At 66.9% G+C, this 110,188-nt stretch carries 112 protein-coding genes and 5 tRNA genes (1 of these 117 running past the window's edge); 64 read left to right on the top strand and 53 right to left on the bottom strand.

Going from position 1 to position 110,188, the window contains the following annotated elements; all coding sequences use genetic code 11:
• From ACYQ6W_RS14060 to ACYQ6W_RS14035, 6 genes are all read left to right on the top strand, one after another.
• On the top strand, nt 1–1,253 hold the 3' portion of the coding sequence (locus ACYQ6W_RS14060) for a phage tail sheath subtilisin-like domain-containing protein (protein WP_459676092.1). It extends 250 nt beyond the left edge of the window; only the last 1,253 of its 1,503 coding nucleotides appear in the window; its start codon lies beyond the left edge, outside the window; it ends in the stop codon at nt 1,251–1,253.
• A 78-nt stretch (nt 1,254–1,331) separates the two neighbouring features.
• Nucleotides 1,332–1,733 carry a phage tail tube protein gene (locus ACYQ6W_RS14055; RefSeq protein WP_459676090.1) on the top strand — a complete coding sequence of 134 codons (402 nt, stop codon included), beginning with the start codon at nt 1,332–1,334 and terminating at the stop codon, nt 1,731–1,733.
• Nucleotides 1,730–2,020 (top strand): phage tail assembly protein, encoded by a 291-nt coding sequence (locus tag ACYQ6W_RS14050; protein WP_459676089.1) that lies wholly within the window; start codon nt 1,730–1,732, stop codon nt 2,018–2,020. The genes ACYQ6W_RS14055 and ACYQ6W_RS14050 overlap by 4 nt, the downstream gene beginning before the upstream one ends.
• Nucleotides 2,021–2,034: 14 nt before the next feature.
• Complete coding sequence (locus ACYQ6W_RS14045) at nt 2,035–2,169, top strand: hypothetical protein (protein WP_459676087.1); 135 nt, start codon at nt 2,035–2,037, stop codon at nt 2,167–2,169.
• A complete protein-coding gene (locus tag ACYQ6W_RS14040; RefSeq protein ID WP_459676086.1) occupies nt 2,166–3,308 on the top strand; it encodes a phage baseplate assembly protein in 1,143 nt (380 codons plus the stop codon). The genes ACYQ6W_RS14045 and ACYQ6W_RS14040 overlap by 4 nt, the downstream gene beginning before the upstream one ends.
• A 5-nt stretch (nt 3,309–3,313) precedes the next feature.
• Entirely contained in the window at nt 3,314–5,278 is a 1,965-nt protein-coding gene (locus tag ACYQ6W_RS14035; RefSeq protein ID WP_459676085.1) for a lytic transglycosylase domain-containing protein, read from the top strand.
• A gap of 15 nt (nt 5,279–5,293) precedes the next feature.
• On the opposite strand, the gene ACYQ6W_RS14030 is transcribed toward ACYQ6W_RS14035, so the two are convergent.
• Both ACYQ6W_RS14030 and ACYQ6W_RS14025 read right to left on the bottom strand, forming a co-directional pair.
• A complete protein-coding gene (locus tag ACYQ6W_RS14030; RefSeq protein WP_459676084.1) occupies nt 5,294–5,701 on the bottom strand; it encodes a PIN domain-containing protein in 408 nt (135 codons plus the stop codon).
• A gap of 1 nt (nt 5,702) precedes the next feature.
• A complete protein-coding gene (locus tag ACYQ6W_RS14025; protein WP_459676082.1) occupies nt 5,703–5,900 on the bottom strand; it encodes an AbrB/MazE/SpoVT family DNA-binding domain-containing protein in 198 nt (65 codons plus the stop codon).
• A 160-nt stretch (nt 5,901–6,060) separates the two neighbouring features.
• Here ACYQ6W_RS14025 and ACYQ6W_RS14020 point away from each other — a divergent pair, with 160 nt between their 5' ends.
• The 18 genes from ACYQ6W_RS14020 (at nt 6,061) to ACYQ6W_RS13935 (ending at nt 19,003) form a co-directional block, all read left to right on the top strand.
• Entirely contained in the window at nt 6,061–6,837 is a 777-nt protein-coding gene (locus ACYQ6W_RS14020) for a DNA circularization N-terminal domain-containing protein (RefSeq protein WP_459676079.1), read from the top strand.
• Nucleotides 6,834–7,361: a hypothetical protein gene (locus ACYQ6W_RS14015; protein WP_459676077.1), complete on the top strand. Its 528-nt coding sequence runs from the start codon at nt 6,834–6,836 to the stop codon at nt 7,359–7,361. Before ACYQ6W_RS14020 ends, ACYQ6W_RS14015 begins: the two co-directional genes overlap by 4 nt.
• Nucleotide 7,362: 1 nt before the next feature.
• On the top strand, nt 7,363–8,031 hold the full coding sequence (locus ACYQ6W_RS14010; protein WP_459676076.1) for a phage baseplate assembly protein domain-containing protein: 669 nt from the start codon (nt 7,363–7,365) through the stop codon (nt 8,029–8,031).
• 2 nt (nt 8,032–8,033) lie between these two features.
• A complete protein-coding gene (locus ACYQ6W_RS14005; protein ID WP_459676074.1) occupies nt 8,034–8,474 on the top strand; it encodes a phage GP46 family protein in 441 nt (146 codons plus the stop codon).
• Nucleotides 8,474–9,664: a baseplate J/gp47 family protein gene (locus ACYQ6W_RS14000; RefSeq protein WP_459676072.1), complete on the top strand. Its 1,191-nt coding sequence runs from the start codon at nt 8,474–8,476 to the stop codon at nt 9,662–9,664. Before ACYQ6W_RS14005 ends, ACYQ6W_RS14000 begins: the two co-directional genes overlap by 1 nt.
• 3 nt (nt 9,665–9,667) lie before the next feature.
• Entirely contained in the window at nt 9,668–10,264 is a 597-nt protein-coding gene (locus tag ACYQ6W_RS13995) for a YmfQ family protein (RefSeq protein ID WP_459676069.1), read from the top strand.
• Between the two features lie 9 nt (nt 10,265–10,273).
• Nucleotides 10,274–11,152, top strand: coding sequence for a glycine-rich domain-containing protein (locus tag ACYQ6W_RS13990; protein ID WP_459676068.1), 879 nt, complete (start codon nt 10,274–10,276; stop codon nt 11,150–11,152).
• On the top strand, nt 11,152–11,343 hold the full coding sequence (locus ACYQ6W_RS13985; protein WP_459676066.1) for a hypothetical protein: 192 nt from the start codon (nt 11,152–11,154) through the stop codon (nt 11,341–11,343). Before ACYQ6W_RS13990 ends, ACYQ6W_RS13985 begins: the two co-directional genes overlap by 1 nt.
• Nucleotides 11,344–11,428: 85 nt before the next feature.
• Complete coding sequence (locus tag ACYQ6W_RS13980) at nt 11,429–11,923, top strand: hypothetical protein (RefSeq protein ID WP_459676065.1); 495 nt, start codon at nt 11,429–11,431, stop codon at nt 11,921–11,923.
• A gap of 2 nt (nt 11,924–11,925) precedes the next feature.
• Nucleotides 11,926–12,447 carry a hypothetical protein gene (locus ACYQ6W_RS13975; protein ID WP_459676063.1) on the top strand — a complete coding sequence of 174 codons (522 nt, stop codon included), beginning with the start codon at nt 11,926–11,928 and terminating at the stop codon, nt 12,445–12,447.
• 30 nt (nt 12,448–12,477) lie between these two features.
• The gene (locus ACYQ6W_RS13970; protein WP_459676062.1) at nt 12,478–14,253 is read left to right on the top strand and encodes a hypothetical protein; all 1,776 of its coding nucleotides are present in this window, start codon (nt 12,478–12,480) and stop codon (nt 14,251–14,253) included.
• 62 nt (nt 14,254–14,315) lie between these two features.
• Entirely contained in the window at nt 14,316–14,669 is a 354-nt protein-coding gene (locus tag ACYQ6W_RS13965) for a hypothetical protein (RefSeq protein WP_459676061.1), read from the top strand.
• A complete protein-coding gene (locus tag ACYQ6W_RS13960) occupies nt 14,666–14,875 on the top strand; it encodes a hypothetical protein (RefSeq protein ID WP_459676060.1) in 210 nt (69 codons plus the stop codon). The genes ACYQ6W_RS13965 and ACYQ6W_RS13960 overlap by 4 nt, the downstream gene beginning before the upstream one ends.
• A gap of 79 nt (nt 14,876–14,954) precedes the next feature.
• Entirely contained in the window at nt 14,955–15,788 is an 834-nt protein-coding gene (locus ACYQ6W_RS13955) for a glycosyl hydrolase 108 family protein (RefSeq protein ID WP_459676059.1), read from the top strand.
• Nucleotides 15,789–15,815: 27 nt separating this feature from the next.
• Nucleotides 15,816–16,343 (top strand): hypothetical protein, encoded by a 528-nt coding sequence (locus tag ACYQ6W_RS13950; protein WP_459676057.1) that lies wholly within the window; start codon nt 15,816–15,818, stop codon nt 16,341–16,343.
• Between the two features lie 87 nt (nt 16,344–16,430).
• Nucleotides 16,431–17,051, top strand: a complete 621-nt coding sequence (locus tag ACYQ6W_RS13945) for a hypothetical protein (protein WP_459676056.1) — start codon at nt 16,431–16,433, stop codon at nt 17,049–17,051.
• Between the two features lie 65 nt (nt 17,052–17,116).
• The gene (locus tag ACYQ6W_RS13940) at nt 17,117–17,875 is read left to right on the top strand and encodes a hypothetical protein (protein ID WP_459676054.1); all 759 of its coding nucleotides are present in this window, start codon (nt 17,117–17,119) and stop codon (nt 17,873–17,875) included.
• Between the two features lie 315 nt (nt 17,876–18,190).
• The gene (locus ACYQ6W_RS13935) at nt 18,191–19,003 is read left to right on the top strand and encodes a DNA adenine methylase (RefSeq protein ID WP_459676052.1); all 813 of its coding nucleotides are present in this window, start codon (nt 18,191–18,193) and stop codon (nt 19,001–19,003) included.
• A gap of 177 nt (nt 19,004–19,180) precedes the next feature.
• Here the strand turns inward: ACYQ6W_RS13935 and blh are convergent, their stop codons facing one another.
• The 5 genes from blh to ACYQ6W_RS13910 all read right to left on the bottom strand — a co-directional run bounded on the left by blh (nt 19,181) and on the right by ACYQ6W_RS13910 (nt 23,742).
• A complete protein-coding gene (gene blh / locus ACYQ6W_RS13930) occupies nt 19,181–20,512 on the bottom strand; it encodes a bifunctional sulfur transferase/dioxygenase Blh (protein WP_459676050.1) in 1,332 nt (443 codons plus the stop codon).
• Nucleotides 20,513–20,577: 65 nt separating this feature from the next.
• The gene (locus ACYQ6W_RS13925; protein ID WP_459676048.1) at nt 20,578–20,982 is read right to left on the bottom strand and encodes a hypothetical protein; all 405 of its coding nucleotides are present in this window, start codon (nt 20,980–20,982) and stop codon (nt 20,578–20,580) included.
• Nucleotides 20,983–21,036: 54 nt separating this feature from the next.
• On the bottom strand, nt 21,037–21,921 hold the full coding sequence (locus ACYQ6W_RS13920) for an NmrA family NAD(P)-binding protein (RefSeq protein ID WP_459676047.1): 885 nt from the start codon (nt 21,919–21,921) through the stop codon (nt 21,037–21,039).
• 89 nt (nt 21,922–22,010) lie between these two features.
• Complete coding sequence (locus tag ACYQ6W_RS13915; protein ID WP_459676045.1) at nt 22,011–22,874, bottom strand: alpha/beta fold hydrolase; 864 nt, start codon at nt 22,872–22,874, stop codon at nt 22,011–22,013.
• Nucleotides 22,875–22,953: 79 nt separating this feature from the next.
• Nucleotides 22,954–23,742, bottom strand: coding sequence for an SDR family NAD(P)-dependent oxidoreductase (locus tag ACYQ6W_RS13910; RefSeq protein ID WP_459676042.1), 789 nt, complete (start codon nt 23,740–23,742; stop codon nt 22,954–22,956).
• A gap of 102 nt (nt 23,743–23,844) precedes the next feature.
• Here ACYQ6W_RS13910 and ACYQ6W_RS13905 point away from each other — a divergent pair, with 102 nt between their 5' ends.
• Nucleotides 23,845–24,741 (top strand): LysR family transcriptional regulator, encoded by an 897-nt coding sequence (locus ACYQ6W_RS13905; protein WP_459676041.1) that lies wholly within the window; start codon nt 23,845–23,847, stop codon nt 24,739–24,741.
• 309 nt (nt 24,742–25,050) lie between these two features.
• On the opposite strand, the gene ACYQ6W_RS13900 is transcribed toward ACYQ6W_RS13905, so the two are convergent.
• The 22 genes from ACYQ6W_RS13900 to ACYQ6W_RS13795 form a co-directional block, all read right to left on the bottom strand.
• Complete coding sequence (locus ACYQ6W_RS13900; RefSeq protein ID WP_459676038.1) at nt 25,051–26,298, bottom strand: tyrosine-type recombinase/integrase; 1,248 nt, start codon at nt 26,296–26,298, stop codon at nt 25,051–25,053.
• A 170-nt stretch (nt 26,299–26,468) separates the two neighbouring features.
• Nucleotides 26,469–26,558 (bottom strand) — tRNA-Ser (locus ACYQ6W_RS13895).
• Between the two features lie 99 nt (nt 26,559–26,657).
• Nucleotides 26,658–27,401 carry a response regulator transcription factor gene (locus ACYQ6W_RS13890; RefSeq protein ID WP_459676037.1) on the bottom strand — a complete coding sequence of 248 codons (744 nt, stop codon included), beginning with the start codon at nt 27,399–27,401 and terminating at the stop codon, nt 26,658–26,660.
• 346 nt (nt 27,402–27,747) lie between these two features.
• Nucleotides 27,748–27,822 (bottom strand) — tRNA-Val (locus ACYQ6W_RS13885).
• 143 nt (nt 27,823–27,965) lie between these two features.
• Nucleotides 27,966–29,618, bottom strand: coding sequence for a ribonuclease J (locus tag ACYQ6W_RS13880; RefSeq protein ID WP_459676036.1), 1,653 nt, complete (start codon nt 29,616–29,618; stop codon nt 27,966–27,968).
• Between the two features lie 17 nt (nt 29,619–29,635).
• The gene (locus ACYQ6W_RS13875) at nt 29,636–30,445 is read right to left on the bottom strand and encodes a type III pantothenate kinase (protein WP_459676035.1); all 810 of its coding nucleotides are present in this window, start codon (nt 30,443–30,445) and stop codon (nt 29,636–29,638) included.
• 2 nt (nt 30,446–30,447) lie between these two features.
• Nucleotides 30,448–31,230 (bottom strand): biotin--[acetyl-CoA-carboxylase] ligase, encoded by a 783-nt coding sequence (locus tag ACYQ6W_RS13870; protein WP_459676033.1) that lies wholly within the window; start codon nt 31,228–31,230, stop codon nt 30,448–30,450.
• Nucleotides 31,227–32,651 (bottom strand): NADH-quinone oxidoreductase subunit NuoN, encoded by a 1,425-nt coding sequence (nuoN, locus tag ACYQ6W_RS13865; RefSeq protein ID WP_459676032.1) that lies wholly within the window; start codon nt 32,649–32,651, stop codon nt 31,227–31,229. Before nuoN ends, ACYQ6W_RS13870 begins: the two co-directional genes overlap by 4 nt.
• Nucleotides 32,651–34,198: an NADH-quinone oxidoreductase subunit M gene (locus ACYQ6W_RS13860; RefSeq protein WP_459676029.1), complete on the bottom strand. Its 1,548-nt coding sequence runs from the start codon at nt 34,196–34,198 to the stop codon at nt 32,651–32,653. Before ACYQ6W_RS13860 ends, nuoN begins: the two co-directional genes overlap by 1 nt.
• 5 nt (nt 34,199–34,203) lie before the next feature.
• Entirely contained in the window at nt 34,204–36,123 is a 1,920-nt protein-coding gene (gene nuoL, locus ACYQ6W_RS13855; RefSeq protein ID WP_459676028.1) for an NADH-quinone oxidoreductase subunit L, read from the bottom strand.
• Nucleotides 36,124–36,126: 3 nt separating this feature from the next.
• Nucleotides 36,127–36,435 carry an NADH-quinone oxidoreductase subunit NuoK gene (gene nuoK / locus ACYQ6W_RS13850; protein WP_459676027.1) on the bottom strand — a complete coding sequence of 103 codons (309 nt, stop codon included), beginning with the start codon at nt 36,433–36,435 and terminating at the stop codon, nt 36,127–36,129.
• Between the two features lies 1 nt (nt 36,436).
• Nucleotides 36,437–37,147, bottom strand: a complete 711-nt coding sequence (locus ACYQ6W_RS13845) for an NADH-quinone oxidoreductase subunit J (protein ID WP_459676237.1) — start codon at nt 37,145–37,147, stop codon at nt 36,437–36,439.
• 9 nt (nt 37,148–37,156) lie between these two features.
• Nucleotides 37,157–37,645, bottom strand: coding sequence for an NADH-quinone oxidoreductase subunit NuoI (nuoI, locus tag ACYQ6W_RS13840; RefSeq protein WP_459676025.1), 489 nt, complete (start codon nt 37,643–37,645; stop codon nt 37,157–37,159).
• 39 nt (nt 37,646–37,684) lie between these two features.
• Nucleotides 37,685–38,689, bottom strand: a complete 1,005-nt coding sequence (nuoH, locus tag ACYQ6W_RS13835) for an NADH-quinone oxidoreductase subunit NuoH (protein WP_459676024.1) — start codon at nt 38,687–38,689, stop codon at nt 37,685–37,687.
• Between the two features lie 9 nt (nt 38,690–38,698).
• A complete protein-coding gene (gene nuoG / locus ACYQ6W_RS13830; protein ID WP_459676022.1) occupies nt 38,699–40,753 on the bottom strand; it encodes an NADH-quinone oxidoreductase subunit NuoG in 2,055 nt (684 codons plus the stop codon).
• Between the two features lie 4 nt (nt 40,754–40,757).
• On the bottom strand, nt 40,758–42,077 hold the full coding sequence (gene nuoF, locus ACYQ6W_RS13825; RefSeq protein ID WP_459676235.1) for an NADH-quinone oxidoreductase subunit NuoF: 1,320 nt from the start codon (nt 42,075–42,077) through the stop codon (nt 40,758–40,760).
• 9 nt (nt 42,078–42,086) lie between these two features.
• The gene (locus tag ACYQ6W_RS13820) at nt 42,087–42,845 is read right to left on the bottom strand and encodes a complex I 24 kDa subunit family protein (RefSeq protein WP_459676021.1); all 759 of its coding nucleotides are present in this window, start codon (nt 42,843–42,845) and stop codon (nt 42,087–42,089) included.
• 2 nt (nt 42,846–42,847) lie between these two features.
• Nucleotides 42,848–44,110: an NADH-quinone oxidoreductase subunit D gene (locus tag ACYQ6W_RS13815; protein ID WP_459676018.1), complete on the bottom strand. Its 1,263-nt coding sequence runs from the start codon at nt 44,108–44,110 to the stop codon at nt 42,848–42,850.
• Nucleotides 44,111–44,113: 3 nt separating this feature from the next.
• Nucleotides 44,114–44,695 carry an NADH-quinone oxidoreductase subunit C gene (locus ACYQ6W_RS13810; RefSeq protein ID WP_459676233.1) on the bottom strand — a complete coding sequence of 194 codons (582 nt, stop codon included), beginning with the start codon at nt 44,693–44,695 and terminating at the stop codon, nt 44,114–44,116.
• A gap of 58 nt (nt 44,696–44,753) precedes the next feature.
• The gene (locus tag ACYQ6W_RS13805) at nt 44,754–45,326 is read right to left on the bottom strand and encodes a NuoB/complex I 20 kDa subunit family protein (protein ID WP_459676017.1); all 573 of its coding nucleotides are present in this window, start codon (nt 45,324–45,326) and stop codon (nt 44,754–44,756) included.
• A gap of 5 nt (nt 45,327–45,331) precedes the next feature.
• On the bottom strand, nt 45,332–45,703 hold the full coding sequence (locus tag ACYQ6W_RS13800) for an NADH-quinone oxidoreductase subunit A (RefSeq protein WP_459676015.1): 372 nt from the start codon (nt 45,701–45,703) through the stop codon (nt 45,332–45,334).
• Between the two features lie 222 nt (nt 45,704–45,925).
• Nucleotides 45,926–46,002 (bottom strand) — tRNA-Asp (locus ACYQ6W_RS13795).
• 150 nt (nt 46,003–46,152) lie between these two features.
• Between ACYQ6W_RS13795 and ACYQ6W_RS13790 the strand changes: the two genes are divergently transcribed.
• Nucleotides 46,153–46,446, top strand: coding sequence for a hypothetical protein (locus ACYQ6W_RS13790; protein ID WP_459676012.1), 294 nt, complete (start codon nt 46,153–46,155; stop codon nt 46,444–46,446).
• Nucleotides 46,447–46,474: 28 nt separating this feature from the next.
• Here the strand turns inward: ACYQ6W_RS13790 and ACYQ6W_RS13785 are convergent.
• The 9 genes from ACYQ6W_RS13785 to ACYQ6W_RS13745 form a co-directional block, all read right to left on the bottom strand.
• Nucleotides 46,475–46,549, bottom strand: a tRNA-Val gene (locus ACYQ6W_RS13785).
• 161 nt (nt 46,550–46,710) lie between these two features.
• Nucleotides 46,711–46,971 (bottom strand): HU family DNA-binding protein, encoded by a 261-nt coding sequence (locus ACYQ6W_RS13780; RefSeq protein WP_459676232.1) that lies wholly within the window; start codon nt 46,969–46,971, stop codon nt 46,711–46,713.
• A 252-nt stretch (nt 46,972–47,223) separates the two neighbouring features.
• The gene (gene lon, locus ACYQ6W_RS13775) at nt 47,224–49,635 is read right to left on the bottom strand and encodes an endopeptidase La (RefSeq protein ID WP_459676230.1); all 2,412 of its coding nucleotides are present in this window, start codon (nt 49,633–49,635) and stop codon (nt 47,224–47,226) included.
• A gap of 71 nt (nt 49,636–49,706) precedes the next feature.
• A complete protein-coding gene (gene clpX / locus ACYQ6W_RS13770) occupies nt 49,707–50,960 on the bottom strand; it encodes an ATP-dependent Clp protease ATP-binding subunit ClpX (protein ID WP_459676011.1) in 1,254 nt (417 codons plus the stop codon).
• A 254-nt stretch (nt 50,961–51,214) separates the two neighbouring features.
• Entirely contained in the window at nt 51,215–51,859 is a 645-nt protein-coding gene (clpP, locus tag ACYQ6W_RS13765) for an ATP-dependent Clp endopeptidase proteolytic subunit ClpP (RefSeq protein ID WP_459676009.1), read from the bottom strand.
• Between the two features lie 225 nt (nt 51,860–52,084).
• Nucleotides 52,085–53,419, bottom strand: coding sequence for a trigger factor (gene tig / locus ACYQ6W_RS13760; RefSeq protein ID WP_459676007.1), 1,335 nt, complete (start codon nt 53,417–53,419; stop codon nt 52,085–52,087).
• An 87-nt stretch (nt 53,420–53,506) separates the two neighbouring features.
• Nucleotides 53,507–53,591: transfer RNA gene (locus tag ACYQ6W_RS13755), tRNA-Leu, on the bottom strand.
• A 90-nt stretch (nt 53,592–53,681) separates the two neighbouring features.
• Nucleotides 53,682–55,103, bottom strand: a complete 1,422-nt coding sequence (locus ACYQ6W_RS13750) for an NAD(P)H-hydrate dehydratase (RefSeq protein WP_459676005.1) — start codon at nt 55,101–55,103, stop codon at nt 53,682–53,684.
• A gap of 84 nt (nt 55,104–55,187) precedes the next feature.
• The gene (locus tag ACYQ6W_RS13745) at nt 55,188–55,754 is read right to left on the bottom strand and encodes a type 1 glutamine amidotransferase domain-containing protein (RefSeq protein WP_459676003.1); all 567 of its coding nucleotides are present in this window, start codon (nt 55,752–55,754) and stop codon (nt 55,188–55,190) included.
• 182 nt (nt 55,755–55,936) lie between these two features.
• Between ACYQ6W_RS13745 and ACYQ6W_RS13740 the strand changes: the two genes are divergently transcribed.
• The 7 genes from ACYQ6W_RS13740 to ACYQ6W_RS13710 all read left to right on the top strand — a co-directional run bounded on the left by ACYQ6W_RS13740 (nt 55,937) and on the right by ACYQ6W_RS13710 (nt 62,520).
• The gene (locus tag ACYQ6W_RS13740; RefSeq protein ID WP_459676228.1) at nt 55,937–56,695 is read left to right on the top strand and encodes an SDR family oxidoreductase; all 759 of its coding nucleotides are present in this window, start codon (nt 55,937–55,939) and stop codon (nt 56,693–56,695) included.
• A 180-nt stretch (nt 56,696–56,875) separates the two neighbouring features.
• On the top strand, nt 56,876–57,193 hold the full coding sequence (gene rplU / locus ACYQ6W_RS13735; protein WP_459676000.1) for a 50S ribosomal protein L21: 318 nt from the start codon (nt 56,876–56,878) through the stop codon (nt 57,191–57,193).
• A gap of 29 nt (nt 57,194–57,222) precedes the next feature.
• Nucleotides 57,223–57,489 (top strand): 50S ribosomal protein L27, encoded by a 267-nt coding sequence (gene rpmA, locus ACYQ6W_RS13730; RefSeq protein WP_459675999.1) that lies wholly within the window; start codon nt 57,223–57,225, stop codon nt 57,487–57,489.
• Nucleotides 57,490–57,586: 97 nt separating this feature from the next.
• Nucleotides 57,587–58,621 carry a GTPase ObgE gene (obgE, locus tag ACYQ6W_RS13725; protein ID WP_459675997.1) on the top strand — a complete coding sequence of 345 codons (1,035 nt, stop codon included), beginning with the start codon at nt 57,587–57,589 and terminating at the stop codon, nt 58,619–58,621.
• A complete protein-coding gene (gene proB / locus ACYQ6W_RS13720) occupies nt 58,618–59,736 on the top strand; it encodes a glutamate 5-kinase (protein WP_459675994.1) in 1,119 nt (372 codons plus the stop codon). Before obgE ends, proB begins: the two co-directional genes overlap by 4 nt.
• 162 nt (nt 59,737–59,898) lie before the next feature.
• A complete protein-coding gene (locus ACYQ6W_RS13715) occupies nt 59,899–61,140 on the top strand; it encodes a GGDEF domain-containing protein (RefSeq protein WP_459675992.1) in 1,242 nt (413 codons plus the stop codon).
• A 90-nt stretch (nt 61,141–61,230) separates the two neighbouring features.
• Nucleotides 61,231–62,520, top strand: a complete 1,290-nt coding sequence (locus ACYQ6W_RS13710; protein ID WP_459675989.1) for an acyltransferase family protein — start codon at nt 61,231–61,233, stop codon at nt 62,518–62,520.
• Here the strand turns inward: ACYQ6W_RS13710 and ACYQ6W_RS13705 are convergent.
• Genes ACYQ6W_RS13705 through ACYQ6W_RS13695 form a run of 3 tightly spaced genes read right to left on the bottom strand, consistent with a single transcriptional unit; the run spans nt 62,404 to nt 64,616 of the window.
• A complete protein-coding gene (locus ACYQ6W_RS13705) occupies nt 62,404–62,937 on the bottom strand; it encodes a DUF3833 family protein (RefSeq protein WP_459675988.1) in 534 nt (177 codons plus the stop codon). The two genes, ACYQ6W_RS13710 and ACYQ6W_RS13705, sit on opposite strands and share 117 nt — an antisense overlap.
• Nucleotides 62,938–62,997: 60 nt before the next feature.
• Nucleotides 62,998–63,918: a tyrosine recombinase gene (locus tag ACYQ6W_RS13700; RefSeq protein WP_459675986.1), complete on the bottom strand. Its 921-nt coding sequence runs from the start codon at nt 63,916–63,918 to the stop codon at nt 62,998–63,000.
• Nucleotides 63,918–64,616, bottom strand: a complete 699-nt coding sequence (locus tag ACYQ6W_RS13695; protein ID WP_459675984.1) for a helix-turn-helix transcriptional regulator — start codon at nt 64,614–64,616, stop codon at nt 63,918–63,920. The genes ACYQ6W_RS13700 and ACYQ6W_RS13695 overlap by 1 nt, the downstream gene beginning before the upstream one ends.
• 108 nt (nt 64,617–64,724) lie before the next feature.
• Here ACYQ6W_RS13695 and ACYQ6W_RS13690 point away from each other — a divergent pair, with 108 nt between their 5' ends.
• On the top strand, nt 64,725–65,582 hold the full coding sequence (locus tag ACYQ6W_RS13690; protein WP_459675983.1) for a DMT family transporter: 858 nt from the start codon (nt 64,725–64,727) through the stop codon (nt 65,580–65,582).
• Nucleotides 65,583–65,601: 19 nt separating this feature from the next.
• On the opposite strand, the gene ACYQ6W_RS13685 is transcribed toward ACYQ6W_RS13690, so the two are convergent.
• Entirely contained in the window at nt 65,602–65,745 is a 144-nt protein-coding gene (locus ACYQ6W_RS13685) for a hypothetical protein (protein WP_459675982.1), read from the bottom strand.
• Between the two features lie 48 nt (nt 65,746–65,793).
• On the opposite strand from ACYQ6W_RS13685, the gene aroB reads away from it, so the two are divergent.
• From aroB to ACYQ6W_RS13655, 6 genes are all read left to right on the top strand, one after another.
• Entirely contained in the window at nt 65,794–67,476 is a 1,683-nt protein-coding gene (gene aroB / locus ACYQ6W_RS13680) for a 3-dehydroquinate synthase (RefSeq protein WP_459676226.1), read from the top strand.
• Nucleotides 67,477–67,649: 173 nt separating this feature from the next.
• Entirely contained in the window at nt 67,650–68,639 is a 990-nt protein-coding gene (locus ACYQ6W_RS13675) for an ABC transporter ATP-binding protein (RefSeq protein WP_459675981.1), read from the top strand.
• A 31-nt stretch (nt 68,640–68,670) separates the two neighbouring features.
• Nucleotides 68,671–69,951, top strand: coding sequence for an ABC transporter substrate-binding protein (locus tag ACYQ6W_RS13670; protein WP_459675979.1), 1,281 nt, complete (start codon nt 68,671–68,673; stop codon nt 69,949–69,951).
• 182 nt (nt 69,952–70,133) lie between these two features.
• Nucleotides 70,134–71,048, top strand: coding sequence for an ABC transporter permease (locus ACYQ6W_RS13665; protein ID WP_459675977.1), 915 nt, complete (start codon nt 70,134–70,136; stop codon nt 71,046–71,048).
• 70 nt (nt 71,049–71,118) lie between these two features.
• Nucleotides 71,119–71,940: an ABC transporter permease gene (locus tag ACYQ6W_RS13660; RefSeq protein WP_459675975.1), complete on the top strand. Its 822-nt coding sequence runs from the start codon at nt 71,119–71,121 to the stop codon at nt 71,938–71,940.
• Nucleotides 71,941–71,954: 14 nt separating this feature from the next.
• Nucleotides 71,955–72,689 carry an aspartate/glutamate racemase family protein gene (locus tag ACYQ6W_RS13655; protein ID WP_459675973.1) on the top strand — a complete coding sequence of 245 codons (735 nt, stop codon included), beginning with the start codon at nt 71,955–71,957 and terminating at the stop codon, nt 72,687–72,689.
• A 7-nt stretch (nt 72,690–72,696) separates the two neighbouring features.
• Here ACYQ6W_RS13655 and ACYQ6W_RS13650 read toward each other — a convergent pair whose 3' ends face one another.
• A complete protein-coding gene (locus ACYQ6W_RS13650; protein WP_459675972.1) occupies nt 72,697–74,079 on the bottom strand; it encodes a hypothetical protein in 1,383 nt (460 codons plus the stop codon).
• 189 nt (nt 74,080–74,268) lie between these two features.
• On the opposite strand from ACYQ6W_RS13650, the gene dgoD reads away from it, so the two are divergent.
• Nucleotides 74,269–75,420 carry a galactonate dehydratase gene (gene dgoD / locus ACYQ6W_RS13645; RefSeq protein WP_459675970.1) on the top strand — a complete coding sequence of 384 codons (1,152 nt, stop codon included), beginning with the start codon at nt 74,269–74,271 and terminating at the stop codon, nt 75,418–75,420.
• Nucleotides 75,421–75,426: 6 nt separating this feature from the next.
• Here dgoD and ACYQ6W_RS13640 read toward each other — a convergent pair whose 3' ends face one another.
• Complete coding sequence (locus ACYQ6W_RS13640; RefSeq protein ID WP_459675969.1) at nt 75,427–76,014, bottom strand: tyrosine phosphatase family protein; 588 nt, start codon at nt 76,012–76,014, stop codon at nt 75,427–75,429.
• 130 nt (nt 76,015–76,144) lie between these two features.
• Between ACYQ6W_RS13640 and ACYQ6W_RS13635 the strand changes: the two genes are divergently transcribed.
• From ACYQ6W_RS13635 to ACYQ6W_RS13600, 8 genes are all read left to right on the top strand, one after another.
• Entirely contained in the window at nt 76,145–76,702 is a 558-nt protein-coding gene (locus ACYQ6W_RS13635; protein WP_459675967.1) for a GNAT family N-acetyltransferase, read from the top strand.
• Nucleotides 76,703–76,746: 44 nt separating this feature from the next.
• Complete coding sequence (locus ACYQ6W_RS13630; RefSeq protein WP_459675966.1) at nt 76,747–77,439, top strand: trypsin-like serine peptidase; 693 nt, start codon at nt 76,747–76,749, stop codon at nt 77,437–77,439.
• 111 nt (nt 77,440–77,550) lie between these two features.
• Nucleotides 77,551–78,804 (top strand): sarcosine oxidase subunit beta family protein, encoded by a 1,254-nt coding sequence (locus tag ACYQ6W_RS13625; RefSeq protein ID WP_459675965.1) that lies wholly within the window; start codon nt 77,551–77,553, stop codon nt 78,802–78,804.
• A gap of 12 nt (nt 78,805–78,816) precedes the next feature.
• Nucleotides 78,817–79,095, top strand: a complete 279-nt coding sequence (locus tag ACYQ6W_RS13620) for a sarcosine oxidase subunit delta (RefSeq protein WP_459675963.1) — start codon at nt 78,817–78,819, stop codon at nt 79,093–79,095.
• Entirely contained in the window at nt 79,095–82,145 is a 3,051-nt protein-coding gene (locus ACYQ6W_RS13615; protein WP_459675962.1) for a sarcosine oxidase subunit alpha family protein, read from the top strand. Before ACYQ6W_RS13620 ends, ACYQ6W_RS13615 begins: the two co-directional genes overlap by 1 nt.
• On the top strand, nt 82,135–82,680 hold the full coding sequence (locus ACYQ6W_RS13610; RefSeq protein ID WP_459675961.1) for a sarcosine oxidase subunit gamma: 546 nt from the start codon (nt 82,135–82,137) through the stop codon (nt 82,678–82,680). Before ACYQ6W_RS13615 ends, ACYQ6W_RS13610 begins: the two co-directional genes overlap by 11 nt.
• A 44-nt stretch (nt 82,681–82,724) precedes the next feature.
• Nucleotides 82,725–84,083 (top strand): L-serine ammonia-lyase, encoded by a 1,359-nt coding sequence (locus ACYQ6W_RS13605; protein WP_459675960.1) that lies wholly within the window; start codon nt 82,725–82,727, stop codon nt 84,081–84,083.
• Nucleotides 84,084–84,203: 120 nt separating this feature from the next.
• The gene (locus ACYQ6W_RS13600; RefSeq protein ID WP_459675959.1) at nt 84,204–86,054 is read left to right on the top strand and encodes a methyl-accepting chemotaxis protein; all 1,851 of its coding nucleotides are present in this window, start codon (nt 84,204–84,206) and stop codon (nt 86,052–86,054) included.
• Nucleotides 86,055–86,066: 12 nt separating this feature from the next.
• Here ACYQ6W_RS13600 and ACYQ6W_RS13595 read toward each other — a convergent pair whose 3' ends face one another.
• Complete coding sequence (locus ACYQ6W_RS13595) at nt 86,067–86,843, bottom strand: N-formylglutamate amidohydrolase (protein WP_459675957.1); 777 nt, start codon at nt 86,841–86,843, stop codon at nt 86,067–86,069.
• A 177-nt stretch (nt 86,844–87,020) separates the two neighbouring features.
• On the opposite strand from ACYQ6W_RS13595, the gene ACYQ6W_RS13590 reads away from it, so the two are divergent.
• On the top strand, nt 87,021–88,850 hold the full coding sequence (locus tag ACYQ6W_RS13590; RefSeq protein WP_459675955.1) for a flavin-containing monooxygenase: 1,830 nt from the start codon (nt 87,021–87,023) through the stop codon (nt 88,848–88,850).
• Between the two features lie 66 nt (nt 88,851–88,916).
• Nucleotides 88,917–90,146: an aminopeptidase gene (locus ACYQ6W_RS13585; RefSeq protein WP_459675954.1), complete on the top strand. Its 1,230-nt coding sequence runs from the start codon at nt 88,917–88,919 to the stop codon at nt 90,144–90,146.
• Nucleotides 90,147–90,182: 36 nt separating this feature from the next.
• Here ACYQ6W_RS13585 and ACYQ6W_RS13580 read toward each other — a convergent pair whose 3' ends face one another.
• The 3 genes from ACYQ6W_RS13580 to ACYQ6W_RS13570 form a co-directional block, all read right to left on the bottom strand.
• Nucleotides 90,183–90,596 (bottom strand): type II toxin-antitoxin system VapC family toxin, encoded by a 414-nt coding sequence (locus tag ACYQ6W_RS13580; protein ID WP_459675953.1) that lies wholly within the window; start codon nt 90,594–90,596, stop codon nt 90,183–90,185.
• Nucleotides 90,593–90,832 (bottom strand): type II toxin-antitoxin system VapB family antitoxin, encoded by a 240-nt coding sequence (locus ACYQ6W_RS13575; RefSeq protein ID WP_459675952.1) that lies wholly within the window; start codon nt 90,830–90,832, stop codon nt 90,593–90,595. The genes ACYQ6W_RS13580 and ACYQ6W_RS13575 overlap by 4 nt, the downstream gene beginning before the upstream one ends.
• A gap of 76 nt (nt 90,833–90,908) precedes the next feature.
• Nucleotides 90,909–91,850: an aliphatic sulfonate ABC transporter substrate-binding protein gene (locus ACYQ6W_RS13570; RefSeq protein WP_459675950.1), complete on the bottom strand. Its 942-nt coding sequence runs from the start codon at nt 91,848–91,850 to the stop codon at nt 90,909–90,911.
• Between the two features lie 159 nt (nt 91,851–92,009).
• Between ACYQ6W_RS13570 and ACYQ6W_RS13565 the strand changes: the two genes are divergently transcribed.
• The 9 genes from ACYQ6W_RS13565 to ACYQ6W_RS13525 all read left to right on the top strand — a co-directional run bounded on the left by ACYQ6W_RS13565 (nt 92,010) and on the right by ACYQ6W_RS13525 (nt 101,818).
• Entirely contained in the window at nt 92,010–92,849 is an 840-nt protein-coding gene (locus ACYQ6W_RS13565) for an ABC transporter permease subunit (protein WP_459675948.1), read from the top strand.
• The gene (locus tag ACYQ6W_RS13560) at nt 92,846–93,616 is read left to right on the top strand and encodes an ABC transporter ATP-binding protein (RefSeq protein ID WP_459675947.1); all 771 of its coding nucleotides are present in this window, start codon (nt 92,846–92,848) and stop codon (nt 93,614–93,616) included. Before ACYQ6W_RS13565 ends, ACYQ6W_RS13560 begins: the two co-directional genes overlap by 4 nt.
• Before the next feature lie 81 nt (nt 93,617–93,697).
• Complete coding sequence (locus ACYQ6W_RS13555) at nt 93,698–94,183, top strand: MarR family winged helix-turn-helix transcriptional regulator (RefSeq protein WP_459675944.1); 486 nt, start codon at nt 93,698–93,700, stop codon at nt 94,181–94,183.
• The gene (locus ACYQ6W_RS13550; RefSeq protein ID WP_459675942.1) at nt 94,180–96,330 is read left to right on the top strand and encodes an FUSC family protein; all 2,151 of its coding nucleotides are present in this window, start codon (nt 94,180–94,182) and stop codon (nt 96,328–96,330) included. Before ACYQ6W_RS13555 ends, ACYQ6W_RS13550 begins: the two co-directional genes overlap by 4 nt.
• 3 nt (nt 96,331–96,333) lie before the next feature.
• Nucleotides 96,334–96,531: a DUF1656 domain-containing protein gene (locus ACYQ6W_RS13545; protein WP_459675941.1), complete on the top strand. Its 198-nt coding sequence runs from the start codon at nt 96,334–96,336 to the stop codon at nt 96,529–96,531.
• Nucleotides 96,532–96,541: 10 nt separating this feature from the next.
• Nucleotides 96,542–97,462 carry an efflux RND transporter periplasmic adaptor subunit gene (locus tag ACYQ6W_RS13540; RefSeq protein ID WP_459675940.1) on the top strand — a complete coding sequence of 307 codons (921 nt, stop codon included), beginning with the start codon at nt 96,542–96,544 and terminating at the stop codon, nt 97,460–97,462.
• Nucleotide 97,463: 1 nt separating this feature from the next.
• Nucleotides 97,464–98,924: an efflux transporter outer membrane subunit gene (locus tag ACYQ6W_RS13535; RefSeq protein WP_459675938.1), complete on the top strand. Its 1,461-nt coding sequence runs from the start codon at nt 97,464–97,466 to the stop codon at nt 98,922–98,924.
• A 34-nt stretch (nt 98,925–98,958) separates the two neighbouring features.
• Nucleotides 98,959–100,356, top strand: a complete 1,398-nt coding sequence (locus ACYQ6W_RS13530; protein WP_459675936.1) for an MFS transporter — start codon at nt 98,959–98,961, stop codon at nt 100,354–100,356.
• An 85-nt stretch (nt 100,357–100,441) separates the two neighbouring features.
• The gene (locus ACYQ6W_RS13525) at nt 100,442–101,818 is read left to right on the top strand and encodes a sugar porter family MFS transporter (RefSeq protein ID WP_459675935.1); all 1,377 of its coding nucleotides are present in this window, start codon (nt 100,442–100,444) and stop codon (nt 101,816–101,818) included.
• 46 nt (nt 101,819–101,864) lie between these two features.
• Here ACYQ6W_RS13525 and ACYQ6W_RS13520 read toward each other — a convergent pair whose 3' ends face one another.
• Nucleotides 101,865–102,494, bottom strand: a complete 630-nt coding sequence (locus ACYQ6W_RS13520) for a trimeric intracellular cation channel family protein (RefSeq protein ID WP_459675934.1) — start codon at nt 102,492–102,494, stop codon at nt 101,865–101,867.
• Between the two features lie 158 nt (nt 102,495–102,652).
• Entirely contained in the window at nt 102,653–103,900 is a 1,248-nt protein-coding gene (locus ACYQ6W_RS13515) for a class I SAM-dependent methyltransferase (protein ID WP_459675933.1), read from the bottom strand.
• A gap of 100 nt (nt 103,901–104,000) precedes the next feature.
• Here ACYQ6W_RS13515 and ACYQ6W_RS13510 point away from each other — a divergent pair, with 100 nt between their 5' ends.
• The 3 genes from ACYQ6W_RS13510 to ACYQ6W_RS13500 are packed head-to-tail and all read left to right on the top strand — an operon-like array spanning nt 104,001 to nt 106,878.
• Nucleotides 104,001–104,486: an invasion associated locus B family protein gene (locus ACYQ6W_RS13510; protein WP_459675932.1), complete on the top strand. Its 486-nt coding sequence runs from the start codon at nt 104,001–104,003 to the stop codon at nt 104,484–104,486.
• Complete coding sequence (gene rlmN / locus ACYQ6W_RS13505) at nt 104,483–105,691, top strand: dual-specificity RNA methyltransferase RlmN (RefSeq protein WP_459675930.1); 1,209 nt, start codon at nt 104,483–104,485, stop codon at nt 105,689–105,691. Before ACYQ6W_RS13510 ends, rlmN begins: the two co-directional genes overlap by 4 nt.
• A 17-nt stretch (nt 105,692–105,708) precedes the next feature.
• The gene (locus ACYQ6W_RS13500; RefSeq protein ID WP_459675929.1) at nt 105,709–106,878 is read left to right on the top strand and encodes a glycosyltransferase family 61 protein; all 1,170 of its coding nucleotides are present in this window, start codon (nt 105,709–105,711) and stop codon (nt 106,876–106,878) included.
• On the opposite strand, the gene ACYQ6W_RS13495 is transcribed toward ACYQ6W_RS13500, so the two are convergent.
• Nucleotides 106,871–107,629, bottom strand: coding sequence for a GolD/DthD family dehydrogenase (locus ACYQ6W_RS13495; protein WP_459675927.1), 759 nt, complete (start codon nt 107,627–107,629; stop codon nt 106,871–106,873). The genes ACYQ6W_RS13500 and ACYQ6W_RS13495 overlap by 8 nt on opposite strands.
• A 154-nt stretch (nt 107,630–107,783) precedes the next feature.
• Here ACYQ6W_RS13495 and ACYQ6W_RS13490 point away from each other — a divergent pair, with 154 nt between their 5' ends.
• A complete protein-coding gene (locus tag ACYQ6W_RS13490; RefSeq protein WP_459675926.1) occupies nt 107,784–108,599 on the top strand; it encodes an HpcH/HpaI aldolase family protein in 816 nt (271 codons plus the stop codon).
• A 45-nt stretch (nt 108,600–108,644) separates the two neighbouring features.
• Here ACYQ6W_RS13490 and ACYQ6W_RS13485 read toward each other — a convergent pair whose 3' ends face one another.
• Together ACYQ6W_RS13485 and ACYQ6W_RS13480 are read right to left on the bottom strand one after the other, a co-directional pair.
• Nucleotides 108,645–109,400 carry a response regulator transcription factor gene (locus ACYQ6W_RS13485; RefSeq protein WP_459675925.1) on the bottom strand — a complete coding sequence of 252 codons (756 nt, stop codon included), beginning with the start codon at nt 109,398–109,400 and terminating at the stop codon, nt 108,645–108,647.
• Nucleotides 109,401–109,654: 254 nt separating this feature from the next.
• Nucleotides 109,655–110,134 (bottom strand): L,D-transpeptidase family protein, encoded by a 480-nt coding sequence (locus ACYQ6W_RS13480; protein ID WP_459675923.1) that lies wholly within the window; start codon nt 110,132–110,134, stop codon nt 109,655–109,657.
• Nucleotides 110,135–110,188: the final 54 nt, after the last annotated feature.

Genomic DNA, 110,188 nt, shown 5'->3' with positions numbered 1-110,188 from the left:
ATCCGTTCGGTGAACTCTGGGTGCTGCCGATCGCCATTCCCAGCACCGGCTCGGCGACGACCGCGACGATGACGCTGACCGGGCCTGCGACGAGCTCCGGCAACCTCTATTTCTACATGGCCGGCCAGCTCATCCAGTCCGCGGTCTCCGCGGGTGACACCGCGTCCGTCATCGCGAGCAATCTGGTGGCGGCCGCGGCCCTCGTCTCCGGCCTGCCGGCGACGCTCACGGCGGCCGCCGGCGTCATCACCATCACGCCGGCCGACCGCACCATCTCGGGTTCGGACATCGACCTGCAGATGAACTATCTCGGCACGGCCGGCGGCCAGGCGCTGCCGGCGGGCGTCACCGTCGCGTTCAGCGCGCCCAATGTCGGCGGTGGCATCGCGGGCGGTGGCGGCGTCGCTAATCCTTCCATCGCCGCCGGCCTCGCCAATCTCGGCAGCCAGGCGTACGACTTCATCATCACCGGGCTGAACGACCCGACCAACCTGGCGCTGATCGCGAGCCTGCTGAACGATCAGAGCGGCCGCTGGAGCTGGATCCAGGAACTCTTCGGCCACGGTGTCGCCTTCCACAACGGCTCGCTGTCGCAGCAGGCGGCGTTCGTCGCCGCGCTCAACAACCAGCATCTCAGCGTCTTCGGCGGCTACAAGTCACCCTGGCCGATGTATCGCTGCGCGGCCGACGCGGGCGGCGCCTGGGCGGTGAGTGCGCGCGCCAATCCCGTCCTGCCGGTCCAGAACATCGACCTCAACATGCCGGCGCCGCCGCTCCAGTATCGCTTCGATATCTCGGACCGGAACGTCGCACTCACCGACGGCGTCAGCACGATCAAGGTGAACGACGCCGGCGGCAGCGTCCTGGAGCGCATGGTCACCACCTATACGCTCAACCCCGCCGGCGCGCCCGACAGCAGCTACCGCGACGTCGAGACCATGGACACGCTCACCTATCTGATCCGGGATATCCGGTCCTGGGCCGCGACGACCTATGCGCGCAAGATCCTGGTGGCTGACGGCACGCCGATCAGCGGCGGCTCGGCGATGACCACCGCCCAGGTGATCCTCGCCGACTTCATCTCCCGCTACAAAACCTATTGCGATGCCGGCTATTGCCAGAACTACGACGCCTTCAAGGCGGCGGCCTCGGCCGTGAATATGGGCAATGGCATCGTCGCCCTGCAGCTGCCGCTCGATCTCGGCAACCAGCTGCGCGTGCTGGCCATGAAGATCGACTTCAAGAAGTCCTGACGCCCGCGGCGGCCCACCGCCGCCCTTCCCCCGCAGCGCCGTGACGGCGCGGCTTTCCCTTAGACGGAGCATCTCCGCATGAGCGGCGCCTATAGCAGCTACATCGGGACCGCCGGCCAGTTGGCCGGCCTCGCGACCCTTTCCATCGACGGCGAAGTCTTCGACGTCGTCGGCAGCCTTACCTATTCCCCCTCGAAACTCATCAAGGAGACGCTGGGCGGCCTCAACGGCATCCACGGTTTCTCAGCCAAGCCGCGCGCCGGGTTCATCGCCGCCCAGATCCGCGACAGCGGCGCGCTCAGCGTCGAGGCCATCTGCGCCAAGACGGCCGCGACCGTCGTGCTCGTCACCGCCGCCGGCAAGACCGTCACGGGCACCGCCATGTGGTTCGCCGGCGAGCCGAGCGAGGTCGATGTCGGCGAGGCCACCTTCAATGTCCGCTTCGAGGGCAAGAGTGTTGATGAGGTACCCAGCAAATGATCACCGAACGCACCAAGACGATCGAACTTGCCTCCCCGCTCGTGGAGGGTAGCCGCAAGATCGATGCCTTGATCCTGAGCGCGCCCACCATCGGCGCCAAGCGCCAGGCGGAAGCCCATCTCCGTCAGGGCACTCAGGGTGAGGCCGCAACCAAGTTCCAGATCGCCATGATCGCCAAATGCACGGGCCTCCTGGACCCGACCGTGGAGCAGCTCGAGATCGACGCCTTCAACGAAGCCTGGGACTTCGTCGCCGGTTTTTTGACCTATGCCCCGGAGCCTATCTGAGCCGGGCGATCGACATGGCGGTGCGGCTCGGCTGGTCGCCCGCTGACGTGGATGCCCTCGAACTCGACATGATCGAGGTCTGGGTCTCCCGCTGGAACCTCATGCAGGAGCAGGCGGCAGCGAGCCGCCCGCGTGTGAGACGCCAATGACCGATGACGTGACGATCGTGACCGGCGGCGTCGCCTGGGGCGGCTGGCAAAGCATCGAGATCATGCGCGGCATCGAGACCGTGCCGGCGAGCTTCTCCATGCAGGGCACCGAGCGCTATCCGGGCGAGGTCGGCGACACGACAGTCGCGATCAAGACGGGCTCCCCGGCGCAGATCCGCATCGGCGGCGACACCGTCATCACCGGCTATGTCGAGGTGACGGACAGGGTCATCGCGCCACAGCAGCATGAGATCGCCGTCACCGGCCGATCGAAGCTTGCAGACCTCGTCGACTGCTCGGGCTTCACGAAGCAATGGCAGTTCAACAACCTGACGTTGCTCTCCATCGCCCAGGCCATCTGCGCGCCCTTCGGGATCTCGGCTTCTGCGCCGGACGGGGACAGCGCGGCCCAACCTTCGGTCGCGATCATCGTCACCGAAACCGGCTTCGAACTGCTGGAAGAGGTCGCCCGCTGGAGCGCCAAGCTCCTCTACGACGACCCCGACGGCAACCTGGTGATCGCCAATGTCGGCAGCAAGGCCCATGCCAGCGGCGTCACCGAGGGCGTCAACGTCCAGGCGGCGCGCGGCACGATCAACATCTCCGAATGCTTCACGGAAATCGCCGCGGTCTGGCAGGACACGGCCATCCTCGAGGATGGCACCGGCGCCACGATGATCGCCCAGGCCTTCAAGGTCGAGGCGCGGGATGGCAACTGGCCGGCTCGGGCCGACGGCCAGCCCCGCTACCGCCCGCTGCTGATCGTCTCGGAGCAAGGGGCCGGCATGGCCCAGGTCGTCCCGCGGCGCATCCAATGGGAGATGGCGCGCCGCTGGGGGCGCTCGCAGGCAGTGCACGTGACGGTTGATTCCTGGCGCGACAGCGAGGGCAGCCTCTGGACGCCCAACTGGCTCGTGCCGGTGAACCTGCCGAGCCTCAAATTCGCTGACACCCTGCTGCTGCTCACCAGCGTGCGCTACCTCCGCGACGAGCAGGGCACCCGGGCGGAGCTCACTCTCATGCCGCCTGGCGCCATGGCGCCCATGCCCTCCGTGCCCTTCGCCTATAGCGCGGCATTCCAGGAAGCCAGTGGCACCACCACCGGCGCGCAGACGAGTCCCACGACACCCGGAACCTGACCGCCATGGCCGATCCCAGGATCAACCTCGAGATCACGGGCAGGGACCGCGGCGTTCAGGCGATGCTCGATCGGGCGCGCCAGCAGCTCAAGGGTTTCGGCCAGACCACCGAGAAGACGCGGAAGCAGCTGGAGAGCATGGGCCGCCGCAACGGCCTTGATCAGCTTGGCAAGGGCCTGGAGGGCGCTACACGGGGGTCGTTCAACCTCTTCAAGACCATCAGCCGGATCGTCGATCCGCTGAGCATCATCACCGGTGCCGGCACGCTCGCGGGCCTTGCCGCCCTTGAAGCGAAGTTCGCCTCCTTCGGCCAGGCCAACGTCAACAGCGCCCGCAGCCTCAACATGAGCGTCGACCACCTGACGCGCTGGCAGTTCGCCGCGAAGCGCGCCGGCGTCTCTGCAGAGGAGATGACCAGCAACATCGGCGGGCTAGAGAAGGCCGTCGCCGCCATGCGGGTCGAGAACTCGCCCGCCAACGGCATCGCCAACCAGCTGCTGGGCGCCGGCTGGCAGCAGAAATACAAATCCGATACCGACCTGCTGGTCGCGATCTCGGGCCGGATCTCGAACCTGCACGGCAACGCCAAGGCCCTGGCGATGGAGCAGGTGGGTTCCGCCTTCGGCCTCGATCAGAACGTCGTCGGCATGCTCGCCCGTGGCCCGCAATGGCTCCAGCATTCCCTGCAACTGGCCCAACAGCACGGCGCCATGACGGGTGGCCAGGCCAATGCCCTCGATCAGCTCAAACAAAGCCTGACCGACGTCGGCGAGAGCATCGAGGGCGTCGCCAATGGTGTAACATCGGCCTTCGCGCCGGCGCTTGCCAAGAGCGCGACCGAGCTCAGCCAGTGGATCGACAAGCACCGCGGCGAGATCGTTCACGACGTGCAGGGCTTCGTGAAGGATATCGGCGACGAGCTGAAAAAGGTTCCTTGGGACGACATCCTGAAGGCGGGAAAAGGGTTCTTCGACGCCTTCGGGCAATTCGCCAACACGAAGATCGCCGCGGGTGGGGCGCTGGCCCTGCTGCTTGGTTCAAAGATCGGGTTGATTGCTGCCCCTTTCCAAGCGCTCTCCGCCGCAATCGGCGCCCTCTCCGGATCCGGCGCGGGTTCCTTCGCCGCACTCGGCCGCGCGCTGCGTCTCGCGGGCTTCGCCATGATCGGTGGAGAGATCGTCAAGGCCGGCGTCGATGCAGCGGGCGGCTCGTCGGACGTGGGAAATATCGCCGGAGACGCGGTCACGGGTGCTCTGATCGGCGGCCGTCTTGGACCTCTGGGCGCCGCTGTTGGCGCGGCCGCGGGGGCAGCAATCGCCGGCATCACCGCGGCTGCCCCCTCCCTCAAGAGTGCGGCTCTGCCCGCCGATATCCAGGCGGAGGTCACAGCGGCCGCCCGCCGCCGCGGCGTGCCGGTGGACTTCGCGGTCGCCCAATTCCAGGCCGAAGGCGGCGGTTATGACCGCATCTCGAGCGTCGGCGCCTTCGGCCCTGCCCAGCTCATGCCCGCCACCGCCGCAGGCCTCGGTGTCGCCACCGGCATCCATGACCCCGCCTATGACTGGCGCAAGAATGTCGATGCCGGCGTCCGCTACGAACAGCAGCTGCTCGCCCACTACCACGGCAACCGCTACCTCGCGGCCGCCGCTTATAATTGGGGCCCAGGCGCGGTCGATACATGGATCGCAGACGGCATGGGCCCGCGCGACCTCCCCGCCGAAACCCGGCGCTATATCGCGACTATCCACGCCAATGGCGGGATGGATGACATTGACCAGACATCGGCCGCCCCGCCGGATACCGACGCCCGCGGGCACCGGATCGTCGCACCCACCGCCTCCCCGGCCGCCGATCCGCATGTCATCGAGCTCCACGTCTCCGCACCCGCCGGCAGCACGGTCACCGCCCGCCAGACCGGCGGCAGTTCCACGGTCAAGACCGTCACCGCCATGCCTTCGAGCGTGAATTGAGTGGAGCAAGGAGAACTACGACGCCCCGAAGGGATTGCGGATCGTCGCCATGTCAAAAATCCGCAGCCCGTCCTGCATGTCTTCCGACAGAACGGTCTCCAGACCGTTCTCGATCGCGCAGGCGAGAATCATGCTGTCATAGGTCTGCAAGCCATACCGTTGGATGATCGCCCAACCGCGTGCATAGAGTGCCGCTGAGACATCATGAACCGTGGCGATGCTTCTGACGTCGGCAATCAGTTCCCCGATCTGATCGAGAGACAGCTTGGTTTTGCGCCGCAGCGTATGCGTGATCTCGTTCAGGGTCTGCACCGAGATATGACAATCCTCGCCTCGGAGAATGGCATCGGCCACGTTTGCCTTGCCCGTCTCCTCCTCCATCATCGCGTAGAGGATGATGTTGCTATCGAGAAAGACCGCCACCTCAGTCCTGCGGCCGTTCGAACCGGAAGTCCTTGGGCAGGTTCTTGCCAATCTCCTTCATGGATCGCAACGCCTCCTCCTTGCTCTTGAGCCGTGAGAAGACCGCCTCCACGTTGTCGCCTTCCTGCAGCCCGAGCTGCTTCACGACATGCGCGGGTATCCGGACAGCGAGGCTGTTGCCCCATCTCGAAACCTGCATCACTGCCTCCGATAGATATCTATTAGTTTAAAATGTATATCTAACACCTCTTGCGCGCAAGCTCTGCCGCCAAACCCATGGCCGCTTTCGGGCGCAAGACATTCGCCTCATTTTCTGCGGCGAATGGGCGGCAATTCGCCTCATCTCCGGATCTTCCATCATGTCCTGGCTCGATTATCTGCAAGACGCCAGCTGGAACGGCGTGCCCTTTGGCGTCTATGACGCCGAGCGGACAGGCGGCCGGCGCCAGGCGGAACACGAGTATCCCTTCCGCGACGATGTCTGGCCCGAGGATATGGGCCTCGCCCCGCGGCGCTTCTCGATCCGTGGCTTTCTGGTCGGCGATGATTGCTTTGCCCAGGAGGACGCGATGCACGCCGCGGCCGCGGTGCCGGGGCCAGGGCTGCTCGTCCACCCGACCCTCGGCGCCATCACCGTCAGCCTCGCCAGTTTCGTCTCGCGCATTTCGACCGAGCAGGGCCGCGTCGTAGAACTGAAATTCGGCTTCGTGCGGGGCGCGACCGCGGCGATCTTTCCAAGCGCCATCACCGATGCGCTTTCCGCGATTGGCTCCCTCGCCGATGCGGCGGAGCTCGCGGTCTCCGGTGATTATGGTGCCCTCCTCGCCTCCCTCGGCGCGAACACCGGCATCGCCTCCTGGCTGACGACTAGCCTCGGCATGTCCGGCGAGGTCGCGAGCCAGGTCGGCAGCTGGGGCGCCAAGGCGCTGTCCCTCGCGGGTGACGCCGGCATCATGACCAGCGCGGTCGCCGGCCTCACCGGCAATTACGGCCGCTATGGCAATGGCAACCGCGGCACGCTTCTGAGCTCGACGGCGACGATCGGCTCCGTGCTCGCCGGCGTCACGACCGCGCGGACGCTCATCACCACCGGCGTTTCGGACGCGCAATCTCTGGCCAGCCTGGTGACCGGATGAGCACGGCAAGCGACAATCTGGCCACCGGCCTCGCCACCGTGGCGGAAGCCATCCGCACCGCCTCCAACGACCCGGCCGTTCAGATCCGCCTGCTGACCGCACTCGCCGCCTTTGCGCCGGCGAGTGACCCGACCGGCACGGCCGCCCTTTGCCGCCGCATGGCGCTGATCTCGCTCTGCCGCGCCGTCTCGACCTACGTGCCCTCTTCCTTCCAGGACGCGATGACGCTGCGGTCGCGGGTAGCCTCCCTCCTCGATGCCGAGATCCTTGCCGCTGCCGATGCCGGGCAATCCACGACCGTGCAGGCCTTCCGGACGCTGCGGAAGCAGGTGACCGCCTATCTCACGACCGAGGGCGGCGCCCTGCCCGCCGTCACGCAGGAGACACTCCCAGCGCCGCTGCCGGCCCTGGTGGTCGCCTATCGCCTCTATGCCGATGCGACCCGCGCCGACGACCTCATCACGCGCGTCAACCCGCCCGATCCGAACTTCATGCCGGTCTCCTTCGAGGCACTGAACAGCTGACATGACCGCCCCCTCTCTGCTCCGCCGCATGGTCCATGCCTGCGGCCTCGGCCGCGCGCTCACGGCAGTGACCGATGGCGGCCCCATACGCCGCGTCCAGCTCAAGTTCATGACGACCGCCGAGACCCGCGACGGCGTGCGGGTGATGCAGCAGTACGGCTTTGCCAGCCGCCCGCACGCCAACTGCGATTTTGCAGTGGTGACTCTCGATCATCGGCCGGGCCAGAGCGTCGCCGTCGCTTCGAACGACCAGCGCTATCAGGTCCCGCTCGAGGAGGGCGAGGCTGTGCTCCATGACGATCAAGGCCAGGTCGTCCTCATCGGCCGCGACGGCATCACCCTCCGCGACAAAAGCGGCAATACGATCGTCACCAGTCCCTCCGGCACGGTCCTCACCGATGCCAGCGGCAGCACCGTCACCATGGCCGGTGGCGGCATCGCCCTCACGCCAAAGAACAAGGTGGTGACGGTCGCAGGCGAGATCGACGCGCAAGGCAATGGCGCCAATGGCATGTCCGTGGACGGCAATCTCGCGGTCACCGGCCAGGTCACCGCGACCGGCGACATCGTCGCCTGCTACGGCACCGCCGACCAGGTGAGCGTTCTAGGCCACAAGCACCAGGTAACTGCCGTCGGCAGCCCGACCTCTGCGCCCATCGCAGGCAGCTGACCATGGCCGATATCCGCATCGTCTGGAACCAGGCCACCGGCTACGGGGACTGGACCGTCAGTGGCGACGATCTCGACACGAGCGACCCGCTGCAGACCGCCGTCCTGCTGAGCCTCTTCACCGACGCCCGGGCGCCCGACAGCCTCCAGATCTACAGCCAGGATCGACGCGGCTGGTGGGGCACGACCTATCTCGGCCGAGAGATCGGCAGCCTGCTCTGGACGCTCTATCGCGCGGTCAAGAGCGACGGCACCGCCGTCCTCCGCCGCGCCGAGGGCTATGCGAGCAGCGCGCTGCAATGGCTCATCGATGACGGCGTCGCGGCCTCCGTCTCCGTCACCGCCGCCTGGTATGCGCAGACCAATCTCGGCCTCCGTGTGGTGATCACGCAGCCGACCGGCGCCGCCAAAGCCACCTATTCCTTCGTCTGGAACACGGTCTGATGCCCTACCCTCAGCCGAGCCTCACCGATCTCATCGACGAGGCGGTGCAGGACGTCGTCGACAAGCAGATCACCGACCCGCAGACCGGCAATGTCCTCACCGGCCTCCTGAACAACGCGGTGCTCCGCATCCTGGCCGTCGTCCTCGCGGGCCTGGTCTGGGGGGAATACGGCTTCATCAGCTGGCTCGCCCGGATGTTCGTGCCCTGGACCGCCGAGGATGAGTATCTCGAGGGTTGGGCCGCGCTGAAGGGCGTCTATCGCAAGGATGCGGTGGCGGCATCCGGTACCTTCACCGTCGCTTCCGGCTGCACCAATGGCAGCCCCCTGCCGGCCGGGACCACCATCACCCGGAGCGATGGCCTCGCCTACGTCACCACCGCCGCGGCGACGGCCGCCGGCGGCGCGGTTTCCGCGCCGATTACCTGCGCGACCGAGGGCAGCACCGGCAATGCTGATGCTGGCATCCAGCTCACCATCTCAGGCACCGTCGACGGCATCCCCGTCGCCGGCTCCGCGGCCACAGCGCTCACTGGCGGCGCGGACCAGGAGAGCGATGACGATCTCCGCACCCGCATGCTGGCGGCCTATGCAGCCCCGCCGCAGGGCGGCGATCGGGCGGATTACGTGCAATGGGCGGAAGATGTCTCCGGCGTCACCCGCGCCTGGGTCGCGCCCAATGGCGCCGGCGCCGGCACGGTCGTCGTCTACACCATGTGGGACGATGCCGAGGCTGCCCATGCCGGCTTCCCGCAGGGCACCAACGGCGTCTCCCAATACGACGCCGGGTCCGGCGGCGTGCCGCGCGATACCGTGGCGACCGGCGATCAGCTGACGGTCGCCAATGCGATCATCTCCGCCCAGCCGGTCACGGCGCTCGTCTACAGCTGCGCACCTGCGGCACTCGCTGTGAACTTCACGATCACCGGCCTCGGCGCGGCCAATACGGCCGCCGTGCAGACCGCGATCGAAGCAGCGCTGACCGACATGTTCCGCCGCCTCGGCAATGTCGGTGGCACCATCGACCCCGCCTCCAACGAAGTCTGGCCCGCGATCGATCCCTCGGACTGGTATGCAGCGATCGGCGCGGTCTCCGGTGTTGGCCGCTTCACGGTCACGGCGCCGATCGCCGCCATCATGCCCGGCACCGGGCAGCTGCCTGTTCTCGGCATCTGCAGCTTTGCGAGCTGAGCCATGCCGCAGATCCTCAAGACGGTGGCGGACTATGCCGCCGCCCTGACCGCGCTCCTGCCCTCCGGCCGTGTTTGGCCCCGTGGCGCCGCTTCGGTCGAGAGCCAGACCATGGCGGCCCTCGCGCCCACGCCGCAGCGCGCGGCCGCCAGCGCCCAGGCCCTGATGACCGACGCCTTCCCGCCGACCGCGGTCGACCTCCTGCCGGAATGGGAGCAGACCCTCGGTCTCCCGGACCCATGCGCCGGGCCCGATCCGACCGTCGCACTGCGCCAGGCGCAGGTCGCCGCCCGGTTCAGCGCGGGCGGCGGGCAGAGCATCCCCTACTTCATCGGCTTCGCGAAGACGCTCGGCTACCAGATTACGATTACCCAGTTCCGCCCATTCACGGCCGGTAGCCGAACTGGGACGCCGCTCTACGGCACGGCATGGGCGCATGCTTGGCAGGTCAACGCACCGCAGTTCTCGATCTCGTATTTCGCGGCAGGTGCCGGTGCCGCCGGCGAACCACTGGCGACCTGGGGCAACACCGTCCTGCAGTGCGAGCTGAGGCGTCTCAGCCCCGCGCATACCACCGTCCTTTTCAACTACGACACCTGAGGCGAACGGATGTATCGCATCGACAACGCGACGGCTGCGACAACCTTGCCGGCACCATCTGGCATCGGCCCCAATCCCAACGGCTTCTTCACTGATGGAGATCCGGCGGGCGGCATCCCCGCAACGATCGTCGATGATGATTGGCTGAATGCCGTGCAAGAAGAGCTTGCGCACGCGATCACGAGCGATGGCACGGCGCTGAGCAAGACGAACAATGCGCAGCTCGCGGCCAAGCTGACCGGCCGCCGGCTGGGACCACCCATCATCATCACCTCTTCCACCACCTACACGTGGTCTGCCGGCACGCGTCTCATTCGCGTACAGCAGGTCGGCGGCGGCGGTCCCGGCGGCGGTTCGATCGCCACGGACTCCTCCCATTGCGCTGCATGCTCCGGTGGAGGCTCCAGCTCCTACGTGGAAGCCTGGTTTCTCGTCTCCGCACTGAGCGGTCCTGTTCCTGTGACGATCGGTGCAGCCGGGACGCCAATCCCCGGTCAGGGCACATTCGGCGGCACATCAACCTTCGGAAGTTACATCAGCACTCCGGGCGGCGGCGGCGGTTACGCGAACACCATCTCCGCGACTGCCTTCGGCTACTCGGGCCAGGGAATCGGCGGCCAGGGCGCGACTGTTTCCGGCGCGCTCGTGTCGCTGATCCGCAATGGCCAGTCCGGCACAAACGGCATCGCAATGCAGGGCCAGATGATCCCAGGCATTGGCGGCTGGTCGCCGCTTGGCGCCGGCGGCCCCAACGCCAATCCGGGGCAACCGACGGCCGCCTCCGGCTATGGCGCGGGCGGTGGGGGAGCCGGTATGGGTGCGAACAACCCCGCTACCAACGGCGGCGTCGCAACGGGCGGCGTCGTGATCATCGAGGAGTTCTCGTAATGAGTGTGCAACCTTACGCCATTATGGCGACCGTCGCTGGAACCTATTACGGGACCGTCGCCACGGTCGGCGAAGTCGTCAACGTCGTCATGTGGGATGGCAATACCGCGACCTGGCAACCACCGGCCGGCACGGAAGCGCGGGCGGATCCCGATGGCACGCTCCAAATCGGCCAGACGACCACGGTCTGACACCGCCGCCCATCGCCTTCGCCACCAGCCGCCTCCGGGCGGCTTTTTGATTCGTGTTCTTCGCGCACTTGATCCGGAGATCGCCATGTCCGGCAGCTCATCGGCAGCGGTCGTCGGGCCCCTGCCGTCAACCGTCCGTCGCTTCGACATCTATCCGGGCGGCCGCCGTCCCGGCCAAGGGCTGGCCGGGCCAAACGCCATCGCGTACTGGACGCCCAAGCATCCGCTGGAAGAAAACTTCTGGTGGGCCGATGCCTCCGCCCTCTGCGACGATCTCTCCGACGTCATCCTCTCCGCCGGCTATGCGGTCATCGGCGGCGACGGCGCCCTCTCGATCGACACATGGTGCCTGTCGCCGGATGCGCGCTGGGCCGGCTTCTGGCTTAACGGCGGCACGCCCGGCGTCGAATACCAGGTGCGGCTTCACCTAAGCTTCACCGCTTCACGGGCCGCTTGGGGTGGCGACGTCCTCATTCCCGTCTCCGCGGTCGCCCCCGTCCCGACACCCGATCCCACCCTCGTCACCAATAACGGCGACATCCTGCTGCTCGGCGGCATTCCCTTCCCGACTGGAGCCTGATCATGAGCGGATCGCAGACCTATCAGGAGATGATCCAGCAACCGCCGGCCACCGATCAGGATCTCTCCGCGGCCTTTTTCCCGATCCTGGTGCCTGGCCTCAATGGCGCCAAGCCGCAGACCAAGCTGGCGCTGCCCGCCCAGGTCACCGCGATGGTGATCACCGGCAAAGCCGTGGGTAGCCAGGTGACGCAAAACACCACGCCCACCCCCGTCGTCGGCATGCCCGTCGTGCCGGTCTCCGGCGGCTATGCCCTGATCTGGGGCACGGTCACCGTCCACGACCAGGTCACGCGCGACACAATGACCTGGAACGTCATGCTCATCGCCCGCCGCGTCGCCGGCAACCTGATGTGCGACCTCCAGGGCAACGCCATCCCCGCCCCCTTCAATCCCGGCCAAGGCTCGGTCGCGAGCTGCACGCTCGCGCTCTCGGCGAACTCGGGCGGCCCCGCGATCGTCGGCGCCGGCAACGGCAACCCCTGCCTCTGGCGATGGAACCTCAACGCCGACATCGGCGCCTGACACCCCTCTCCCGACCCACAAGGACCAGAGATGAAGACGCTGCTCCTCCGCGGCACAATGGCGCTCGGCCTGCTCACCGGCCCCGCCGAAGCCGGCACCCACCCCCTCAATGGCTACGGCATCCAGCAGCAGGATTATGGCAGCTGCACGCTGACCACCCCCTGCCCTGTTCCGGCACAGCCTCAAGTCGACGCCAACACGGCGGCGGCGGCGGCAGCCCAGGCGACCGCCACTGCGGCGGTGCCGCTTACCGCCATCCCCAATGCACCGCTCATCGGGGGCGCCGCCGACACGGGCTTCACCAGCGTGACGCCCGACGCCACGCTGCAGCTCTCGAACGGCAAGCTGGGGCTGCCCGCCGCCAACAGCGCTGGCGCTGGCACCTTCGGCAACGTCACCGTCGACGCTCAAGGGCGCATCATCGCCATCCATGCACCGACCCCGAGCGACATCGGCGGCTTCACGGCCTCGGCCGCGGCGGCGGCCCCGGTGCAGAGCGTCGGCGGGCAGACCGGTGCGGTCAGCAACAGCCAGCTGCTCGGCGCAGTCACCACCGCCCTCGGCTATACCCCGCCCAAAATTGGCATCGCCACGGGCACCGCGCGCGATGCCGCTGCCGCGCTCAGCGCCGAGCAGGCCAATGCCAGCGCCGCGGCCGCCGCTCAGGCGACGGCCAATGCGGCCGTGCCGCTGGTTGCAATCCCCAACGCACCGCTCATCGGCGGCACCGCCGACACGGGCTTCACCAGCGTGACGCCCGACGCCACGCTGCAGCTCTCGAACGGCAAGCTGGGGCTGCCCGCCGCCAACAACGCCGGCGCGGGCACCTTCGGCAACGTGACCGTCGACGCGGAAGGCCGCATCACCGCCATCCATGCGCCGACCCCGAGCGACATCGGCGGCTTCACGGCCGCGGCCGCGGCGGCGGCCCCGGTGCAGAGCGTCGGCGGGCAAACCGGCGCGGTCAGCAACACCCAGTTGCTCGGCGCCGTCACCACCGCCCTCGGCTATACCCCGCCGAAGATTGGCACGGTTGCCGGTACCGCGCGCGATGCCGCTGCAGCAATCAGCGCCGAGCAGGCCAATGCCAGCGCCGCAGCCGCGGCCCAGGCGACGGCCAATGCCGCTTTCCCGGCGTCGTCCGCCGGATCGATGGCAAGCCAATCGGCATCCGCGGTCGCCATCACCGGCGGCAACCTCGACGGCGTCGTCATCGGCGCAAACTCCCTGGCAAATGCGTATTTTGGCAACGTATCGATCGACTCAGCCCCAGTGGGCGCGTTCTGGGGACGCCAAGGCGCTGTGATCGGGTGGAACTATCCCACCGCCTCCGGCGCCACGGCCTTCGTCAATTCTCGTGGCGGTGGCATCGGCGGGTTCCGCTTCTATAACGTTGATACATCTTCCTCGTCTGTCCCTAATCTCCTTGGAACGCTCGACGCATTCGGTGACTTCTCGGCAACATCCTTCACGGCAACCGGCGTCTCGCAAATTCCCTCCACCTCAGCCACCCAAACCGTGGCGGCAACATCGGGTGGGACCGCGACGATCACCAACACACAGCGCGATCTTCTGCTGACGGCGTCGGCCGCGATCTCCTCCTACAAGGTGGTCTTTCCGAGCACCCCGGTGGACGGCGAGGTCATCCACGTCTGCGCGAATGAGAGCATCAGCACGCTCTCCCTCTCCTCATCCGCCTTCATCGTCGGCAACGAAGCATCGTTGAACGCCGGCAACGCACCCTGCCTCGGCTACGAATACTTCGCGTCACCCAACTACTGGGTGCGGCTGAACTGGGTGCAGTGACGACGCGTGCCATCCATGAACGCGAGCATGGCGCCTCCCACCAAAGCCCAGCCGGAGGCATCATGCCCGACGCGATCGATGCAACATCAGTCGGCGCGCTTGTGCGCGTCGCCATTCAACGCGAGTTCCGAGACATCGGCATCTTCGCGGATGACGATGAAAGCCTGCGCGCGACGCGACTGAATTTCGAATGGCTTGACCGGCAGCGCCGCGGCGATCCCGACCTTCAGGAGCTGCTGGTCTGGCTCCGCTCCGAAAAAGAGCGACGAGAGGATGAACTGCGCCGCGCGGCGGACAATCGTGCCGAGGTGCGCCGGGCTCTCCTCGGCAAGGGGGCCGAATGGCTCTGGCACATCGTCTCCGCGGCCATCGCCGGCACCGTCACCTACATCTTCACCACGCGAGGCCATGGATGAGCGCGCTCCGCACACTTGCCCGGTGGTCCGCCGGGCCCGCCTTCGGCATCACCCTGGGCCTTGCGCTCGGCATGCTGGCTGATCATCTGCCCAGGCCACGCATGACGATGCTGGTGCCGCCGGCGATGCAGCTCACCACGCAGCATCTCCACGCACCGTCTCTCCGGCCGCCCGCCTGGACCGTGCTCGCGGCCGCAAGCGACTGAACGAGCCTCTTGCCTTTCTTCCCTGTCAAAGGGCCCCGGCCACAGCCGCGGGCCCTTTTTTGTGCCCGGAACCTCCCCCATGCAGGTGAACTACACGCCCTCGACCGTCTTCACGATCGACGAGGAAGGCGGCTACACCGCCGACCCGCGCGACAGCGGCAATTGGTCGAGCGGGCAGACCGGCATCGGCACGCTCATCGGCTCGAACATGGGCTGCGGCGCGCCGGCCACCATCGCCTATATGGCGCAGACGCAGCCCGGCTTCACCGTCACCCCCGCTTGGATGCAGGCACTTCCCCGCGCCGTCTATGACGGCATGGCGCGCGGCAGCTATTGGGCGCCGCTGCAGGGCAACCAGCTACCCGCCGGCCTCGACCTCGCCTGCTTCGACTTCGGCTGGAACACCGGCATCGGCTCGGCCGCACGCCGCCTGCAATGGCTCATCGGCGCCAAGCAGGATGGACAGATCGGGCCGCAGAGCCTGGCACGGCTTGTCGCCTGCTCGCTTGCCCCGATCGCGGCAGCCCTCGCCGCGAGCGAAGCGCGGACGCTTCAGGCGGTGCTCGGCGTGACGGTGGATGGCGAGGTCGGACCGCAGACCCTCGGCGCGCTGGCGGCCGTGCCCGATGCCACCATCCGCCCTGTGGTGCTTCTTCTGGGGCTCGGGGAAGCGCAGACCGCCTACTACCGCTCCCTCGCCAACTTCCCGATCTACGGCGCCGGCTGGCTCGCCCGCACCGGGCGCCGCATCGCGACCGGCCTGCAGCTCGCCCAGGGCACGCGCGCAGGCGCCAAAGCGATCCCCCTCACCGACCGCGCGCCACACGTGCCGGACGAGCCCGACGGCACCTGCTGGCACCCCTTCGAACCCGACCTGCCGATCGCCACCCAGGCCGCACGCCTGGCCGCCTGACACCTCCCTCACAAGGACCAAGACATCATGCAACGGATCCTCTCCGCGCTGGCGCTCGCCGGCGTGCTGGCGCTCGGCGCCTGTGCCGCAACCTCCAACACGCCCTCCGCCAGCCCGAGCGCCATCGCGGCCGATGCTCGCGCGCTCCTCACGGCCGGCGAAGCGACCGGCGCCATCTCGACCAAGGACAGCGCGATCGTCTCCGAGATCATCACCGGCTTCGAGACGGTGGCGGCGGCGACCGAACTCTCCGTCTCGGACGGTGACAGCGCCACCGTCATCGCCCTGAAGACGCTCGACACGGCGATCGGCCAGATCGCCGCGGACAGCACCAGCACCACTGTGGTCGATGACGCGACCGAGGCGGAGACCCTGCTCGCCGATCTCCTCTCCGGCGGCACCCCCGTGACCCCGGCGAAGATCGAGACGGTAGTTGCCACCTTCCTGATCGATTATCTCGCGACGCACGGCACGGCCTCCGCCGCTCCCGGCACCGTCTCGAACACGCAACTGCTGATCGAGGACGCCCGCGCCCACATCGCGACGCTCGGCTGATCCTCCCACAGGCGGCTTCCGCCTGGCCGTGCGGCGCACCCGATGCGCCGCTCCTTCTCTCCCTCTTCCTCGAAATCGAGAGACCTCATGCACACCGTTCTCACGGCCCTTGCGCCGTATCTGACCGGCGCCCTTCTTGCGGCCGCCGGCGCCGTGCTGGCCCTCGGCGCCCGCCGCCTGAAGACCTGGCGCGCTTCCACTGACGCCGCAGCCCACCCGCTGGAAAGCCAGCTCGCGGATCTGGCGATCGACGTCGCCAATGACGCGCTCGCTCTGCTGCGCGCCAACCCGGCGCTCACGCCTGCCGGCGTCGCCGCCTGGGCATTGCAGGAGCTGCAGGCCAAGGCGCCGGCGGCGGTCGTCACCCTCGGTGATGCCGCGGTGCAGGCCGGCCTGCAGGAGCTGACCCGCAAGTCCCTGCTCTCCGTCGCCCAGAGCGGCACGATCGACCAGGCGGCCACCGCGATGATCACTGCCATGGCCCCCACGGCAAAGACCGCCCGCGTCACGCCGCCGCAGATCGCCGCCGTGCTGGCCGATGCGGCTGTCGCCGCGCCCGACGTTGAGGCCGCGATCGCCGGCGCCATTCCGACGATCGTCGAGCGCGTCGTCGCCCTACTGCATGGCACCGCGCTGGCGACGCCGGCCGAAGCGGACGCGCCGGCGGCGCCCAGTCTGGTCGGCCCGGCCACGCCGGCGGGCGCCTAATGGATCTGCCGATATCTTCGGGCCGGAGGACGGGGCGCCGCGCCCCGTCTCCACATGATCCGGCGGTGCCCCACTGGTCCGCGCTCAAGGCAATGCGGGGAGTTGCCCAGCCGCCGATCCCCGAGGCACTCTCCTGGCGCCGAGGGATGCCGGCTTTCCTGGGCGCCATGGGCAACGCCCCCGATGACGCGAATCCGCAGCTCCCGGTGGTCGGTGATTGCACCAATGCCGGCGCCGCTCATCTCGAGCAGGTGTGGACCTTCAATGCCCAAGGCGTGATGGTCAGCCGGCCGCCGATGCAGGTGATCCAGGGCTATTCCGAGTCCTGCGGATACGTCCTCGGCGATCCAGCGACCGACAATGGCGGCCTGCTGGTCAACGTCCTCAAATTCTGGATGACGACCGGCCTGCCGAATGCGGACGGCACGCGCTCCAAGATCCTCGGCTTCTTCCGGGTCGACCCGCGCGAGCCCGAGGACATCCGCCGGGTCATCGCCGAATGCGGCGGCTTCTATGGCGGCGCTCTGATCCCCGCTTCCTGGTCAATGGTTCAGCAAGGGCAGGCCTGGTGCGCCGATGGGCCGGGCGTGGATGGGCATTGCATCACCGGCTTCGGCTACGCGCCCGGCACCCTCACCTGCCATTCCTGGGGCTTCGATATCCAAACCGCGGACGATGTCTTCGCCCGCTATTTCGACGAGCTCTATGCCGTCGTCTCTGCCGAATGGATCGAGAAGACCGGCAAAACGCCCTTCGGCATGACCATCGCAGCGTTGAACGCCTCGCTGGATCAATTGCAACGAGAGGCCGCAGCGGCGGGGTGAAAAGTCCGCGGATGGGACAGCAACCACAACCTGGAGCATATCCCACGCTTTCCTGAGGAAAGCCGGCGACTTACGAAGCCAGTGGCGCCGCCGCGGGAGCGGGAAGGTATCGAAAAGCCTCGCTGCCATCGACCCGGAAGATGATCACAATCTGAGGCGCTTCCGCGCCTCGGCCCGGCGATGCTAGACTACTCCCCGCGCGACCAATCGCGGGGGTCGAGCTGCTTGCACCAGCTCGAACCGTGCAGCTGACACTGCACACGGATACACCGCCCCGCGCCCCGGCCGGGGAGGCGGGCAATAGACGAGAAAACCGTGTCAAAGTCGATAGTTGCACCGCTGCCGGCACAGCCGGCAGCGCCCGTTGCGCCCTATCTGGGTGGCAAGCGGAACCTCGCGCGCCGCATCATCGCGCGGCTCGCCGACATCCCCCACACCACCTATGTCGAGCCCTTCGTCGGCATGGGCGGGATCTTCTTCCGCCGGCCCTTCAAGGCACGGGCCGAAGTCATCAACGACATCTCCCAGGACGTCACCAACCTCTTCCGCATCCTGCAGCGCCATTACGTGCCGCTGATGGATATGCTGCGCTGGCAGCTGACGAGCCGGGCCGAGTTCGAGCGCCTCACCGCCGCCGCAGCCGAGACCCTCACCGACCTCGAGCGCGCCGCCCGCTTCCTCTATCTCCAGCGCACTGCCTTCGGCGGCAAGATCAGCGGCCGGAATTTCGGCGTCTCCATCGGCCTGCCAGCGCGCTTCGATGTGACGCAGCTCGGTGCTGTCCTCGAGGCGGCGCACGAGCGCCTGGCGGGCGCCGTCATCGAGCGCCTGCCCTTCGACCAGTTCATCACCCGCTATGACCGCGCCGACACCCTCTTCTACCTCGACCCGCCCTATTACGGCTGCGAGCGAGACTACGGGCCCGGGGTCTTCGACAGGGCGGATTTCGAGCGGCTGGCTGCGCAGCTCACCGGTATCCGCGGGCGGTTCCTGCTCTCCCTCAATGACGCGCCGGAGGTGCGTCGCATCTTCCGGCGCTTCGAGATCGAGGCGATCGACACGACCTATTCGATCGCCAAGGAGGCCGGCGCGCGCGGCAAACGCGGAGAGGTGCTGATCAGCGGCTGACGAGTGTGCGTTGATGTATCTATCACTTCAAAAGGCCCCTGGGGAAACCCAGGGGCCTTTTGCCGTTTGCGGGGGGAACGGCGAAATTCGCCTTTCTGAGGCGGGCCGGATGAACCGGACATTGCCACTTTGGCTGGATTGCCTAGCTCACCTGAGGATGACCTTCCTGCTTTGACATCAACGCAGCTCATCCCAGGCGGCGCCGTCCAGCGCGCCGATCGGGATCTTGAGATAGCGGAGGGCGTTGCTCTCTGGTTCCGGTAGCCGCCCGCCGCGGATGTTCACCTGCAAGGCATGCAGGATGAGCTTCGGCATCGGCAGGATCTTGTCGCGCGCTTCGCGCAGCGCGACGAAGCCTGCCTCGTCCAACCCCGCGACATGCGCATTCTGCGCCATCTGCTCGGCCACCGTGCTTTCCCAACGCGGCGCGCGGCCGCCCGGCTGATAATCGTGACCGGTGAAGAGCCGCGTCTCGTCCGGCAGCGCCAGGATCGCCTGGATCGACTGCCACAGGCGCGCGGCACTTCCCCCGGGAAAGTCGGCCCGCGCCGTGCCGGAATCCGGCATAAAGAGCGTATCGTGCACGAAGGCGGCATCGCCGATCACATAAGTGACGGAGGCAAGGGTGTGGCCAGGGGAAAAGAGCACGCGCGCAGGGATGCTGCCGATGCGGAATTCGTCCCCGTCCGCGAAGAGACGGTCCCATTGCGAACCGTCGGTCTTCAGGTCGGGCAGGTTGTAGAGCGACTGCCACAGGCGCTGAACCTCCACCACCTGCGCGCCGATCGCGGTGGGGGCACCGGTCTTCTCATGCAGATAGGCGGCAGCGGAAAAATGGTCGGCATGCGGATGGGTGTCGAGAATCCATTGCACGGTCAATTTCTGGTCCACGACATAGGCGAGAAGCGCATCCGCATTCGTCGTGGCGATGGCGCCCGACTTTTCGTCGTAATCGAGCACCGGGTCGATGATCGCGCATTGCCCCGTCTCAGGGTCGGAGACGACATATTGTACGCTGAAGGTGCGCGGGTCGAAGAGAGCATGGACGCGCGGCCACCGCGTGGCCTCGCGTGCAAGCCACCGCTGTGCGAGTGCCAGGTCGATCTCCCAGGCGGCAGAGAGTGCCGCGAGATCCTCTCGCATCACGCGACCGTCCAACACTTCGCCGATTGCGAAGAGGTTGGCCGAGCGGATGCCGCTGCGGCAATGCGCGAGGATCGGACCTTCAGTCGTGGCGAGCACTGTTTGGAACGACCGCACATCAGCTTCCGTGATGGTGGCGGCCGTCACCGGAATGAAGTCGAAGGTGAGACCGGCCGCCTCGGCTGCCCGATGCTCAGCATCCGGGCTCGGCTGGTCCGGCGCTTCGCCGCCGGGCCGGTTGCTGATGACGCCCGTGAAGCCGGCGGCGGCGAGCGTGGCGAAGTCGGCGAGGCCTGGTTGAGCCGAAACGTAGAGCCGGTCGGAAATCCGCTTGGCGGAGGCCGGCGGCGGGGTGAGGGGAGACATATGATCCTCCGGAACGCTCGGCCGCGGCTTCGCCCCGGCCGGCTTGAGGTTACGCCCGAAGACGCTCAGGGAGAAGCTTCAGCCATGCCCGGCAACTGTCGCAGCGGGCTCAAGGGTGCCAGCGGCAGCAGCTGGAACTGCATCAGATGTGCCTGCCCGAGCGGCAGAGCCTCCAGCATGGCATGGGCCTCTGCGACATCGGTGACGTTGAGGACGAAGACGACCCCGTTGCGGTCGGCGAGTGAGAACCACTGGTCAATCTTGCCGGCGAGGTAGAGCTTCACCGTCTCGCGTACCTCGGTGGGCAGGATGGCGCGGACCTCGGCAAGCGTCGCGCCCGGGGTGATCGTCCCGATCGCGAGGATATGGGTCACGGGTTTCGGGAAGGCGGGTGTCTCGGCCTGGACCGAACCGGCGGCGACGGTGGCTGCGAGACCGGCGGCAAGCGCCGTGGAAAGCGTGCGGGTCATGAAAAATCTCCTCGGAGCATCCCCGGCCGTCTCGGGCCAGGTGCGGGATAGGGTTTATGCCTCAGCGGCGAAGGCCGCTTTGTTTGCCGCGACAAAAGCCTCGATCGACATCGGCGGCCGGCCGGTGAGCCTTTCGACGACGTCATTCGTGCCGGCGAAGATGCCGGTGCCGTGGTCACGCGCGACTTCGTAGAGGTGCTGCGCGAGGAAGGGCCGCTTGAGATGCGTCTCGATGTTGGAGCGGAACGCGTCGAGAGAGACAGGCTCGAAGGCGATCGGCCGACCGAGGGCCTTGGACAGGATGCCGGCGACCTCTGCCTGCGTCAGTTCGACCGGTCCATAGAGCGGATAGGTTTGGCCGCCATGCGGTGCGGGATCGGCCAGAATGGCCGCAATGACCCGGCCCTGATCCACCGACGCGATCGGCGCATGCTTGTTGAGGCCGAACGGCGTTCGCAAGATGCCGCGTTTGATCGACGAAATCTGAAAGGGGTAGAGAAGCCATTCGGCGAAAAAGGTCGGGCGGAGATGCGTGACGGGCACACCCGACCAGTCGAAAACACGCTCGCCGATCCAATGATCCTGCGCGGCATGGCTCGCGGCATCGGACCGCGCCGATTTCTGCGACATGTTGACGATCGCCGTCACGCCCGCTTCCTTCGCGGCCTGGGCGAAATAGGCCGTCGCCTGGATCAGCCCGGGTTCGATGGGGTAGACGAAATAGGCGGCATCGACGCCGTGCAGCGCCGCGCGGAGGGAGGTGAGGTCGAGCAAGTCGCCGAAGACGGTCTCGACCCCGCGATCCCGCAAGGCCTTTGCCCGGCTGTCATCTGTCCGCAGCATCGCGCGGATGCCGGTATGGCCGCGCTCCAGCAGGGCGTCGATCGCAGAGCCGCCGGTATTGCCGGTGGCGCCGGTGATGAGAATCTTGGCTGTCATTTGGGATATTCCTTTGATGCCATGATCGGGGTGGTCACGGTGCATGGCCCCCGCGCCCGGCCTTTTGCGGCCGGGGGCGGGCTTCAGCGTCAGGCGGCGAGCATGATGCGGGCGCAGTCTTCGGCGGCGTCGATCTGCGGCCAATGGCCGGCATCGAGCGCGTGCAGCGAGGCATCGCGCAGCTGCGCCTGCAGGAAGGCGGCGGTCGAGAGATGCAGATAGGGGTCGTTTCGGCCCCAGATGAGCTGCACCGGCACGGAAGAGCGGCGCAGTGCGACGATGCGGCCGCTATTGGCGGCAATCTCGTCTTTCAATTGGCTGGTCATCTGCGCGAAGGCCATGGCGGCACTCGGCGTTTGCCGGAAGTTGGCGTCGATCAGCGGCCCCAGCAGTTCGTTGTAGCGCAGCTTTCCGGTTTCGTTCGCATCGCCCAGCAGCAGCAGGCGCTGGAATTCGATCAGCCAGCCGAATTGCTGCGGGCTCGCCAGGAAATGCTGCGCCAGCGCCTGCAGCGGCTTGTGCGAGAAAACCTCGATCAGCTCCGGCACCAGCAGGCCCGGTGCCTCGCCGTAGAAGACGTTCATCAGCACGACGGAGGCGACGCGATCGGGGTGCGACAGGGCGAGGTTCAGCGCGGCTGGGCCGCCGGCATCGTGCCCCACGAGCACGGCTTTTTCGAGCGCCAGGGCATCGAGCGCGGCCAGCACATCCCCGCGCTGCTGGGCGAAGCTGTACTGCGCGCCCTCCGGCTTGTCCGAGGCGCCGAAGCCCAGGAAATCGATGGTGATGGCGCGGCGGCCCCCAGCGGTGAGATGCGGGATGAGATCGTCGAAGATATGTCCGTTGTCGGGGAAGCCGTGCAGCAGGACGAAGGCGGGGCCGCTGCCCGGGTAATCCCGCACATGGAGATGGCCGGCGGCGGTCGGTACGCGGTGTTCGGTGAAGGCGTTCATGGAAAGTCTCCTGTGTCGCGCGGGGGCCATGCTGGCCTGCACCGCGTCGTTGTTCTGTTTTGAGGGTGAGCCGAAGCGCTCAGGCGGTCTTGCCGTAGCGTGCTGCGGCGTGCTGGCGGGACAGGTTGGGGCCGAGGCGGCCGCGCGCGGCGTTGAAGGCCTCCCAATCGGCGCGATCGGGCAGCGAGGGGATGGTCACGTCTTCCCCGGCATCGAGGCCAGCGAGGGCCGCATCCACCAGTTCCGCGGCCTCCATCACCATGGCCGCCGGCAGATGGTCGCCGGCCGGGCCCCAGAAGGCGGTGCGGGTGGCGCCCGGCAGCACGGCCTGCACCTGCACGCCGCGCGGCGCCAGTTCCTGCCGCATCGAAATCGAGAGGTTCAGGAGATAGGCCTTGGTGCCGCTATAGGCGCCGCTGAAAAGCTCCGGCGCCAAGGCGAGCGCGGAGGCGATGTTGATGATGGTGCCGCGCTCGGCGGCGGCGAAGGCGGTGGCGGCGGCCGCGGCCAGGCGGGTCGGCGCGGTTACGTTGATCCGGATCATCTGCTCCAGCGCATCGGCATCCGCGCCGGCCGTGCCGGGGGCGGCGCCGATGCCGGCATTGTTGACCAGCAGGGTGATGGCGCCGTCGCCGCGCAGGCGCTCTTCCACCCGGCGCAGATCGGCGGCCTGGGTCAGATCGGCGCGGATGGTCTCGGCGGCCACGCCGTGGCGGGTCGCGGCTTCGGCGACGGCGGTCAGGCGCGCCGCGTCACGGGCGACGAGGATGAGGTCGTAGCCGCGGCGGGCCAGCCGGTCGGCATAGACGGCGCCGATGCCGCTGGAAGCGCCGGTGATCAGGGCGGTCTGGCGAGAGGAGGTGGTCATCGTCCGGTTCCTTCGGGTTTCGATGACGGAACTCTGCGCTCTCCACTTGATGGCGATAATCAGCTAAGACTGGCGATCATCTTCCCGGGAAATGGGATAATCATGGATCGTCTGGATGCGATGGCGACGCTGCTCGCCGTAGTCGACACCGGCAGCTTCTCGGCCGCCTCCCGCAAGCTGCGCGTGCCGGTGACGACGGTGAGCCGACGTGTCCAGGAGCTGGAGGCGCATCTGCGCACCCAGCTTCTCCAGCGCACGACGCGCAAGGTGACGCTGACGGATGCCGGCGCGCCCTATGTCCTCGCCTGCCGCAAGGTCCTGGAGCAGGTCAGCGAGGCCGAGCGGAACGCCGCCGGCGAATACCAGAGCCCGCGCGGGGAGCTGACCATCACGGCGCCGCTCGTCTTCGGGCGCATGCATCTCGTCCCCGTCATGGCCGAGTTCATGGCGCAATTCGTCGACGTGCGGCTGAATTGCCGGTTCAACGACCGCAATCTCGATTTGCAGGACGAGGGCATCGACCTCGCCATCCGCGTGGGGGCGCTGCCGGACAGCCGCTGGCGCGCCCGGCGCATCGGCGCGGTGCGCCGCGTGATCTGTGCCAGCCCGAGCTATCTCGCGCGGCAGGGGGAGCCGCGGAGGCTGGCCGATCTCGACGCGCATGACTGCGTCGGCTTCCATGGCTTCGATCCGGCCGGCAGCTGGCTGTTCCCGACGGGCGAGGGGATGACTGCGGTGCCGATCCGCTCCCGCATCATGTTCGACGCCATCGAATCCGCGATCGACGCCGGCATCGCCGGCATGGGGCTGATCCGCGTCTTCTCGTATCACGTCCGACCGGCGATCCGCGCCGGGCTGCTGCGGGAGGTGATGGCAGATTTCGTGCCGCCAGCGCTGCCCGTCCATATCATCCACCGTCATGACGAGTTGGTGCCGTTGAAGGTGCGCGCCTTCATCGATTTCGCGGTGCCCCGCTTGCAGACACGGCTGGCGTTGTGAGGGTTGGCTTCAACGGTCTTGACGCCAAGCGGCCCGTCACGGCCAAGCCAGTCGATAACCCAGCGCTCTGAATGTCCGCTCTGCAGATCTCAAGATCGGCAACTGGGTGACTACCTTGGCCGAGTCCGGCTGTCGCAGCCCTCAGACCTGCACAACATGCTGTCCCGTCTGCCGGTGAAGGTGCGGTCGGATTTTCCAACGACATCTCTCCGGATGTCACCAACCTCATCCGCACCTGTCAGCACGGTTATGTGCCGCCCATAAGAGCGTGCAGGAGATTCCTGTATCGCCGCGGATGAGGAGCCATCCTCACCCTTGCCCCCGTCGGTCACTTGCATAGGACCCCTTCTGGCAAAGTGTGAGCAGGTCCTCCGGCACGCAAAATCCTTCGAGCAGAAGATCGGCCCAGATCTGGGCCAGCTCGCGCCTCCGGTCGAGATAGGCCGATCGGTTGTAGGCGGCTTCGACCGGATCGTCGGAGCCGTGCGCGAGCATCATGTCGATGATCTCTCGATCCCCTCGAAAGCGTTCGTTCATGATCGTCGAGAACGCGGAGCGCCACCCGTGAGGCACGTGTCGGCTATGGTAGCCGGCTCGGTTGAGCAGATAACCGATCGCGTTCTCGCTCATCGGTTTATGGGCGTTGCGGCTGTTCGGGAACAAAAGCGGGCCGCCGCCGGTCAGTTTATGGACCGCCAAGAGGGTATCGCGAGCCTGCTGTGAAAGCGGGACTAGGAACTCCCGTCGCATCTTCATCCGCTCGGCCGGGATCACCCAGACGTTGTCCGTCATTGCCGCAAACTCGGACCACGGCGTCGTTCGGAGCACGCCCGGCCGAACGACTGTCAGCGCGAGGAATCGAAGCGCCAGCCTGGTCACCGCATGGGCCGGATGGCCCTCGGCGTCTTTGAGGATCTGGCGAACCTCCTTCAGGTCGGTAATTGCAGGCTGACGCCCTTTGATGAGCGGAGCGAGCGCCGGCTTGATGATCGCAGCCGGGTCTACCTGCCCGCGCCCAGTCGCGATGCCATGGACGAAGACGGCGCTCATGCGTTGGCGCACGCGTCGGGCCGTTTCGATAGCTGGCCGTGCTTCTATCGCCCGGACAACCCGCAGCACGTCCGCCGCCGAGATATCGCCTATCGGATCGGCGCCCAACTCGGGGAAGACGAACGCCTCCAGTGATCCGATGACCTGGGCGGCATGGACTTCCGTCCAGCGGCTCTTCTGCAGTCCGTACCATTCCCGCGCCACCGCCTCGAAGGTACCAGCCGCCCTTTCCTTCTCCGCGTCCTGGGCCTCGCCCCGAACGATGGAAGGGTCTCGCCCATGGGAGAGGTGGGCTCGGGCCTCGTCCCGCAACTCGCGCGCGCGCCTGAGCGACAGGCGCGGATAATGCCCGAGGACGAGCAGCTTTTCCTTCCCGTCAAAGCGGTACTTCAGCCGCCAGATGCGGCCGCCTGCCGGAGTCGCGTAGAGGTAGAGGCCGCCAGAATCGGAGAGCTTCCTGGGCTTCTCAGGGTTCGGAAGCTTCCGGACTTCAGTGTCAGTAAGCATGGCGGCTGGATGCCATCATACCCCCAGGCGAAGGCTCATACCCCCAAAGATACCCCCAATGATGCGTGGTTAGATGCATACCGATGACACCCGATGACATTCTCTAAGCTTTTGTTTTCGGGGGATTTCGGGGGCGTTGGCAAGGGCTGAACCCTTCTGCAGAAGGGCGATGGCGGACAGGGTGGGATTCGAACCCACGGTACGCTTGCACGCACGGCGGTTTTCAAGACCGCTGCCTTAAACCGCTCGGCCACCTGTCCATCCGAGCGAATGGCAACCTAGAGTGCCTTGCGCTGGAGCGCCAGAGCGTCCGTGCGCAAGGCACTTGGGACGAAGCGCCACCCCGGGGCCCGCAGAGCTTAGGCGGGCACGGGCTGGTGCGTGGGCGCCGTGGCGGAAGCAGGCCGGCTGGCCACAGGCTGGGCCCCCGCCGGCGTGTCCCGCACGATATAGCCGCGGCCCCACACGGTGGTGATGACCTCCCCTGCCCCAGCCTGCGCGAGCTTCCGGCGCAGCTTGCAGACGAAGACATCGATGATCTTGATGTCCGGCTCGTCATTGCCGCCATAGAGATGGTTCAGGAAGGATTCCTTGGCGACGATGCTGCCGCTGCGCAGGAACAGCAGCTCGAGAATCCGGTATTCCTTTTCGGTCAAGTGAACGGTTTCACCGTCCACCGTGACGATGTTCGAGTCCATGTCGAGCACGATCGGCCCGCGGCTGATGCGCGAATGGCTGAGCCCCTTGGAGCGGCGTACCAGCGCCTGGACGCGTGCCCCCAGCTCCGCCTCGTCGAAAGGACGGGCCAGGAAGTCATCGGCGCCCAGGGAGAAAGCCTTCACCTTGGCCTGCGGCCGGGTGAGGCTGGACAGCACGAGGATGGGGACGGAGATGGAGGCCCAACGCAGCCGGCGGATGACCTCATAACCATCGGTGTCCGGCAGCATCAGGTCCATGATCAGCGCATCGTAATCATAGCGCTTGGCGAGTTGATACGCCTCTTCCCCGGTTTCGACATGTTCCAGCAGGGCGCCGCTCGATTTCAGCGCGCGCTGGATGACGGCAACGGCTTGAGCATCGGTATCGACGAGAAGGACACGCATCTGGATACACCCCCAGGTTGTGGCCTTAGAATTGCTACCCACACGTGTAAATGTCAACAAAGACTACAACTTTAGGTAGGTTCCCGGGAGGCGTTAGACAGGGGGCAACGGAGTTGACGAAAACGCGAGTAATTTCGATGACGGATCAATCATCCGATTTTCGCAACGGTCTTCGCCCGGCGAGAGTCATTCCGAACCCTATCCTCGCGGGTGACATCTCGTCGAAAAATCGTTTCGTATCAATATGATGCTTACTCGGAACGGTAGACATTCGAAACGAGCAACCCAGAACTGCTCGCTAAGGGCCGTTTTCGTCAGAAATTTTTAAGGAAAGGATCGGGAACCGTGGTGGGCGCAACAGGGATTGAACCTGTGACCCCCACCGTGTCAAGGTGGTGCTCTCCCGCTGAGCTATGCGCCCACGGTTCCGATGGCCGTCTTCCTAACCGCTGTTGGGCGGCGCTGCAAGAGGGCCAATCAGGCCCAGGCCCTCTCGCCTCGGGATGCGGCCTTGCGCCGCGCGCTCCGCACCGGGGCTTGCGGTGCGGCGAAGACTCCTGACCGTCAGACGGCGACTCGCATGAGATGCACGTCCACCAGCGGCCGCTTCTGCAGCCGCCGGCCCACCACGCGCCGCAGCGAGGCGCGCGCCGATTCTCCCAGCGCAAAGTCGTCCCGCCGCAGGGGCGCCGGGAGATCGGACACCGCCGCGAGGAACTCCGAGGCCATGCGGGCGGTTTCCGGGTCGTCCGCGTCGAACAGGCCGGGCGCGGAAATCCGCGCCTCCCCCAGCAGCCGGCCATTCCCATCCACCGCCAGGCTGCCGATCACCACGCCGTTGAACAGCATGCGTCGGCGCGCCGCCAAGACGCCGCCCGTCATCGGCACCAGGCGGTTGCCGTCCACCGCCAGCCGGCCGACCGGCGCACTGTCCACGATCTGCGGCGTGCCTGGCGCCAGGCGCAGAATGTCGCCATCCTCCAGGATCAGCGGCTTCGCGCCGGCTTCCCGCGCGAGATCGGCATGGGCCGTCAGGTGGCGCCATTCGCCATGGACGGGCACCGACCACTGCGGCCGCAGCAGCGCGTAGATCCGCCGCAGTTCGTCCCGCGCCGGATGGCCGGAGACATGGACCATGTGGTCGTCATCGGTCATCAGCCGCACACCGCGGCGGGCGAGATTGTCCTGCACCAGCCCCACCGCCCGCTCGTTGCCGGGGATGACGCGGCTGGAGAAGATGACGGTATCGCCTTCGCCGAGCGCGATGCGCGGATGGGTATCGGCCGCAACACGGGACATGGCGCTGCGGGCTTCGCCCTGGCTGCCCGAAAGAATGAGCAGCAGATTGTCGTCCGGCACGTCGGCCGCCGCATCCTCGCTGAGGAAATAGGGCACGTCCGCCAGATAGCCGCATTCCCGCGCCGCTGCCTCGATATTGCGCAGGCTGCGACCGGCGACGGCCACTTGCCGCCCCACCGCAAGGGCGGCGAGAGCGATGCTTTCCAGCCGCGCCACATTGCTCGCGAAGCAGGTGACGGCGACGCGGCCGCTGAGATGGCGGATGAGCTCAGGCAGCGCGCGGCGTACTTCCGCTTCCGAGCCGGAATGCCCTTCCACGGTCGCGTTGGTGGAATCGCCGATGATGGCGAGCACGCCTTCGTCCCCCAGGCGCTTCAGCGTCGCCTCGTCGGTTTGTGGGCCGACCACCGGATCGGGGTCGAGCTTCCAGTCCCCGCTGTGAAGCATGAGGCCATAGGGCGTGCGGATGGCGAGCGCCTGTGCCTCCGGCACCGAATGCGCCATGGCCACGAATTCGATGGCAAAGGGCCCGAGCGCCAATTGGCCGCCGGGCGGCACAACGTGCAGCGGCACCTCGGCCAGCAGCCCGGCTTCGGTGAGCTTCCGCCGCAGCACGGCGGCGGCGAAGGGCGTGGCATAGACCGGGCATTTCAGTTGCCGCCATAGCCAGGCGACCGCGCCCAGATGGTCTTCATGCGCATGCGTGATGACGAGGCCGAGGAGATCGCCCCGCCGTTCGGCGATAAAGCCCGGATCGGGCACCATGACGTCGACTTCGGGATGCTCGGGGCCGCCAAAGCCGAGGCCGCAATCCACGGCCAGCCACTGGCCGTTGCATCGGTACAAGTTCAGGTTCATGCCGATCTCGCCCGTCCCCCCGAGCGGGAGGAAGGCGAGATCGTCTTCATAGGTGTTCATAGGGCCCCTGTCCTTAATCAGTCTCCAGTGGGCTGGCGCTTCCAGTCTTTCGGCAGGCTGGGGGCAGGGTTGCGCAGCGCCAACAGACGCATCCCCTCCAGCGTGAGATCGGGATCGATCGATTCAAAAATCGCAGTACCCTCGGCGAACAGCGGGGCCAGGCCTCCTGTCGCGATCACCTTCATGGGCACGCCGAATTCGTTGCGGATGCGGGTCACCAGCCCTTCGACCATGCCGACATAGCCCCAGAAAATGCCGGAGCGCATGGCGGGCACGGTGGAGCGGCCGATGACGACCTGCGGACGGCCGATCGCGATGCGCGGCAAGCGCGCCGCGGCCCTGTGCAAGGCCTCGATCGACAGATTGACACCGGGCGAGATGATGCCGCCCACGAAATTGCCGTCCTGATCCACCACATCGAAATTGGTGGCGGTACCGAAATCCACAACTACCAGAGGGCCACCGTAAAGCTGGTGTGCAGCGAGGGTATTGAGCAGCCGGTCGGCGCCCACTTCCGTCGGTGCATCGCTGCGGATCTCAAAGCCCCAGTCGAGTTCCGAGGAGGCGATCATCGGCTCCACCTCGAACCACTCGCGGCAGAGACGGCGCAGATGGTAGAGCGCGGCCGGAACCACGATGCCGATCACGGCGCGGCTTACCTCGCGCCGATCGATGCCGGCATGGGTCAGCAGGGTCATCAGCCACACGGCATATTCGTCCGAGGTGCGCTGCGCATCGGTCGAGATACGCCAGGTGCCGCGCCAGTCGTGCCCGTCATGCACCGCCATGACGATGTTGGTGTTGCCCGCGTCGATGACGAGAAGCATCGCTAACTCCCCTGCCCCAGCAATACGTCGCCCGTGGAAATGACCAAAATCTCGCCGGCGGAAGACAATAGCAGCGCCCCTTCCGGTGAGAGACCCGCAAAGCTGCCGACCCGGTTCTGCCGTGCATCCGTCACCGTGACGAGCGTGCCGAGAGGATGGGCGGCGGCGAGCCAGGCGGCACGAACCGGGGCGAAGCCTTCCGCCGCGAGCCGGCCACGCCAGCGTTCCAGGCTGTCGAGAAAGGCGAGCGTTACGGCACGTGGCGCCGGGGGCACACCGTCTTCCGTCACCAGGGCAGCGGTCCGCCGGCCTTCGACGGGGGGGGCGATCGCGAGATTGGCGCCCATGCCGGCCACCAGCCAGTCGAGCCCCTCACCGCCGCTCGCCATCGCCGCATCGATCAGGATGCCGGCAAGCTTGGCGCCGTCGCGCAGCACGTCGTTTGGCCATTTCAACTGGAGCTGTTCGGGCGCGGCATCGAAGGCGCGCAGCGCTTCGATCAGCGCGACACCCACCAACAGCGCCCATTGTCCGGCACCACCCGCCTCCGCCGCATTCCGCGGGCGGAGCAGCACGGAGAGATAGAGGTTGCCCGGCGGGCAGCTCCAGCTACGGCCCCGGCTGCCGCGCGCCGCGGTCTGCGCCTCGGCGAGGATCGCGAGACCATCCGGCGCACCGCCGCGGGCACGATCCGCACAGGCGTCGGAGGTCGAGGAAATCGAGACGACTTCCTCGAGCCGGTATGCGGCAGGCAGCGGAAGCGGCGCGCCCTCGCCTGCCCTCAACCCAGCAGAGCCGAGGCGGCGGCCTGGGCCGCCGCCGTCACCGGGCCCACGACCAGGATGAAGAAGGCGGTCGCGATGCCGGAAATCGCCAGCACGAAGGAGAGCGAGGGGGCACGGCGGTCGAAGGCTGGCACCGGCGCGTCGAAATACATCACCTTGATGATGCGGAGATAATAGTAGGCGCCGATGACGCTGGCGATGACGCCGATGACGGCGAGCGTCCACAAGCCGCTCTGGATCGCCGCCAGGAAGACGTAGAGCTTGCCGAAGAAGCCGGAGAGCGGCGGCACGCCGGCCATGGACAGCATGAAGACCGCCATGACGAGGGCGAGCGCGCCGTCATTCCGGCCGAGACCGGCGAGATCGCTGATCTGCTCCACCGGGCGGCCGGCTTGGCGCATGGCCAGCACCACGCCAAAGGCGCCGAGCGTCATGAAGACGTAGGTGGCAAGATAGATCAGCGTCGCGCTGGTGCCGGAGGCGGAGCCGGCGGCCAGGCCCATGAGCGCGTAGCCGACATGGCCAATCGAGGAATAGGCGATCAGGCGCTTGATGTTGGTCTGCACCAGCGGCACCAGCGTGCCGACGACGAGGGAGACGATGGAGAGGATCTCCACCAGCAACCGCCAATCGCCGATGAGATGCCCGAAGGGGCCGATCATCACCCGCAGCAACAGCGCGAGCGCCGCGACCTTCGGCGCCGAGCCGAGCAACGCGGTGACGGAGCTGGGCGAACCCTCGTAGACGTCGGGCGACCACATGTGAAACGGCGCCGCCGCCATCTTGAAGGCGATGCCCGAGAGCACGAAGACCATGCCGATGATGAGCCCGGCCGAGGGCGTGCCCGCGGTCAGCGCCTGAGCGATCGCTGCGAAATCCGTGGTGCCGGAGAAGCCGTAGGTCAGCGACATGCCATAGAGCAGGATGCCGGAGGCGAGCGAGCCGAGCACGAAATACTTCAGCCCCGCTTCGGAGGACTTCAGGCTGTCGCGGGCAAAGGCGGCGATGACGTAGAGCGCGAGGGACTGAAGCTCGAGGCCGAGATAGAGGGTGATCAGGTTGGAGGCGCCGACCATCACCATCATGCCGACGGCCGCGAACAGGATCAGTACCGGATATTCCGGCCGTGCCATGTCCTCCTGCCGCGCATTGAAGTCGAGCGAGAGGATGATGGCGAGTGCCGCGGCCGAGAGGATCAGTATCTGGCAGAAGCGGCTGAAGGCATCCGCCAGGAAGAGCCCGCCATAGCCGACACCGGCGGGGCTCGCGACCACGAAGCCCGCCGTCAGCAGCAAGGCGCCGAGCGACAGCATGCTGGTGAGCTCGAAGGAGACGGTGCGGCGCGTGAACACGCCGGCGAGCAGGATCACGAGCGCGAAGAGCGACAGCGCGATCTCGGGGAAAGCGACGAGCCAGTTCATCAGTTGGCCCCCTCGGCCAGAACGGTGCCTGCGGTCGAGGCGAGATGCGGGGCGTGGCTCGCGGCCAGCGCCAGGCTGTGCTGCTGCGCCATGGCGGTCGCCGTCGCATCGAAGAAGGTGGAGAAGCTGGCGGGATAGAGACCCATCCAGAGGGTGAGGACGACGAGCGGCACCAGCATCACGATCTCACGCGCGCCGATATCCTTGAGCGCAGCAAGCTCCGGCCGCTCCAGCGCGCCGAAGACGACGCGGCGATACATCACCAGCGTATAGACGGCGCTGAGGATCAGCGTGGTGCCCGTGAGCAATGCCACCCAGAAGTTCACCTTCAGCGCCGCGATGATGACCAGGATTTCGCCGACGAAGGCTGCCGTGCCCGGCAGGCCCACCGTGCCCATCACGAAGATCATGAAGAGCAGCGCATAGAAGGGCATGTTGCGGGCGAGGCCGCCGAAACCGTCCATGCTCTGGCTATGCGTGCGGTCCATCAGCACGCCGACGCAGATGAAGAGCGCGGCCGTGATGAAGCCGTGCGAGAGCATGCGGAAGAGCGAGCCCTCGATCCCCTGCACCGAGAAGGTGAAGATGCCGACGACGGCGATGGCCATGTGGCCGACCGAGGAATAGGCGCAGAACTTCAGAAGGTCGCGCTGCACCAGGGCGGCGATCGAGGTGTAGATGATGGCGACCACCGCGAGGGTGAACATCAGCGGGGCGAAATACTGGCTGGCCAGCGGCAGCATGGGCACCGAGAAGCGCAGGAAGCCGTAGCCGCCCATATTGGCGAGGACGCCCGCCAGCAGAACCGAGCCCGCGATCGGCGCCTCGCGATGCGCATCGATCAGCCAGGTGTGGACGGGCCAGATCGGAATCTTCACGGCGAAGGCGGCGAGGAAGGCGAGGAAGAGCCAGAATTGGAGATGCGGCGGCAGCGGCGTCCGCAGCATCGCCGGGATGCTCGTCGTCCCGTCGTGGTACCAGAGGGCGAGCAGGCCCAGCAGCATCAGCATGGAGCCCGCGAACATGAAGAGGAAGAACTTGATCGCGGCATAGCGCCGCCGCTCCCCGCCCCAGACGCCGATCATGACGAACATCGGGATGAGCACGGCTTCGAAGAAGACGAAGAAGAGCACGAAGTCGAGCGCGCAGAAGAGCCCGATCATCGTGGTTTCCATGACCAGGAAGGCGATCATGTATTCGCGCACCCGGCTCTCCACCGTCCAGGCGGAGAGGATCGCGATCGGCGTCAGCGCCGTCGAGATCAGGACGAACATCACGCTGATGCCGTCCACCCCCATGCGGTAGTCGACGCCGTATTGCGGCAGCCAGGGCAGGGTTTCGACGAACTGGAAGCCGCCATAGGCTTTGTCGAAGCCGAACCACAGCAGCAGGCTGAGCACGAAGACGACGAGGCTGGTCCAGAGCGCGGTCCAGCGAGCAGCGCGCGCCGTCGCCACGTCGTCACCACGCAGGAAGAGCAGCACGACCACGCCGGCCAGCGGCAGGAAGGTGAGCAGAGAAAGCAGCGGAAAACCGGCCTGGTTCATCACACTCACCGGAAGATCAGGAAGACGGAGACGAGCACGACGAGGCCGATCAGCATGACGAAGGCATACTGCGCGACGGAGCCGCTCTGCAGGCGGGCCAGGCCGCCGGCCGAGCCGCGCGCGATCAGCGTGCCGCCGCGAGGAATGCCGTCGATGACGCCTTCGTCACCCACGTGCCACAGCAGCCGGCCGAGGGCGCGATACGGCCGCACGAAGATCACGTCGTAGATCTCGTCGAAGTAATACTTGTTCAGCAGCAGCCGGTAGATGGGCGCGAAACGCTCGGCCATGACAGCCGGCAGTTCGGGCTTCAGCACATACATGACATAGGCGAGCAGGATGCCGAGCACGGCGAGGACGGTCGGCAGCACGGCCATCACGAAGGGCACGCGCTCGATGTTCTCGAGAATGTCGGGGTGGGTGATGGAAGCAATCGCCCCGTTCCAGAAGGCCTTCTGATCCGCACCGATGAAGTCATGCGCGAAGAGGCCGCCCACGAAGATGGCACCGAGCGCCAGCACGAAGAGCGGGCCGGTCATCACCAGCGGGCTTTCATGCACATGGCCCATCACATGCTCATCCGCACGCGGCTTGCCGTGGAAGGTCATGAAGATGAGGCGCCAGGAGTAGAAGGCCGTCAGGAAGGCGGCGAGCACGGTGCAGATCCAGGCATACCAGTTGCCGCCGGCAAAGGCCGCGCCGACGATGGCGTCCTTCGAGAAATAGCCGGAAAGCGGCGGAATGCCCGCCAGCGCCAGGCTGCCGATCCACATCATGACGTAGGTATAGGGGATGAGCCGCGCGAGGCCGCCCATCTTGCGCATGTCCTGCTCGCCCGACATCGCATGGATCACCGAGCCCGCAGTGAGGAAGAGCAGCGCCTTGAAGCATGCATGGGTGATGAGGTGGAAGATCGAGGTCTGATAGGCGCCGACCGAGACGCCCACGAACATGTAGCCGAGCTGCGAGCAGGTCGAATAGGCGATGACGCGCTTGATGTCCGTCTGGGTGCAGCCGATGGTCGCGGCGAAGAGCGCCGTGGTGCCGCCGATGACGCCGATGAAGACGAGCGCCGCCGGGGCATATTCCAGCAGCGGCGACATCCGCACCATCAGGAAGACACCGGCGGTCACCATCGTCGCGGCATGGATGAGGGCGGAGACGGGCGTCGGGCCTTCCATCGCATCGGCCAACCAGGGATGGAGCCCGAGCTGCGCCGACTTACCCATGGCGCCGATGAAGAGCAGGATGCCGATCACGTCCATGGCGTTCAGATCGGCACCGAAGAGATGATAGGTCGCATGGGCATGGGCGCCGGCGGCAGCGAAGATGTCCGGGAAGCGCACCGAGCCGAAGAGGAAGAAGACGAGCGCGATACCGAGGGCGAAGCCGAGATCGCCCACGCGGTTCATCACGAATGCCTTCACGGCGGCGTCGTTCGCCGACTTCTTCTCGTACCAGAAGCCGATGAGCAGGTAGGAGACGAGACCGACCCCTTCCCAGCCGAAGAAGAGCTGCACCAGGTCGTTCGCCGTCACCAGCATCAGCATGGCGAAGGTAAACAGCGAGAGATAGGAGAAGAAGCGCGGCACCGAACGGTCGCCGTGCATGTAGCCAACCGAATAGAGGTGGATGAGGGTGGAGACCACCGTCACCATCAGAACCATCACGGCGGAAAGGCTGTCGTAGCGCAGCGCCCAGTCGAAGTTCAGCCCACCGACATGCAGCCACGTGGCGACCGGCACGATGCTTTCCGGCACCACATGGGTGAGCATCTGGACGCCCGAAATCACGCCACAGACCGCGGCGAGCAGCATGCAAAGCAAGCTGACGAAATGCGCGCCCTCGTCCTTCAGCCAAGGGCCGAAGAGACCGGAGACGAGCGAGCCCACCAGGGGCGCGAAGACGGCAATTGCGAAGATCACGTCTCAGCCCTTCATCAGATTGACGTCTTCGACCGCGATCGAGCCGCGGTTGCGGAAGTAGGTGACGACGATCGCGAGCCCGATCGCCGATTCGGCGGCGGCGACCGTCAGCACGAACATGGTGAAAATCTGCCCGGTCAGATCGTGCAGCAGGCCCGAGAAGGCGACGAAGTTCAGGTTCACGGCGAGCAGCATCAGCTCGATCGACATCAGGATGGTGATGACGTTCTTGCGGTTGATGAAGATGCCGAAGATGCCGATCACCAGCAGAATGGCGGAGACGACCAGGTAGGGACCGATCCCGATGGGCATGTCAGTGCGCTCCCGGCTTGGGGGTGGCGGCGTGCTGGGCTTCCGGCAGCGTCAGGCGCTGTTCGCCGGGCGCCAGCTGCGGATCGGGCCGCAGGATGCCAAGCTCCTTCACCCCCGCGCCGGCCGGCACGTCCATCATCACGAGGGTGTCGACCGGGTGGCGGGCATTCTGGCGCGCGATCGACTGCGACCGGGACCGCCGGCGCTCGCGATGGGTCAGCGTGATGGCGCCGATCATGGCGACCATCAGCACGGCGGAGGCCGCCTCGAAGAGGAAGGCGTAGTGCGTGTAGAGCACGCGGCCGATCGCGTCCGTATTGCTCAGGCCCACCGGCATCGGCGCCATGCGGAGCGCGCCGGCGACGGGCGCCACCGTCCAGCCGCCGATGATCAGCACCAGTTCCAGCAGCAGGATGACGCCGATGACCGCGCCAATCGGCGCATAGCGCTGAACGCCCGCGCGCAGCTCGGAAAAGTCGATGTCGAGCATCATGACGACGAAGAGAAACAGAACGGCGACGGCGCCGACATAGACGATGAGCAGGATGAAGGCGAGGAACTCGGCCCCCGCGATCAGGAACAGCGCCGCGGCGTTGAAGAAGCAGAGGATCAGGAACAACACGGAATGCACCGGGTTGCGCGCCGTCACCACCATGACCGCGGAGGCGATCATGACGGCGGAGAACAGATAGAAGAAGAGTTGTGCGAAGATCATGGCGCGTTACCGGTAGGGAGCGTCGAGTTCGAGGCGCCGTGCCAGCTCCGGCTCCCAGCGGTCACCGTTCGAGAGCAGCTTCTCCTTGTTGTAGAGCAGCTCCTCGCGCGTCTCGGTGGAGAACTCGAAGTTGGGGCCTTCGACGATGGCATCCACCGGGCAGGCTTCCTCACACAGTCCGCAATAGATGCACTTCACCATGTCGATGTCGTAGCGCGTGGTCCGGCGGGAGCCGTCGGCTCGCGGCTCGGCCTCGATGGTGATGGCCTGGGCCGGGCAGATCGCCTCGCACAGCTTGCAGGCGATGCAGCGTTCCTCGCCATTGGCGTAGCGGCGCAGCGCGTGCTCACCGCGGAAGCGCGGGCTGAGCGGGCCCTTCTCGAAGGGATAGTTCAGGGTGGCCTTGGGCTTGAACATGGTGCGGAAGGTGATCGCCATGCCGCTGACGAGTTCCGTCAGCAGCAGGCTGCGCGCCGCGCGGTCGAGGACACCCATTATCTCATTCCCCTTGTTGTCGTCGCAGCGATCACTCGATCAGCCATGGGGCAGCCACCCGAAGACTTCGAGGGCCGCCGCCGTCAGCACCATCCAGCCCATGGAGAGTGGCAGGAAAACCTTCCAGCCAAGGCGCATGAGCTGGTCGTAGCGGAAGCGCGGGAAGGTCGCACGCACCCAGATGAAGACGAACATCACGAGCAGGATCTTGAGGATCAGCCAGATCGGGCCCGGAATGAAGGCAAGGAAGGGCAGCGGAGACATCCAGCCGCCCAGGAAGAGGATGGAGGTCATGGCGCTCATCAGCGTCATGTTCGCGTATTCGCCGAGGAAGAACATGGCGTAGCTCATGGAGGAATATTCCACCATGAAGCCGGCCACGATCTCGCTCTCGCCTTCCGGCAGGTCGAAGGGCACGCGGTTGGTCTCGGCCAGGCCCGAAATGAAGAAGACGATGAACATCGGGAAGAGCGGAATGCAGAACCAGAGCCCGTTCTGCGCCCGCACGATGTCGTTCAGGTTGAGGCTGCCGACGCAGAGCAGCACCGAGACCATGACGAAGCCGATGGAGACTTCGTAGGAGACCATCTGCGCCGCCGAGCGCAGAGCGCCGAGGAAGGCGTATTTCGAGTTGGACGACCAGCCGGCGATGATGATGCCATAGACGCCGAGCGAGCTGATCGCGAAGAGATAGAGGATGCCGACGTTGATGTTGGCGATCGCGAGGTGGTTGCCGGTGGGCACCACGGCCCAGGCCAGCATGGCGAGGCCGAAGGTCAGGATCGGCGCGATGAGGAAGAGCGGACGGTTCGCCCCCGTCGGGATGATCGTCTCCTTCATCACCATCTTGATGGCGTCGGCGAAGGGCTGCCACAGGCCGAAGGGGCCGACAACGTTCGGCCCCTTGCGCAGTTGCATCGCCGCCATGATGCGGCGTTCACCATAGGTCGCGTAGGCCACGATCATCAGCAGCGGCACCAGCACCGCGAGGGTTTCGAGCGCGGCGAGGATGATTTGGCCGAGAATGGTCGAAAAGAAGCCCATGACGCTCTCTTACTCCGCCGCTTCGAGAACGGGCGTGAAGGTCGCCGTACAGGCCTGCATGGTCGGGCTCGCGCGGCTGATCGGATCGGTTTCATAATAGTTCGTGACGATCACCGCGAAGGGTCGGCCGGAGAGGGTCTGGCCCCGGTCGGTCGGGCCTGCCGTATCGGTCGTCGCGCGGCGCACGAACTGGTCCACCGTCGCGAAGACGGGGTTTAGCGCAGCCATGCGGCTGCGCAGCACCTCCACCGTGTCGTAGGGCAGCGTGTGCCCGACAACGGCGCTGAAGGCGCGGATGATGCGCCAATCTTCCTTGGCCTCACCGAGCGGGAAGACCGCCTGGCCGGTGCGCTGCACGCGGCCTTCGGTGTTCACATAGGTCGCGCTCTTCTCCGTATAGGCGGCACCCGGCAGGATGACGTCGGCCCGTGCGGCCCCGCGGTCGCCATGATGGCCCTGGTAGATGACGAAGGTCTCGGGCGCGATGGCGCTGGCGTCGAACTCGTCCGCCGCGAGCAGCCACAGCACGTCGACACCGCCCGCCACCATCTCGGCCCAGCCCTTGGCGCCCGGCTGCGGGACGAAGCCCGCGTCGAGCGCACCGACCCGGCCGGCCGCGCGATGCAGGACGTTGAAGCCATGCCAACCTTCCGCGAAGGCGCCCATCTTCTCGGCCAGAGCCCAGGCGGCGGCCAGCACGGCTGCCCCGCCCTCGCCTTCCAGCGCGCCCTCGCCCAGCACGATCATCGGCTTTGCGGCCTTGGTCAGCACCTCGGCGAAGGCGTGGCTTCCGTCGAGCAGCGCCGTGAGCGTGTCGGCCCCTGCCCCGATCACCTCGGAGGGATAAGTCAGATCCGCGGCCTGCCCGATGACACCCACCGGCAGGCGGTTCTGACGCCAGCGCTTGCGGATGCGCGCATTGAGGATCGGCGCCTCAAGGCGCGGATTGGTGCCGATGAGCAGCAGCGCGTCGGCCTCTTCGATCCCGGCGATGGTGGTGTTGAACAGATAGTAGTCGCGCCGCGCGGTATCGAAGGCAGCACCGCCGGGACGGCAGTCGAGATTGCCGGAGCCGAGGGCCGCCATCAGGTCACGCAGCGCGACCAGGCTCTCGACATCCGCCTGATCACCCGCGAGCGCGCCGATGCGGTCGCCCGAGAGGCCGCGCATGCGGCCGGCGATGGCCAGGAACGCCTCTTCCCAGGTCGCGGGCTGCAGCTTGCCGCCGACGCGCAGCCAGGGCTTGTCCAGCCGGCGCCGGGTCAGCCCGTCCACCGCATGGCGGGATTTGTCGGCTAGCCACTCTTCGTTGACGTCCTCGTTGAGGCGCGGCAGCACGCGCATCACCTGCGGGCCGCGCGCATCGATGCGAATAGCGGAGCCCACGGCATCCATCACGTCGATGCTATCGGTCTTGCGCAGCTCCCAGGGACGCGCGGTGAAGGTATAGGGCTTCGAGGTCAGCGCACCGACCGGGCAGACGTCGACGAGGTTGCCCGAGAGTTCGGAAGAGAGCGCCTTCTGTACATAGGTGGTGATCTCGAGATTCTCGCCGCGCTGCGTGCCGCCCAGTTCGGGCACGCCGGCAATCTCGGTCGCGAAACGGACGCAGCGGGTGCACTGGATGCAGCGCGTCATCACCGTGCGGACGATGGGGCCGAGATCCTTGTCGCGCTGTGCGCGCTTGTCTTCGGTGTAGCGGGAATGGTCCCGCCCATAGGCCATCGCCTGGTCCTGCAGGTCGCACTCGCCGCCCTGATCGCAGATCGGGCAATCGAGCGGATGGTTGATCAGCAGAAATTCCATCACGCCGCGGCGGGCTTTCCGCACCATCGGGCTGTCGGTCTTCACCACCATGCCGTCGGCCGCCGGAAAGGCGCAGGAAGCGACGGGCTTCGGCGCCTTCTCCACTTCCACCAGGCACATGCGGCAATTGGCAGCAACCGACAGACGGTCATGATAGCAGAATCGCGGAATCTCCTTGCCGGCGGCTTCCGCCGCCTGCAGCACGGAGAAGCCCGCCGGAACCTCGACCTCGATCCCGTCAATCGTCAGCTTGGGCATCGCGCTACTCCGCCGCAATCGCCATGGGTTGGGTGGCCGAGGGAGACGCGGCATGGCGCGCCTTGTAGGCGGCGATGCGCTCCTCCAGGAGCGGGCGGAAATGGCGGATCAGGCCCTGAATGGGCCAGGCCGCAGCATCCCCCAGCGCGCAGATCGTATGGCCTTCGACCTGGCGGGTGACCTCTTCCAGCATGTCGATCTCTTCGATCTCGGCGCGGCCTTCGACCATGCGGTTCATGATCCGCATCATCCAGCCCGTGCCTTCGCGGCAGGGGGTGCACTGGCCGCAGCTCTCATGCTTGTAGAAGGCCGAAATCCGGGCGATGGCCTTGATCAGGTCGGTCGACTTGTCCATGACGATGACCGCGCCCGTGCCGAGGCCGGAGCGCATTTCGCGGAGGCCGTCGAAATCCATGATGGCGGTCTCGGCCATCTCCTTGGTGATCATCGGCACCGAGACGCCGCCCGGGATGATGGCGAGCAGATTGTCCCAGCCGCCGCGCACGCCGCCCGCATGGGTTTCGATCAGTTCACGCATCGAAATGCCCATCGATTCCTCGACGGTGCAGGGCCGGTTCACGTGGCCCGAGATGCAGAAGAGCTTGGTGCCCTGGTTCTTGTCCCGGCCGAAGCTCGCGAACCAGGCGGCCCCGCGGCGCATGATGGTGGGGGACACCGCCACTGTCTCGCAATTGGTGACGGTGGAGGGCAGGCCGTAGAGGCCCATCGCCGCCGGAAAGGGCGGCTTGGAGCGCGGCATGCCCTTCTTGCCTTCGAGGCTTTCGATCATCGCCGTCTCTTCGCCGCAGATATAGGCGCCGGCGCCGCGATGCACGAAAACGTCGAAATCATAGCCGGAGCCAGCGGCATTCTTGCCGAGCAGCCCGGCGGCATAGGCCTCTTCCACCGCCGCCTGCAGGCGGGTGTATTCCAGCCAGTATTCGCCGCGGATGTAGCAATAGGCGGCCGTCGCGCCCATTGCGAAGCCAGCGATCAGGCAGCCTTCCACCAGCTTGTGCGGCTCGTTGCGCAGGATCTCGCGGTCCTTGCAGGTGCCGGGCTCGCTCTCGTCACAATTGACGATGAGATAGGCCGGCTTGTCGCCGCGATCCTTCGGCATGAAGGACCATTTGAGGCCGGAGGGGAAACCCGCGCCGCCACGGCCGCGCAGGCCGGAGGCCTTGATCTCGTCGACGATCGCGAAGCGGCCGCGGGCCAGCAGGTCGGCCGTGCCGTCCCAATCGCCGCGCGCCCGGGCGCCGTCCAGCTGCCAGGAGCCGGCGCCATGCAGATTGGTGAAAATCCGGTCTTTGTCTTCAAGCAAGGCCATGGCTCAGGCTCCCGGCTTGGCGGGCGCATCGCCCGGCGGATTGGCAGCGGCGGCCGCTGCCGCCTCGGCTGCGGCCCGCGCCGCAGCCTCCTCGCGCTCGCGCTTGAGGACGACGTATTTCTCGGGCGACCAGAACTGGTCGGGATTCTTCAGCGTCGTGCCGCCGCCTTCGGCGCGGCTGCCCAGGCGATCGATGGTCGGGCCCGGCGTCGGCGTCTCGCCGCGGCGGAAGGCCGCGATCAGCGCTTCCGTGCGCGGCCCGTCCAGATCCTCGTAATAGGCTTCGTTGTTCACCTGCATCATCGGCGCGTTGGAACAGGCGCCGAGGCATTCCACCTCGACCATGCTGAACATCCCGTCTGCGCTCACCTCGCCGAAATGTTCGATGCCGGTCGCCTTCTTGCAGGCGGCAACGACGTCATCCGAGCCGCGCAGCCAGCAGGGCGTCGTGGTGCAAACCTGCAGATGATAACGGCCGACCGGCTTGAGGTTGAACATCGTGTAGAAGGTCGCCACCTCATAGACGCGGATGGGCGCCATCTCGAGCAGCGCGGCCGTTACGTCCATCGCCACGCGCGGCACCCAGGCGATGCCGGTCTGCCTACCCATCTGGCTCTGCACGATGTAGAGCACGAAGATGACCGCGCTCGCCTTGCGTTCCGGCGGATAGCGCAGCAGGACACGGTCGATCTCGGCGAGGCTTTCAGCGTCGAAGGCGAAGCTAGTGGGCTCCGCGACAGGGGCGTCGGATGTTTCGGTCATGATTACCTGTCGATTTCGCCAAACACGAGGTCGATGGAGCCGATGATGGCGACGGCATCAGCCAGCATGTGGCCCTTGGCCATCTTGTCCATGGCTTGGAGATGCGCGAACCCCGTCGGGCGGATCTTGCAGCGGTAGGGCCGATTGGTGCCGTCCGCGACCAGATAGACGCCGAACTCGCCCTTGGGCGCTTCGATCGCCGTATAGGTCGCGCCCGCCGGCACGTGGAAGCCTTCGGTGAAGAGCTTGAAGTGGTGGATGAGCGCTTCCATTGAGCGCTTCATCTCGCCGCGCGGCGGCGGGGTGAACTTGTTGTCCTGCACGCGCACCGGCCCCGGCTTTATCTTCGCCAGACACTGCCGCATGATCTTCACGCTCTCGCGCATCTCCTGCACGCGGACCAGGTAGCGGTCGTAGCAGTCGCCATTGCGGGCCACCGGAATTTCGAAGGAGACTTCGCCGTATTTGGAATAGGGCTGGGCCCGCCGCAGATCCCACGGCACGCCGGAGGCGCGCAGATTGGGGCCGGAGAAGCCCCAGTTCAGCGCCTCCTCGGCAGAGACGATACCGATATCAACGGTACGCTGCTTCCAGATACGGTTCTCGGTGAGCAGCCCCTCCAGGTCGTTCACGAAGCCGTCGAAGGTATCGCACCAGGCGGCAATGCGCTCTTCGAGCCCCGCCGGCAGATCCCGGTTCACGCCGCCAGGGCGGAAGTAATTCGCATGCATCCGCGCGCCGGAGGCCGCTTCGTAGAACTCCATTAGCTGCTCGCGCACCTCGTAGCCCCAGAGGCTCGGCGTCGTCGCGCCGGCGTCGAGCGCGAAGGAGGTGACGTTGAGGAGATGGTTCAGGATGCGGGTGATTTCGGCGAAGAGCGTGCGGATCCACTCCGCCCGCTCCGGCGGGGTGATGCCGAGAAGCTTTTCGATGGCCATGACATAGGCCTGCTCCTGCGCCATCGGGCTCACATAGTCGAGCCGGTCGAAATACGGGACGCTCTGCAGATAGGTCCGGTATTCCATCAGCTTTTCGGTGCCGCGGTGCAGCAGTCCGATATGCGGATCGGCGCGGTCGATCACCTCGCCGTCCATCTCCAGGATCAGGCGCAGCACGCCGTGGGCGGCAGGATGCTGCGGGCCGAAATTGATCGCGTGGCTGTCGATCTCGACGATCTTGGTTTCGGGGTTGACGACCGGCCGGTCGGAGACGACGTCCGGCTGCTCGATGCCAGGGATCGTCGTCTTGGTCTGGGTCTCTACCATGCCTCAGCCCTCCCGATGGGCTTTCTCGTCGCCGGGCAGCGTGGTCATCGCTTCCCAGGGCGAGATGAAATCGAAGCGGCGCCAATCCTGCACGAGCTTGACCGGCTCGTTGATGACTTCCTTGCGCTCCTCGTCGTAGCGCACCTCGACATAGCCGGTGAGCGGGAAGTCCTTCCGCATCGGATGGCCGACGAAGCCGTAATCGGTGAGGATGCGGCGCAGATCGGGCTGGCCCGAGAAGGCGATGCCGAAGAGGTCCCAGGTCTCGCGTTCCCACCACGTGGCGGAGGCCCAGAGGCCGGAGACGGAGGGCACGGGCTGCACGCCATCGGTCGCCACGATGATGCGGATGCGGTGGTTCAACGTGACCGAGAGCAGGTTGTAGACGACCTCGAAACGCTCGGCGCGGTTCGGCCAGTCGACGCCACAAACGTCCATGCACTGCTCGAAGGCGAAGCGCGGATCGTCCCGCAACACGGTCATCAGCGGAATGAGCGAGGCGATGTCGGTGCGCAGCACCACCTCCCCCACCTCGATGGTCGCGGAGAGGACGCCGGGCAGGCCACCTGCGGATTGGGCCAGCAGCTCGGTCGGGCTGAGCGGCGCCGGAAGCTGTTCCTCGGCGGGAACGGGTGCGGGTGTCTCAGCCACGGAGGATCGTCCCGGTGCGGCGGATTTTCTTCTGCAGCTGCATGATGCCGTAGACCAGCGCTTCAGCCGTCGGCGGGCAGCCGGGGACGTAGACGTCCACCGGCACGATGCGGTCGCAGCCGCGCACGACGGAATAGGAATAGTGATAGTAGCCGCCGCCATTGGCGCAGCTGCCCATGGAGATGACCCAGCGCGGCTCGCTCATCTGGTCGTAGAGCTTGCGCAGCGCCGGCGCCATCTTGTTGGTCAGCGTGCCGGCGACGATCATGACGTCGCTCTGCCGCGGCGATGCACGCGGGATCACGCCCATCCGGTCGAGATCGTAGCGCGGCATATAGGCGTGGATCATTTCGACGGCGCAGCAGGCCAGGCCGAAGGTCATCGGCCACAGGCTGCCCGTGCGCGCCCAGTTCACGATCTTGTCGAGGTTGCCGACGATGAAGCCCTTGCCGGCAATCTCGCCGGTGATGGCCCGCATCACCGCATCCTGATCCGGCCCAGGGGGCAGCTCACGCCCGTTCCAGACGAGCTCGGTTCCGGTATCGCCGGAGGTGGCACCGCTCATCGTCGTCACTCCCAATCCAGCGCACCCTTGCGCCAGGCATAGATGAAGCCGACCGTCAGCTCGGCCAGGAAGGCGAGCATGGTCAGGAAGCCCATGACCCCGATGTGCGACAGGCTGACAGCCCAGGGAAAGAGGAAGGCCACTTCGAGGTCGAAGATGATGAAGAGAAGGCAGACGAGGTAGAAGCGCACATCGAAGCGGCGGCGCGCATCGTCGAAGGGGTCGAAGCCGCATTCATAGGCCGAGAGCTTCTCGGCATAGGGCTTCTGACGGGCGGCGAGGAGCGCCCCCACCATCATGGCGCCGGCGATACCGAGGGCGATCGCTCCAAAGATCAGGATGGGCCAGTACTGCGAGAGCAGAGGTTGCACCGTCATCTCCTTGGTCGAACAGCCGCCCGGGCAGGACGCCCCGGGGCCGCGGGATCTATGCCGCAGCGGCGAAAGGAACCTAATCCCTCGCCGAGCGGCGCGCCACCCCCCTTAACCCATTGTCATGAAAGCCATGTAACCAGACGGATCACGATACGGCAGACGGCCGCCCGCGGATGCGGGGTCGCTTGAAATGACGCAGGATTTTGGGAAACTTTGTGTCGCCGCTGGCGCGAGTGACGGGGCTCGAACCCGCGACCTCCGGCGTGACAGGCCGGCGCTCTAACCAACTGAGCTACACCCGCAGCGACGGGCGGGGAAGTAACCCGGGGGCGCGCCACCGTCAAGCGTGACGGAGCCGTGAAAGTGGGACTTTTCGCACAAAGGTCGAGATGGCGGCCATAACGGCAACGGGCGTTGACACCCCCTGCCCGACCCGGCCGTGAGTCGCAGCCATGGGACATCGCGACATCCTCGTGCTTCTTGCCGCCCTCGCCGGCTGCCCGCCTGTCTCCACGGCGGGCGCAGGCCAACTGCCGCCCGAGGTTACTGCCTATCTGGTGCGGCAGGCGGCCTGTGATCATTGGGCGGGCGAAGAGCCGTATGACGCGGCGCGGGGCTCCGAGATCGCGGCTGCGATCCACAGGCTGCACTGTGACGGGCTGGAGGCCGACGCCGCCCGGCTGCGGAAGCGCTATCGGCAGGATCCTGCCGTGCTGGAGGCCCTGCGGGCGCCAGAGGCTCCGTGAAGGGCCGCATGTCGGTTATGTAGGAAGATGGTGGGCGGTGACGGTTTCGAACCGCCGACCCTCTCGGTGTAAACGAGACGCTCTACCGCTGAGCTAACCGCCCCAACCGGGCCTTCTCTGCCGCAGCCGGGCGCGAAAGACCAGCCCCACGGCGGACAGCAGGGTCTGAAAATAACGACGGCCGGCTACGCAGGCGCAGCCGGCCGGGCCGATCCGTCGCGGCGCGGCGCGGGGAAGCCCCCCGGCGCGCGCAGCGGACGCTGATTAGTTCAGCGCGTCCTTCAGGGCCTTGCCGGGCTTGAAGCGGACGGAGGTCGAGGCCGGGATGGCGATCTCTTCGCCCGTGCGCGGATTGCGGCCGGTGCCCGCCTTGCGCTGCGCGGTGACGAAATTGCCGAAGCCGACGAGACGCACCTCGGAGGACTTCAGCCCTTCGGTGATCGTCGCGAAAACCGCATCCACCACTTCGCCGGCCTTCGCGCGGGACAGGTCGGTCGCCTCTGCCACTGCCGCGATCAAATCCATTTTGTTCACGCTAGAACTCCCTGTTCAGTAACGATCCAAAACCCGGCGCGCGGAACACCCCGGATGGGGCGGCGGCCGGGACCACGCCCGAGGGAAAACGGCCCAAGCCGCGCCCCCGGGGCAAACTGGCTTTCCACGCCGCGCGCGCAGGAAACCGTCGTTTTTGCCTAATCACGGCATAGGGCAGGAAAAAGGCGGTGGATAGATATCCACCGCCGTTTTTTCGTCCTCAGGTCCTCGAATTTTCGGCCCTCAATGGGGCAGAAGAGGCACCTTCTCATCGACCCCCGACTTGGCGGGAATCGCGCTCTCTTCAGGCTCAGCCCATTCAATTGGCTCGGGTTTGCGCACCAGAGCTTGGCTGATCACCTCGTCCACGTGGGACACGGGAATGATCTTGATCCCGCTTTTCACGTTTTCGGGAATTTCGGCCAGATCCTTCTCATTGTCCTTCGGAATGAAGGCCGTGGTGATGCCGGCGCGCAGCGCCGCCAACAGTTTTTCCTTCAATCCGCCGATCGGCAGGACTCGGCCGCGCAGCGTCACCTCGCCCGTCATGGCGACGTCACGGCGCACCGGGATGCCCGTGAGCACGGACACGATAGAGGTCGCCATGGCGATGCCGGCGGACGGCCCGTCCTTCGGAGTCGCGCCTTCGGGCACGTGGACGTGGATGTCCCGCTTCTCGAAGAGCGTCGGCTTGATGCCGAAGGTGATGGAGCGGCTGCGCACGTAGCTTACCGCCGCCGCCACGCTCTCCTGCATCACGTCGCCGAGCTTGCCGGTCTGCTTCACACCGCCCTTGCCGGGCAGCAGCACGCTTTCGATGGTCAGGATCTCGCCGCCGACTTCCGTCCAGGCCAGACCCGTCACCACGCCCACCATGTCTTCGGCTTCCGCCTCGCCATACTGGAACTTGCGCACGCCCGCATAGGTTTCGAGGTTGGCCGCGGTGAAATCGACCCGCTGCGCCTTGCCAGTGACGATCTCCTTCACCGCCTTGCGCGCCAGGTTGGCCATCTCGCGTTCGAGATTACGCACGCCCGCTTCGCGCGTGTAGTAGCGAATCAGGTCGCGAATCGCGTCGTCGGAGACCGACCACTCGTCCTTCTTCAGGTTATGCGCCTGACCCTGCTTCGGGATCAGGTGGCGCTTGGAGATTTCGATCTTCTCATCCTCGGTGTAGCCGGGGATGCGGATGATCTCCATGCGGTCCAGCAGCGGCTGCGGCATGCGCAGGCTGTTCGCGGTCGTCACGAACATCACGTCCGACAGGTCGTAGTCGACCTCCAGGTAGTGGTCGGCGAAGGTCGCGTTCTGCTCCGGATCCAGCACTTCCAGCAGGGCGGAGGACGGGTCCCCGCGCCAATCGGCACCGAGCTTGTCAATCTCGTCCAGCAGGAAGAGCGGATTGGAGGTCTTGGCCTTCTTCATGCCCTGGATGACCTTGCCCGGCATGGAGCCGATATAGGTCCGCCGGTGGCCGCGCACCTCCGCCTCGTCCCGCACGCCGCCCAAGGACATGCGCACAAAGTTGCGACCCGTCGCATGGGCGATGGACTTGGCGAGCGAGGTCTTGCCGACGCCGGGGGGGCCGACCAAGCACAGGATCGGACCCTTGATCTTCTGGCTGCGCACCTGCACCGCCAGATACTCCAGGATCCGCTCCTTGATCTTCTCCATCGCGTAGTGCTCGTCGTTGAGCACCTTTTCGGCCGCCACCAGATCGGACTTGATCTTGCTGCGCTTCTTCCAGGGGATGGACAGGATCCAATCCAGGTAGTTGCGCACAACGGTCGCTTCCGCGCTCATCGGGCTCATGGTGCGCAGCTTCTTCAGCTCCGCCATGGCCTTGTCGCGGGCTTCCTTGGAGAGCTTGGTGCGGCGGATCTTCTCTTCGAGCTCGGCGGTTTCGTCCTTGCCCTCTTCGCCTTCGCCCAGCTCCTTCTGAATCGCCTTGAGCTGCTCGTTCAGGTAGTACTCGCGCTGGGTCTTCTCCATCTGCCGCTTCACGCGGTTGCGGATGCGCTTCTCCACCTGAAGAACGCCGATCTCCGTCTCCATATGGGCGAACAGCCGCTCCAGCCGCTCGTCCACCGCCGGCATTTCGAGAAGCTCCTGCTTCTCGGCGATCTTCAGCGTGAGGTGGCTCGCCACCGTATCGGCAAGCTTGCCCGGATCCTCGATCTGGTTGAGGGAGACCAGAACTTCCTGGGCGATCTTCTTGTTGAGCTTGATGTATTGCTCGAACTGGCCGACCACCGTGCGGCCGAGCGCTTCCAGCTCCTTCGCGTCGCCGATCTTCTCCGCCAGCGGCTCGACCTCGGCCTCGAAATAATTCTCGACCTCGGTGAAGCGCGTCACGGTGGCGCGGCTGGTGCCTTCCACCAGCACCTTCACCGTGCCGTCCGGCAGCTTCAGCAGCTGCAGAATCGTGGAGACGGTGCCGACGCGGTAGATGTCTTCGGCGGAGGGATCGTCCTGCGCCGCGTTCTTCTGGGCGACGAGAAGGATCTGCTTGCCTTCCTTGGCCACCGCCTCCAGGGCGCGAACCGATTTTTCGCGGCCCACGAAAAGTGGCACGATCATATGCGGGAAGACCACGATGTCGCGCAGCGGCAGAACGGGCATCCGTCCCTCCACCGGCATCACCTCGGCCGCCATTTCTTCTTCACTCACGATGACCTCCTTTCAAGGACAGTCGTTCTCTCACCGGACCCGTCAGCGGCATCCGGTCATGCACTCTCTTCCGCCCGTTCCTTGCCGTAAGTGAACAAGGGTTCGGCGCGGTTCTCGGCCACTTCGCGGTTGATGACGACTTCCTCGACATTGTTCAGGCCGGGGAGCTCATACATCGTGCTGAGCAGGATCTGCTCCATGATGGAGCGGAGCCCGCGCGCCCCGGTCTTGCGCTTGATGGCGCGGCCGGCCACCGAGCGCAGGGCGTCGTCGGTGAAGTTCAGCTTCACCCCTTCCATCTCGAAGAGGCGGCTGTACTGCTTGACGATCGCGTTCTTCGGTTTGGTCAGAATTTCGACAAGGGCATTCTCGTCCAGGTCTTCAAGGGTAGCCAGCACCGGCAGACGGCCGATGAACTCTGGGATGAGCCCGAAGCGGAGCAGATCCTCCGGCTCCACCTCGCGCAGCAGTTCGCCCGTGCGCCGCTCGTCCGGGTCCTTCACCGAGGCGCCGAAACCGATGCCCGAGCCCTTGCCGCGGGCCGCGATGATCTTGTCGAGCCCGGCGAAAGCGCCGCCGCAGATGAACAGGATGTTGGTGGTGTCGACCTGCAGGAATTCCTGCTGCGGATGCTTGCGTCCACCCTGCGGCGGCACGGAGGCAACGGTGCCTTCCATGATCTTCAGCAGGGCCTGCTGCACGCCCTCCCCGCTCACGTCGCGGGTGATGGAAGGGTTGTCCGACTTGCGGCTGATCTTGTCGACCTCATCGATATAGACGATGCCGCGCTGCGCCCGCTCCACATTGTAGTCGGCCGCCTGCAGCAGCTTGAGGATGATGTTCTCGACATCCTCACCGACATAGCCGGCTTCCGTCAGCGTGGTCGCGTCCGCCATGGTGAAGGGCACGTCCAGCATGCGGGCCAGCGTCTGCGCGAGCAGCGTCTTGCCCGAACCCGTGGGCCCGATCAGCATGATGTTGGACTTCGCGATCTCCACGTCATTGTGCTTCTGGCCGTGCGCCAGCCGCTTGTAATGATTGTGGACCGCGACGCTGAGGACCTTCTTCGCGTGTGTCTGGCCGATGACATAATCGTCCAGCACCTTGCAAATCTCGCGCGGCGTGGGCACGCCATCCCGGGACTTCACGAGATGCGTCTTGTTCTCCTCACGGATGATGTCCATGCAGAGTTCGACGCATTCGTCGCAGATGAAGACGGTCGGCCCTGCGATCAGCTTGCGTACTTCGTGCTGGGACTTGCCGCAGAACGAGCAGTACAGGGTGTTCTTCGAATCGCTTGTCTTGCTCATGGCAGGCTCCTCTCCCGGGTCGCCCAGGCGCCGGTCATCCAGACTACGCCCCGGGAGCATTAAGAAACAAGGTGCTGGCCCCGCCGCGTCTCGGCGATCGGGCCCGCCGTCACGTCACGACACGGCTTGGGCGGCAGCGCCGCCGCCCCGGTAACCGCCCCGGAGAGCCCCGTCGGTTCGCGGGTCCCTGCGGTCATTCAAGATCGGGGCCAGCCGCCCCGGCCGCTGCAGCCAGGGCGAAGGTCCCTCGAGGTTTAGGCGCCCTTCACGTCTTCCGGGCCGGCCGGGCGGCTTTCCACCACCTCGTCGATCAGCCCGAAATCCTTCGCCTCGGCCGCCGACATGAAGCTGTCGCGCTCCAGCTTGCGCTCGATGGTGTCCAGAGACTGGCCCGTATGCTTGACGTAGATCTCGTTCAGGCGCTGCCGGATACGCAGAATCTCCTGCGCCTGGATCTGAATGTCGGTCGCCTGGCCCTGCGCACCGCCGGAGGGCTGATGCACCATGATGCGGGCGTTGGGCAGTGCGAAGCGCTTGCCGGCAGCACCCGCCGTGAGCAGCAGGCTGCCCATGGACGCAGCCTGACCGATGCAGACCGTGCTCACCGGGCAGCGGATGTACTGCATGGTGTCGTAGATCGCGAGGCCGGAGGTGACCACGCCGCCCGGGCTGTTGATGTAGAAGGCGATGTCCTTTGTCGGATTCTCGCTTTCCAGGAACAGCAGCTGCGCGCAGATCAGAGAGCTCATCTCGTCGAAGACCTGCCCGGTCATGAAGATGATCCGCTCCTTCAGCAGGCGCGAATAGATGTCGTAGGACCGCTCGCCCCGCGAGGTCTGCTCGACGACGATCGGAACCAGGGTGTTGTTGTAGACGGTCAGGGGGTCCCGGTCTTGCATTCTCAGTCCTTTCCCCGCCCGGGTGCTGCGTCCCGAAGCGATGCGATGCGAATCACCGACCATTTCCTCATGAACCTGCTCGTCTCGCAAGAGGCCGACCGGAGATGGTGTGCTCCAGGCCTCCCCTCGGCCGGCCCCGTCCCACAGCGGGCGACGGAGAACGGCAGAGGCGGAGGCAGCCTCAACGCAATGTGAGGCTGCCCGTCAGAAATTAAAAGAGGGGGATCAGCCCTCGGCGTCGGCCGCCGTCGCCGCCGCCAGCTCTTCCGTCGTCACCGGCTTGTCTTCGACCTTGGCCAGCTCGAGCACGTAGTCCACGACCTTCTCCTCGAAGATCGGGCCGCGCAGGAATTCCGCTGCCTGCGGATTCTTGCGGAACATGTCGAGCGCTTCCTTCTGGCGCGCGCCATACATCATGCTGTGCTGGAAGATCGCGCGGTTCAGCTCCTCGCTGGAAACCGTGATGCCGTTCTTCTGGCCGATTTCAGCGAGCAGCAGGCCGAGGCGAACGCGGCGGTCTGCGATGGCGCGATACTCGGCCTTCAGCGTCTCCTCGTCCTTGTCCTTGTCGGCCTCGTCGAGACGACCGGCCTTGCGCTCTTCTTCCAGGCGATTCCAGATCTGCGTGAATTCGCTGTCGGAGAGGCTCGGCGGCACGTCGAAGCTGATGCGATCGGCCAGGGCATCGAGCAGCTGGCGCTTGAGGTGCTGGCGTGCCTCCTGATCCAGTTCGCGCTGCAGACGGTCCTTGATGAACTTCTTGAGGTCTTCGAGGTCCTCGAAGCCGAGTTCGGTCGCCAGCGCGTCGTCCGCCACCGGAGTCTCGAACTGCTTCAGCGCCTTGGCGGTGATCTCGAACTCGGCATCCTTGCCGGCAAGCTCGGCCGCGCCGTATTCGGCCGGGAAGGTCACCTTGATGGTGCGGGTTTCGCCGACCTTGATGCCGTCGATGCCCTCGGCGAAGCCCGGGATGAAGCCGGAGCCGCCGAGTTCGACCGAGACGTCCTGCGCCGTGCCGCCCTCGAAGGCGACGCCATCGATGCGGCCCACGAAGTCCACCACCACCGCGTCACCGGTCGCGGCCGGACGATCCTCGGTCACGTCCACTTCCTTGCGGCGGCTCTTGAGCAGGTTGTCGAGACCCTGCTGGACCGCCTCGTCGCCGGGCTCGGCCTTGAGACGGGTCAGGCTGATCTCGCCGAGTGCCGGCACTTCGATTTCCGGCAGCACTTCGAGCTGCAGGGTAAATTCCAGGTCCTTGTCCTCGCCGGCGGAGACGAGATCGACCTTCGGCTGCATGGCCGGGCGCAGGCCGCGCTCGGACAGCAGCTGGCGGGTCGCCTCGTTCACCGACTCGTCGGCGACCTCGGCCATGACGGCGGAGCCGTAGCGCTTCTGCAGCAGCGACATCGGCACCTTGCCCGGCCGGAAGCCCGGCAGGCGGATGGTGCGGCCCAGCTCAACCAGCCGCGCCTGCCGCTTCTGTTCGAGATCCGCGAAGGGCAGCGTGACGGTGAAAGCCTGCTTCAGCCCTTCGGACTGGGTTTGGTTGATCTGCATTGAAAGTCTCAGGGCTCCGGGTCGTACGAAAGGCGTTAGAGGGGACGAAGGCCAGCATCGGCGGATGGCCGGCACGGTGCGGAAGACTGGTGCGGGCGGAGGGACTTGAACCCCCACGGCTTGCGCCACCAGAACCTAAATCTGGCGTGTCTGCCAATTTCACCACGCCCGCGGGGCCGCAGCTGTAGGGGGCGCGCTTTACAGCACCTCTCGTTTCCTCACAAGCGCGCGCCCCACAGGGCTTGTCTGTGCCGGAGCGGAACTACCCCTCGGCAAGAGCCGCGAAGGCGCGCGCCAGCCCCTCGCCCAGATCCTCGGCGATGAGGGCGGCGGCATGCGGCGCGTGGCGTGCCGCCTCGCCATGCAGCCAGACACCGGCCGCCGCCGCCGCCCACGGCTCCATGCCCTGGGTCAGCAGACCCGCGATGATGCCGGCGAGCACGTCGCCGCTGCCGGCCGTCGCGAGTGAGGCCGGGGCGTTGTCGTTGATGGCCGCACGGCCATCCGGGGCCGCGATCACGGTATCGGCGCCCTTGAAGACGACGACCGCGTCAATGCGCGCCGCGGCGGCCCGCGCCGCCGCCAGTTTGCAGGCGCCCACGGGACCAAAAAGTTTTGAAAACTCACCGCCATGCGGGGTGATGATGGACACGCCTCTGAGCTTGTCCGGATCCCCCGCGCACGCACCCAGGGCGTCGGCGTCGGCGACGATCCGGCGTTCCGCCGCAATGAGCTGCGGCAGCACATGTCGGGCGCGCTCCAATCCTAAGCCAGGACCGCAAAGCCACGTCTTACGACGTTGATCCTGAAGCAATGTGTCTAGCGGCGCTTCCGAGACGATGAGGCCCGGCTCGGTCGCGCGCAGCACGTCGCCATCACCCTCCACCACCATGGTGAGGAGCCCTGCACCCGCACGGCGCGCGCCCATCGCCGCCATCCGCGCGGCCCCCGCCATCTCGCTGCCAGCCAGCACCGACAGCATCCCACGGGTGTATTTCTGGCCCGACAGGGTGAGCGAGGGTAATGTCCAAAGATCAGGACCATTGGCGAAGGTGTTCACCTGATCTCTGAGCATCGCCCCGGGCGGCATGCCGATGTCGGCGAGATGCAGCCGTCCGCACAGCGCCCGGCCGGGCAGCAGCAGATGCCCCGGCTTCAGGCGATGGAAGGTGACGGTCAGTTCCGCCCGCGCGACGGCGCCGCGGGCTGCGCCCGTCGCACCGTCGAGGCCGCTCGGCACGTCCACTGCGACGACTCGACGGGCGGCGGCCAGAACGGCGGAGACCGCTGGGTCCAGATCCCGCGCCAGCCCGGCGCCGAAGACGGCATCGACGACCAGATCCGCCCGGGCTGCCTCCTCGGGCGTGAAGGGCGCTTCGGGCCCGCGCCAAGCGGCAGCCATGGCAGCGGCATCGGTGCCCGCCCGTGGGTCGCCGAGGCGTGCGAGCCGCACCGGCCAGCCCATCTCCTGCAGCAGCCGGGCGACGACGTAGCCGTCCCCCCCATTGTTGCCGGGGCCGCAGAGCACGAGGGTGGGGGCGGGCGCATAGTCCCGGCGGATCGCACGGGCCACCGCACGACCGGCATTCTCCATGAGCTGGAGCCCGGAGACGCCGAGGCCCGGCGCGCGCGCGTCGACCGCCGCCATCTCCGTGGGCGTCAGCAGTTCCGGCGGATAGCGCATTCCTTACTCCTCACGACGGTGACCCGGCACGACGAAGGCCCGGCGCAGAGCACCGGGCCTTTCTATCATGCCGCGATCCTCGGACTAGGACGCGCGACGGACACCTTCGGAGTAGCCCTGCCCTTCCAGCAAGGCGATGAAGGCTTTGGAGAAGGCCGGAATGTCGTCCGGTTTACGGGAGGTGACGAGCAAGCCGTCCTGCACCACCGTCTGATCCGCCCAATGCGCCCCAGCATTGATGAGGTCGGTCTTGAGCGACGGCCAGGAGGTGAGGTTACGGCCCTTGACGCCGCCCGCCTCGATCAGCGTCCACGGACCGTGGCAGATCGCGGCGATCGGCTTCTTCTCGCTCACGAAATGCCTGACGAAGCCGACGGCCTTGGGGTCTACCCTGAGATAATCAGGGTTGGCGACGCCGCCGGGGAGCAGCAACGCGTCGAATTCCTCGGGGCTGGCGGATGCGAGCGTGCGATCCGGCTGGAAGGTGTCGCCCTTCTCGTCATGGTTCATGCCCTGGATCTCACCGTCCTTGGGGGAGACGACGACGACCGTCGCACCCGCCGCCCGCAGCGCTTCCATCGGGCCGGTCAGCTCGACCTGCTCGAATCCGTCGGTCACCAGCGCCGCCACCTTGCAATTGGAAATGGTCATGGGGATCTTCTTTCCTCTGTCTTGAGGCAGGAGGTGAGGCGCGGCGCCGGCAGGCTCAACCATCCGCCCATCCTTGTGACCTCACCAAAACCGGCGCAACGCCCTTTCAGGCCCAACCGCCCTTTGCCTGCAGCAGCGGAACTGGCAGAGATCGGAGGAATCCCGAACAAGCCCCAAGGAGACTGCCCATGATCGTCCTCATCACGGGAGCGAGCGCCGGCTTCGGCGCCGATATCGCCCGCGCGCTGGTGCCCCAGGGCCACAAGGTGATCGCGACGGCCCGCCGGCTGGACCGGCTGCAGGCGCTGGCCGCCGAGCTGGGGCCGGAGAAGGTCCTGCCGCTGGAACTCGACGTCACGGACCCCACGGCCGTCTTCGCCGCGATCGAGGGCCTGCCGGCCGAATGGGCCGCCATCGACGTGCTGGTGAACAACGCCGGCCTCGCCCTCGGCCTGGAACCCGCGCAGGAGGCGAAGCTCGACAATTGGGAGCGGATGATCGACACCAATGTCAAAGGGCTGACCTACGTCACCCGCGCGGTGCTGCCGGGCATGGTCAGCCGCAATCGCGGCCATGTCGTGAACATGGGCTCGGTCGCCGGCACCTGGCCCTATTTCGGCGGCAACGTCTATGGCGCCACCAAGGCCTTCGTGCGCCAGTTCTCGCTCAATCTGCGCGCCGATCTCGCAGGCACCCGCGTGCGGGTGACGAATATCGAGCCGGGCCTGGTCGCCGGCACCGAGTTCTCCAACGTCCGCTTCGCCGGCGACGATGCGAAAGCCGCCAGCATCTATGCCGGCACGACGCCGCTGACCTCGGAAGACGTGGCGGAGACCGTGCGCTGGATCGTCTCCCTGCCGGAGCATTTCAACGTCAACACCATCGAAATCATGCCAGTGGTGCAGAGCTTCGGCGGCCTGAAAGTGCAGAAGGAGTGCTGAGCCACCCGGGCGCGCGCCTGCCGCGCCCGCGGCGCAGAGCCTGGCCGCGCAATCCATTTGACATGGGCCGGCCGGCTGCATACACCCCGCCGGCTGGACCAGCGCAGGCGGAGACGCCGCGCCCGGCCTCATAAAAAGAAGCCGCCCCAACGAGGGTGCAGCATGAAAGAGAATGAGACTATGTTTGCAGTGATCCGCACGGGCGGAAAGCAGTACCGCGTTCAGCCGAACGCGATCGTGAAGATTGAGAAGCTCGAGGCCGAGGCCGGCAGCACCGTGACCTTCGACGAAGTCCTCGCCGTGGGTGGCGAAGGCGTCGAAGCGAAGGTCGGTGCCCCGCTCGTGGCCGGTGCCACCGTCACGGCCACCGTCGTCGCCCAGGACCGCCTGGCGAAGGTCATCATCTTCAAGAAGCGCCGCCGGCAGAACAGCCGCCGCAAGAACGGCCATCGCCAGCACGTCACCGTGCTGCGCATCGCCGACATCAACGCGGCCTGAGCCCCGCGCTTTAAGCAGGAGACAGAGAGATGGCACATAAGAAAGCTGGCGGTTCGTCCCGCAACGGTCGCGATACCGCGGGCCGCCGCCTCGGCGTCAAGAAGTTCGGTGGCGAGAGCGTCGTCGCCGGCAACATCATCGTCCGCCAGCGCGGCACGAAGATGAAGCCCGGCCAGAACGTCGGCCTCGGCAAGGATCACACGATCTTCGCCCTCGTCGATGGCCACGTGACCTTCCAGAAGAAGGCCGACCGCACCCATGTGTCGGTCACGCCGCTGCCGCAGGCCGCCGAGTAACCACCCGGCCCTTCGTTTTTTGCGGGCCCTCGGGCCCGCCCCATACGACTTGCAAGGGGCCGGCTCTGTCGGCCCCTCTTTCTTTTGCGGTGCCTCCATGAAGTTCCTCGACCAGGCCAAGATCTATGTCCGCTCCGGTGACGGCGGGGACGGCGTGGTCGCCTTCCGGCGGGAAAAATACATCGAATATGGCGGCCCGGACGGTGGCAATGGCGGCCGCGGCGGGGACATCATTTTCGAGGTCTCGCCCGACCTCAATACGCTGATCGACTTCCGCTACACCCAGCACTTCAAGGCGCCCAAGGGCGGCAACGGATCAGGCTCGGACCGCACTGGCCGGGATGCCGAATCCATCGTCATCAAGGTGCCGATCGGCACCGAAATCCTGGACGACGACCGCGAGACCCTGCTCGCCGATCTCGACCGGCCGGACAGCCGTGTGGTGCTGTGCCGCGGCGGCGATGGCGGCCACGGCAACGCCATGTTCAAGAGCAGTACCAACCGGGCACCCCGCCGGGCCGACAAGGGCTGGCCGGGCGAAGAGCGCTGGGTCTGGCTGCGCCTCAAGCTCATCGCCGATGTCGGCCTCGTCGGGCTGCCGAATGCGGGCAAGTCGACCTTCCTCTCCGTCGTCTCCGCCGCCAAGCCGAAGATCGCGGACTACCCCTTCACCACCCTGGTGCCGCAGCTCGGCGTGGTGCGGCCGACGGAGTATGAGGAATTCGTCCTCGCTGACATTCCGGGGCTGATCGAAGGCGCGCATGAAGGCGTGGGCCTTGGGGACCGTTTCCTCGGCCATGTCGAGCGCTGTGCCGCTCTCCTGCATCTCATCGACGGCGCCGCCGGCAACGTGGTGGATGCCTGGCGCACGGTGCGCGGCGAGCTGGAGGCCTATGGCGCCGGCCTGCTCGACAAGCCGGAGATCCTCGTCCTCAACAAGGCGGATGCGATGAGCTCCCGCGAGCTTTCGGCGCGGCGTGCGGCACTGGCGAAGGCCTCCGGTGCCCCCGTCTTCGTCGCCTCCGGCGTGTCCGGCGAAGGCGTGCCCGAAGTGCTGCGCGCCCTGATGAACATCGTGAAGGAGACGCGGGCCGATCGCACGGCGGCGCTCAAGAAGGAGGCGCGGGCGTGATTCTGCCGGCTCTCGGCAGCGCCCGCCGCCTCGTCGTCAAGCTCGGCTCCGCGCTGGTCGTGGACCAGGCGGCGGCAACCCCCCGCCAGCTCTGGCTGAACGAGGTCGCGGAGGACATCGCGACCCTGCGCGCCCAGGGGACGGAGGTGATCGTCGTCTCCTCCGGCGCCATCGCCCTCGCGCGCCGCACGCTGAACCTCACCCAGCCGCGCCTCAAGCTCGAGGAGAAGCAGGCGGCGGCAGCGGTCGGCCAAATCCGTCTGGCCCAGGCCTGGACGGAGGCGCTTTCCGCCCAGAACATCACGGCGGCGCAGCTGCTGCTGACCATGGAGGACACCGAGGACCGGCGCCGCTACCTCAATGCCCGGGCGACGCTCACCACGCTCCTCGCCCTCGGCTGCGTGCCGGTGATCAACGAGAACGACACGGTGGCGACGGCGGAAATCCGCTTCGGCGACAATGACCGCCTGGCCGCGCGCGTCGCCGAGATGGTGGAGGCGGACCAGCTCGTCCTGCTCTCCGACATCGACGGGCTCTATACCGCCGACCCGCGGCGTGACCCTGATGCGCGCCACATCCCGGTCGTGCCGGTGATGACGCCCGAGATCGACGCCATGGGCGGTGAACCGCCCCCCGGTTATTCCTCAGGCGGGATGCGCACCAAGCTCGTTGCCGCGCGGATTGCGACGGCTGCCGGCTGCGCGATGGCGATTGCCCTCGGCCACCGGCCCCATCCCCTACGGGCCCTGCTGGAAGGCGCGCCCTGCACCTGGTTCCTGCCGAGCGGCGACGGCCGCTCCGCTCGCAAGCGCTGGATTGGTGGCAGCCTGTCCCCGCTCGGCACACTGACCGTGGATGGTGGTGCAGCCCGTGCCCTCACCCGCGGCAGTTCGCTGCTGCCGGCCGGCGTGCGGGTGGTCGCCGGAGATTTCGCCCGTGGCGATGCGGTGCGCGTGTTGGGGCCGGACGGCACGGAACTGGGCCGTGGCCTCTCCGCCTATTCGGCCGAGGACGCGCGGCGCATCGCTGGCCATCGCTCGGAAGAGATCGAAGCGATTCTCGGCTGGCGCGGGCGGGATGAGCTGATCCACCGCGACGATCTCGTCCTGATCTGAATCGTGCGATCATTTTCGCCGCGCAACCTGGCGATAATCACGATATAAAAACGTTTCATGCAGGTGGCGTAGGGCTGCCTTCGTTAAAGAGCGTGTCACCATTCACGAATATTTGATGCGTTTCAGTCCAAAGGTGCGCCGCCCAGAAGACGATGGAACACCATGAGACAGGAGCCTAAACAGCCGACCGCAACTGCCGAGGAGCTTCGGCCACTGGTGGAAGACGCGCTGCGGTCGAAACGACTTTTGCTGACCTTTCCCCGCGCACTGGAAGCACGTTTTCGGGCAGATTCGGCCATCCATCGCGCGGCCGAGATGCGGTCCTTCGCCATGATCACCTGTGGTCTCTATCTGCTGGTCCTGGCGATGGCGGCGACCATCTTTCACGGATTCTGTGAGATCCCGCATCAGATCCTGCACGGCGTCACCGTGGTCACGATTACCCTGCTCGCCATTCCTTTCCTGCGCGGCGACGTCAGTTTCAGGGCACGAAAGACGGCCTTCTTTCTGACATGTCTTGCCTACGGGCTTCTGCCCCTGCTCTTTGTCGTAACAGAGGCGCATCGGCCGCCCATCGAGGAACTGATCATCGCGGCGCTCCCGATCAGCTACCTCATCATGTTCAGCCGCCTGCCAATGCACTTGGCGGGCTTGCTTACACTCGCGATTCTCGGCGGCTACGCCCTCGTCCTCGCAACGCTTGCGCCGGCCTGGCCCTGCCTCGAAGACAAGCTGGAACTCCTCGCCCTCATCCTGCTGCAAGCCGGACCGGCGCTCGTCGCACTGCGCTTCATCGAGCGGAGCATACGCAAGCTCTACCTGCACGGGCTACTGGAACGCCTGAATTACGAGCGCGCCCTCGCCTCAAATGCGGTCCTCACCAGCCTCTCCTATACCGATCCGCTCACGGGGGTGGCCAATCGGCGGCGGATGGATGCCGAACTCGCCCGCATCTGCGACCTGGAGGATGCGCGGGCGAGTTTCCTGATGCTCGACATCGACTGGTTCAAGACCTTCAACGACCATTACGGCCATCCCCTGGGCGACCGCTGCCTGCAGGAGGTCGCCACCTGTCTCTCGGGCGTCCTGCGCGACGGCGACCTTCTGGCCCGCATGGGCGGCGAGGAATTCGGCGTGCTGCTGCCCGGCATCCTCATGCAGGAGGCGGTGCTGGTCGCGGAACGCCTGCGCAAAGCCGTCGCCTCCTACCCCTTCATGGTCGGCACGCAGATCGTGAAGATCACGGTGAGCATCGGCATCTCCACCATCGTGCCGCATGACGACCCGGCGCGCGTGGTGGAAGCCGCGGACAAGGCGCTCTACCGCGCGAAGCAGGCCGGCCGAAATCAGATCGGCGGGCCTTGGACGAAGCAGGCACCGCGAGACGGCCTCGCCGAAAGTTGAGGCAGGGATCTCCATGAAGTCCCGGCACCGCCGGCCGCCTGCCCTCTAAAAACCACATCCGGCGGCCCCTTATTGGGACCCATGGATCAGATGGTTGAAAAGACCGGCAGTTCTGCCATTCGGGACGATCGCATCACCCCGGCCGGCCGTGACGAGATCGACGCCCTCACCGGCATTCGCGGCATCGCCGCCGTGATCGTCATCGCCTATCACACTTATCCCGCGCGGGATTTCCCACTCGGCCTCAGCCACCTCGTGGCACGCGGCTATCTCGCGGTGGACGTCTTCTTCGTGCTCAGCGGCTTCGTCATGGCGCTGACCTACGGGACGATGTTCCGCGAGCGGGTGCGCTTGCCCGCGGTGGTAACCTTCCTGCTGCGACGCGTGGCGCGGCTCTACCCGCTCTACATCACCTTCTTCGCGCTGCGGCTTCTCTACTCCCTCGCGGTCTACGACAGCGTGCAGGTGGACAAGGCGTGGTTCGCGCTCAACCTGCCGCACCCGGTGCGGGACGTGATCGCCAACGTCTTCATGATCCAGTCCTGGGGCGTGGCCAAGGCAGCCACGACGCCCACCTGGTCGATCAGCACGGAATGGGGTGCCTATTTCGTCTTCCCCTTCGTGGTCGGGGTCATCCTGTTCCGCCGGCCGCTGCACGCGCTGCTGGCGGGCGTTCTGGCCGTCGGACTGGTGCTGCTGGCAAGCTTCCTCACCTCCTTTGACGGGATGCACCACAACGGCGCGCTGGATGCCTATGACGGCCGCACCCTCATTCCGCTGCTGCGCTGCCTCGGTGGTTTCGCGATCGGCCTGCTCACCTACCGGCTCTATACCTGGGAACCGGCGCGGCGCGTCGCGGCAGCCGGCCTCGCCTGGGCGGCGCTCGCCTGGATCGCCGTCGCCCTACTGCTGCACCTGCCGGACCAGGCAATCTACCCGGCCTTTCCGGCCCTGGTGCTGGGCCTTGCCTGCGACCGCGGCCTGCTGGCCCGCATCCTGTCCTGGGGCCCGATCTTCCAGCTCGGCGTGCTGAGCTATACGATCTACGTGATCCACAACGTCTGGATCGGCCTCGTCCATTGGCAGATCGATCATCTGCCGAGCGCCATGCCGACGCTGGTGGCGCAGACCATGTCGGCCGTCTTCCTGGTGGTGAGCCTCGGCCTCGTGGGCTACGCGCTGCACCACTGGGTCGAGGTGCCGGGCCGGCGCATCGTCCGCCGCCTGGGCGACCGCGTGGCGGGCTGGTGCGCCCGCCTCCCCTCAATCGTGAATAAAGGTCGCTTCGATCTCGCCGAAGGTGACGCCAAGCTTCGTACCCCAGGCGCGGTTCATCATGATCTTCGGCGCGACCATCCACTGCCAGTCGTCAAAGGTTAGCGTGTGGTCCGACCCGCTGCTCTTGAAGTTGAAGACGTAGTGCATGCGGTAGGCATTGCCTGAGGTCTGGCCGCGGGTTTCGCCGACGACGTCAGGCGTATGTCCGATCCAGGTGCCGTCTGGGTCGCGGGTGAAGGTCCAGTCGCGGTCCTGGGTCTTGCCGTCCGAGAACAGGTAGTGCTCGTGCAGGCGCAGGGTGGTGCCGTCCCACACCCCGTTCTCGTCCGCCGTGAACTGCTTCACGACATTGCCATTGCGATCGAAGAAGAAGCCGTAGCCGCGGGAGTGGCCGCTGTAGAAATCCTCGACCTTGAAGAGCGGCCGGCGGTCGGCGAAGGCCGTCACGGGCTGGCGCGCGCAGCCGGCGAGAGCGGCGAGCGCGCTCACCGATAGGATCAAGCCCACACGACGGCTCATGCGACATCCTCCCCAGACCGTTTCGCTTCTCTACGGGGGAGAACGGGCTTTGGATCGCGGCTAGGTGGGGTCCATCCCCTGCCGGGCATGGGCGGTGGCCAGCGGGTGCCGCTCCTCGACCAGCTTCTGCAGCCGCTCCGCCAGCAGATGCGTGTAGATCTGCGTCGTCGCGATGTCGGAATGGCCGAGCAGCATCTGCAGGCTGCGCAGATCCGCGCCCCGGCCGAGCAGATGGGAGGCGAAGGAATGGCGCAGCACGTGGGGTGAGACGCGGGCGGGATCGATCCCAGCCTTGAGCGCGATCTCCTTCAGCGCCAGGAAGAAGGCCTGGCGGGTCAGCGCCCGGCGCGGGTCCCGCCCGGCGAAGAGCCAGCGCCCGCCCGGCTTGCCGCTGGCCTTGCGCGCCGCTCGCAGCGCGAGTGCGGCATCCCGCGCCGTAGCGGAGAGCGGCACCAGACGGTCCTTGCCGCCCTTGCCGCGCACCATGAGCATCTCGGCATCCGGCGTCAGCGCCGCTTCGGGCAAAGCGAGAAGTTCGGAAATGCGCAGGCCGCTGGCATAGAGGATTTCGAGCCCGGCCCGCAGCGCGAGACCGGAGAGACCGCGGGCTTCGGCGGCGGCTGCGAGCAAGCCGTCGACCTCCTGCTCCGTCAGGTTCTTGGGCAAGGCGGGGGCCGCCCGGGGGGCCGTGAGCAGGCGGCCTGGATCGTCCGTCCGGCGGCCGTCACGCAGCAGGAAGCGAAAGAAACCCCGGAGGCTCGCAAGCCGCCGCGCCTGGGTGCGGGGCGACAGGCCCTGATCGGCGAGGCCGGCGAGCCAGGCACGCAGATCGGTCTGGCTGCAGTTGAGGGGCGCCTGCCCCCGCGCCGCGAGGAAGCCAAGCAGGTCTTCGAGATCGGTGCGGTAGGCGGAAAGCGTGTTGCGCGCAGCGCCCCGCTCGGCCGCCATCATTTCCAGAAAGGCTTCGAGATGGCGATCCATCAGGCGGCCGCCCGCGCGGCATAGGCCTGCTGGATCGCCTGCCAGCCGTCGATCAGCCCGGGCTGCCTCATCGGAAATTCCTCCTCCAGCACGGCGAGCCCACGAATTCGGTCGGCGCGGAACTGGCGGTAATCGCCGCGCAGTTCGCACCATGTGCCGAGCAGCGTCGATTCCGCGAAATAGGCGATGGCGAGCGGCCAGACGGTGCGCCGGGTCTCCGCCCCGTCCAGCGCGACATAGTGGAGTGCCAGCTTGTGGCCCGCGCGCATCGCCTCCCGCACCTGAGCCAGCGAGACGCCCGGGGCCACGGCGGCCCCCTGCGGCCAGACGAAGAAGGGCGTCTCCGCGACCGGCCTAGCCGCCTCCCGTTGCATGGCAGCGATCTTGGCGCGCACCCGGGCGGCCGCTTCCTGCAGGCCGCCGTCGCCGGTGCGGCGCACGAGATCGAGGGCAACGGCGATGGTGTGGAACTCCTCCGCCGTGAACATCAGCGGCGGCAGGTCGTAGCCGGCGCCGAGCACGTAGCCGAAGCCCGAGGCACCCTCCACCGGCACGCCGCTCGCCTGCAGGGCTGCGACGTCCCGGTAAATGGTACGGACCGAGACTTCCAGCCGCGCCGCGAGATGGCCAGCCGACAGTGGCCCGGAAGTGCTGCGCAGAAGCTGGATGATGTCGAACAGCCGATCGCCGCGCCGCATGGCGCCCCTCCCGTTTCGTCCCCTGGTCCACCCTGCGGGATGCTGACACAACGCTGTCAGGGCGGCTTCCTTATAACCGGGCCATCCTCAGAAGGACGAAATCGCACGATGGCGCGGTGGTTGGGAAGCGGGCTGCTGGCGGCCTCCGCCGTGGCCTATAGTCTGGCCGGGTTTTTCACCCGGCTCATTCCGCTCGATGCGGTGAGCCTGCTCTTCTGGCGCGGTCTCTTCGCCGGCAGCTTTATCCTGCTCGTCGTCTGGCTGCGCCACGGCCGCGCCGCCTGGCCGATGATCCGCGGCATCGGCTGGCAGGGCGCCGGCATCGCCGTGATGGGCAGCCTCTCCTCCTACATCTATCTCAGCGCGCTGCGCCTCACGACGGTCGCGGACGTCGCCGTGATCTACACGACCCTGCCCTTCGTGACGGCGGCGCTTGCCTGGATCGTCCTGCGGGAGCGCGAGGGCGTGCGGGTGCTGCTCGGCAGCCTGGCGGCGCTCGCCGGCGTCTGCATCATGGCGGACGGCGCCTTCCGCGCCGGACATCTGCCGGGCGACTTGCTCGCCTTCGGCATGACGCTGACCTATGCCGCGATGATCGTGATGATCCGCCGGGGGCGGCAGGTCTCAATGATGCCGGCCGTCGGCATCCAGTGTCTGGTGAGTGCAGCCGCCGCCGCGCCCTTCGCGAAGCTCGGGCCGCTCGGCGATCTGCCGCTGCTGCATCTCGTGCTCTTCGGCACCTGCCAGCTCGGCCTCGGGCTGATCCTGCTCAGCCTCGGCATGCGGCGGGTGCCGGCGACACAGGCGGCGCTGATCAGCCTGCTCGATACGCCCCTCGCCCCGCTCTGGGTCTGGCTCGCCTTCGCGGAAACCCCGCCGCTCGCGACGCTGGCGGGCGGCGCCGTGGTGGTGGGCGCCGTCGGCTGGACGATCCTCGCCGGCCCGCGCCGGATCGCGGAGGCCTGACGGCGCCCGGCCGTGAGCGTCAGGCCTTGTCAGCCACGGCGTTTGGCAGGATTTCATGCACCTGATGCTGATGCAGCGGCAGCGGGAACATGCCGAGCGCCACGAAGCCGCCGCCGATGACGACCAACAGGAACAGAATGAGAATCAACAAAAAGCTGCGCATGGTGTGGGCCTGCCCGAGAAAGATGCGGCTGTGCTAACCTCTGGCTTGATGACACGCAACACGACAGAGACCGCCCAGCCCCCTGCACCTCCGCTTCCCCTCGCCGCCCGCAGCATCGTGCTCGTCGGTCTCATGGGCGCCGGCAAGACCGCCGTGGGCAAACGCCTGGCGGCCAGCCTCGGCCTTCCCTTCATCGACACCGACCAGGAGGTGGAGGCCGCCGCCGGCTACACGGTGAGCGAAATCTTCGAGCGCTTCGGCGAACCTGCCTTTCGCGACGTCGAGCGGCGGGTGATCCGTCGCCTGCTCGACGGCCCCCGAGTCGTGCTGGCCACCGGCGGCGGCGCCTTCATGGACCCCGAGACGCGCGCCGTCATCCGGGCGCGCGGCCTCTCCATCTGGATCAGGGCTTCGCTCGGGCTGCTGCTGAAGCGCGTCGCCGGGCGCACCCATCGCCCGCTGCTGATGAGCGGCGACCCGAGCACCATCCTGCAGGGGCTGATGACGCTCCGCCATCCCATCTATGCCGAGGCCGATATCGTGATCGATTCGCGTGACGAACCCGTGGAGACAATGGCCGCCCGCCTGGCCGAGACGGTGGCGGCGCACGAACCGCCGTTGCGCGTGCCGGTCTCCCTCTCCGCGGGCGGCTATGACGTGGTCATCGGCGCCGGGCTTCTGGCGCGGGCCGGCGCCCTTCTGGCCCCGGTGCTGCCGCAGCGCCGCGCCGTGGTGGTGACGGACGAGGCCGTGGCTGCCCTGCATCTCGACACCCTCGTGGCCGGGCTAGAGGCCTCGGGCTTTGCCGCCGGCCGCATCGTCGTGCCGTCGGGCGAGGCCACCAAATCCGTCGAGCATTGGGCCTCCGTCATCGACCAGCTGCTCGACCAGGGCGTGGAGCGGCGCACCGCCGTCATCGCCCTCGGCGGCGGCGTGGTGGGCGACCTCGCGGGCTTCGCCGCCGCGGCCACGCTGCGCGGCCTGCCCTTCGTGCAGATGCCGACGACCCTGCTGGCCCAGGTCGATTCCAGCGTCGGCGGCAAGACCGGCATCAACACCCGCCAGGGCAAGAACCTGATCGGCGCCTTCCACCAGCCGCGCATGGTGCTGGCGGACACCGACACGCTGACCAGCCTGCCGCCGCGCGAGCTGCGCGCGGGCTATGCCGAAATCGTCAAGGCCGGCCTCATCGGCGATGCTGATTTCTATCTCTGGTGCGAGCAGAACGGCACCGCCGTGGTGGGCGGTGACCGCGCGGCTCAGGCCGAGGCGATCGGCCGCGCCTGCGCCTTCAAGGCGGCAGTGGTGGGAGACGACGAGCGCGAGGAAAAGCCCAATGACGGCCGCGCCCTGCTCAATCTCGGCCATACCTTCGGCCACGCGCTGGAGGCCGAGGTCGGCTACGGCCAAGGGTTGCTGCATGGCGAGGCGGTTGCGATCGGCCTCGGCCTCGCCTTCGGCCTGTCAGCGAAGCTCGGCCATTGTGCGCCGGAGCTGCGGGAGCGGGTCGAAGCGCATCTGACGGCCGTGGGCCTCCCCTCCGCTCTTGCGATGCTCAACCGCCGCTTCTCGGCCGCGCGTCTCCTCGGCCACATGCGCCGCGACAAGAAGATGCGCGACGGGGCGCTGCATTTCGTGCTGGTGCGCGGCATCGGGGAGGCCTTCACCAGCCGGGACGTGCCGGCCGAGGCGGTGGAAGAGCTGCTGCGCGAAGCCGGCTGCGAAGCCTGAGCGTTAGCCCGCTCACAAACTGTACACAGTTTCCTAGTTTCTAGGCAGAGGCGCGGGCCGATGGGCCCGCGCGCCTGCGAGCGGCGCCATTTCGGCTTGGCACGGGCTTTGCGTGAGCGTGGATACACCGCGGCCTATTGCCGACGGCGCTTCACCACGCGAGGCCCGCCCCAGTGACTGCCGTTCCGGACGTCGAGCTGATCTCGGTTACCAAGCGATACGGCGCCACCACCGCCGTCGAGAGCATCTCCCTCCGCATTCCGAAGGGCAGCTACTGCTGCCTGCTCGGCCCGTCCGGCTGCGGCAAGACCTCGACCCTGCGCATGATCGCGGGCCACGAGGACATCTCGGACGGCGACATCCTCATCGCCGGCCAGAACGTCAGCGGGCTGCCGCCGGTCAAGCGCGGCACGGCGATGATGTTTCAGAACTACGCCCTCTTCCCGCATCTCAATTGCCTCGACAACGTGGCCTTCGGGCTGAAGATGCGCGGCATCGGCAAGGCGGAGCGGCGGGCGGAGGCAGCGAAGCTGCTCGAGATGGTGCAGATGGCCAAATATGCGCACCGCCTGCCCGCCCAGCTATCCGGCGGTCAGCAGCAGCGCGTGGCGCTGGCCCGCGCCCTCATCACCCGGCCGAAGGTGCTGCTGCTGGACGAGCCGCTCTCCGCCCTCGACCCCTTCCTGCGCGGCGCGATGCGCGAGGAGCTGAAGCGCCTGCAGCGCGAGCTCGGCATCAGCTTCATCCACGTCACGCACAGCCAGGAGGAGGCGCTGGCGCTCGCCGATCTCGTTGTCGTCATGGACCACGGCATCATCGTGCAGGCAGGCCCGGCGCGGGAGGTCTTCAACGCGCCTGCCACCGCCTTCGTGGCGCGCTTCATGGGCGGACACAACGTGATCGCGCAAGCGCCGGGCCAAGCGATCGCGGTACGGGCAGACCGTTGCCGCGTCATCCCCGGCGCGGGGTCGGAGGGCGTCTCCGGCCCCGTCTCCTCCATCGAATATCTCGGCGCGCAGGTGAAGGTCGGCATCACGAGCCCGGCCGACGGTGAAGTCGTCGCCCTGCTGCCTGACGACCAGTATTTCGCCGCTCCCCTCAAGACGGGCATGGCGGCCCGCCTCGTCTGGGATGCGCGCGATGCCCATCCGCTGTCTGTCTGATCAACCCCGTCCTTCGGAGGAAGTTTCCGTTATGAGCAAGACGAGCATCCATCGCCGCGGCCTTCTGAAAGGGGCAGCGGGCGTCGCCGGCGCCGCCATCGGCTCCGGCGCCATTACCGGCTTCCCCACCATCTGGGCGCAGAACATCAAGAACATCACGCTGCGCCAGTTCGGTACCGGCGTCTCCAACCTCAATGCCATCGCCGAGCGCTGCAAGGCCGATACCGGCATCACCCTGTCGATGACAGCGATGGACACCGATGCGGCGGCGAGCCGCGCCATCACTCAGCCCAATAGCTACGACGTCGCGGACATCGAATACTTCACGGTGAAGAAGGTCTTCCCGACGGGCCGCTTGCAGCCGCTCGACGTCAAGAAGATCAAGTATTTCGATGAGATCGTGCCGCTCTTCAAAACCGGCAAGGTGACGCCGACCTCGAGCGTGGGCCAGGGGACCGCGCCTTGCAAGGTGAGCTATGTCGAGGGCGCCGAATCAACCAAGTTCGCCCCGGACGTCACCGAATGGATGACGCTGATCCCGACCATCTACAATGCCGATACGCTCGGCATCCGCCCCGATCTCGTCGGAAAGCCGATCCAGCATTGGAAGGAGTTGGTCGACCCCGCCTTCAAGGGCCGCGCCGCCATCATCAACATCCCCGGCATCGGCATCATGGATGCCGCCATGACGATCGAGAGCCTCGGGCTTTGGAAGTATGGCGACAAGGGCAACATGACGAAGCCCGAGATCGACAAGACGATCAAATTCCTGATCGAGCAGAAGAAGGCGGGTCAGTTCCGCGCCTTCTGGAAAAGCTTCCAGGAGAGCGTCGATCTCATGGCCTCGGGCGAGGTGGTGATCCAGTCCATGTGGTCGCCGGCCGTGACCGCCGTGCGCTCCAAGGGCATTGCCTGCACCTTCCAGCCTCTGGAAGAGGGCTATCGCGGCTGGGGTGGCGGCCTCGGGATCGCGAAGCACCTCAAGGGCCTCGAGCTGGACGCGGCGTACGAATACATCAACTGGTATCTCTCCGGCTGGACCGGCGCCTATCTGAACCGGCAGGGTTATTATTCGGCGGTGCTGACCACGGCGCAGAAATACATGACGCCGAACGAGTGGGGCTATTGGATGGAAGGCAAGCCCGCCACCGCCGCGATCATGAGCCCGCAGGGCCAGCAGATCGCGAAGGCCGGTGACGTGCGCGACGGCGGCTCCTACACCGACCGCATCGGCCACATCGCCTGCTGGAACTCGGTGATGGATAACGATCGCTACCTCGTCCAGAAGTGGAATGAATTCGCGGTCGCGTAGTCTCCGTCTGGCTCATGCCGAAGGGCGTCGCCTGCCGTGTCATCCGCGGCCTCGTGCCCGGGATCCATTGCCTGTGGCGCCCGAATGCATGAATGCCCGGCACAAGGCCGGGCATGACAGGTTTGAAGAACGCTTGTCTTTGAAGACGAGGCTTTCATCCCAGAATGCGGAAGGGGCCGCGCATGAGCACCACCGTCACCAATAGAACCGCCGTGACCCGAACGGCCAATGCTGCCTCATCAAAGTCCGACGGCCTTTCCGCCGGGCCCTGGCTGCTGGCGACCCCGCTCGCCCTCGTGCTCGGCGTCTTCCTCGTCGTCCCGATCCTGATGATCGTGGTGGTGAGCTTCCTCGACTACAATTCGGTGCAGATCCTCTGGAGCTTCGTAGTCCAGAACTACATCGATGCCGTATCATCCGGCGTGACCTGGGCGACCTTCCTGGTCACCATCAAATACGCGGCGATCACCTGGGTAATCACCCTCGTCCTCGGCTTCTGGCTGTCCTATTTTCTCGCCTTCGAGGTGCGCGGCACGGCCTGGCAGATGGGATTGTTTCTGGTCTGCTCAGTGCCTTTCCTTACCTCCAACATCATCCGCACGATTTCCTGGATTCCGGCACTCGGCCGCAACGGCATCGTCAACAGCCTGCTGATCGACCTACACGTGATCCATCATCCGCTGACCTTCCTGCTCTACAGCGAGTTCGCCATCATCCTCGCCTTCGTGCACCTCAACACGCTCTTCATGGTGACGCCGATCTTCAACTCGATGATGCGCATCGACCGCACGCTGATCGAAGCGGCGCGCGACAATGGCGCGGGCTTCTGGCAGATCATCTGGAACGTCATCCTGCCGCTGTCCAAGACCGGCATCGGCATCGGCACCATCTTTGTCATCACCCTGGTGATGGGCGACTTCGTCACCGTCAGCATCATGGGCGGCGGGCAGAGCGCCTCCGTCGGCATCATGATCCAGAACGAAATGTCCCAGCTGCAATATCCGGCGGCCGCCGCCAATGCCGTCATCCTGCTCGCCATCGTGCTGATCATGGTCTTCCTGATCCTGCGCGTGGTCGATATCCGCAAGGAGCTGTGAGGGATGCGCAACCTTTTCCCTCGTCACCCCCGGGTGACGTCACGACGAGGCACGGACGGGAGCAACGCCGATGAACCGTGAGCGCCGTGTCCCCGCCTTCTACATCCTGGCCGCCCTCTTCGCGGCCTTCGTGCTCTTCCTCTACGGGCCGATCCTGACCATCGTCATCCTCTCCTTCCAGGGGAAGGGCGGTGGCCTCACCTTCCCCATGCGCGGCGTTTCGCTGCATTGGTTCCACGCCCTGTTCGAGACGCAGATGGTGGGGGATTTCGGCGGCTCCATCACCCGCTCCCTGCTGCTGGCGCTGATGGTGATGGTGGCGAACGTGGTAATTTCGGTGGCCGGCGGGATGGCCTTCCGCCGCCGCTTCCGCGGCGCGACCGTGCTGTTCTACCTCGTCATCGCGAGCCTCATCGTGCCCTCGATCCTGGTGAGCCTCGGCATCGGGCTGCTCTTCAGCCAGCTCGGGCTCAATCCGGCCTGGTACAGCTCGGCCTTCGGCGCGCAGCTGACCTGGACCATCCCCTTCGGCCTGCTCATCATGTTCGCGGTCTTCAACCGCTTCAACAAAAGCTGGGAGGAGGCCGCGCGCGACCTTGGCGCCAGCCCCTGGGGCAGCTTCCGGCACGTCGTGCTGCCGATCATCCTGCCCGGCGTCATCGGCATCGCCCTCTTCGGCTTCTCCCTCTCCTATGACGAGTTTCCCCGCACCATGATGACGGCGGGGGACGCGAACACCCTGCCGCTCGAAATCTTCGCGATGACGGCGAATGTCACGACGCCGGTGATCTATGCCCTCGGCACGCTGACGACGGCCTTCTCCGCCCTCGTCATCCTGATTGCCATGACGACCATGGCGGTCATTCGCCGTCGGCGTGCGGCCAAGCTCTGAACCAGAAGGCAGCCATGAAACTGCTCGTCGTCAACCCAAACACCACCGCCTCGATGACGGAAAAGATCGGCGCCGCCGCGCGGCTGGTGGCCGCCCCTGGCACCACGATCGAGGCCGTGAACCCCGCCATGGGGCCCGTCAGCATCGAAGGCTTCTATGACGAAGCCTTCTGCGTGCCGGGGCTGATCACCGAGCTCCGCGCCGGGGAAGAGCGCGGGGCGGACGCCGCCATCGTCGCCTGTTTCGACGACCCCGGCATCGACGCCGCGCGGGCGGCGGCGGCCATTCCCGTCATCGGCATCTGCGAAGCGGCGATGCGGCTCGCAGTGCTGCTCGGGCATCGTTTCACCATCGTCACTACCCTGCCCGTATCCCTGCCCGCCATGGAGGGGCTCATCCAGCGCTATGGCATGGCCGGCCGCGGACGGGCGCGGGCGGCGGGCGTGCCGGTACTGGCGCTCGAAGATCGGGCCAGTGGTGCTGTGGACAAGGTGCGCGCGGAAATCCGCCGCGCCATCGCCGAGGATGGGGCGGACTGCATCTTGCTCGGCTGTGCCGGCATGGCCGATCTCGCGCGCGATCTGAGCGCCGAGATGGGCCTGCCGGTGATCGACGGCGTGGCCGCCGCCGTGAAGCTCGCCGAGGGGCTGGTGGGGCTCGGCCTCCGCACCTCGAAGGTCGGCGGTTATGCCGCACCGGGTGCGAAAGCCTATGCCGGGATGATGGCGGCCTTCGCGCCCGGCCGCTGAGCCGCGCCTATCGCTTCCTGAGCGTCATGTGGGAGATGGGGCGGGTCTGGAAGGTCATCACCGTGCCGGGGGGCGCCAGCGCGAAGATCCGCGCCTGGGCCTGAAAGTTCGTGGGCGGCAGCGGGGCCAGTTCCCAATCCCCAGGGACCGCGAAGAGCAGCGCGCAGGCGAGCAGCAGGCCGCCCACAACCCGGCAGACCCAGGCGCGGTCGAGGGTAAGGCTCATGAGCACGGCAAGCCAGGCGAGGATCGGGTGGAAGCTGTAGCGATTGGCGACGCCGACGGCCAGTTGATGCCACAGCGTCATGTCGTCGATGGCGAGACCATCGACGAGCCCAGCCGCAAATTCGAGTCCGACGAAGAGAAGGAAGCAGCGGAGCGCCCAGCCGCCGCGCCATAGCGCCACGGCGGCGAGGGTGAGGGCGGCGAGGACCAACAGCGTGGAGAGGACGAGCGGCCACAGCCCGGGGCCGAAGAGCCAGCCCTGCTGGTCCGCGAGCCACCCATTCCGCTTCATCGCCTGCCAGCCAAGGGTCGCCGGCCCCAGGATGGTGTTGAGCAGGATGGTGTCGAGGTTGCGCAGGGAAACGCCCAGGCCCGGGCCGCCCTGCCCCGTTCGCGTGTCCTGATGCAGCAGGATCAGGCTGGCTTGCACCGCCGCTGCGCCCAGTACCAGCAGCATCCGCCAGCACGCCCAGCGGCCGCGATGCAGCCACCACCACAACATGGCGACCGGCGCCAGAAACACCACGAAGGGTCCGCTCAGCCCGCCGACCAGAAGGACCAGGGAATCGAAAACCCGGCCGCTCCAGCCCACGGGAACTGCGGCCATGAGGATGAGGAGACAGAGCAGCGCCAGATGCCACTGGCCGTTTGTCAGATTGACGAAGACCTCGCTCATGCCCGGGGCGGCGATCAGCAAGAGCGCCAGCAGAAGCCGGGCCCCGAGGTTCGGGATGGCCGGCGCCATGCGCCGAGAGACGAGGAAGGCGGCGGGCGCCGCCTGCAGCACGAGCGCGGCGAGCGCAAAGAGCTTCGGCGCGTGCAACAGCGGAAAGGGCTGCGCCGCGAGCGCGACCAGCATCGAAATCGTCTGCAGATAGCCGCTATGGTCGATGAGCAGGCAGCGCCAGCCATCGTTGTAGCAGGTGGGGTACCAGACCCAGCCGTCCTCGCCCCAGAAGCTCGGCAGGGAGATTACCGTGGGGCAGCGCTGCCACAACAGGAGCATGGCGGCGAGGCTGGCGATGGCGGGAAGAAAGGCCCCATGCTGGAGGACGCGAAGGACCCCACGCCCGAGGCGCGCGACCTGTGCGCCGGTCCGCCGGTCGCAGGTAACCGTCACCGCCAGTCGCCTGCGCCCGAGGCGTCCGCCGACCCGGACGTGCATCGGCTCGTCATTTGGCCCAAGGCTCAGCGTTCATCTCCTGCCGCTCTCCCGAGGGCTATGGAGCCCTAGGACGGTCCCTGCAACCTCCAAGAGGCCATGCGCTGCCGGCACGGCCCTCCTGTCTCTCGGCGCTGGTTCCCGCCCAGCGCAGCGGCTAGGAATGATCCGATCATTTTCGCCGAGGCTGCCATGACCCCCATGACCATCGACCGGATCGAAACCTTCGCCGTGCCGCCGCGCTGGCTCTTCGTGCGGGTGGAGACCCGCGAAGGCGCCGTCGGCTGGGGCGAGGCCAGCCTCGAAGGCCATGGCGAGGCGGTGGAGGGCGTCTTCGCCTCGCTGCGTGAGCGCTTCATCGGCCGGGACGCGGCCGATATCGAGGAGATCTGGCAGGTCGGCTATCGCGGCGGCTTCTATCGCGGCGGCCCGGTGCTGATGAGCGCCCTCTCCGGTCTCGACCAGGCGCTGTGGGATCTCAAGGGTCGGGCGCTCGGCGTGCCGGTGTGGCAGCTGCTCGGCGGGCGCGTGCGCCAGCGCGTCGAATGCTATGCCTGGATCGGCGGCGACCGGCCGGACGAGGTGGCGGAGGCTGCGCGGGCGCGGAAGGCCCAGGGCTTCCGCGCCGTGAAGATGAACGCGACGGCGGAACTTGGCTGGCTTGCCTCGCCGCGCGATCTCGACGGCGTGGTGCAGCGCGCCGCGGCGGTGAAGGCAGAGGGGCTCGAGGTCGGGCTCGATTTCCACGGGCGGGTGCACAAGCCCATGGCGCGCCGGCTGGCCGAGCGGCTGGAAGAGATCGAACCGCTGTTCATCGAGGAGCCGCTGCTGTCGGAGAACATCGAGGGTCTGGCACAGCTCGCGCAGATGACGACGATCCCGATCGCCCTCGGCGAGCGGCTCTATACGCGCTGGGACTTCAAGCCCTTCCTGGAGCGCGGCATCGTCGACATCATCCAGCCCGACCTGTCCCATGCCGGCGGCATTTCCGAGACGCGGCGCATCGCGGCCCAGGCGGAAGCCTATGACGTGGCGCTGGCGCCGCATTGCCCGCTCGGCCCCATTGCCTTCGCCGCCTGCCTGCAGATTGCCGCGACGACGCCGAACTTCGTCATCGAGGAGATGTCCCTCGGCATCCACTACAACATCGGCGGGCACGACCTGCTCACCTATCTCGCCGACAAGTCCGTCTTCGCCCTGACGGACGGCTATGTCGCCGTCCCCGAGGGACCGGGCCTCGGCATCACCCTCGACGAGACCCTCATCCGTGACCTGTCACGCGACTTCGGCGGCTGGCGCAACCCGATCTTCCGCACGAAGGACGGCAATTTCGCCGAGTGGTAAGCACTGTCAGGAGGTGAGGGGCGCGCGGAGACGCGCCCCCTCCACCTCGCGCGCGCGGCCCTCTCCGCGCATGTAATCGGCAATATGCGGGCGCCGGTCGATTTGCAGGCGATAGAGGCCATAGGCCGCCTCGATCAGCGCGCCGCCGCGGCCAAGCCGCGCATCTCCCAGTTCAATCATCCGCAGATTAGGCCAGGCTTTCTCACGAATTTCGTGAACGCGCGCGACAATTTCTTCCGCCGGCACATCCGGCATCGCCTGCGCCAGGATCAGCACCATGGCGGCGGTTGAGCGCGAAATCCCGGCATGGCAATGCACCAGCAGGGTAGCAGGCGTCTCCTCCTGCAGCAGCCGTCCGAAGGCGAGGACCGCATCCACGTCCGCGGCGGCGGGCAGGATCATGCCGGCCGTCGGCTCGATGATGTCGTGGAAGCGCCGCTCCAGGCGGACATGTTCGCCATACTGACCAAAGGCTTCCGGTTTCGGATGATCCGGATCGAGGATGGAGAGCACGTGGGTCGCGCCCAAGCAGGCATGCTCACCCAATTCCTCGATGCCACAGACTGTCATGCCGAATTCCGGTGGCCGTGCCATGCGCGACTCCTCTCCCCTCTGTGCCGGTCAGCATGGGGCGGAAGGGCCAGCCGGCGCCAGGGTCTGCACTATCACGGACCCGAGATGAGGCGTGGCTTGATGAAGCGGGCCGCCCGGGCAACAAGAAGCGATGCGCTCCCCGCTTCCGCCTGACATCCCGGAGATCATCACCCAGCGGCTCAGGCTCCGCCGGTGGGAGGCGCGCGACCGGGCGCCCTTCGCGGCGCAGAACGCCGATGCGGAGACGATGCGCCATCTCGGAGGCCCGATGACGCGGTCGGCGAGCGACGCCTATCTCGACCGCACGCTTGCGCAGTGGCGCGAAGACGGTTGCGGCAAATGGGCGGTGGAGGAACGCGCCACCGGGGCCTTCGTTGGCGCTCTCGGCCTGCAGCGCATCCGCTTCGTGCCGCCCTTTCCCGCGGCCGACGGCATCGAAATCGCCTGGCGTCTGACGCGCGCCTTCTGGGGGCGCGGCTATGCGACGGAAGCCGCCGAGGCCGCGGCGGCCTTCGGTTTCGGCCGGCTCGGCCTGCAGGAGATCGTGGCCTTCACCGTGCCGGCGAACGCCGCCTCCCGTGCCGTGATGGAACGGCTGGGCATGGTCCATGATGGCACCTTCGACCATCCGCTGCTGGCCGAGGGCCACCCGTTGCGACCGCACGTCCTCTATCGCCTGAAGCGGTGACGCGGCGAGGTGAAGCGGCTCGCAGCATGAGGTAGAAGGCGCGCATGACTCGCCGCTCTCGTCCCCTCTGCCTCCTGGCCACCATCGCCCTAGTCCTCGGGCTCGCCGCGCCGCCGCCTGCCGCCGCGGCGCGGCTCACCGATCTTCCCTGGCGCGCCTTCGGCCGGGTGCAGACCGATTTCGGCACCCGCTGCACCGGCTTTCTCATCGCGCCTGGCCTGGTCATGACCGCGGCGCATTGCCTCTACCGCCCAGTGACGGGCCGTTTCGTGCAGCCCGGCTCGGTCCATTTCCTGCTGCGCTACGACCGCGGGCGCTACGCCGCGCATGCCCGCGCCCTCCGCTTCGTCGTCTCTCCCGGCTATGATCCCCTCCACGAACGGGCGAGCCTCGGGCTCGATCGCGCCTTCCTGACGCTGGACCACCCGGTCGGCGGCGAGACCGACGTGCTGCGCTTCGCCCCGAGCCTGCCGCCTGCAGGTGCGACGCTGCTTACCGGCGGCTACAATCGCGACCATGACGAAATCCTGGAGATCGCCACCTGCCACCTCCTCGGCGACCGGCTGGACCTCGGTCGCCACCGTCTCATCCTCGATGATTGTCCGGGTGCGCCGGGGACGAGCGGGTCCGCTCTCCTCGCCCGCATGCCAGACGGCGGCTGGGGTGTGGTGGGGCTTGCGGTCGCCCGCACCGGACCCGGCGGAGCCCAGGGCTTGGCCGAGGCGCTGGCCCGTTGACGCCCTCACCGCCCCGTCGTCTTCGTTCAAATCCCGGGGCACCTCTGTTCTGGCCCCCACCCCGAGCGCGGCGCACCAATTCGCGATCCTGCGCATAGAATGATCGAGCCCATGGAACGCTTCTCCGGCCTCTCTCTGCTCCGTCACGCCCTGGGCGGCCATCAGGGCTGGAAGCCCTTCTGGCGCGAGCCCGAGCCGAAGGCAGAATACGACGCCGTCATCGTGGGCGGCGGCGGCCATGGCATGGGCGCCGCCTATTACCTGGCGAAAGAGCACGGGATGCGGAACATCGCCGTGCTCGACAAGGGCTGGCTCGGCGGCGGCAATACCGGCCGCAACACCACCATCATCCGCTCCAACTACCTCTTCGCCGAGAGCGCCGCGCTCTACGACCACGCCCTGAAGCTCTGGGAGAACCTGTCGCAGGAGTTGAACTACAACACCATGTTCTCGCCGCGCGGCGTGCTGATGCTGGCCCATACCGTGCACGACGTGCAGGTCTTCAAGCGCCACGTCTATGCCAATCAGGCGGCGGGGGTGGACAATGAGTGGCTGACGGCCGAGCAGTGCAAGGCATACTGCCCGCCGCTCAACATCTCTTCCAATATCCGCTATCCCGTGATGGGCGGCGCCCTGCAGCGGCGCGGCGGCACGGCGCGGCACGACGCCGTGGTCTGGGGCTATGCCCGCGGGGCGGACGCCATGGGGGTCGACATCATCCAGAACTGCGCCGTCACCGGCATCCGCCGGGACGCCACGGGCGCGGTCGAAGGGGTGGAGACCGAGCGCGGCTTCATCCGCACCAAGAAGGTGGGCGTGTCGGCCGCCGGCAATACCTCGGTGGTGATGGCCATGGCGGGCCTGCGCATGCCGCTCGAAAGCTTCCCGCTGCAGGCGCTGGTCTCGGAGCCGGTGAAGCCCGATTTCCCCTGCGTCGTCATGTCCAACACCATCCACGCCTATATCAGTCAGTCCGACAAGGGCGAGATGGTGATCGGCGCCGGCACGGATGCCTATACCAGCTACACCCAGCGCGGCGGCCTGCACATCGCGAGCCACACGCTGGATGCGATCTGCGAACTGGTGCCGATGTACCGCCGGCTGCGCATGCTGCGCAACTGGGGCGGCATTGTCGATACAACGCCGGACCGTTCGCCCATCATCTCCAAGACGCCGGTGCCCGGGCTCTACGTCAATTGCGGCTGGGGGACGGGCGGCTTCAAGGCGACGCCGGGGTCTGCGCATCTCTTCGCCCATACGATCGCCCGCGACGAGCCGCATCCGATCAACGCCCCCTTCAGCCTGGAGCGTTTCACGACCGGGCATTTCATCGACGAAGCCGCCGCGGCGGCGGTTGCGCACTGAGGAGCGCCCGGCATGCTGCTCATCCCCTGCCCCTTCTGCGGGCCGCGCCCGGAACTCGAATTCCGCTACGGCGGCCAGGCGCACATCGCCCGGCCCGTCGATCCCTCGCCGCTCTCCGACGATGAATGGGCGAGCTTTCTGTATCAGCGCGACAACGAGCGCGGCGTGCACGCGGAACGCTGGCGCCACATCCACGGTTGCGCACGCTTCTTCAATCTCGTGCGCAACACCGCGACCGATGAAATTCTGACGAGCTACAAGACGGGCGAAGCCCGACCCGAGGCGCTGTGATGCCCGACTCCCTGTCCTCCCTCGTGACCGTCGACCAGGAAGCCTTTCGCACCACGGCCGGCGGCCGGATCGACCGCGCCCGTCCCGTGTCCTTCACCTTCGACGGCCGCGCCTTCACCGGCCGCGCGGGCGATACCCTCGCTTCCGCGCTGCTCGCCAACGGCGTGCATCTGATGGGCCGGTCGTTCAAATACCATCGTCCGCGCGGTGTGATGACGGCGGGATCGGACGAGCCGAACGCGCTGGTGACGGTGAGCCGCGACGCCGGGCGGACGGCGCCCAATCTGCGCGCGACCCAGGTGGAGCTCTATGACGGCCTGACCGCCATCAGCCAGAACCGCTATCCGAGCCTGCAATTCGACGTCGGCGCGATCAACGACCGCTTCGCCTCCCTGCTGCCGGCGGGCTTCTACTACAAGACCTTCATGTGGCCGAAGAGCTTCTGGGCCAAGGTCTATGAGCCGCGCATCCGCCAAGCCGCGGGCTTGGGCTGCGTGCCCACGGCCCCGGACCCCGACCGCTATCTGCAGCGCCACGCCCATTGCGAGGTGCTGATCCTGGGCGCGGGGCCGGCCGGTCTCGCGGCCGCGCTAGCCGCGGCAGAGTCCGGCCTCCGCGTCATTCTCTGCGATGAGCAGGCGGAGATGGGCGGCGCGCTGCTTTCCGACGTCACCTCCCTCATCGCCGGAAAGCCCGCGCAGGCCTGGCTCGCCGAGACGCTGGCCGATCTCGCCGCCCGGCCGAACGTGACGCTGCTGCCGCGCACCACGGGCTTCGGCTACTATCCGCACAACCACGTGGGGCTCGTCGAGCGGGTGACCGATCATTTTGCCACGCTGCCCGGCCATCTGCCGCGCGAGCGGATGTGGCAGGTGCGCGCGGCCGAGGTCGTCATCACCACCGGCGCGCTGGAGCGCCCGCTCACCTTCCCGGAAAACGACCGGCCCGGCATCATGCTGGCCGATGCCGCCGCCACCTACGTCAACCGCTACGGCGTCGTGCCGGGGCGCGAGGTCGTGGTGGCCACGACGAACGACAATGGCTACCGCGCCGCGGTCGCGCTGTATCAGGCGGGCGCGCGCATCGCCGCCATCGCCGATCTGCGCGCCGCGCCCTCCGGCCAGTGGTTCTCGGAAGCCCAGCGCCTCGGTCTGCCCATCGAGACGAGCCGGACCATCACCGGCACCTCCGGCAGCCTGCGGGTGGACGGCGCCTCCCTCGCCTCCGTCGCGGCAGACGGCAGCGTGTGGCAGACGCGGGACCTCGCCTGCGACCTGGTTCTGATGGCCGGCGGATGGACGCCGACACTGCATCTCTACTCGCAATCCCTCTCGAAGCTCGCATGGGAAGAGGGCATCCAGGCCTATCTGCCGGGGCCCGTCGCGCCCGGCCAGCGGCTGCGTGCCGCGGGGTCCGCGAATGGCGCCTATGGGCTGGAGGAGACCCTCGCCCAAGGCTTCGCGGCCGGCCAGGCCGCCGCCCAGTCGGCGGGCGGCGCCGAGGTCACCACCCGGCGCTTCGTGACCGTGGCGGCGGCGGGTGATGCCTCCACCTTCCTGGGCGCCACGCCGCACAACCGCGATGCGAGCCGGGTGCGCGCCTTCGTCGATTTCCAGAACGACAGCACGGCCAAGGACCTCAAGCTCGCGGTGCGTGAAGGCTTCCGCTCCGTCGAACATGCCAAGCGCTACACCACGACCGGCATGGCCACCGACCAGGGCAAGACCAGCAACATGCCGATGCTGGGCGTCATGGCGCAGGCGCGTGGCGTCAGCGTGCCCGAGATCGGCTTCACCACCTTCCGCCCGCCCTTCACGCCCACCACCTTCGGCAATTTCGCCGGCACCGCGCGCGGCGATCTCTTCGACCCCGTGCGGCGGACCGCGATCCATCCTTGGGCCGAAGCGCAAGGTGCCGTCTTCGAGGATGTCGGCATGTGGAAGCGCGCCTGGTATTTCCCCAAGGCGGGCGAGGACATGCATGCCGCCGTCGGCCGCGAATGCCGCGCGGTGCGCAGCGCCGTCGGCATCTTCGATGCCTCCACCCTCGGCAAGATCGAGGTGGTCGGGCCGGATGCGGCGGAGTTCATGAACCGCATGTACATCAACCCCTGGACCAAGCTCGGCATCGGCCGCTGCCGCTATGGCGTGATGCTGCGCGAGGACGGCTTCGTCATGGATGACGGCGTGGTGGGCCGCATCGCCGAGGACCGCTTCCACGTGACGACGACGACCGGCGGCGCCGCTTCCGTGCTCAACATGATGGAAGACTATCTGCAGACCGAGTGGTCGGACCTCAATGTCTGGCTCACCTCCATCACCGAGGAATGGTCCGTCATCGCCGTGCAGGGGCCGAAGGCGCGCGCGGTGCTGGCGCCGCTGGTGGAAGGCATCGACCTCGCGCCGGAGGCCTTCCCGCACATGGCGGTGAAGGAAGGACGCATCGCCGGCGTGCCGACGCGGCTGTTCCGCGTCAGCTTCACCGGTGAACTTGGTTTCGAGGTCAACGTGCCGGCTGCCCATGGCCGCGCAGTCTGGGAAGCGATCTGGGCCGAAGGCCAGGCGCACGGCATGGTGCCCTACGGCACCGAGACCATGCACGTGCTGCGCGCCGAGAAGGGCTTCATCATCGTAGGCCAGGAGACGGACGGCACGGCGACGCCGGACGACGTCGGGCTCACCTGGGCCATCGGCAAGGCAAAGCCGGATTTCGTCGGCAAGCGTTCGCTCGCCCGCCCGGCGATGACGGGGCCGAAGCGCAAGCAGCTGGTGGGCCTGCTCTCGGCCGACGGACGCACCGTGCTGGACGAAGGCATGCAGATCGTCGCTGATCCGAACCAGAAGGCACCGATGACGGTACTGGGTCACGTCACCTCCTCCTACATGAGCGCGGTGCTGGGCCACCCCATCGCACTCGCCATGGTGGAAGCCGGGCGCAGCCGCATCGGCGAGACGCTGCACGTGCCGGTGCCGGGCAAGGCAGCCGTCGCCGTGAAACTCGTCTCACCCGTCTTCTACGATGCTGAGGGAGCGCGTCTCGATGTTCTCTGATCTCCAGGACCCCGGCGTGGTCGAGGCCGATGGCGTCCGCCTCGAGACCCTGCCTGCCTTCACGCGCCTGAACTTTCGGGGTGGCGCCGCGGCCGCAGCCGCCATGGGCCAAGCTTTCGGCCTCGCCCTGCCGCAGGAGGTCAGCCGCGCCGCGCTCGCGGGCGATCAGGCGGCGCTCTGGCTCGGCCCCGACGAATGGCTCCTGCTGGCGCTGCCTAACGAGGCCCCGCGGCTGACCGCCGCGGCAGCGACGGCGCTTGCCGGCCTGGCGCACAGTCTGGTCGAGATTTCCAGCCGACAGGTCGCGCTCGGCCTCTCCGGCCGGCATGCTGCGACCGTACTCGCTGGCGGCAATCCACTGGATTTCGATCTGCGCGCCTTCCCCGTCGGCATGTGCACCCGCACCATCCTGGGCAAGGCCGAGATCGCGCTGTGGCGCACCGAGCCGGACCGCTTCCATATCGAGGTCTGGCGCAGCTTCGCCCCCTATGTGCGCGGCTTCCTGGCCGAACACATGCGCGAATTCGGCGGCTGATCGCCCCCGCCGGTGCTTCCGTCTCAACCTTCGACCGGTGCCGGATGATCAGCGTTTTCGACCTCTTCAAGATCGGCATCGGCCCCTCCTCCTCCCATACGGTAGGGCCGATGAAAGCGGCCGCAGCCTTCGTCGCCGCCCTGCCGCGCCTGCCCGCACGGATCGAGGTTCAGCTCCTCGGCTCCCTCGCCTGGACAGGCCGGGGCCATGCGACGGATATGGCGGTCATGCTGGGCCTGGCCGGGGAGATGCCGGACAGCGTGACCGCCGAGCGCGCGCGGCGGATCATCGACGATGCGCGGGGCGCCCATCGGCTGCCGGTTGCCGGGCGCTTCATCGCCTTCGACCCGGTGCGGGACATCGTCTTCGATACCGAGAGCGAAACCCCGGTCCACGCCAATACGATGGTGCTGACGGCCTTCGACGAGGATGACCATGCCCTTCTGTCGGAGCGCTGGTGCTCGGTCGGCGGCGGCTTCATCGCGCGGGAAGCGGAGGTCGGCGAAACCGCGCTCCCCTCCACCGACCCCGCTCTGCCCTTTCCCTTCCGCACCGGGGCGGACATGCTGCGCATGGGGGAGGCCTCGGGCCTCTCCATCGCCGGCATGATGTGGGCGAACGAGTGCACCCTGCTGCCAGAGACCGAAATCGCGCAGCGGCTGGACGCGATCATCGCGGTGATGATGGATTGCATCGACCGCGGCATGGCGGAGGATGGGGAGCTGCCGGGGGGCTTACGCGTGCGCCGCCGTGCCCGCGCCCTGCTCGGCCGCATCGACGCCGCCGCACGCAGCAACACGCCCCTGCCGCACGGGCTTCTGGACCGCGTCAGCCTCTACGCCATCGCCGTGAACGAGGAGAATGCCGCCGGGGGCCGCGTGGTGACGGCGCCGACCAATGGCGCGGCCGGCGTGGTGCCGGCGGTGCTGCGGCATTACCGCGACCACTGCCCGGATGCCTCCCTCGAAGGCATGCGGGATTTCCTGATGACGGCGGCGGCCATCGGCGCGCTCTTCAAGATCAATGCCTCGATCTCCGGCGCTGAGATGGGCTGCCAGGGCGAAGTGGGCGTCGCCTGTTCGATGGCCGCAGCCGGGCTCACGGCGGCGCTGGGCGGCACCATCACGCAGGTGGAGAACGCCGCCGAGATCGGCATGGAGCATCACCTCGGCATGACCTGCGATCCCGTGGGTGGGCTGGTGCAGATTCCCTGCATCGAACGCAATGCCTTCGGCGCGGTGAAGGCGATCAACGCGGCCTCCCTCGCGCTGCACGGGGACGGCGTGCATCGCATCTCGCTCGATCAGGTGATCGCCACCATGCGGCAGACCGGCATGGACATGCAGTCCAAATACAAGGAGACCTCGCTCGGCGGGCTCGCCGTCAATTTTACGGAGTGCTGAAGCGCCGCCTTCGCGATCTGGCTGAGGCGGCCGCGCGCGCAGTTTTGGCAACCTTTTCGCAAGACCCCGACTGCTATGCGGACATTGCCGGTTCGTTCCGGCTTTCCGCCTGGGGGTTTCATGCTGAAGCGCCTGTCCATCACCAGCCAGTTCACCCTGCTCGGGTCGATCGGCGTTCTCATCACGCTGATCGTCATCACGATCAACGTGACTTCAACCTACAGCACGGTGCTGCAGGCCAAGCAGACCCAGGTGCGAAACATCGTGGACGCGGCCGTTTCGATGACCGAGTCCTATGTCGCACGAGCGAAAAGCGGCGAGATGACGACGGCTCAGGCGCAGAGGGAGGCGCGGACCGCGATCGGCGCCATCCGCTACGACCACGGAAACTATCTCTTCGTTTACGACTATCAGGGCATGACCCTGGTTCACGCCACCAAGTCCTACATTGGCCTCAACCGTTATGACGCCAAAGACCCCTACGGCACGCCAACGACCCAGCCGATGATCGACAGCGCCAAGCAGGGCACGCCAACCTTTCATCGCTATTTCATTCCGAAGGCCGGCGGCACGGTGCCGCAACCGAAAATCTCCTACGCCGTGGCCGTTCCCGAATGGCAGTGGGTCGTCGGGTCCGGTCTCTACGTCGACGACGTGCGTCAGAAGGTGATCGGCGACCTGCAGCAGATCGCCGTCATCGTTGTGCCCCTTTTTCTCATTTTCCTCGCTGTGATCTATGGCCTGCGGCGCGGCGTCGCACGCCTGCTTGCGGGTCTCACCCAGAGCATGGAGGCGATCGCACGCGGCGCCTTCGACACGCTCATTCCCGGCCTCGACCGGCGAGACGAGCTCGGGCGCATGGCCGCGGCCCTCGCCGTGTTCCGGGATGCGTCGCTCGAGAAGCAGAGGCTGGAACGCGAAACGGAGGCTGCGCGCGCCGCTGCGGCGGAAGAGCGCGCCCGCGCCGAAGCCGAGCGCGCCGAACGGGCCGCCCAGCAGACGCAAGTCGTCACCTCCCTTGCCTCGGGCCTCGAACGCTTGTCGGTCGGCGACCTCGTCTTCCGTCTCGCCGAGCCCTTTACCCACGACTACGAAAAGCTTCGGCAGGACTTCAACGCGGCCATGGACAAGCTGCAGGAGACGATGGGCAGCATCACCCAGACCACCAGCGGCGTGCGCTCCGGCGCCGGGGAGATAGCCCAGGCGGCCGACGACCTGTCCCGCCGCACCGAACAGCAGGCGGCGGGGCTCGAAGAAACCGCGGCTGCGCTCGACGAGATCACCATGGCCGTGCGCAAGACCGCAGAGGGCGCGCAGGAGGCGCGCACGCTGGTTTCGCAGGCGAAGACCGATGCCGAGATATCCGGGAAAGTGGTGCATGACGCCATCGGCGCCATGAGCAGTATCGAGGAATCCTCGAAGCAGATCGGCACCATCGTCACCCTGATCGACGAGATCGCCTTCCAGACCAACCTCCTCGCGCTCAATGCCGGCGTGGAGGCCGCGCGGGCGGGCGAAGCGGGCCGTGGCTTCGCCGTGGTGGCAACCGAGGTGCGGGCGCTCGCTCAACGCTCCGCCGATGCGGCGCGCGAGATCAAGACGCTGATCGCGACCGCGGGCCAGCAGGTGGAGACCGGCGTGAAGCTGGTGGACGAGACCGGCCATGCACTGGCCCGCATCGTCGAACAGGTGGCGCAGCTCAACGATTTCGTGGCGGATATCGCGGCCTCGGCGCGTGAACAGGCGACGGGACTTTCTGAAGTCAATTCGGCCGTCAATCAGATGGATCAGGTGACGCAGCAGAACGCCGCGATGGTGGAGCAGGCAACCGCCGCGAGCCATGGCATGATGCAGGAGGCCGAGACCCTCAACCGGCTCATCGCCCAGTTCCGCATCGGCCGCGACCCTGTTGAGGAAGAGAGCGAAAGCCCGCGCGCCGCCGGCCGACGCCGGCGCGCCATGGCGCTCTGAAGACGGGGCCCGTCAGCCGCCCATGGCGAACTCGGCCCAGACCTGCGGCAGCAGACGCGTCAGCCGTTCAGCCCATTCCCGCTGCCCGCCCGTATCTGCAATCAGATCCTGGCGAATTTCGAGTTCGAGATAGGGCAGGCCGCGGCGCTCGGCATGGACCGGAATGGTGTAGTCCGTGAGATCGCTGACGAAATACGGCTGGTTGTCCCCGATGATCAGCCCGCCTTCCTCTTTCAGCAGCCGTTTGAGGATGAGCGACAGGCGCGCGTCCCGGTTATAGAGCACGGCCGCGTGCCAGGGCCGCACCTCCCCCTTGTAGACGGGCGTGAAGCTGTGCACGGCGACGAGCGCCGTTGGCCGGCCGGCCGCGAGGCGGGCATCGAGCGCCGCCGCGATCGTCCTGTGATAGGGCTCGAAAATCTCGCGCCTCCGCGCGTCCCGCGCCGTCTGCGTCAGGTTCCGATTGCCCGGGATCTCGGTCAGTTCGCTGATATCCGGAATGGAGCTCGCAACCGAAGGATCTCGGTTGCAGTCGATCACCAGGCGTGAATAGACCTGGGAGACGAGCGTCGCGTCCAGCGCATCGGCGACGGCGACCGCGACGGCGCGCGCGCCGATGTCATACGCGATGTGCCGCTCCATCTCCGCATCCGGCAGGCCGAGCTGGCCGAGCCGCCGCGGCATGCGCCGCCCCGCGTGATCGCAGGTCAGAAACAGATCGGAAGAGCCGGCGGGATGATCCACCACCACGGGCGACGGTTCGTCGGGAAAAAGCAGGGTCTCGTCCATGGCGGTCAGCATAAACGGACACCGCCCGCAGCGGAACCTCGGGTTGATCGGCCCCGCTTGCGTCATGCCCTGCCCTGGCTCAGACTTGTGGTGCAGAAGCTTGAGAATGCCGGATCACGGCATCATGCCCTTCCCTGCGGCAGCCGCCGGGAGGGCCAAAGGAGAGGGAAGCGCCCCATGAACGAGATGACGATCGGCCGCCCCACCGGCTCGCCCCAAACGATGGCGGAAGACTGGGTAAAGGCCTTCAACGCCGCGCTCGCGGCGCAGGACGTGGCGGCGGCCGCCGCCCTCTTCGCACCCACCTGCTTCTGGCGCGATCTGCTGGCCTTCACCTGGAACATCAAGACGGTCGAGAACAAGGCGGGGGTCACCGATCTCCTCACCCAGACCTTGGCGGCGGCAAGCCCGGTGCGGCTGACGCTCTCGGAACCTGCGACCACGGGCGACAGCCCGATCGGCCCCGTGGTCGAAGCCTGGGCGACGCTGGAAACAGCGGTCGGTCGCGGCATCGCCGTTCTGCGCCTTCAGGACGGCCTCGCCTGGACGCTGCTGACGACGATGGAAGAGATCAAAGGTCATGAGGAGCCGCGTGGCCGCCGGCGGCCGATGGGCGCCGAGCACGGCAGCGACGTCCATCGCCAGACCTGGGCAGAGCGGCGTGCGGCGGAAATCGAGAGCCTCGGGCGCGAGACCCAGCCCGAGGTGCTCATCATCGGCGGCGGCCAGGGCGGCATCGCGCTCGCCGCCCGCTTGCGGCAGTTGGAGGTGCCGACCCTCGTCATCGACCGGCACGCCCGGCCGGGCGACCAGTGGCGGAAGCGCTACAAATCCCTCTGCCTGCACGACCCTGTCTGGTACGACCACCTGCCCTACCTGCCCTTCCCGGACAATTGGCCGGTCTTCGCGCCGAAGGACAAGATCGGCGATTGGCTCGAAATGTACACCCGCGTCATGGAGCTGAACTACTGGCCGGAAACGACGGCAGAGAAGGCGGCCTTCGACCCCACGCGCGGACGATGGACGGTGACGGTGACCCGTGCGGGAGAGACGCTGACCCTGCATCCAACGCAGCTGGTGCTGGCGACCGGCATGTCCGGCAAGCCCAATATCCCGGCCTATCCGGGACGCGAGCGGTTTCGTGGCGAGCAGCACCACAGCTCCCAGCATCCCGGGCCGGATGCCTATGCCGGGCGGCGCGTCGTCATCATCGGCTCGAACAACTCGGCGCATGACATCGCAGCCGCGCTGTGGGAGGCCGGGGCGGACGTCACGATGGTGCAGCGGTCCAGTACCCATGTGGTGAAATCGGAAACGCTGAGCGAGCTTGCGACCGGGCTGCTCTATTCGGAAGACGCCCTAGAACGCGGTATCACCACCGATCGTGCGGATCGCATCTCGGCCTCCATCCCCTACAAGGTCATGGCCGACTATCACCGCCCGATCTATGCCGAGATCCGCAAGCGGGATGCCGCTTTCTACGAGCAGTTGGAAGCCGCCGGCTTCCTGCTCGATTTCGGCGCCGACGAGTCCGGCCTTTTCATGAAATACCTGCGCCGCGGCTCGGGCTATTACATCGACGTGGGCGCCTGCGATCTGGTGGCCGATGGCCGGATCAAACTCAAAAGCGGCTGTCCTGTCGCGGAAATCACCGAAACGGGCGTGCGCCTCGGCGATGGGACGGAACTGCCCGCGGATCTCATCGTCTATGCCACGGGCTATAATTCGATGAACGGCTGGGCCGCCGATCTGATTAGCCAGGAGGTGGCCGACCGGGTCGGCAAGGTCTGGGGTCTCGGCTCGGAGACGCCGAAGGACCCGGGCCCCTGGGAGGGTGAGTTGCGCAACATGTGGAAGCCTACGCAGCAACCGAACCTCTGGTTCCATGGCGGCAACCTGCACCAGTCCCGCCACTATTCGCTCTATCTCGCCTTGCAACTGAAGGCGCGGCAACTGGGGATGGCGACGCCGGTCTACGGTCTGCAGGAGACGCATCACCGGCAATGAGGCCGGCGACTTGACCGGGCGGCCAATCGGGTCTGACCTGCGAGGATCAGACTGAGGAGGCCGCCCATGGATTTCGAAACCAAGCTCGACCGTTTGGCCGAGGTGGCCGTGAAGGTGGGGCTCGGCCTCCGCCCGGGCCAGGAAGTGGTGATGACGGCGCCGCTCGACGCCTTGCCACTCGTGCGCCGCATCAACCGCCACGCCTATCAGGCCGGCGCCTCTCTGGTGACGAGCTTCTATTCCGACGACCAGATGACGCTGGACCGCTTCACCTATGGCGCGGAGGAGAGCTTCGACACCGCGCCCGCCTGGCTGTTCGAGGGCATGGCCAAGGCCTATGGCGCGGGTGCTGCGCGGCTTGCGATCGCCGGCGAGGACCCGGCGCTGCTCGCGGGGCAGGACCCCGCCAAGGTGAGCCGCGCCAACCGCGCCCGCTCCAAAGCCTATCAGCCCGCGCTCCAGCACATCGTCGATTTCCACATCAACTGGAGCATCGTCTCCTATGCGAGCCCGGCCTGGGCGCGCATGGTCTTCCCCGAGGCAACCGAGGCCGATGCGGTGATGAAGCTGTGGGACGCGATTTTTGCGGCCTCCCGCATCAACGAGGCGGACCCCGTCGCCGCCTGGAACGCCCACAACCAGCGCCTGCACGACCGCAAGACCTTCCTCAACGAACGCCGCTACGGCGCGCTGCATTTCCGCGGGCCGGGCACCGATCTCACGGTGGGTCTCGCCGACGGGCATGAATGGGCCGGCGGCTCCGAGATGGCGCGCAACGGCATCACCTGCAATCCGAACATCCCGACGGAAGAGGTCTTCACCACGCCGCATGCCCAGCGCGTGGAGGGGCATGTGCGCAGCACCAAGCCGCTTTCCTACCAGGGCACGCTGATCGAGGACATCGCCGTGCGCTTCGAGGCTGGTCGCATCGTCGAGGCCAAGGCGCGGACCGGCGAGGAGGTGCTGAAGCGCGTGCTGGAGACGGATGCCGGCGCGGCGCGGCTCGGCGAAGTGGCGCTGGTGCCGCATTCCTCGCCCATCTCGAAAAGCGGCATCCTCTTCTACAACACGCTCTATGACGAGAACGCGGCCTGCCACATCGCGCTCGGACAGGCCTACAACAAGTGCATCCAGAACTTCGAGCAGATGAGCGAGGAGCAGTTGCAGGCGGCAGGCGCCAATCGCAGCCTGATCCATATCGACTGGATGATCGGCTCGGGCGAGATCGACATCGACGGCATCGCCGCCTCTGGCGCGCCCGAGCCGCTCATGCGCGGCGGCGAATGGGTGATTTGAAGCGGGGAGCGCGGTATCGCCGTCAGCGACGTCGCGCTATCCGCCCTTCATCCGCGCAATGCGAATATCCGTCTTTGAGAAGTCCTCGCCTTTGAACAGCAAGGCGGCATTCTTCGCTCGGGCGCCGGCATAGGCGAAGCAATCGCCCATGTTGAGCGCCGCCGGATGACGACCTTTGCCAAAAGCCGCATAGGCCTCGGCGGCTAGTTCATAGTCGCGCTCGCCGATGGTCACGATTTCGATCCCGTGAGCGCCAACAAAATCCTTGACCCTGTCCCGCGCAGCGGCCGCCGTGAAACCGTAGCTTCGGCACAGCCCGGCTGTGGTCTCCCACAGCGCTATCGGCGAACAGACACGCGCCCGGTCCGTCTCCATTACGTCAGCCAGTGCATCGGCTTCCGCTTCGCCCGTCATCATCGCGATGAGGGCCGAGGCGTCTATAAAGATCACGGTTCACCAGAGAGGTCATCGAAAAAGGCCTTGTCCGCTGGCAAGCCTGTGGGCGGCGGCAACGGATTAGCCGCACGCCAGGCGCGGATGCGCTCACGCAGGGGCTGGGCGTTATGGGCGCGCTCCAACTCTGCCGTAACAGCGAGGCGCACCGCATCCTGTTTGGTGATGCCACGTTGTCGCGCCAACTGGGCCACCAATGCGGCTGTCGCATCATCGCGGATATAGAGGGGCATGGACCCACCCGAATATTCACATATCTAAAAAAGATATCTGAATATTTTCAATGGGTCCAGCAGACAGAGTGACCGATCACCCCTTCCAGGCGGCGTCGGTGACCGTGATCTTCTTCGGCAGCAGGCCGAGACGGAAGAAGGTATCGGCGATCTTCTGCTGATCGGCGAAGATCGCCGGTGTCACCGGCCCGAGGCCATAGCCCATGCGCGGCAGGGCGCGCGCGAGGATCGGGGCGGGAATGCCGGTCGCAGGCCCGATGGTCGCGATCGCCGCCGCAGGGTCCGCCTGAACCTTGTGTTCCTCCGCCGCGACCGCGGCGAGCAAGGCGTGGACGACATCCGCATGCGCTTCGGCGAAGCTGCGGCGGGCCAGGAAGAACTGATGATTGGGCACGACGCCGGCGCCATCCGCGAGCAGCCGCGCGCCGGAGAGTTCCGCGGCGGCGAACAGCGGGTCCCAGGCGCACCAGGCGTCGACGCGGCCGGTACGGAAGGCTGCGAAGGCATCCGGCGGCGCCAGGAAGTTGATCTTCACCTCCGACAAGGGCACCCCGGCCTTTTCCAGATTGGCGACCAGGCAGTAATGCGCGTTCGATCCCTTGGTCGTGATGACGTGCTTGCCGCGTAGTTCGGCCACGCTCTGGATGGCGCTGCCGGCCGGCACCACGATGCCTTCGCCGTGCGGCGCCGGCGGGTCGGCCGCAAGGTAGACGAAGGGCGTGCCGGCAGCTTGCGCGAAGACCGGCGGCGTCTCCCCGGTGATGCCGAAATCGATGGCGCCGGCGTTCATGGCTTCGAGCAGCGGAGGGCCGGAGAGGAACTCGCTCCAGGTCACGGTGAAGCCGAGCGGCGCCAGCTGCTTCTCCAGCGTGCCGGCCGCCTTCAGCAGCAGCAGCGTGCCGTATTTCTGATAGCCGATATGCAGCGTGCCGGTGGCCGCCCGGGCCGCGCGACGGCCGCCGAGCAGAAGAGCGGCCGCTCCCATAGGCATGGCGGCCAGAAGACCGCGGCGCCGCATGCCGCTTATTTCCCTCATCGTCATCGTGTTTTCCGCCGCTCGCTCGAAATTAAGGATAGGAAGCTTTACGAGAGTGGTATTTTATCCATATCCTCCACGTCAATCGCGCTTCCTTGACGATCCGGCGCGAATTACGCGATTCAATATCGGGAATACACTATGTCGAGCGCCCTTCTCGCCGCGAGCCCTTCGCGCCGGTCGAGCCTGCGGAGTGCGGCCGACGCCCTGGCCGGGCGCGGCCAGCGTTTCGTCGTGCCGCTGCTCATCCTCCTCGTCTGGCAAGGGCTGGACAGTTTCGGGCTGATCAACGCGCGGCTGATGCCCTCCCCCGTCACGGTCGCAGAGTCCTTCTGGACCCTGCTCGTGACCGGCCAGCTTCTCGGCAACCTGTGGGTCTCCCTGCTGCGTGTCGGCGCCGGCCTCGCGATCGGCGTGGCGCTCGGCACGGTCTGCGGCCTCTTCGCCGGCCTCTCCCGCATCGGCGAGGACACGGTGGATGCGACGCTGCAAATGCTGCGCACCCTGCCGCATCTGGCCCTCATTCCGCTCTTCATCCTGTGGTTCGGCATCGGCGAGACGCCCAAGGTGGCGCTCATCGCCCTCGGCAGCCTCTTCCCCGTCTATCTCAACCTCTTTGCCGGGATTCGCGGCGTCGACCGCAAGCTGGTGGAAGCGGTCTCCACGCTCGACCTCTCCCGCGCCGGCATCGTCTGGCACGTCATCCTGCCGGGCGCCCTGCCCTCCTTCCTGGTCGGGCTACGCTATGCCGTCGGCATCGCCTGGCTCACCCTCGTCGTCGCCGAGCAGGTCAATGCCAATAGCGGCATCGGCTACCTGGTGATGAACGCGCGCGACTTCCTCGAGACCGACGTCATCTTCGTCGGCCTCATCATCTATGCCCTGCTCGGCCTCGCCACTGACCAGTTGCTGCGCGCCGTGGAGCGCCGGGCACTGGTCTGGCGGCCGAGCTTCGTCACCGACCGGAGACCCGCCCGATGACCGTGATCCAGACTCAGGACCCGATCGAGGAAACCCGGCTGACGCGGGGTGAGGCGGCGGTCAGCGTGCGTGGGCTGACCCGGCAATTCGGCGGCCCGGCAGTGCTGGACGCGCTCGACCTCGATCTCGAAGCCGGCAGCTTCACCGTGCTGCTCGGCCGCTCGGGCTCCGGCAAATCGACCCTGCTGCGCAGCCTCGCCGGCCTCGATCCGGCGCCCGCGGGCACGCTGTCCGTTCCTCAGGCGCGCGCCGTGGTCTTTCAGGAGCCCCGGCTGCTGCCCTGGAAGCGGGTCTGGCGCAACGTGGCACTCGGGCTGAAGGAGAGCGACGCGCGGGCGCGGGCTGCCGCGGCCCTCGGCGAAACCGGGCTCACCCACCGGCTGGACGCTTGGCCCGCCACGCTTTCGGGCGGTGAGGCGCAGCGCGTGGCGCTGGCCCGCGCCCTAGTGCGTCAGCCGCGCCTCATGCTGCTCGACGAGCCATTCGCCGCGCTCGACGCGCTGACCCGCATGCGCATGCAGGCCCTCGTCGCGCAGCTCTGGCAGGAACACGGCTTCACCGTGCTGCTGGTGACGCATGACGTGGACGAGGCGCTGCTGCTCGGCGATCGCGCCCTGGTGCTGGATGCGGGGCGAATCGGTGTCGATCTGGCCATTCCCCTCGATCGGCCGCGCCACCCGGCCGATCCGGCCTTTCAGCGTCTGCGGCAGCGCCTGCTGGGTGCCCTCGGCGTGGACGACAGCGGGGAGGAAGCGCCCCCGCGCTAAGGCGCGGGGCTGCTCTTCCCCTTTTTTGGATGCTGATCGTTAGGAGCCTAACTATAAGGACCCATCAAATTGACGGTGTCCATGTCTTCGTCTTACTCCGCGATCAAGGCGACCGATTTCGGCCGGCAGATCTATCGTCTCTCGCTGCTGTGGCGGCGGGAGATCGATCTGCGCGTGCGGGAATTCGGCCTGACGGAAGCGACCTGGCGCCCTTTGCTCTATCTCGGTCGGCTGGGCGATGGCCTGCGGCAGACGGACCTCGCCACGGCGCTCATGATCGAAAGCGCATCCCTCGTCCGCCTGGTGGATGCGCTGGAACGCTGTGGCCTGGCCGAGCGGCTGGAAGATCCGGAAGACCGCCGGTCCAAACGCGTCTGGATGACGCCGGCAGGGCGCGAGATCTACGCCAAGGTCGCGGCCGTGCACGAGAGCATCGCCGAATCGATGGTGCAGGCGGTGACGCCGGAGGAGCTTGCCCTTTGTGACAGCGTGCTGAAGCGCATTCTCGGCACGATCGCGACCCAGGGCGAGCTGCCGGAGCCAGCCGAGCGGGATGATCCGGCATGATCGGCGCCACCTCCCCACCCCAGGCGCGCGCCCCCTTCTGGCCGGCCCTCGCCACCGTCTTCCGCATCTCGCCCGCGATCGCCTATGTGCTGCGCACCCTGCTCGCCATGGGCCTCGCCTTCTATGCCGCCCTCTGGCTGCAACTCGGCACGCCGGCCTCGGCCGCGGTCACCGTCATGATCGTCGCCAATCCCTCCCGCGGCGGCATCATCTCCAAAGGCGTCTGGCGCATCTTCGGCACGGTAACCGGTGCGGTCGCCGGGGTGATCATGATGGCGGCCTTCGGCCAGACGCCGCTGCTCTTCATCATCGCCCTCGGCCTCTGGCTCGGCATCTGCACCTTCGCCTCCAGCATGTTCCGGCATTTCCGGGCTTATGCCGCCGTGCTTTCAGGCTATACCGTCGCCCTCGTCACCGCAGGGGCCGTGCCGGCGCCCGACCACGTGCTGGGCTTCGCCCTCGGCCGCCTTGCCGCCGTCACCCTCGGCGTCGTCGTCTCCACCGCCGTCACCATGATCTTCCAGCCGACCGTCACCACCGACGGCATGCGGGCGCGGGCGCGCGCATCGCTGCGCGGCGTGGCCACGCTGCTGCTGTGCCGCGCCGATGGCACGCCGATGGACGACCCGGGCTTCATTGCCGAACGCACGCGCCTAGCCAGTGAGATCGAGCGGCTGGACGAGGCCGTGGAATTTTCCGGCGTGGAAGCGACCGACGTGAACCGCCATGCGGCGAGCCTGCGGCGCGGCCTCGCCGCACTCTATGCCGCCCTCCTCTCCGTCTCCATCGCCGGCCATTCGCTGAACCGACTGGCCGAGGTTCCCGTGGCGCAGGCGGCACGCACGCCGGAGGAGGAGACTGAGGAGACAAGGGAGGAGACCGGGCAATCGGCGGTGACCATCGTCACCCGTGTGCGCGGGCTGCTGCAGGAGATCGCGCGCTACGATCCGCAGAGCCGGCAGGCGCCGCTCGCGCTCGCCGAGACGATCGCCGGCACGGCAGCGGCACTGACCGCGCTGCAGGGGGCGGCCCGCTCGCTCGAAGACACCACCACCATCGCCCGAGTTCATCAGGAGCTGGAGCAGCTCTATGACGCGACGGTGCCCTTCGGCGCCTGGCGCGCGGGCCTGCGCCCCTATCACCGCGGCCGGCCGCTCACCGCCTTCAGGGATTATGCGACGGCGACCCGCAACGGCGCGCGCAGCTTCATCGCCGTCGTCCTCGGCGGATGCTTCAGCTACTTCACCGCCTGGGACATGGGCCCGACGCTGATGATCATTCTCGCCGCCTCCTGTGCGCTGCTGTCCGGCGCGCCCAGCGCCGCGGCAGCCAGCATCCAGTTCGCCAAGGGCATCACCCTCGCGACGGTCGCAGCCGCGCTCTACGAATTTCTCATCCTGCCGCACTTGACCAATTTCCCGATCCTCGCCCTCGCCGTACTGCCGGTGCTGGCCGTCGCGGTCTACGGCACCACCATTCCGCGCTACGCGCTGCTCTGCCTCGGCTTCGTGATCTTCTTCATCACGCAACTGAACTTCGCGAACCAGATGACGTACGACGTGGTCGCCTTCGCCAATGCCGCAGTCGCCTTCCTGCTAGGCGCCTGGGGTACGGTTCTGGTCTTCCGCGTCATCCTGCCACCCAATCCGATGCGGGATGCCGCCTACCTCGTGCGCCGTATCCGCCACGCGACCGAGCGGCTGATCAAGCAAGGCGGCGGCCGACACGGCGCGCGCGACTGGCTCGGCTGGCTCGTCACGCAGAACCAGGCGATGCAGCGGCTCTTCATGCGTCTGCAGGTCAACCCCGCCCTCCGCTCCCGCAGCATTGGCGATTGCGGCGCTCTGCTGATCATCACGCAGGAGGCGCTGCGCCTGAAATCCCTCCTGCGTGCGCTGGATCTGCCGGCAGCAGAGCAGGCGCGCGTCGCGGAGGCGCTGACGCATCTGACGCGGCTGCGCCGCCCGCGGCGGGCCGCGGCCAGTGCCGAAGCGGCGAGCCTTCGCTTGCGCGATCTCTACGAAGCCGGCGGCGCATCCCGCCCTGCCCTGCTGCAGGCCGCCGGCAGCTTCCGAACCATCGCTGCCATGATGCCACAGGCGGAAGGCTTGCTGGCGCTCGAAGCCCCCCTGCCCGTGGTAGCCTGACCGATGTTCAGCGAAGCCCAGATCGACAGCGTCCTCTTCGCCCCGATCGTTCTCTACCTGCTGGTGGCGGCGGTCATCTTCGTGCCCGTCCGCTTCGTCCTCGGGCGGCTCGGCATTTTTTCACTCGTCTGGCATCCGGCGCTGTTCGAGGTCGCCCTTTACTTTCTCATAACCGGCGCCATCGTCCTGCTGGCAGCCTGACCGGAATTCCATGTCTCCGATCCTTCGCTTTCTTCGTTTTCTGGTCACCCTCGCGGTCGTCGTCGCGGCAGGCTACGTCGTCGTGCAGCTCTGGAACGTCTACATGCTGGCACCCTGGACAAGGGATGGCCGCGTCTTCGCGCAAACCGTGGTAGTCAGCCCGGAAGTCGCCGGCACCGTCGTCTCGGTGCCGCTCAAAGACAATCAGCTGGTCCACAAGGGCGACGTGCTCTTCCAGATCGACCGCAGCCGCTTTCAGATCGCGCTCGACCAGGCGCAGGCACAGCTCGACGCCGCCCAACTACAGCTGAAAAAGGCGAAGGAAGACGTCGCGCGGCGCCAGGGTCTGTCCGGCCTGATCTCGAAAGAGGACGTTGCCAACACTGCCATCGCCTCGGACGTCGCCAATGCACAGGTGAGCGGCGCCGAAGCGGCGGTCGCTCTCGCCAAGCTCAATCTCGCCCGCTCCACGCTCTATGCCCCCGTCACCGGCATCGTCACCCATCTGCGCCTGCAGGCAGGAGATTACGTGACGGCCGGCCAGCACGCGGTGACGCTCATCGATACCGGCACCTTCCAGATCCTGGCCTATTTCGAGGAGACGAAGCTCGCCAAAATCCATGTGGGCGACGCCGTCAGCATCCGCCTCATGGGCTACCCGGAGCGGCTGACCGGCCATGTCGGCAGCATCGGCCGCGGCATCGGCGACCAGAACGACACGACGAACTTCCGCGGCCTGCCCGAGATCAACCCGGTCTTCGACTGGGTGCGCCTCGCCCAGCGCATTCCGGTGGACGTGGTGATCGATCATGTACCGCCGGGCATCCTGCTCGCCTCGGGCATGACCTGCTCGGTCAATGTCGGACGCGAGGTGCCGCGGGAGAACGGCTTCACCGGCCGCGTGCAGCGCTGGCTCGAGAGCAATCTCTGAGATGACGGCGCCATCCCTGAAAGCGACGGCACTCGCCGCACCGCTCGCCGTCCTGCTCGCCGGCTGCACGGTGGGCCCGGATTTCCACGCCCCCAAGCTCGACCTGCCGGCCCAGTTCGCCGAGAAGCCCGCCACGCCCACAGAGATCGCGCTCGCCGACACGCAGCTCCAGCGCTGGTGGCAGTCCTTCGACGACCCGACGCTCGACCGGCTGGTGGAACAGGCGATCGCCGGCAATCTCGACCTGCAGGCCGCCCGGCAGCGCCTGATCCAGGCCCGCGCACAGAAAGTGGAGGCCCGCGCCGGCAGCCTGCCGCAGGTGGATTTCGGTGCGAGCTATACCCGCGCCCGTTCCAGCACGGAGCTGACTTGGCCGCCGGGCACCGGCAACTACCACTATTATCAGATCGGCTTCGACGCGAGCTGGGAACTCGACATTTTCGGCGAGAACCGGCGCGCGACGGAGGCTGCCGGCTACAATGTGGAGGCAACGCTCGCCGATCGGCGCGCGCTGCTGATAAGCCTGCTTTCGGAAGTCGCGACGGACTATGCGACGCTGCGCTCGGCGCAGGACGAGCTTGCGATCGGCGAGCAGAACGTGAAGACGGCGCAGGCCGTGCTGACCTACAGCCAGCAATTGGAGACGCAGGGCATCGGCACCACGGTGGAGGTGCTGCAGGCACGCTCCCAGTTGGAACAGACGCAATCCACCCTACCCCATCTGCGTGCGACGGTCGCCGTGATGGCGCATGCGATCGGCGTGCTCCTCGGCCGCAATCCGGGCGATCTCGAGGCGATGCTGCAGCAACCGCGACCGCTGATGGTGACGCCCGCGACGGTGCCGGACACGGTACCTTCGGTCGTCATCGCCAACCGGCCGGACGTGCACGAGGCGCTGATGCAATATGCCGCCGCCAATGCCCGGATTGGCGTGGCGGTTGCGGCCGAACTACCTCATTTCGCCATTCCGCTGACCCTGACGCCGCAATCGAGCGCCATCGAGACGCTGTTTCAGGGCGCCGCCGTCACCTTCACGGCGGCGATACAGGGAACGCAGCATCTCTACGCCGGCGGCAGGCTGAACGCGCGCATCAAGGAAGCCCGCGCCGTCGCCGAGGAAGCGCGGCTCAACTATCAGTCGACGGTGCTTGCCGCCCTGCAGCAGGTGGAGGACGCGCTGGTGCGTATCCAGACCGAGCGGCAGACGCATGAGTCCCTCGTCGCCTCCGTCAGCGACGCGCAGAAGGCGCTTGATCAGTCGACCCGGCTCTATCACGCCGGCTTGACGGACTTCCTGACGGTGCTGACCAACGAGCGTACGGTCTTCGCCGCCCGCGACGAGGTGGCGCAGAGCGATCTCGCCCTCGTGACCGACTACATCAGCCTCTACAAGGCGCTCGGCGGCGGCTGGCAGACCGTCGTGCTCGATCCCCCCGAACCCTCAGCCGCGAAGGCAGAGTGACTATGATCCCTGAACAGACAATCGGTTTGCCGGTGTGACGGGGTTCTCGACCGCCATTCCGCAAGACGGGCTGCCCCAGCCGCAGCGCTTCTGGGCCGTCCTTGCCGTCGCCCTCGGTCTCGTCATGGCCGTGCTGGACGGCGCCATCGCCAACGTCGCTTTGCCGACGATCGCGACGGACGTGCATGTCAGCGCGCATGACAGCGTCTCGATCATCAACGCCTACCAGATCGCGGTGATGGTGCTGCTGCTGCCCATCGCGGCCCTGGGCGAGATCTACGGCTACAAGCGCGTCTTCCTCTGGGGCATCGTGCTCTTCACCTGCGCCTCCCTCGCCTGCTCCCTGTCCTCGACCCTGGACCAGCTGACCGTCGCCCGCATCTTCCAGGGCTGCGGGGCGGCAGGCCAGATGAGCGTCTCTGGCGCGCTCATCCGCTTCGCCTATCCGCGTGCCAAGCTCGGCCAGGGTCTGTCGATCAACGCCCTGACCGTTGCTGCCTCCACCGCCGCCGCGCCCTCCATCGCCTCCGCGATCCTCGCCGTCGCCCATTGGGAATGGCTCTTCGCGATCAACGTGCCGATCGGCTTCGCCTGCTTCGCCGTTGCCTGGCGCGCATTGCCGCTGAGCCACCAGTCCTCCATGCGCTACGATTTCGTCAGCGCCATCCTCTGCGCGCTGAGCCTTGGCCTCGGCATGTTCGGCATCATGGAACTGTCCCACGGGACGACCTGGGTGCAGGGCTGCGGGGAAATCGCCGTCGCCCTCTGTGCCGGCGTCGTCCTGGTGCGCCGCCAGCTCAGCCGCGCCGAGCCGCTGCTGCCACTCGACCTGCTGCGCATTCCGCTCTTCCGTCTGTCCATCATGACCTCGAGCTTCTCCTTCTGCGCCCAGCTCCTCGCCTTCATCTCCATCCCCTTCTTCGTGCAGGACGTGCTCGGCCGCAGCGAGGTCACGACGGGGTTGCTGATGACGCCCTGGCCGCTGCTGGTGATGGTGGTGGCGCCGATCGCGGGGCGTCTGTCGGATCGGTTTCCCGCCGGACTGCTGGGCGGCATCGGCCTCGGCGTCTATGCGATCGGCCTCGGCCTCACCGCCCTCCTGCCCGCGCATCCGAGCAATTGGGAGATCTGTTGGCGCCTCGCCATCTGCGGTGCCGGCTTCGGCTTGTTCCAATCCCCCAACAACCGGGCGATCATGGGGTCCGCCCCGCGCCACCGGTCGGGGGCCGCCAACGGCATGCTGGGCCTCGCGCGGCTGACGGGCCAGACCTTCGGCGCCACCTTCTGCGCCGTCGTCTTCAAGCTCTTTCCGCATCACGGGCAGATGCCGGTCGCCATGGGGCTCGCCTGCGTCTTCGCCATCATCGCCATGGGGCTGAGCCTGATGCGGCTGCGCGTGCCGGGTGCGGTGCCGGCGACCGGCACAGGCTGATCGCGCTTCTCAGGGCCTTGTGAGTTGATCGCTTGGATCGAGGTCCCAGTCTTCCGCTGCACGGACGGCGGAAGGGAGAAGCGCGATGCAGCGCTCGATGGGATTCCGAACGATCGCGATCGTCGCAGGCCTCGGCGGGTTGCTGTTTGGCTATGATACTGGCGTCATCTCCGGAGCGCTGCTCTACATCCGTCACGACTTCAATATGTCGCACGGCCTGCAGGGGCTCCTGGTGGCTGCGACCCTCGGCGCGGCCGCCATTGGTTCGGCCTTCGCGGGCTGGCTGTCCGACCGCTTCGGCCGGCGCATCATCCTGCTGATCACGGCCATCGTCTTCGCGCTCGGCGCCATGCTCTGCACCATCGCTTGGAGCCTTGGCGTGCTCTTCGCCGGGCGCTGCATCGTGGGCATCGCGATCGGCGTCGCCTCGATGCTGACGCCGCTCTACCTTTCGGAGATGGCACCGCGCGACAAGCGCGGCGGCATCGTCACGCTCAATCAGATTTTCCTGACCCTCGGCCTGTTTCTCTCCTATCTCATCGACTACGGGCTGACCTTTCTCGGGCATGGGCCAGACCGCACCTTCGGGCCGGTCTGGCGCTATATGCTCGGCATCGGCGCCATTCCCGGCCTGCTGCTTTTCGGCGGCATGATGCTGCTTCCCGAAAGCCCCCGCTGGTTGCTCGGCCACGGACAGGAGAAGGAGGCAGAGGCGGCGCTGGACCGGTTGCGGCCGGGCAGCGATCCTTCCGACGAGTTCGACCAGATGCGGCAGGACATCGGGGGAGAGTCCAAGAACCGTGCGCCTTGGAGCGCGGTCTTCAAAAGCTCCGCCCGTCGGCCTCTACTCATCGGCATGGGCCTCGCCGTCTTCCAGCAGGTCACCGGTATCAACACCGTGATCTACTTCGCGCCCACCACCTTCAAGGACAGCGGCATCGCTTCGACCACCAGCGCCATTCTGGCGACGGCAGGCGTGGGCCTCGTCAACTTCCTCTTCACGGTTCTCGCCGCCCGTATGCTCGATTCCACGGGCCGACGGAAGATGCTGCTGGTGGGGCAAGCCGGCATGTTCGGCGCGCTGCTCGCCATCGGCATCTGCTTCGCGATCGGCCTCGGCGGTGGCCAGATCGTCGCATGGCTCATCATAGCCTTCATCGCCGTCTACGTCGCTTTCTTCGCGATCGGCCTCGGCCCGGTCTTCTGGCTCATGATTGCGGAAATCTTTCCCCTGGCCATCCGCGGGCGGGGCATGAGCATGGCGACCGTGCTCAATTGGCTGTGCAACATGGTGGTGTCGCTCACCTTCCTCGACCTCACCCATGGCATCGGGCGCAGCGGCACCTTCTTTCTCTATGCCGGGCTGACGGCGCTGGCGACCGCCTTCACCTGGTATTTCGTGCCCGAGACGAAAGGGCGGTCGCTGGAGGAGATCGAGAGGGAGTTGGAAGGCGACCGCTGAACCAGACCCTGTTTCAAACAGAAAGCGTTTGTCTACTCGGGCGAATTCAAGGGGCGCCCGGCGGGCGCGCCACTGGCAGGCGCCAGCCGCGATAGAGGGCCATCAGGCGCAGAAAAACGCAGAGGGCGATTCCGGCCAGCGCGACGGCCACGGTCGGCAGGCCCGTCATGCCGCCCGCCACAACCACCAGGGCCCCGGCCAGCGCCGCAACCGCATAGATTTCGGCATGCAGCACTGTCGGGCTCTGCGCCGTCAGCACATCCCGCGCCATGCCGCCGCCGATACCGCTGATCACGCCCAGCATGGCGGCCATCGGCCCGTTGATGCCGTGGTCGAGCGCCTTCTGCGTACCTGCGACCGCGAAGACGCCGAGCCCCGCCGCGTCGAAAACCTGCACCGGATGCCTGAGCGACGCGAAAAGCCCGAAGAAGCGGAAGACCAGCCCGCCTGCGATGATGGCAAGCGCGAGGTTATGCCAGCTCGCAATGGAATCGGGCGGCACGGCGCCGATCAGTAGATCGCGCGCGGTGCCGCCGGCAACCGCTGTGACGAAGGCGAGAACGAGGACACCGAAGAGATCCATCCGCCGTTCGACACCGAGCGCCGCCCCACTGATCGCGAAGACAAAGGTGCCGATCAGGTCGAGCACATGGACGAGGAGGGTCGCGGACTCCATGTCAGGCTCGCGCCTGGGCGCCGGCATGAGGGCAGGGATGACGCACGGTAGGAAGATCCAGGTGTCGGTTCCGGGCTCTCATGTAACCGACCGCCGCTTGGCCAGGCAGGATCACGTCCGCAGGTCAGCCAGACGAGGCCAGCACCCGGACCGGCCGGTTATGACTGGGGCGCTGCCAGCAGCACGCGGTTGACGGGCTCCAGCGCCGCGAAGACCTGGCCCCAGGCGCGGCGGAATTTCTCCGGCGTCATTCCGCGCCCGGCGAAGAGCGTTTCGAGATCGGCGAGGCTACGCTCCCCGTCGATCGCCTGCAGGATGGCGGGCGCCTGCGGCGGCAGAGGCACCACGGCGCGCAACCCGTCGAAGAGGAAGGCGATGCTGCCGTCCGGCTGGATGGATTTCACTAGTTCCACGCCCGGCATTTCACGCATCACCGGCACCACATCGGGCGCCATCGGGTCCGCGCGCTCAACCGGCTCGGCCGCACGGCGGCAATAGGCGATGTGGACGCTCATGTTACCGGTGAGGGATTCGGCGAGCGCCGCGCGCGCCATCGGCTCCAGCGCCGCGGTACGGGCGCGCAGCTTGGGGTCCGGCAGCCAGGTCGCGGGGTCATAGCGCAGCGGCTCCATGAAGGCCGCGACCGCCATGCCGGCGCTGCTCAGAAGATCCGCGAAGCGCGCGACGGTAAAGGCGCGGTCCCGTGGGTTGAGCAGCAGGTCGTAGAGCCCGGCATCGCCGCCGTTGATGTGGTCGGTGAAGTTGCGATTGAAGCGCAGCCAGTTGCTTTCCGGCAGGTGGCGCATCACGCGGCGCCCAATGTCGAGCCGCGTCGATGGTGGTTCCTCCGTGGGTGCCAGCAGGGTCAGCGCCTCCTGCACCATATAGACGCCGGTGCGGCCATGGGGCGCATAGACCATCAGCCCCATGCCGCCGCCGGGAGCGAGCACGCCCTCCAGCGCGGCGAGGCCCTCTGCGGGCTCGGGCAGATGATGCAGCACGCCGCAGCAATCGATGTAGTCGAAACGGCCGAGGCCGAGGCGCGGCAGGTCGAGGATCGAACCCTCCACCCAGTCGATGTTGGTGAGCCCTCTGGCCTCCGCCCGCGCGCGGGCGATGCGCATCGCAGCCTGGGAGCGATCGAGATAGGTGACGCGGCCGCCCATGCCCCGGCGCTGAAGATGCGTCGCGAGCATGATGGTGCCGTCCCCGGTGCCGCCGCCGGCGACCAAGGCGCGGAAGGGCGCGCTCTGCGGCCGCTGCGCGCCGAAGACCCAGTAATCGATCTCACGCAGGTGTGAAGGGCTGCCGATGACGAGGCGTTTCGCCTCATCCTTCGGGTTCCGCTCCGGATAGGGATAGGCCTCGTATTGCGCGGCGAGTTGGGCGTCGGTGTCATCGCTCATGGCGCCGCTTTAGCTTGTTGCGCCTGCGCTGGCGAGACATGCAGACATTGCGGGAAGCTTCACTTGCGAAGCGGGGGGCTGGTCCCTTATGGCATCGGCCATGCGCAAGATCCTTCTCTCCGCCTGCTTCCTGGCCGGCGCCATGAGCCCGGCCCTCGCCGCCGACGGTCCCACCTCCCTCGGGGTCTTCTCGGATTGGACGGCCGCCGAATATGCCGTCGGCAAGACCCATGTCTGCTACGCCTTCACCCGCGCGGTGGGCAGCCAGAAGACGGCCAATGCGGCGATGATCATCGTCTCCGAACGGCCGACCTCGCGCGACGAGGTGGTGGTGAACGCAACCGGCCCCTATCCCGCGAAGAGCGAGGTCGCGGTGCAGATCGACAGCCAGCCGGCGATGTCCTTCTACACCTCGGGCAAGGGCGCCTTCGCGCGCGACGGCCGCGCTGCCGTCATCGATATGCAGAAGGGCAATGACGCCACCGCCAACTGGGATGCGAAGGACGGCAAGAAGAGCCTGAAATTCTCGCTCGCCGGTTTCACCGCCGCCTATGGTGCCATCACCAAGGCCTGCCCCGCCCAGTGAACGCGATCCCGCCCGTTAGGACTGCCGGCCCAGCGCCCGAGGATGCCGCGCGCATCCTCGCCAAGGCTGCGCTCTTCGCGCCGCCGCCGGCCCGGCTGGACGATGGGCGCCAGGATCTCGTCGGCCTGTCGCGGGAGGAGCTGACGGCGGCCATGGCCGCGATCGGCGAGCAGCCCTTCCGCGCCAAACAGCTCTGGCACTGGATCTACCACCAGGGCGAGACCGAGTTCGCCCGCATGACGACGATGGCGAAGCCGCTGCGCGAAAAACTCGCCGCGCATTTCGTGGTCGGCCGTCCGCAGGCCGCGGTCGTCCAGACCAGCACGGACGAAACGCGGAAATTCCTGTTCCGCTTCCGTGACGGCCAGGAAGCGGAGACCGTCTACATTCCCGATCCGGAGGAGGACCGCGGCGCCGTCTGCATCTCCTCCCAGGTCGGCTGCACCCTCTCCTGCTCCTTCTGCCACACCGGCACGCAGCGCCTGATGCGCAATCTCGGCTCGGCCGAGATCGTCGGCCAGTTCATGGCGGCGCGGGACAGCTATGGCGAGTGGCCGAGCCCGAAGGGCGAGACGCCCCGCCTGCTCTCCACCATCGTGCTGATGGGCATGGGCGAGCCGCTCTATAATTACGAGAACGTGGCGAAGGCCATGAAGATCGTGATGGATGGAGAGGGCATCGCGCTGTCCCGCCGCCGCATCACCCTCTCCACCAGCGGCGTCGTGCCCATGATGGACCGGGCCGGCGCGGAACTCGGCGTCAACCTCGCGGTCTCGCTGCATGCCGTGCGTGACGATCTGCGGGACGAGCTGGTGCCGCTCAACCGCAAATACCCGATCGCCGAGGTCATCGCCGCCTGCCACCGCTACCCGCCGGCTTCGAATGCGCGGCGCATCACCTTCGAATACGTCATGCTGAAGGGCGTGAACGACAGCGAGGCCGATGCGCGCGAGCTGGTGCGGCTGATCGCCGGCCTGCCCGCCAAGGTCAATCTCATCCCCTTCAACCCCTGGCCAGGCAGCAAATACGAGACGAGCAGCAACAACGCGATCCGTCGCTTCGCCAATATCGTGATGGATGCGGGCTACGCCTCTCCCGTGCGCACACCGCGCGGGCAGGACATCCTGGCCGCCTGCGGCCAGCTCAAGACCGAGACGCAGCTTGCCCGCAGGCGAGCGCCCGAGGCCCCAGAAGCCGGCGCCTGAGCGGTGCTGCATCGCGGATGATGGCGGGTCAGGACGGGCTAGAGACGATTGACGATCTGCCGGCTCTGATCGCGGAGGGCGCCACGATCATCCGGCGCGAACTCGCGCCTGCCAGCGGCCAGTGGCTGCGCCTGCCGCTGATCCCCGGCACCGAGTCTTTCTCCAACGAATGGCTGCCTGACTACCATGCGCGCCACTCCGCCTGGATCGAGCACGACGTCGCCTGTTATTCGCTGATTGGCGCACGGATTTTTGGGGAGGGCCATCTCTGGCTCGGGAATCGCCTGGTGACCGCGCCCGAAATCATGCCCATCTATGTCGCGGAGCAGCTGGCCGCCCCGGGCGGCTGGGAGGCTCTCCATGCCACCACCCGCCTGCCTGTGCGCGCCATCGATCGGCCTTGTCTGGTAGCCGTCGGCCACGGCACGAAGGTCTATGGGCATTTCGTGATGGAAATGCTGTTTCGCCTCCTCGTGGCCCGTCGCGCTTTTGCGGGAACGCGGTTGCGCTACGGCATTCTTCTGACGGCCGATAGCCCGGCCTGGCTGCTCTCCATTCTCGAAACCGCCCTCGGCATCCCGCGGGAGGACATGGTGTTCTTCGACCCCGCGACCGAGCAGGTGGCGCTGCGCCATGCCTTGGTGCCGACGCTTCTTCTGCAGGATGCGGGCTTTCACCCCTTCGCGAACCGCCTGATCGAGGATTGTCTGCGCGTCCTGAATCTGCCCGCCACTGACCGGCCGCGGCGCCTCTTCGCGGTGCGGCGCGGCTATACAAATCCGGCCGCCCCCACCCGCCTTTGCCTGAACGAGGAGCGGCTGGTGGCCATCGCCGCCGCCCGCCACGGCTTCGTGCCGGTCGCCATGGAAGAGCTGAGCTGGCCCGAGCAGGTCGGCCATTTCCACGACGCGGACAGCATCATCGGCCTCTCCGGCAGCGCGCTGCACACCGCGCTCTTCTCTCGCCCGGGCAGCCGGCTTGCCTCCCTCGGGGTGATGAACTTCACCCAGTCGGACATCGGCGGCCTGCGCCGCCAGTACAACGCTTTCATGGGGGATGGCGTGCCGGTGGAAGGGCATTTCACCGTGGACGAGACGCGGTTCGTGGCCTTCCTCGACGCCTTCTGCGCCTGGCCGGGCCGCCCGCCACCACCGGGCGAGCCGCCCTGGGCCGCACCGGTCAGGTGATGGTGTAGCCGCCGTCGATGACGAGGTTCTCGCCATTGATCATGCCGGCGGCGCGGCTGACCAGATAGAGCACGGCATGGGCGATCTCCTCCGCCTCGCCGAAGCGGCCGACCGGAATCTTGGCGCGGAAACGATCCCCACGCTCACCCACCCAGGTCATCTTGCCCATGGGCGTGTTGATGACGGTGGGCGAGATGGTGTTGCTGGTGATGCCCTTCGGCCCCCATTCGAGGGCGAGAACCTTGCTCATGCCGATGACGCCGGCCTTGCTCGCGCCATAGGCGACGTGATCGTCCAGAGCTACGAGCGCGGCCTGGGAGGCCATGCTGACGATGCGGCCATAGCCGCGGGCGATCATGTGGCGACCGACTTCGCGCGAGAAGAGGAAGGTCGCGCGCAAGTTGACGCTCATCGTCAGGTCCCAGATGTCGTTCGAAAGCTCCGCCGCCGGGGCGACGACGCCGACGCCGACGTTGTTGACGAGGATGTCGATCCGCCCCGTGCGGCCGTGAATCTCGGCCACCACCGCTTCCACTGCCGCCGCGTCTCGCACGTCCACCACGAGGCCGAAGCAGCCCTCCCCGAGCCCCTCGGCGACGGAGGCGACATCAGGGTTCGAATCGACGAGGACGACGCGGGCACCCTGTTCGGCAAGAAGCGTCGCGATGCTGAGCCCGATGCCCCGCGCGCCGCCGGTGACGAGCGCCACCTGTCCGCTCAGATCATAGGCCTGTTCAAGCGTCTTCGGCATCGCGTTTCCTCTCGCTCCCCGGTTCGGCACGCTCGTCTCGGCGGCCCCGCCGCTTATCCCATGGCCTGCGGAGCGAGGCCAGCCGCCCCGCCCTATGGCCGCCGCAGCACCACCGGTCTAACCTCGCGGCCAAGACGGAAAAGGAGGACGTGCCATGGCGGCGAGCGACATCCGGCCCAATCGCATCCGCAGCATCACGGACGCGGGCGGTTCCGTGGTCAACGGCTGGCTCGGCATTCCGGCGGTCTTCTCGGCAGAGTTGATGGCCCAAGCGGGCTGGGACAGCCTGACCGTCGACATGCAGCACGGGTTGATCGACTACGATCATCTTGCCCCGATTCTGACGGCAATCTCGACGACGGGCACGGTGCCCGTTGTGCGCGCACCCTGGCTGGAGCCGGGCATCCTGGGCAAGATCCTGGACGCAGGCGCCTATGGCGTCATCTGTCCGATGATCGAGAGCGCCGCGGACGTCGAAGCCTTCGTGGCAGCGACCAGCTATCCGCCGCGCGGCCGCAGGAGCTTCGGCCCGATCCGCGCGGGCCTCTATGGCGGCCCCGGCTATTTCGCCGGTGCCAACGAGACGATCCTGCGCTTCGCGATGATCGAAACGCCGAGCGCGCTTGCCAATCTCGACGCCATTCTGGCCGTCTCGGGGATCGATGCGGTCTATGTCGGGCCGTCCGACCTGTCGCTCGCGCTCGGTCGCACGCCCCGGCTGGATCAGGAAGATCCCGCGGTGATGGCCGCCATCGCGGAGATCGGGCGCAAGGCCCGCGCCGCCGGGAAGATCGCGGGGATCCACAACGCCCGCCCCACTTATGCCAAGCGCATGATCGCGCTCGGATACAACTTCGTCAGCGTCGGCTCGGACACGCTCTTCATCGCCGAGGGCGCGCGGGGAATGCTTGCCGAGATGCGTGGGGCAGAAACAGAAACCGCGGCCGGGGGCACCGGCCGCGGTTATTGAACTCCGTCGCCCGCGGCCAGGACCGCCGCGGGGCTCACGTCGTTGTCAGCTCGCCTTGGGATCGAGGCGATAGCCACCGGCCTCGGTGATCAACAGCTGTGAGTTGCTGGGATCGGGCTCGATCTTCTGCCGCAGACGATAGATGTGCGTCTCCAGCGTGTGGGTGGTGACGGCTGCGTTGTAGCCCCACACCTCGTTCAGGAGCACCTGGCGCGCCACCGGCTTCGCACCCGCGCGATAGAGGAATTTGAGGATTGCCGCTTCCTTCTCCGTCAGGCGGATGCGGCGGTTCTTCACCGGCTCGTGCAGCAGCTTCGTCGCCGGGCGGAAAACGTAGGGGCCGATGTTGAAGACCGCATCCTCGCTGTTCTCGAACATGCGCAGCTGGGCGCGCAGCCGGGCCATGAGTTCGGACAGACGGAACGGCTTAGACACGTAATCATTGGCGCCCGAATCGAGGCCGCGCACCACATCGGTTTCTTCCGCCGATCCGGTCAGCATGATGATCGGCAGCTTGAAGCCGCGCTCGCGCAGCTGGGTGCAATAGTCCCGGCCGTCACCGTCCGGCAGGCTGACGTCGAGGATGAGCGCATCGAAGCGCACGCCCGACTTGCCCAGGGCTTCGTCCGCCTCGGCGACCGAGCCGGCTTCGGTCGCCCGAAACTCGCCATCCATCACCAGCTGTTCGGCCAGAGTGGATCGCAGCGCCAGATCGTCATCCACGATGAGGATCGCCCGCTCATCTCCGTTCGGCTTTTCTGTCACCTTCTTCCTCTCGTCCTGCGCCACCGTATCAGACATAGACCGTCTCCAATTTCCAGGCCTGCGTTTCGAGGCCTGCCAGCGGGACGCAGCACGAAGCCGCAGCACCCGCCGACGAATTCTTACCCGGCTCGACCCCGGTCCTATTCATGTCGAGCACGATATGGGGCACCTCACGAAGTTTACTACAATCTCTTTGTGCTTTTTTCTTGACGAGAAAAAAGCCGAGCACATGGATATCGATCGCCCTGGCTGCCCCGCGCCACCGCTCTTGGCAAGCCGTTCGTCGTCCCTCAGGCGGAACGAACCTCGATACCGAGCAGCCCATTGGCCAGAACCTCCCGCAAATGCACGAGATCGAGCGCAATGCACCCTGCCGTCGGCCCTCTTTCCAGCGTCGTCAGGTGCAGAAAGATCGCCGACCCGCGCCCGGAGACCGGAGGATCGTCATTCCATCCCAATACCCCCACCACATCATACACGTGATCGTCCCGCCAAAGCGCCTCGTGCCGACCCGCATAGGGAAGACGCACGTATCGATTATACGCCTTGTCCGCCGGATCGTCGCACCACCCATCCTGCGGTGCCAGGGGCTCGATCGGCACCGCTGCGCGCGGCGGCGGCACGCGGTCCGCTCGATAGAAGACACGACGCAGCGGTAGCAGCCCGACCGGCGTCGCGCCATCACCCTCCTCCTTATCGGTCCTGATACCGCCACGACCGAAGCAGGCAGGGTATCGCTCTGATTCGAGCCGTAAAACCCCGTCGGACATCATTATTCCGTAAGTCATGAGCGGGTGGCTATACCAGGAATGTGGCAGGCTTTA

Source organism: Acidisoma sp. 7E03 (genome assembly GCF_054665075.1).
The sequence above is the reverse complement of the archived record's forward strand: the minus strand, read 5'-3'. Positions and strand labels throughout refer to the sequence as shown.

Excerpts from the sequence above, each read along its gene's own strand:
- ACYQ6W_RS14055 (WP_459676090.1), top strand. The coding sequence starts at position 1,332 with ATGAGCGGCGCCTATAGCAGCTACATCGGGACCGCCGGCCAGTTGGCC.
- ACYQ6W_RS14050 (WP_459676089.1), top strand. The coding sequence starts at position 1,730 with ATGATCACCGAACGCACCAAGACGATCGAACTTGCCTCCCCGCTCGTG.
- ACYQ6W_RS14045 (WP_459676087.1), top strand. The coding sequence starts at position 2,035 with ATGGCGGTGCGGCTCGGCTGGTCGCCCGCTGACGTGGATGCCCTCGAA.
- ACYQ6W_RS14040 (WP_459676086.1), top strand. The coding sequence starts at position 2,166 with ATGACCGATGACGTGACGATCGTGACCGGCGGCGTCGCCTGGGGCGGC.
- ACYQ6W_RS14035 (WP_459676085.1), top strand. The coding sequence starts at position 3,314 with ATGGCCGATCCCAGGATCAACCTCGAGATCACGGGCAGGGACCGCGGC.
- ACYQ6W_RS14025 (WP_459676082.1), bottom strand. The coding sequence starts at position 5,900 with ATGCAGGTTTCGAGATGGGGCAACAGCCTCGCTGTCCGGATACCCGCG.
- ACYQ6W_RS14020 (WP_459676079.1), top strand. The coding sequence starts at position 6,061 with ATGTCCTGGCTCGATTATCTGCAAGACGCCAGCTGGAACGGCGTGCCC.
- ACYQ6W_RS14015 (WP_459676077.1), top strand. The coding sequence starts at position 6,834 with ATGAGCACGGCAAGCGACAATCTGGCCACCGGCCTCGCCACCGTGGCG.
- ACYQ6W_RS14010 (WP_459676076.1), top strand. The coding sequence starts at position 7,363 with ATGACCGCCCCCTCTCTGCTCCGCCGCATGGTCCATGCCTGCGGCCTC.
- ACYQ6W_RS14005 (WP_459676074.1), top strand. The coding sequence starts at position 8,034 with ATGGCCGATATCCGCATCGTCTGGAACCAGGCCACCGGCTACGGGGAC.
- ACYQ6W_RS14000 (WP_459676072.1), top strand. The coding sequence starts at position 8,474 with ATGCCCTACCCTCAGCCGAGCCTCACCGATCTCATCGACGAGGCGGTG.
- ACYQ6W_RS13995 (WP_459676069.1), top strand. The coding sequence starts at position 9,668 with ATGCCGCAGATCCTCAAGACGGTGGCGGACTATGCCGCCGCCCTGACC.
- ACYQ6W_RS13990 (WP_459676068.1), top strand. The coding sequence starts at position 10,274 with ATGTATCGCATCGACAACGCGACGGCTGCGACAACCTTGCCGGCACCA.
- ACYQ6W_RS13985 (WP_459676066.1), top strand. The coding sequence starts at position 11,152 with ATGAGTGTGCAACCTTACGCCATTATGGCGACCGTCGCTGGAACCTAT.
- ACYQ6W_RS13980 (WP_459676065.1), top strand. The coding sequence starts at position 11,429 with ATGTCCGGCAGCTCATCGGCAGCGGTCGTCGGGCCCCTGCCGTCAACC.
- ACYQ6W_RS13975 (WP_459676063.1), top strand. The coding sequence starts at position 11,926 with ATGAGCGGATCGCAGACCTATCAGGAGATGATCCAGCAACCGCCGGCC.
- ACYQ6W_RS13970 (WP_459676062.1), top strand. The coding sequence starts at position 12,478 with ATGAAGACGCTGCTCCTCCGCGGCACAATGGCGCTCGGCCTGCTCACC.
- ACYQ6W_RS13965 (WP_459676061.1), top strand. The coding sequence starts at position 14,316 with ATGCCCGACGCGATCGATGCAACATCAGTCGGCGCGCTTGTGCGCGTC.
- ACYQ6W_RS13960 (WP_459676060.1), top strand. The coding sequence starts at position 14,666 with ATGAGCGCGCTCCGCACACTTGCCCGGTGGTCCGCCGGGCCCGCCTTC.
- ACYQ6W_RS13955 (WP_459676059.1), top strand. The coding sequence starts at position 14,955 with ATGCAGGTGAACTACACGCCCTCGACCGTCTTCACGATCGACGAGGAA.
- ACYQ6W_RS13950 (WP_459676057.1), top strand. The coding sequence starts at position 15,816 with ATGCAACGGATCCTCTCCGCGCTGGCGCTCGCCGGCGTGCTGGCGCTC.
- ACYQ6W_RS13945 (WP_459676056.1), top strand. The coding sequence starts at position 16,431 with ATGCACACCGTTCTCACGGCCCTTGCGCCGTATCTGACCGGCGCCCTT.
- blh (WP_459676050.1), bottom strand. The coding sequence starts at position 20,512 with ATGTCTCCCCTCACCCCGCCGCCGGCCTCCGCCAAGCGGATTTCCGAC.
- ACYQ6W_RS13925 (WP_459676048.1), bottom strand. The coding sequence starts at position 20,982 with ATGACCCGCACGCTTTCCACGGCGCTTGCCGCCGGTCTCGCAGCCACC.
- ACYQ6W_RS13920 (WP_459676047.1), bottom strand. The coding sequence starts at position 21,921 with ATGACAGCCAAGATTCTCATCACCGGCGCCACCGGCAATACCGGCGGC.
- ACYQ6W_RS13915 (WP_459676045.1), bottom strand. The coding sequence starts at position 22,874 with ATGAACGCCTTCACCGAACACCGCGTACCGACCGCCGCCGGCCATCTC.
- ACYQ6W_RS13910 (WP_459676042.1), bottom strand. The coding sequence starts at position 23,742 with ATGACCACCTCCTCTCGCCAGACCGCCCTGATCACCGGCGCTTCCAGC.
- ACYQ6W_RS13905 (WP_459676041.1), top strand. The coding sequence starts at position 23,845 with ATGGATCGTCTGGATGCGATGGCGACGCTGCTCGCCGTAGTCGACACC.
- ACYQ6W_RS13900 (WP_459676038.1), bottom strand. The coding sequence starts at position 26,298 with ATGCTTACTGACACTGAAGTCCGGAAGCTTCCGAACCCTGAGAAGCCC.
- ACYQ6W_RS13890 (WP_459676037.1), bottom strand. The coding sequence starts at position 27,401 with ATGCGTGTCCTTCTCGTCGATACCGATGCTCAAGCCGTTGCCGTCATC.
- ACYQ6W_RS13880 (WP_459676036.1), bottom strand. The coding sequence starts at position 29,618 with ATGAACACCTATGAAGACGATCTCGCCTTCCTCCCGCTCGGGGGGACG.
- ACYQ6W_RS13875 (WP_459676035.1), bottom strand. The coding sequence starts at position 30,445 with ATGCTTCTCGTCATCGACGCGGGCAACACCAACATCGTCATGGCGGTG.
- nuoN (WP_459676032.1), bottom strand. The coding sequence starts at position 32,651 with ATGAACTGGCTCGTCGCTTTCCCCGAGATCGCGCTGTCGCTCTTCGCG.
- ACYQ6W_RS13860 (WP_459676029.1), bottom strand. The coding sequence starts at position 34,198 with ATGAACCAGGCCGGTTTTCCGCTGCTTTCTCTGCTCACCTTCCTGCCG.
- nuoK (WP_459676027.1), bottom strand. The coding sequence starts at position 36,435 with ATGCCCATCGGGATCGGTCCCTACCTGGTCGTCTCCGCCATTCTGCTG.
- nuoI (WP_459676025.1), bottom strand. The coding sequence starts at position 37,645 with ATGGGTGTCCTCGACCGCGCGGCGCGCAGCCTGCTGCTGACGGAACTC.
- nuoH (WP_459676024.1), bottom strand. The coding sequence starts at position 38,689 with ATGGGCTTCTTTTCGACCATTCTCGGCCAAATCATCCTCGCCGCGCTC.
- nuoG (WP_459676022.1), bottom strand. The coding sequence starts at position 40,753 with ATGCCCAAGCTGACGATTGACGGGATCGAGGTCGAGGTTCCGGCGGGC.
- ACYQ6W_RS13820 (WP_459676021.1), bottom strand. The coding sequence starts at position 42,845 with ATGACCGAAACATCCGACGCCCCTGTCGCGGAGCCCACTAGCTTCGCC.
- ACYQ6W_RS13815 (WP_459676018.1), bottom strand. The coding sequence starts at position 44,110 with ATGGTAGAGACCCAGACCAAGACGACGATCCCTGGCATCGAGCAGCCG.
- ACYQ6W_RS13805 (WP_459676017.1), bottom strand. The coding sequence starts at position 45,326 with ATGAGCGGTGCCACCTCCGGCGATACCGGAACCGAGCTCGTCTGGAAC.
- ACYQ6W_RS13800 (WP_459676015.1), bottom strand. The coding sequence starts at position 45,703 with ATGACGGTGCAACCTCTGCTCTCGCAGTACTGGCCCATCCTGATCTTT.
- ACYQ6W_RS13790 (WP_459676012.1), top strand. The coding sequence starts at position 46,153 with ATGGGACATCGCGACATCCTCGTGCTTCTTGCCGCCCTCGCCGGCTGC.
- ACYQ6W_RS13780 (WP_459676232.1), bottom strand. The coding sequence starts at position 46,971 with ATGGATTTGATCGCGGCAGTGGCAGAGGCGACCGACCTGTCCCGCGCG.
- lon (WP_459676230.1), bottom strand. The coding sequence starts at position 49,635 with ATGGCGGCCGAGGTGATGCCGGTGGAGGGACGGATGCCCGTTCTGCCG.
- clpX (WP_459676011.1), bottom strand. The coding sequence starts at position 50,960 with ATGAGCAAGACAAGCGATTCGAAGAACACCCTGTACTGCTCGTTCTGC.
- clpP (WP_459676009.1), bottom strand. The coding sequence starts at position 51,859 with ATGCAAGACCGGGACCCCCTGACCGTCTACAACAACACCCTGGTTCCG.
- tig (WP_459676007.1), bottom strand. The coding sequence starts at position 53,419 with ATGCAGATCAACCAAACCCAGTCCGAAGGGCTGAAGCAGGCTTTCACC.
- ACYQ6W_RS13750 (WP_459676005.1), bottom strand. The coding sequence starts at position 55,103 with ATGCGCTATCCGCCGGAACTGCTGACGCCCACGGAGATGGCGGCGGTC.
- ACYQ6W_RS13745 (WP_459676003.1), bottom strand. The coding sequence starts at position 55,754 with ATGACCATTTCCAATTGCAAGGTGGCGGCGCTGGTGACCGACGGATTC.
- rplU (WP_459676000.1), top strand. The coding sequence starts at position 56,876 with ATGTTTGCAGTGATCCGCACGGGCGGAAAGCAGTACCGCGTTCAGCCG.
- rpmA (WP_459675999.1), top strand. The coding sequence starts at position 57,223 with ATGGCACATAAGAAAGCTGGCGGTTCGTCCCGCAACGGTCGCGATACC.
- obgE (WP_459675997.1), top strand. The coding sequence starts at position 57,587 with ATGAAGTTCCTCGACCAGGCCAAGATCTATGTCCGCTCCGGTGACGGC.
- ACYQ6W_RS13715 (WP_459675992.1), top strand. The coding sequence starts at position 59,899 with ATGAGACAGGAGCCTAAACAGCCGACCGCAACTGCCGAGGAGCTTCGG.
- ACYQ6W_RS13710 (WP_459675989.1), top strand. The coding sequence starts at position 61,231 with ATGGTTGAAAAGACCGGCAGTTCTGCCATTCGGGACGATCGCATCACC.
- ACYQ6W_RS13705 (WP_459675988.1), bottom strand. The coding sequence starts at position 62,937 with ATGAGCCGTCGTGTGGGCTTGATCCTATCGGTGAGCGCGCTCGCCGCT.
- ACYQ6W_RS13700 (WP_459675986.1), bottom strand. The coding sequence starts at position 63,918 with ATGGATCGCCATCTCGAAGCCTTTCTGGAAATGATGGCGGCCGAGCGG.
- ACYQ6W_RS13695 (WP_459675984.1), bottom strand. The coding sequence starts at position 64,616 with ATGCGGCGCGGCGATCGGCTGTTCGACATCATCCAGCTTCTGCGCAGC.
- ACYQ6W_RS13690 (WP_459675983.1), top strand. The coding sequence starts at position 64,725 with ATGGCGCGGTGGTTGGGAAGCGGGCTGCTGGCGGCCTCCGCCGTGGCC.
- ACYQ6W_RS13685 (WP_459675982.1), bottom strand. The coding sequence starts at position 65,745 with ATGCGCAGCTTTTTGTTGATTCTCATTCTGTTCCTGTTGGTCGTCATC.
- aroB (WP_459676226.1), top strand. The coding sequence starts at position 65,794 with ATGACACGCAACACGACAGAGACCGCCCAGCCCCCTGCACCTCCGCTT.
- ACYQ6W_RS13670 (WP_459675979.1), top strand. The coding sequence starts at position 68,671 with ATGAGCAAGACGAGCATCCATCGCCGCGGCCTTCTGAAAGGGGCAGCG.
- ACYQ6W_RS13665 (WP_459675977.1), top strand. The coding sequence starts at position 70,134 with ATGAGCACCACCGTCACCAATAGAACCGCCGTGACCCGAACGGCCAAT.
- ACYQ6W_RS13660 (WP_459675975.1), top strand. The coding sequence starts at position 71,119 with ATGAACCGTGAGCGCCGTGTCCCCGCCTTCTACATCCTGGCCGCCCTC.
- ACYQ6W_RS13655 (WP_459675973.1), top strand. The coding sequence starts at position 71,955 with ATGAAACTGCTCGTCGTCAACCCAAACACCACCGCCTCGATGACGGAA.
- ACYQ6W_RS13650 (WP_459675972.1), bottom strand. The coding sequence starts at position 74,079 with ATGCACGTCCGGGTCGGCGGACGCCTCGGGCGCAGGCGACTGGCGGTG.
- dgoD (WP_459675970.1), top strand. The coding sequence starts at position 74,269 with ATGACCCCCATGACCATCGACCGGATCGAAACCTTCGCCGTGCCGCCG.
- ACYQ6W_RS13640 (WP_459675969.1), bottom strand. The coding sequence starts at position 76,014 with ATGGCACGGCCACCGGAATTCGGCATGACAGTCTGTGGCATCGAGGAA.
- ACYQ6W_RS13635 (WP_459675967.1), top strand. The coding sequence starts at position 76,145 with ATGCGCTCCCCGCTTCCGCCTGACATCCCGGAGATCATCACCCAGCGG.
- ACYQ6W_RS13630 (WP_459675966.1), top strand. The coding sequence starts at position 76,747 with ATGACTCGCCGCTCTCGTCCCCTCTGCCTCCTGGCCACCATCGCCCTA.
- ACYQ6W_RS13625 (WP_459675965.1), top strand. The coding sequence starts at position 77,551 with ATGGAACGCTTCTCCGGCCTCTCTCTGCTCCGTCACGCCCTGGGCGGC.
- ACYQ6W_RS13620 (WP_459675963.1), top strand. The coding sequence starts at position 78,817 with ATGCTGCTCATCCCCTGCCCCTTCTGCGGGCCGCGCCCGGAACTCGAA.
- ACYQ6W_RS13615 (WP_459675962.1), top strand. The coding sequence starts at position 79,095 with ATGCCCGACTCCCTGTCCTCCCTCGTGACCGTCGACCAGGAAGCCTTT.
- ACYQ6W_RS13610 (WP_459675961.1), top strand. The coding sequence starts at position 82,135 with ATGTTCTCTGATCTCCAGGACCCCGGCGTGGTCGAGGCCGATGGCGTC.
- ACYQ6W_RS13605 (WP_459675960.1), top strand. The coding sequence starts at position 82,725 with ATGATCAGCGTTTTCGACCTCTTCAAGATCGGCATCGGCCCCTCCTCC.
- ACYQ6W_RS13600 (WP_459675959.1), top strand. The coding sequence starts at position 84,204 with ATGCTGAAGCGCCTGTCCATCACCAGCCAGTTCACCCTGCTCGGGTCG.
- ACYQ6W_RS13595 (WP_459675957.1), bottom strand. The coding sequence starts at position 86,843 with ATGGACGAGACCCTGCTTTTTCCCGACGAACCGTCGCCCGTGGTGGTG.
- ACYQ6W_RS13590 (WP_459675955.1), top strand. The coding sequence starts at position 87,021 with ATGAACGAGATGACGATCGGCCGCCCCACCGGCTCGCCCCAAACGATG.
- ACYQ6W_RS13585 (WP_459675954.1), top strand. The coding sequence starts at position 88,917 with ATGGATTTCGAAACCAAGCTCGACCGTTTGGCCGAGGTGGCCGTGAAG.
- ACYQ6W_RS13575 (WP_459675952.1), bottom strand. The coding sequence starts at position 90,832 with ATGCCCCTCTATATCCGCGATGATGCGACAGCCGCATTGGTGGCCCAG.
- ACYQ6W_RS13570 (WP_459675950.1), bottom strand. The coding sequence starts at position 91,850 with ATGCGGCGCCGCGGTCTTCTGGCCGCCATGCCTATGGGAGCGGCCGCT.
- ACYQ6W_RS13565 (WP_459675948.1), top strand. The coding sequence starts at position 92,010 with ATGTCGAGCGCCCTTCTCGCCGCGAGCCCTTCGCGCCGGTCGAGCCTG.
- ACYQ6W_RS13560 (WP_459675947.1), top strand. The coding sequence starts at position 92,846 with ATGACCGTGATCCAGACTCAGGACCCGATCGAGGAAACCCGGCTGACG.
- ACYQ6W_RS13555 (WP_459675944.1), top strand. The coding sequence starts at position 93,698 with ATGTCTTCGTCTTACTCCGCGATCAAGGCGACCGATTTCGGCCGGCAG.
- ACYQ6W_RS13550 (WP_459675942.1), top strand. The coding sequence starts at position 94,180 with ATGATCGGCGCCACCTCCCCACCCCAGGCGCGCGCCCCCTTCTGGCCG.
- ACYQ6W_RS13545 (WP_459675941.1), top strand. The coding sequence starts at position 96,334 with ATGTTCAGCGAAGCCCAGATCGACAGCGTCCTCTTCGCCCCGATCGTT.
- ACYQ6W_RS13540 (WP_459675940.1), top strand. The coding sequence starts at position 96,542 with ATGTCTCCGATCCTTCGCTTTCTTCGTTTTCTGGTCACCCTCGCGGTC.
- ACYQ6W_RS13535 (WP_459675938.1), top strand. The coding sequence starts at position 97,464 with ATGACGGCGCCATCCCTGAAAGCGACGGCACTCGCCGCACCGCTCGCC.
- ACYQ6W_RS13525 (WP_459675935.1), top strand. The coding sequence starts at position 100,442 with ATGCAGCGCTCGATGGGATTCCGAACGATCGCGATCGTCGCAGGCCTC.
- ACYQ6W_RS13520 (WP_459675934.1), bottom strand. The coding sequence starts at position 102,494 with ATGGAGTCCGCGACCCTCCTCGTCCATGTGCTCGACCTGATCGGCACC.
- ACYQ6W_RS13515 (WP_459675933.1), bottom strand. The coding sequence starts at position 103,900 with ATGAGCGATGACACCGACGCCCAACTCGCCGCGCAATACGAGGCCTAT.
- ACYQ6W_RS13510 (WP_459675932.1), top strand. The coding sequence starts at position 104,001 with ATGCGCAAGATCCTTCTCTCCGCCTGCTTCCTGGCCGGCGCCATGAGC.
- ACYQ6W_RS13500 (WP_459675929.1), top strand. The coding sequence starts at position 105,709 with ATGATGGCGGGTCAGGACGGGCTAGAGACGATTGACGATCTGCCGGCT.
- ACYQ6W_RS13495 (WP_459675927.1), bottom strand. The coding sequence starts at position 107,629 with ATGCCGAAGACGCTTGAACAGGCCTATGATCTGAGCGGACAGGTGGCG.
- ACYQ6W_RS13490 (WP_459675926.1), top strand. The coding sequence starts at position 107,784 with ATGGCGGCGAGCGACATCCGGCCCAATCGCATCCGCAGCATCACGGAC.
- ACYQ6W_RS13485 (WP_459675925.1), bottom strand. The coding sequence starts at position 109,400 with ATGTCTGATACGGTGGCGCAGGACGAGAGGAAGAAGGTGACAGAAAAG.
- ACYQ6W_RS13480 (WP_459675923.1), bottom strand. The coding sequence starts at position 110,134 with ATGTCCGACGGGGTTTTACGGCTCGAATCAGAGCGATACCCTGCCTGC.